Below are 115,343 nucleotides of genomic sequence, written 5' to 3' on the forward strand. Positions count from 1 at the left end.
ATGAAGTTCATGAGGAAATCAAGGCATTATCTGACAAGACAGATATGAGGTTCAACGAAGTTCATGAGGAAATCAAGGCATTATCTGACAAGACAGATATGAGGTTCAATGAAGTCCACGACGAAATCAAGGCTCTATCTGATAAAACAGATACGAGGTTCAACGAAGTCCACGACGAAATCAAGGCTCTATCTGACAAGACAGATACGAAATTCGGCGAAGTAAACAAAAAGATAGATAATTTAGCTGAGAGAACAGAAGTTAAATTCGAAGAAGTTCGCAGAGAAATTGGCGGACTTCAAAAGTGGGCTTTTGGTTTGATAGTAACGGTGGTTCTAGGTTTCGTAGCTATTTTCTTTAAATAGTTTAAAAAGTCGGGACAAAACTTGTCCCGACTTCAAAAATCCCTTGCTTACTTTAAATATCGAGGTTCTTATATTGCAATCTATTTGTTGAATTCAGCAAGAAAGAATACTGGTTGTGTGCACGAAATATCAATATTGCCGGCGCATGTCACAAGGACGCAAGTAGCAGGTCCTGCAGTCTTTTTTATATCTACAGGAAGATTCTCTTTCCATTTTAGATTTAATTCAAGGGATGAAGCGAGCATTTCGGCTTCATTTTTTATTCCCTTCGATCCAACCGGAACAATATCGTGAACATTTGGTGCTTCAAGGAGCTTTTTTACAAGAAGCGTTGAAGCAATTTCGGGATCATCTAATAAAACTTCATTTCCTACTTTAGGCTTACCTAGACAATATAGTTTATCTTTTGGCTGTGTTGCATTTACACGCAGCTCATTCTCTTTGCAAATTCCAACAACAGTTATGCCAAGGCCCGTCTGAGATGTTTCCATATTTTTTTCTGTACTTATTACAATTGGCACATCAAGACACACTTCATCCAGTTCATCTTTAATTCCGGCAAGCATACCCTCTCCTGTAGGGTTTGGTTCGTTGCATATTGCAGCGGTTAAAGCTTTTGGGCAGGCTCCCACTGAAAAAGTTTCCATCAGCGCAACTCGACTGGTAAACCTTCCTACTATATACGGAGGAACCTTGACAACATCCAGTGATTTTTCACCCACTGCCCCACAAGAATCGCATGCTACTACAAGGTATATATCCTCTATTAATTTTATAAAACTTACATCCCTATTGGACACATTTAAAATTTTTTTATTCACAGGACTATCTCCCATTAGAAAATCTTGCTTTAGCTGTACTAGAAATAGCTTTATATATAAGTGCAGAAACAATAACATTTGCAGCAGAAGCTACTAAAAGAGGAACTAGCATGGATACAAAAAATGCCATTCCGAATTGAGGAAAAACGATAAATGTGGCAGGTGCCACAACACCATTTAAAATAGATACTGCAACAACTGCTAAAGGAAGGTTCTTTTTCCCGAGGTAGCCATATATAGCTGCAAATGCCGCCATCTCAAGCGCTACTATTATGTGAATGGGAAATGTCATAGGGAATCCGGCAAAAAGACTTGTAAAAAGGTGGCCCAATGCTGCAGCCAGTGCCCCTAAACCCGGTCCTAGCAAGAGAGCCGCTACAAAACCCGGCGCCGAATCAAAGGCTACCGTTCCTGTAGGACTTGGCACTTTAATCAGTGCGCCAACTGCGCTTAGAGCGATAAACATACCCGTAAGCGCTAATTGTCTGGTCTTTTCTTGTTCCATAAATAATCATCCTTTCATATTTTTTATTTGTTAAATTGCATAAGGTGATTTTGAGAGAAAACAAAAAGCCCACAGTCTAATTTGATATTAGACCGTGGACTTTACCATCATCCCCGGAAAACCGATTCTTAAGGCAGGTCTCCTGGCTGAGGTTCATAGCTGCCTAACCCTTCCCGGCATTATAGCCAGTGGATATTTTAAGAAGCTCCCCTTTACAGTGGCGGGACCGCACCGGATTTGCACCGGACTTCCCTATTCTCCCAAACGGGCACCTTAAGCAATTTTTTACTTTAACTTAATTGTAGGCAATTTTAACAAAAAAGTCAACAAGATAATTTTAAGATAATATTGACAAAACAAATTTATAAGCTTATACTTAAAATGTAATGGATTACATTTTGCTTTTTTATTTTTTTTTCTAAAAAGTGTAATGGATTACATTCAAAATTATCACAAAATTATTTTATATTAACATTGGTGGAATCGATATGGTCAAAATCGCAGATGTTGCTAAAGAAGCAAATGTATCTGTAGCAACAGTATCAAGAGTATTAAATAAAAAAGGGTCAGTAAAACCGGAAACCTGCGAAAGGGTTTATAAAGCCATAGAAAAACTTTCCTTTGAGCCTAATATGTCTGCACGCAATCTGAGGCGAAATGAGACGCGGGTAATACTTATAATTGCTCCAAATATAACAAACCCTTATTATGCACATATACTTGCAGGTATCGGCGATGAGGCAGCAAAACTGGGATACAGTGCGCTTATATATAATACCGCAGGGAATGAGGAGCGGGAAAGAAGCAGCATGGATATGCTAAAAAGAAAGCGGGCAGATGGCGCTATCCTCCTTGCATGCAATACGGATTCATTATGGGTAGCAGAATACGCGGAAAAATACCCTTTAGTGCACTGCTCTGAATATGTGGAGAAACTTGATGTTCCAAGGGTTTCTATTGACAACTACAAAGCTGCTGTAGATGTAATGGAATATATTATAGGTCTGGGACATAAAAAAATTGCCACTATAAGCAGCTGCAACAGTTATATTTCAACTGCTCTCAGGCTGCAAGGCTACAAGGATACACTTAAAAAGCATAGTCTTGCGATGAAAAAAAGGTATATTGCATTTGCTGATGCAGAATATTCCTTTAAAAGCGGTAAAGCTGCGGCTTTTGACTTACTTAAACAAAAAGACAGACCTACGGCTATTTTTTGCATATCAGATACTATTGCACTAGGCGCGATTACAGCGGCAAAAGAAATGGGACTTAGGGTGCCTGAAGATGTTACAATTACGGGTTTTGACGATGTAGATTATACTACAATGTTTCATCCCTATATAACTACTATCGCTCAGCCTTGCTACGAACTTGGAAGGGAATCTTTTAAGCTTCTGCACGCCTGCATGAGCAATAAAAAGGAAATCGATAAAAAAGTGATACTTCCCCATAAATTTATTATTCGCGAATCATCGGCGCCAATTTCAACATGCAATTAACTGCTAAAGCATGCAGTTAATTAGTATAAAAATAAATATAAAAGGGGTGTTTTGATGAAAAAGTTTGTTAGCGTAATTTTAGTTTTAACTTTGGCGTTAGCAGTACTTCTGACAGGCTGCGGCGGCCAGCAGGCAACTAATAGCAATGAAGAAGGCACACCTAGCGAAAATAGCGGTGGAGGAGAGAAATTCAAGGTTGGTATCTTAGCCCCTGCTGTTACCCACGGTTGGGTTGCAGCTGTTGCCTATCACGCGGAGGCCCGCGCAAAAGAGTTGTCAGACCAGATCGACTACAAAATTCAGACCAGCAGTAATGCTGAAGAAATGACTGCTCAATTAGATGACCTGATGACATGGGGCGCACAGGCTATAGTAGCATTTCCTCAGTGGGAAGGCATGGAAGAGCCCATAAAGAAGGCTTTGGATGCCGGAATAAAGGTTGTAAACTTTGATATCGTAATCGATGTAGACGGTGTTTACAGAGTATCCGGCGACAATGAAGGCATGGGAATTGAAGGCGCCAAGTATATTGCTGACAAAATAGGCAAAGAGGGAACTGTTGTAGTTTTAGAAGTTCCTACATCCGGTTCAGTATCAGAGCTTAGGAAAAAGGGCTTTATGGAAACAGCGGCGCAAATTGCTCCCGATTGGAACATACTTACATATGCAACAAAGTTTACTCGGGAAGACGGTTTGAAGGATTTTGCAGATATACTAACCAGCAATCCGAAAATCGATGCCGTGTTTTCCATGGACGATGAGACTTCCATAGGTGTTCTTCAGGCTATAAGAGAAGCAGGCCGAACCGATATCAAAGTCATTACCGGCGGCGGAGGAATGCAGGAATATTTCAGAATGATGCCCGAAAATGAAGATATATGGCTTGAATCCGCGCTTTACAGCCCTGCCATGGTAAAAGATGCCATCGATCTTGCTGTAAAATTATTAAAGGGTGAAGACGCTCCCGAGGTTACAATTATCCCGACTACTATAGTAGACAGAACAAATTACAAAGATTTCTTAGATCCGAATTCGCCGTATTAAACCAAAAGCATACGTTGATTGAGACAACTAAGACAAAAGGTTATGGCGTCGCCATAACCTTTTGCATATAAAAAGATGGATGTGGTTTCATGATAGTTGAAATGAAAAATATCATAAAATCATTTGGAAGCAATAAAGTGCTAAAAAATGTATCATTTACAATAAAAGGCGGTGAAATATGCGCACTTATAGGTGAGAACGGGGCAGGCAAATCAACGCTTATGAATATACTAGGCGGAGTCTGCAAGATGGATTCGGGAAAAATATATCTGGACGGCAAAGAAGTAGAATTTGAAAGCCCTGCAGAATCTCTTAATGCCGGTATAGCATTTATACACCAAGAGCTTAACCTTATAAATGATTTGCCTGTATATGAAAACATGTTTTTAGGCAGAGAGCTAAAAAACAAACGAGGGACTTTAGATTTAGAAAGAATGGTTTATGAAACAGAAAAAGTTTTCAGGGAAATGAATGTAGACCTAGACCCCAAAATCATGGTTCGAGATTTAGATACATCCTACAAGCAGATAGTTGAAATATGCAGAGCCATGATGATGAATGCATCGATAATAATAATGGACGAACCTACTACTTCGCTGACAGAACCTGAAATAGAACGAGTCTTTAAGATGATGAGGACGCTAAAAGAGCGAGGTGTAGGCATCATCTTTATATCTCATAAATTAAACGAAGTAATGGAGATATGCGAAAGATACATAGTGCTAAGAGATGGCTGCCTGGTTGCCGAAGGAAATGTAAGCGATGTAACAACTGACGATCTGGCAAGATTTATGGTGGGCTATGATGTGAGAACCGAGCAATTGTCAAGAAAAAGAAAATTGGGTAAAGAAATTCTTCGCCTGGAAGGGCTTACTCATGAAAAGGCGTACAGAAACATCAGTTTATCGGTAAGGGCCGGAGAAATCCTCGGCGTAACCGGCCTGCTGGGAGACGGGCGAAGCGAACTTTTTCAATCGGTTTTTGGAGCAGAGAGCATACTTGACGGAAAGATATTTCTTGAAGGCAAAGAGATTAAAATTTTTAGCACAACCCAAGCCCTTCATATAGGTATTGGATACCTTCCGGGCAATAGAAAAGAAAACGGAATAATAAAAGACATGAATGTGCTTGAAAATGCATCCATAGTTACATGGCCATTGTTTGCAAAAAGAGGAGTAATCGACTGGCCAAGACATATCAACATATTCAACAGGCAAATTAAAGAACTGAGAATAAAACTTGGAAAGATTAGCGACAGCATTAACAGTCTTTCAGGAGGTAACCAGCAAAAGGTTGTACTTGCAAAGTGGCTGTCGGCAAATCCTAAAGTTCTAGTGCTGGATAATCCTACTCAGGGTGTTGATGTGGGAGCCAAAGAAGATATCTATGACATTATATTAAATCTTGCAGATGAAAATATTGCCGTAATCGTGCTTTCCAGCGAAGCCCAGGAGATTGTGAGAATATGTGATAGAGCAATCGTAATGTATCATGGAGCAATCCAAGGCGAAGTTTTTGACAAGACAATGAACGAACATGACATAATGCGGCTAGCTACCGGCGGGAGACTGGAATAAGCAAGAAAGGGGAACAAAATATGAGTGATGATACCGGCAGAAAAAGGAAGAGAAGCTTTTTTGAATGGTTCAAATACAGATGGACCGCGGAACCGCTTTTTAGCACCGCCATAGTTCTCTTACTCATTATTATATTACAGACATTGGTTTTGGGGTTTGATTATGACTCCATCGGCAGCTGGTTTAGTTCGTGGCTGAACAATTGGATAAATATTTTAAGAAATAATGCAGGTATTGGCATAATCTCCCTTGGGATGACATTTGTAATAATTTCGGGAGGCATAGATCTTGCGGTAGGTTCCACGACAGTTGCAATAGGCGCTGTTATGATGATGCTTATTGACAAAGGGCCAAAGGGCATATTGATAAATATGGGTATAACCGGCATCCCGGCATTTGCGATAGCGATTATTGCAGGAATCGTGTTAGGATATTGCCTGGGTACAGGGATTGGGCTATTAATAACCAAAGGCAGGATACCTCCGTTTATCGCAACATTGGGCGCAATGAAGATTTTTAGAAGTGTTACACAGCATTTTATGCAGGGTTACAATCCAACGGTTCCGAGAGAATTCCTTCAAATTGCAAACATGAAAATAGGAAATTTTATGTTAATGCCTATTATATTTTGGCTGGTTATTGCAAGCATACTATATTATGTCTCAAAACGGACGGTGTTTGGACGGCAAGTGATCGCAGTAGGCTCTAATGAAAAAGCAGCTAAACTTTCAGGCGTTAATGTAGACAAAGTCAAAACAGGCGTATACTCACTTATGGGAATACTTGTGGCGATTTCTGCGATAATTCAGGTGTCGCGAATAGGCTCCATGGACTTTGCAAACGCAGGCAGCGGCTACGAGATGGACGCAATTGCTGCGGCTGTAGTGGGAGGAACAAGCATGAGCGGCGGAAGAGGCACCGTATTAGGCACTGTTTTTGGTATGCTGATTATCGCTGTGATGAACAACCTTCTAAATCTTTTTGGAGTACCGCCTTTCTTAAGAGAAGCCTTTAAAGGTCTAATAGTTGTTTGCGCGGTGCTTTTACAGAAGAAAGAAAAAGCCTAAAAGGAGGATAACTTTATGATTAATGTTGGTATTATCGGATGTGGGAAAATTGCTCAAGTAAGACATATACCTGAATATCTTGATAATAAAAATTGCCGCCTAGTAGGTTTTTACGATAAAAATCCGGACAGAACAAAGGAAATTGCCCAAAAATATGGCGGAATAGCTTATGCTTCTTGCGAAGAATTACTTTCAAATCCCACAATAGATGCAGTAAGCGTATGCGTATCAAATAATTTGCATGCCCAGATAACAATTGAGGCACTTCGCGCAGGAAAGCATGTGCTTTGTGAAAAACCTATGGCAACAACTCTTGAAGATTGTAAAGCCATGGTTAAAGCAGCTGAGGATGCGGGCAAAAAACTACTTATAGGTCACAACCAAAGACTTGCTCCTGCTCACAGAAGGGCAAAAAAGCTGGTGGAAGAAGGATTGATTGGCGATATAATTACCTTCAAAACTACCTTTGGGCACGGTGGCCCGGAAACGTGGAGCATTGATGCAGGTCCTGATGTGTGGTTTTTTGACAAGAATACCGCGGTTATGGGTGCTATGGCAGACCTTGGAATTCACAAGACGGATTTGATACAGTTTTTAACCGGTAAAAAAATTGTAGAAACAACGGCAAAACTTGCTACATTAAACAAAAAGACTTCTGACGGCAAACCTATAAGCGTAGACGATAATGCATTTTGCATATATAAAATGGAAAATGGAATCATCGGAATAATGACGGCAAGTTGGACATATTATGGACCAGAGGACAACAGCACCATATTATATGGAACAAAAGGCATTATGAGAATATATGATGATCCTCAGTATGCTATAAAAGTTCTTATGCATGATGGAGAGAAAATAAATTTCGAAATGGAAGGCATACAGACAAATGAAAAACAAACAAAATCCGGTGTCATAGATTTATTTGTGGACAGCATACTAAATGACAGGGATACAGAATTATCCGGAAAAGCCGCGCTAAGTTCTATGAAAGCAGTATTTGCAAGCATAGAATCATCTGAAAAAGGTAAAACCATTACCATAGATCAAGATTAATTATATCTGATAGTATCCAATAAATAAAAGAAAGAAGATGGTATGCATGAAAATGGGATTTGTAAGTGCAATTTTAGCTGATTACAGTTTCGAAAAACTAATTGATACTGCAGCCGAACTAGGATTTGAATGTGTTGAAGTTGCATGCTGGCCTAAAGGAACAGCGGAAAGAAGGTATGCCGGCGTCAGCCATATTGATGTGGATAGCCTTAATGATGAAAAAGCCGCTTACATAAGGGATTATTGCAGAAATAAAAAAGTTCAAATCTCGTCCCTTGCCTTTTATCCTAATACCATCGGAAATGACTTAGAGATGCGCCGTGCAAATGTTTCTCATCTATACAAAGTAATAGATGCCAGCGCAAAACTTGGGGTTAATATGGTGACAACATTTATAGGAAGAAATCAGTATAAAAGCGTTGAGGAAAATATAGAACTTTTTAAGGAAGTCTGGCCGCCTATTATAAGCTATGCAGAAAATAAAGGGGTAAAAGTTGCCATAGAAAACTGTCCAATGCTTTTTGATGAAAACCAGTGGCCGGGTGGGCAGAACCTTTTTAATTCTCCTAAAATCTGGAGAAAATTGTTTGAAATTATTCCAAGCGATAATTTCGGTATAAATCTTGATCCAAGTCATTTTATCTGGCAAATGATGGATTACATAAAACCGGTTTATGAATTCCGAGACAAAATTTTTCATGTTCACTTCAAAGATATTAAACTGCACCCTGATAAATTAAAAGAAGTGGGGACGCTGGCTTATCCCCTAGATTACATGAGTCCTAAAATCCCGGGTCTTGGCGATGTAAACTGGGGAGCTTATGTTTCATCTCTCACTGATATAGGATACAATGGATATGCGTGTATAGAAATAGAGGACAGGGCTTTTGAGGAAAACGAAGAAAGGGTCCTTGCAAGCCTGAAACTTTCAAAGAGGTATTTAGAACAGTTTGTAATCTAGAAATTCAAATTTAAAGGGGGTCTTATGGTGTGAAAAGAATTATTGCGGTAAATTCAAACACTTATCACGGCTACTCTCTCGATGATGCTATTTCCGGTATAAGCAAGGCTGGTTTCAAGTATATTGAGCTTACAGCAACAAAAGGATGGACCGAGCATGTCTTTCCAACGATGACGTTTGAAGAGCTCTGCAGAATAAAAGACAGTCTAAAAAAGGCGGAGCTTACGCCGATTTCCATGAGCGGTCACTGCAACCTTATGGATACAGAGCGCCTTAATGATTTTATCTTAAATATTAAACTTGCGGCATTTTTCGGATGCGACTATATTATATCTTCAATTGGAGAGGCACATTTAAAAGATAGAACTGAAACTTCCGATGAAGAAGTGGCAAAACAGATAAAAGAGATTGTGCCATACCTACAGGAATATAATCTCAAACTATGTCTTGAAAACCACGGCAAGCACGGAACAGGAAAACAACTTAAAAAAATTGTAGATTTAGTGGACTCGCCGACAGTCATGATAAATTATGATACTGCAAATGTTATATATTATGGAAATATTGATCCGGTAGAAGACATAAGTTCATGTATAGATAAAATCGGGCATATTCACCTAAAAGACAAAGCCGGTGCCAATAACGAGTGGAATTTTCCTGCAATAGGCAAAGGAAACGTTGATTTTGAGAGGATTATTAGCGAATTAGACAAAGCCAATAACAATTGCCCTCTCAGTATAGAAATAGAATTTACAAAGGACGGAGCAAGAAATCTTGATGAAGTAAATCAAGCAGTAAAGGATTCTTACGATTATCTTAAAAAAATAGGCCTTTTTAGTGCTTAAATGGAGGGATACCGATGGTCAAGATTGGTATGGTTGGCTTTGGGGGCATAGGAAATGTGCATTATGATAACTACAAAAATATTGACGGATGCAAAGTTGTCGCAGTAGTATGCAATACTGCGCAGGATAAAGAAAAAGCCGCAAAGTTCAATTTAGCCGTATATGATGACATAGCTTCCATGACAGCAAATGAACAAATAGATGTGATAGATGTATGCACACCTACTTATCTTCATAAAGAACATGTAGTAGAAAGCTTAAATTGCGGCAAACATGTAATTGTGGAAAAACCAATGGCGCTTTGCGCAAAAGATGCTAAGGAAATGTTCGACCTTGCCGCCAAAAAAAATCTTTTGCTTTTTGTAGGTCAAGTCGTGCGTTTTACAAGAGAATCTGAAATTCTTTATGAAGCCGTAAAAAGCGAAAAATACGGCAAGCCTCTGGACGGCTATTTCATAAGACTTAGCGCTTGCCCTACATGGAGCAAGGGAGGGTGGCTTTTTGACAGAAAGAAAAGCGGACTTGTGCCCTTTGACTTGCATGTCCATGACTTGGATTTGATTATAAGCATTTTCGGAAAGCCAAAAAACTTTACATATACAAGTTGTGGCAGGCCTGATGCCGGATATAAAGAGCATTACAGATTCAACTATACACTTGACAATCTAAACATTACGGCAGAGGCAGCCTGGTTTAATGCAAATTATCCCTTCAAAGCTGCTTGGCGTGTATATTTTGAAAATGCAGTATTAGAAAACGATGGAAAAAAAGTTACAGTTTATGAGCATGATAAAGAACCTTTCACTTATAACTTTCAAGAGGATAAAGCGGTAGCCACCGAGATAAACCTGCCTGCCAGCGACATGTTTTACCGTGAGCTTTCACATTTTATAGAATGTATAGAAAGAGGCGTTCCGTCAGAACGTATCCACCCTGATGAAATCATAGAAGGGATTAAGATTTTAGAAAAAATAACCGAAGAAGAAAAGCCGGCAGTCTAAGAACTGCACCTATTCCGGACATACTAGAAAGGAGGCGCTCTTTTAAAGAGCGCCTCCTTGTGTGTTTTTTTGCTGCTTATTTTTTGCTGTTTACTAAATTTACCAGCTGAATCTAGAGCAAATTGTAAAGCACTTGCGCCATCTCAGCCCTTGTTGCAATGCTTTCGGGAGTTAACAAGCCATTACTTCCGCGCACCATTCCTGTTTTGGTCAGATATTCCACAGCTTCTTTTGCCCAAGGAGCTACTTTATCGGCATCTCTGAAGCTTTCCAGGGTTGTTCCGGTAGTGCCGACAGGCAATTCTCCCAGCTCCTTTAAGGTGTTGTAAAGCAGTGTAAACATTTCCTGTCTTGTAATCGGCCGCTCCGGAGCAAAAAGGTTGCTGCCGATACCTTTTGTAATATTAAGGCGTTTAGCTGCTGCCAGATAACCGGTATAATATGTGCTGCCGGCATCTAGGAAGTTGTCTTTCGGCTGCGCATCGGGTTCTACTCCGTATGCCCTCATCAGCATAACTAAATATTGGCTGCGCGTCAGCTGCTCTTGCGGGCTAAAGATTCCCTCCGCGGTTCCTGTGGTTATACCTCTTGCTGCAATAAAGTCTACAGCATCTTTATACCAGGCAGAAGCAGGCACGTCTTTAAATGTCACCAAGTTGTATCCTATTATAAACTTAGAGAAATGATTTGTTTTAAAAACTACAGATATTGTTTTAGCATCATAGCGGCCCCTTACAAGTCTTAAGTTCTCTTCATCTCCCAAGTAATAGACCACTATAGCATTCCTGTTTTCACCTGATTGTAATTTATACGGAATGCGAACTGTTGCGATCCCATCGCCAAAATCCGAAATTGTTTTACTTCCCGCTTTAACTGTCAGCTCATAAGTCGGCCTTCCGCCTATTCTCAAATCATCAGAAATAATTGGTGAGAGTGAAGAAATTGTTATACTTACATTTTCAGAAGGCGAGGCTTTGGCAATTTCATCAAGCGCTTTTTCATCAAAGAGTATTGAAGCTAAAGGAGACAAGAATTCAACAGAAATTCCCTTTGCCGCAGCAGTTTCTAAAGACTCGGCAGGTATATCAGCTGCAATCCGGGATACGCCGTCCCCTGTTTGGATATTAAGCTGAATCACGGCTCCGGCTCCTTCTTTTACAGCTTTTTCAATTAATGCTTCCATGATATCTGCAGTAATATTTTCAGTGGCTTTTCCATCGGAAACTGTAGTTTCTATTACAGCTTTGACAATTGAGATTCCATCGGATTTTTCAACTGTAACAGTCGGTTCGCTCTCGGAAGTAGTTTTTTTAGTAGTAGAACCACCACCTGTTCCACCTGTTCCGCCGCCGTTTTCACCTCCGCCTGCACTTTCCTTTATGACATAAACAAATGTTGCAACTGCACTGTCAGCATATCCTTCTTTTACAGCTATAGCCTTTATTGTTGTAGTCTTTGCAATTTCGATAGGGCCGGAGTAAATATTACTGCTTATGCTTGGACGTGTTCCATCTAAAGTATAGTATATTGTAGCTCCGGGCGTTCTGCAGCTGAGAGTTACATGCTGTGTGCCGCTATACGTTCCCGAAGGTATACTGGCCGTAGGTGCTGCCGTTATGTTTTGTCCCGCCTCGCCGATTGTGTAGGAAGCAGTGGCTATATCGCTGTCATCCATACCTACTTTAGAGGCAAAGAACTTTAAGACACATGTCTTTTCAATAGGCAACCCTGATTTTCCATCTTCTGTGTTTACAATTTCCTTGTAGACACGGCTTAGCGTGGTCGGATTAGATCCGTCAGTAGTGTAGTAAATAGTAGCTCCCGGCGTTTCACTGGAAAGCTTTACGTAAATAGGTTCTGCATAAGAACCGTCAGCTATATCAGCTGTTGGAATTGCGGCAGTTGTCCGCTCTTTCAGTGTAAGAGCTTCAGTTATATAATCAGCTGCCATTTTAACCCCTGCATAACTTTTAACATTTTGGCTGACTTCGGCAATGTAAGTCTCCAGTGTTTCACCATCTTCTTTATACATATGAAATCCGCCGGGGTATTTTGTCTCATCTGCTACAAGGCAAATACGTTTTACGAAGTTGTCTGAGTAAATAATATCTCTTTGATAATCCATATCTTTTTTGTAGGCTGTGTTTTCTGCCGTGATCAGAAAATCTATTTTTTCTATAGGTACCAGGTTGCCGCTGTCGCCATATACTTCAGCGTTAATTATTCCCATATCCTCTTCATAGATACTTTCTGCTTGCATAAACTTGTCAAATTCGATTTCAAGCCCTTTAGGGGTTAGGGCTGCTCCTATAACATTTGGCTTTTCTGTGGCCAGAAGTCCTATATTTACTTTGTCATGAATAGGCGGAACTTCCATAGGTTTTGTCTCGGATGGCAAGTACTTTTCTTGTTCATCGCTAAATTGTACTTTCCACCAGCCTTCAGGAACATCCCAACCGTAACGTCCATCATAATTCGTAAGCTGCGGGTTTTCTTGGTTGCTTTCGCTGGCCTCTTGCCAGAAGTTGTAAGAGCCGTCTTTGCTATCACTGCCATATATAGAAGCTTCTACACCTTCTACCCGGTTAGAGTCTATGCCTTCAAAAACGTATCCAGAGGGATCGAGCAACCATTTTGTCTTTTCCTGCTTTTCTTTTCGTGTAGGTTTGTAATCTTGAAGCTTAAGCTCTATCATTATGCTGCGCATTATGGAATCCCACATTGCATCCAGCTCTTGACTGGTGCTGCTGTTGTACCAACTGCCGCCTAAGGAAGTTATTATGCTTAAGCCTTTTCCTATAGGACCTATATAACCTGCCACATAGCCTACACTGTTAAACGTGTTGCTGATACAATAGTGGCTTACGGTCAAATCACTGTAATCCCTAATTTCTTGACACAATGCATTTTGTTTTTTAGTATCTCTGACAAGGTTTACTACATCATAGAGGGCTTGCGCATCTTTGGTTGTACGGCCTCGTAAGATGTTTACGGCAAGACCTGCACCGCCCACAACATTCATGGCTGTTCCATAACGACCAAGTTCGGCCGGTGCCCCTTTTAATTTTTCGTACACTATCTCTCCTGTATTTTGCAGATTACCGGTAATATCAATAGCACTCAATGCAGTGTCCGTAGCTCCGGCTGTTTGAGAAGAAGCCTTTAGAGCTTTGGGTTGATTGTTTGCAGCATATTGATCAGCCTTTAAAATTCTAGTAAGATTCTCATCAAAGTACATCTGGCGCCTCATCTGAGAGTCAACTGTTCCGGGCTCTGCTCCGTCAGTTGTAACAACACTTTCCTTTACCCAATAGCTGCCTTGCAGTGTATTGAACCTTCGAAAACCTTGAGCTTCAAGTTGTTCAGGTGTAACTTCTACATTCTCACTAAATGCAATATTAAAGTTCAAACTACCTCCGCCGTCAACAGGTATAGAACCGTTATATGATGTCGGATCTATTTGTATATCGGCATTAGCTGCGTTATCTCTAATTTCTGGCAAAACTTCTGCCGGATCTGGCGTTGCACTTACTGCCTCGTTAAAATCAGGAACTTGATATCCGGTAATCATACTCAGCTCATCCACATCTTTTAGTGTAAATTGAACGTAAACATTGTCAATTAACCCTAAAGCTTCATCCACTTCCCATTCAGAATAAACACTATCTTCGTTTTCTACATCGTTTTTCCATTTTGCTTTATGCACGCTTTCTACTCCGAGGTAAGATGTTACTACCATTGCCTCATCTATTTGATTTTGTAATAAATTGTTGATTCTAAATGTTATTTTAGTCTTCATATTAGGATTGTAAAAACGGTTCGGAGAATAGTTCGGATTTTGAGGATCGTCAAGTAGAAAATTAGTTTTTAAATTGTAATCATTCCACATGCTGTGCGGATAGTGTAAAAATTCTATATTGCTTGCATAAGCTGACATCCTCTTGCTTAAAACTTCTACTGGCGTCTCTACAGATGTAACCATTTTTTCATTATATTCTGCTTTTGCTGTCAGTAAATGTACACCGGGTTCATCCGGATGCGTTAGAGATATTATGGAAGTATAATGATTTTTTGCGTCTGCTGTAACAGAACCGACAAGTTCAGGACCATCATAAATTTCCACATTGGCTCCTGCCGGTGCAGTTCCTGAAACACTCAATGATCTGGCTTTTTCTCCCTGTTCTATCTGTTCCTTGGTTTCAAGTGTTACTCTGTCAACAGGTATCGTCTGAGAAAACTTTTCAGTAAAAAGCTGATCATTTAAGATATATGAAATTTCTATATCAGCAGTAACAATTTGCTGGTTCTCAGACGGGATAACTGAGAATTGCACCAGGTGATCAAGTATTTTTCTATCTTCTGTATTTATCGGAAAATAAGAATTATTGTAGTTCATCTTCTTCCCGTCTATAAAAGCACTGTCATCTTTTACAGTAGAAGTTGCACTTTGTGCTGCGATGTAATTTATTAGCAAGTTCTTTTCCCTAGATGAACTCAGTCCCTCTATACGGGCTACAACTTTTGCTTCATCGGTGCTTGGAACGTACTCTGTCTCAAAGCGAACATTAAAGCCGCCAAGGAGCTCGTTCGTAACAATTTCCGGTATTTCTACATCCCCTAAATCAGTCAATATACCGTTTCGGACATTAACTGTTTTTTCGACATAAAACGTATCTTCAGCCGGTAAAGCAGCCTTTAACCGAGACAGGGTCCAAAAATTGCTGATTTTAGCAAGACTGTAACCTTTTAGCGCTACAACAGTGTAAGTTCCGTTTTTTAAATTAAGTCCTGCTGTCGACAGATATCCTGCACCAGTAATTACATTGCCACATCGATATCCATTTTGATCAAAAACTATCATATAACCGAGAGGCGGGTTTTCGCCACTTGTAGGAATATTTGCTGCAATCATCCCGTTTTGCCGTGCCAGAACTTCGATGCTCCCATTTCCATAAGCATCAAGTTTGGTGGTAATTGTAGGCTGGACTAAGTCAAGCTTATAGGAATTGAAAGTAAAGCTTACTTCTTTTTCGGCATTGTCCTCTCCTGAGAAAGTTATTTTTGAATAATATGGATTATATTGTACGCCTCCCGAAATGCCGGAGGCAGACCACAAATAAATTTGATTTACATCAGCAACGCTCGCCTCGCTTAAGTCCGGTGTTTCTCCTTCGGCAACAAGCGGCAGCACTTTTAAAGTTATTCTAACTGTATTTTTAGTGGCATAAGTAAGCTCGGCTGCAATATCTGGAGCTTCGCTTGAAGGTTCAAAATCTTCCATAGTCAGGTTTTCATAGCCGGAACATCCTAAATTTATTCTAGTTGGATCGTTCGGATATAGGTCAAGCTCAAATTTGCCTTCACTGTCTGTGACAGCTGATGTAGAGTGATTAAACCGCAAATATCCGTTATGCACAGATTGAATTGCAGTAACGCTTACTCCTTCGATTGGCCGTCCAGATATCTTCTTATCTGTGACTTTGCCGCTTATCTTTATTGTTGAAAGTTCTTCTAGCGGTATAGTTATGTTTTGTGATCTGTTTTCGATTTTGAAAGTTTTCTGTTCAATAGCTTTATATTTCCTAAGATCGGTTGATGAAAGATTAACAGTATATTTAATTTCTTGTCCCACATAGAAATTCTCTTGTGTCGTTCCAAAAGCAGCATAAGAGGAATTTGTATGTTCACCGCTTACATAGGTATAGTAAATATAAGAGTTTGGACTAAGTTCAGCATCTCCACTATCGAAGGTAATAGTTGCCGGCACTTTGATATTTTCTCCTGAAAGCGAAACAACGCTTTCTTGACCGGGCTGTGTATCTATATTCCCCGACGCAAAAGTCATATTGCGCGTGCCGGTGATATCATATTTGTAACTTACCCCCGGAATAAGGTTTTCAAAGTTTATTTCAGTTATATTATCTCTGATTGAAACATTTCTATAATCCCAGGGCTGAGATGAAATTAAAGTAAGATACACGCTATTATATTTCCCGTCGCTATTGTCAAGATCTTTAAAACTTACGCTGGACGTAATAGGTATTTCATAAGTTTTTTCGTCAGAAAACTTATTTATATCAGGTCTTAACGGATCTTCTATAATATATTGGACACTTTTTATTTTTGCGGCATCTTCCGGTAATGTGGATTTGAGCTTATATATTCCGGTTGAATTTCCAGTTTCGGGCAAGGTATATTCTTCTTCTGCATCCGATCCATTAGATTTGATATATTTCACAACAGCTTTAGCGGTAAATCCTGCTGTTCCGGATAAAGAATATGTTACATTGCCATTCTTTGAAATATATTGACCCGAGCTGCCATATCCAAAATATACAACATCAAATTTGGTTTGAGCATCGCCTATACTTGCCTGATCTTGAATTGCAACCGGAATTGCGATGCTTTCGGTAGAAATTTCAGGAGTAGTTTTTGTTTTCGCTGAAAATACAATGCGTTTAGCATTTGCTAAGTTGTCTACTGTTTTTATGCTCTTTGAATATACCCACTCTCCTACATGTCCTGATGTGCGGTAAAGTGTTTCACTTTGCAGTATATTGCCATTTTCGTCCTCAAAGACTACGGTTCCAACGAGATTGGGTTCTATGTGTTTGAAATATAAGGTGTAGGAGACTCCTTTATCAAGTATTACTCCAGCTTCGGAAATTTCTACTCCTGCTATGCCAAATTCCAGCATTGGTGCAAGAGAGCTCGGTCGATAATTGATTGTAGCGGTTAAGGTAATTGTAGACCCATCATCCGCTTCAAAAAGAAAATAAAGCGTTTTTAAGCCATATGTCTCGCTTAAAGTATAGGATGTAGGCGGTGTACTTTGCCACTCAGCACCTTCAAGACCTGCTACGCTTTCTGCAATTTTTACTCTTTTATAATCTCCAAAAGATACAGAAAGAGATATCGTGGGTTCTGTGGTATAGTCGCCGGTTGCTATCCTTGCCGTTGGCCGCTTCAAAGCCTCGCTTTCCGCGAGAAGCAATGTTGCATCAACGACGCCGTTTATAAGTTCCTCTCCTTCTTCTGCTGCCGCGGTAAGATATATGCTATACCAGCCAGGCGAAAGAGATTTTAACTCATCTTTTGCAACTACTAATTCGGTTTCCGAGCGGTAATCTACATCACGTTCTTCTTCCGGAGGATTGATAGATTCAGTTCCTCTTTGTATAAAATGAGCTGTATAATTTTTATCAGAGGAAAATCCGTCGCCATACAAGATTAAGCCCGATGAAGTTTCTTTTGTCATATAAATATAAGGTATCTTTCCTTCATTGCCAAAATATATATTAACCTGATTTTCATATGAATCAAATTCAAAATTTTCGGTTGACCAATTGTAGTTATAACCAACTATGTTCAATGGTTCGCCATCGTAAAAAACGCGAAACTCATACATATCCACCAGCTTTTGGGGCACTGCGATTTTTAAAGTTAAGCGACCTTTATCTACATCTGCCGCTTCTACATCTGCTGCTACATCAGTTGTAATCCCATCGTTTCCATACTTGGTTAAAACTGCCGTAAATTTAGATGCATCTGGCGTAATATTTAACGGATATCCTAAATCTAGATAAAACGAACTGCCCGCAAGCATTATAGGCATCGAGCTTTCAATATCGTTTTTATCATACATAGGGATAAATTGTGTAGCTCCTTTGGCCTCACTTTCTGTAACTTTTGTAAAGGAGGTTTGGTAAAGTTCCTGACCATTGTAAAATATTTTTAAATCTCCCGCTTGAGATGAGCCGACAGCTATTTCGCCGGTAATTGTGTAAATACCGTAATCCGGTCCGCTCATGCTAACATTTTGGGTTTGAACTGATGTATCATTTACTGTAAAAGTCAGTTTAGAGGCATCACTTAGTTTAGTGCCTGTAATCTTAAAATAAAGCTTGTTTTCATTTTCCCCTACAGCAAACGTTGTAGTGCCATCTGCCGGCATATAATCTGAGCCGCCTTCAAAATGTTCTTCCTGTATATTTCTGCATGGTAGGCTGTTTAATATATTAAATTGTCCGATACTGGCGCTATCATCTGATAAAACAGATATGGGCTGCATATCCGTATAGGCTGTGAGATCACCGACCCTTGTAGGCGCAGTGACTGCCGCATAAAGTTTTTGCCCTGCTTCTAAATTTTCGTTTAATACCGCATTCCCTTTTATAATGTAAGAGCAATTTTCTGCTAAGGTTACATCAAAATCAGTCATTTCGCCGACTTTAACAACTGTTCCTTCCTCCGGTCCGTTCCAATCCATACTATCAGTATGGATAACTTCAATTTCAAAGTCGCTTTCCGAAAGACCAGTTGCAAAGCTGCTGGCCGTAAGTTCAAATGGGACTGATACAGCAGATGATGAAATTTCTACAGGTCCGCCTGTCTTTCGTAAATAAGGATGGATATAAGACGGATCTGAAGATGATGGATTAAAATTGCCATTCTGTTCTGCATCATAATAAGTATCTGTTTGTTCGTCCCAAAGTCTAATATAATAAGTCGTGTCTTCAAGGGTTTCTCCACTGTCCATTTCCATCTTGTAAATATACCATTCATAACCCTCGATTGTTTTTCCTAAAAGAAATTTGCCCATTTGGCTTGCTACATAAGTATAACCGTTGCTGTCAGATATACAAACTACCGCTTCTAGTTCTTCAAGGTTATGCCCTTTGGCTTCCACATAAAACGAAGTATCTCCTTCCGTGGGATAAGTTCCGTCCCACTGCATAATCCATGCGTAGATAAATTCAGGTTCAGGTTTTGGCTCTTCTTCAATAAGAAGCGGCAAAACTTCTTCTTCCACCTGAGGCTGTTCTTCTTCGGCCTCGGGCAAAACTTCTTCTTCCGGTTCTAAGTCTTCCGGATTTTCCACAGGTGTGCCATCTTCCGTATCGGAGCCCTCCTGTATTTCTTCAGCATCCGGCTCTTCTTCCGGAGGCATTTCTTCTGAAGGCTCTTCTTCCGAAGGTTCTTCTTCCGGAGGCATTTCTTCGGTATCCGTTCCTTCTTCAGAAGGTGTCTCTTCCGGCGGAGTTCCTTGTTCTTCTTCGATTTCTGCACCATCTGCTGAAGTACCTTCCTCTTGTCCTTCATTTGGTTGTTCCTCTGGAGCTCCTGGTGAAATTATTTCAGTTTCATTGACTGTTTCCTCATCGGCAGCATATCCTATAACCGGCATACCCGGCAGTAGTGACACTAGCATTGCTAAAGCCACTAACAATGATATAATTTTTTTGGGCATACTCCTGCCTCCTGACATAAATTTTTAAATATTCCCCGTTAAATATCCGATTTCCAGTGCTCTTCATCTGCTGATAGCTTTAGTATCTTACTTTACCGCATCTTTGAAGCTGTTTTGTGCTATTTTTGTGCTGTGTTGGGTAATGCCGCTTATGTAACCTCCTTCCCTTTTTATTTTTTTACTTATTGAGCCGCGAATTTTATTAATATTTTCCAAATAGCTGAGCATTCCGACTCTTATGCAACTATAATAAACGATTTTTATTTAAAAAGCATTCACCTATATTGATGATTTTGCAAAAAGCTATATCACCCTTAAAGGGTGATATAGCTATAAAGCCTTTATTTTCTTGACTTTGCTCAGGTTATTATAATATTCTTAAAAAAGTTGATTAATTACCGAAAACTAAACTCATTTATAAGTTGTGGTTGCAATTTTGACATTATATTATATAATTTTACTTAACAATTGTTTGCTTAGCACAACTGGGAGAGCGTGTTATTAAAGTAAAATTTCAAAGTAGAGGGGACGGCTATGCACTGGAATAAAACACGAGAATGTATAGACAGAGAGCAGCTTCGTTCATATCAGCTTACAAAACTTAAAGAAACTATAGACAGAGTTTACCACAATGTGGAAAGCTACAGACAGAAAATGCAGGAAATAGGAGTGATTCCTGAAGACATAAAAACTTTAGAAGATATAAGGCTTCTGCCGTTTACAACAAAACAAGATCTTAGGGACAACTATCCCTACGGCATGTTTGCAGTGCCTATCGAAGAAATAATCAGAATTCACGCTTCATCAGGGACCACAGGAAAACCTACAGTAGTAGGCTATACCAGAAGAGATATTTCTAATTGGGCCGAATTAATCGCAAGAAGCCTTGTAATGGGAGGCGGAAAGAGAGATTCGGTGGTTCAGGTCTCCTATGGATACGGCCTTTTTACCGGCGGTTTAGGATTTCACTATGGAGCAGAAAAATTAGGAGCAGTGGTGCTGCCTACGTCAGGCGGCAATACTCGCCGGCAGGTTATGCTCATGAAGGATTTAGGTACCGAGATTCTTGCATGCACCCCTTCTTACGCCCTTTGCATCGCCGAAACCTTAGAAGAAATGGGAATAAAGCAAGAAGAGTTAAAACTTAAGACAGGAATTTTTGGAGCAGAACCTTGGTCTGATAATATGCGCAAAGACCTTGAATCAAAACTTGGAATAAAAGCACTTGATATTTATGGGCTCAGCGAGGTCATAGGCCCTGGAGTAGCGGCTGAATGTATGGAGCAGAACGGTCTTCACATCGCAGAAGACTTCTTCATCCCCGAAATAATAGATCCGGTAACAGAAGAACCGCTTCCTGAGGGTGAAAGAGGCGAGCTGGTAATTACAACAATTGATAAAGAAGGCTTGCCGGTTATTAGGTACAGAACGCGAGATATCACCTCTATTTCTTATAAGCCGTGTGCTTGCGGCAGGACCCATGCCCGAATTGAGAAAATCCTAGGCAGAACCGACGACATGCTGATTATCAGAGGAGTCAATGTATTCCCGTCTCAAATCGAAAGCGCCTTAATGGCTGCCGGCGATGCTGAGCCCCACTATTTGATTATAGTGGATAGAAAGGACAACCTTGATTCTATCGAGGTATGGGTTGAAGTGTCAGAACAGCTTTTTGCCGATGAAGTAAGAAAGCTGGAAGAAGTCAGGAAAAAAATTACATCATCTATCTATACAACTTTAGGCATAAATGTAAACGTAAAATTAGTTGAACCACACACTATTGAGCGGACAGAGGGCAAATCTAAGCGCGTTATCGACAAAAGGAAATTATGAGGCACATTACAAGCAAAATGAACGGAGGGGTTATATGTTTGTAAAACAGATTTCGGTATTCCTAGAAAACAAACCCGGTAAACTTTCTCAAGTTACGGATATTTTAGAGAAAAATAATATCGATATCAAAGCTATTTCCATAGCAGATACTACCGAATTTGGGATTTTACGGATGATTGTAGATAAACCTAAAGAGGCAGTTGAGGCAATAAAAGCTGAGAAATTCCCGGTTAGCACAACGGACGTATTAGCAGTTGAGGTAACAGATAAGCCCGGAGGGTTAAACCGCGCCCTTCAAATTTTAAACGATGCCGGCGTCAGTGTAGAATATCTCTATTCATTTATTAAGCGAAACGGTGAAAGGGCATTGATACTATTTCGAGTGGAAGAACCGGAGAGAGCAGTAGAGGTTCTCCAATCAGCGGGAATAAAACTGTATTCAACTGAAGAAATAAATAGTCTATAAAAAACAGGAGGAGTGTCAGAATAGGGCACTCCTTAATAATTTAAAAAAATTGCACCTGAAAATACTCGATGCTATAATTTAAAAAGAGTTTTGTGCGATATACTAAAGGGGGCTCCAAAACATTGAAAGAAACATTTGCCGTTTTAGCGGGGAAAGCCGCTGTAAATCTTGCAAAAATTGCAGGCCGCCAGGGAACCAGCATAGGCGGGAGGGTAGCACTTAAAATAAGTCCTAATATCCTTACTTGGTTTAGCTCAAAGGTAAAAAATGACATAATATTTGTTACAGGCACAAATGGAAAGACATCAACAAACAATATGATTTATTCCATAATCCAGGAGGCAGGCTATACTTGCGCTTGCAATAATATCGGTGCAAACATGGAAGTTGGGTTAATATCGGCTTTTATAGACAGCAGTTCAGTTTTTAAACCGTCACTGGATTTTGCGTGTATGGAAGTAGATGAAGCATCCTTGCCAAAAGCAGCTGCTGCTACAAAGCCTGACATAATCGTGTTTACCAATATATTTCCGGATCAGTCGGACAGATATGTAGAAATTGACACCCTTTTAAATAAGATAAGAGATGGATTAGAAGCATCTCCCGATACCACTCTTTTAATAAACGCAGACGATCCCTTTCTTGTAAGCATAGGAAATTTACTGCCTAATCCGAAACGGTATTACGGCGTTGAAAAGTGGTTTGACAATATAAGCGAAGATACGATGGCAGATGCTGTTTTATGTAAAAAATGCGGCAGCATCCTTTCCTATGACTGCCGCTATTATGGACAGCTCGGCCGCTACAGCTGCGGCAAATGCGGTTTTCATAGACCGGTTCCTGATTTTAGCGCAGTCATTGAAAACGAGGAAGGTGTTCAGCTATTTAATATCTTAGATAAAGATAAAAAATCGATAATTGCGGTAAAAACAGATATAAGCGATAGATACACTGCATATAACACGGCGGCTGCCGTATCCTGCGGGCTTCTTATAGGTATAAGGCCTGAAATTATAATAAAAGGGCTGCAAAAATACAAGCCTCAGGCAGGCAGAATGGAAGAGTTTTATATTCAAAAACCAATACTTTTGAATCTTGCCAAGAACCCTGTAGGATTTAACGAATCAATGAAAACGGTAAGTAAAGACGGAAGGACAAAAACAGTTGCCATTGGAGTAAACGACCTTCCCCAGGACGGACGGGACGTGTCATGGCTGTGGGATACGGATTTTGAGATACTAAAAAAGATAGACGACACTATAATAAACTATATATTATTTGGACGCAGAAGATATGATGTAGCTCTCAGGCTAAAATATGCCGGAATAGATACGGAAAAACTTATAATATCCGAAACACTTGAGGACACAGTAGATAATATAGTAAATACCAAAAGCGAAATAGCTTATATCATATCAAATTACAGCACCACCTTCGACATCCGGAAGATTTTAAAAGAGAGGGATAGCAAATGAAGCTTAATATATGCCACCTATACCCTGACCTTATGAATATGTACGGAGACAGCGGCAATATGCTTGCCCTTATTAGACGCTGCCAGTGGCGAAACATCTCGGTAGAAGTTAAAGAGCGCAGATTAAATGACAAAGCCGAAGACTTCAAAAACCAAGACATATTTTTTATAGGTCATGGAGCAAGCAGGCAGCAAAGTATAGTTGCTCAAGATATGAAAAGTATAAAGCCTTATTTGAAGGAAGCTATCGAAGAAGGCAAAGTGTTTCTTGCCATATGCGGAGGTTACCGCATACTAGGCAGATATCAAGATGCAAATGGCGCAACTTTGGGACTTGAGCTTTTCGATTTTTATACAGAACAAACGACAGACCACTTTGCAGGCAATATTATAGTAGAAACTGACGAAAATTATAATCTCATCGGCTTCGAAAACCACATTGGAAAAACATATCTAAATGGTCTTAAGCCTTTAGGACGAGTAATTTTCGGATTTGGGAATAACGGTGAAGATAAAACAGAAGGCATGCGCTACAAGAATACAATCGGCACATATCTTCACGGCCCCCTCCTTCCCAATAATCCCCGATTATGTGATAAAATAATAGAGGCGGCATTGCGCAATAAATATGGCACTGTTGAACTTGGAAAACTTGATGATTCGTTGGAGCTTGAAACTCGTAGAAAAATTTTAGAATTAATTGATCCAAAATTTACATCTCTTGCATAAGATTAAAAAAGGAGTGAATACTATGCTGACTGAAAAAATAGAAAAGTACTATTCAAAGGAATTTGACTTAAACTGCGCGGAGACCATGGTTTATTCGGCAAATGAAGAATATGGTTTAAACTTAGATAAAAAAGCTCTGAAAATGGCATCAGGCTTTGGAGGCGGCATGGGGATTGAAAGTGTATGCGGTGCCCTGACAGGCGGGATAATGGTGCTGGGCGTGCTTTTTACAAAAGAAAAAGCTCACGAAAGTGAGCGTATCAAGACATTAGAAAAAGAATTCTTAAGCCGATATAAGGATAAGATGGGTGATATATTGTGCAAACCCCTAAAAGAAAAACACCATAACGATGAGGTCAGGTGTCTTAATGTTATAAAAGAAGCGGGAGTAATACTGGATGATATAGTTAAAAGAGAGCTAGGAACTCCTTCTAGATAAAGACATACTATTCGAAACAGCTTTATAGAGCACTACGGCTATGGCGCTGTCTGCCAAATGGTGCAGTATGGTTCCTATACCTACAACCACAAATGCGGTATATAGATCAAAACCAAAGGGAAGCACTATCAAAGATTCTCCTAAAGCATGAATCGGTGTTACGGCAATTAAAGCCTTGGAGAACGAAAAACCCTTTTTGATTAAATAAGCACCGGCTACTCCGAATGCTACATGGATAAGAGCTCTTGCCGCTACAACAGGTCCCAGCATAAGCAGGAAACCAAAGGCAGAACCCAACCCTACCATCACAGCTGCCCAAGGGCTAATTAACATTGCCAGCATCGAGGGTACGTGAGAGGCCAGTGTTGCCGAAAACGGAGGGATATATACCCTGAGGTAGCCGCCGAAAGCTACCGGTATTAATATTGCCAGTGCTGTCAGTAAAGCACTTATTACAAGATCTCTAGTTTTCATTGCACATTTTTTCCTTTCAAAGTATAATAGTTGTTAGTAACTATTATACTGTATATACACATGACAAGTCAATAAATTTTAAAAAAATTATTCTAAAAGCATCCCTTTTTCCTTTAATAGCTTTTCGGCTTTATTGATGCAGTCCAAGTTAATAGCCTCAATCGTATGAATATGCACCCCGTCTGTAAGCTGCGAAAGCAAACTTGCCCTATGTTCTTTCACTGCATTTAAAAAATTTTCCACATCCTCGGAAGTAGACAGCATAAGCATGCCTCGAAGTTCGCCATATATAGGATGCTCAACTATTACATCAATCACTTTACAGCCGCATTCTACAAATGTCAGCAGCTCTTCCCGGGTTAGATCTGCATCATGGCGCACAGCTATTTGTTTGGTATAAGGCAGCATCGTGCCCTGCACCATGTACCCTTGAGCAGTTGCGATAATATTATTTCCTGCTGCCCTAAGTATAGCAATATCCTGGACTATGACTTGCCGCGTAACATTGAAAATCTTTGCAAGTTCACTGCCTGACATAGGTTCCTTGCAAGACTTAAGCAACTCTAAAATTTTATTCCTGCGCTGTTGGGTATTCATATTACTAACACCACCCTTACTAATCTGATTTTATTATATCAGTAGTTTACGATACTTTCCACATCGCTGCAAATTTTATAACGTGATACAAAGCTTGCTATAGAGATTAAAGAGACTTACACTAAAATCATATGTATATCCTAAAGCATTAAACTATATTATACTAGGAGGTTTGCAATGCTATACATCAAAAACGAATCAAACGATCCTTATTTCAACATGGCCCTTGACGAATATGCAGTAAGCAGCCTTGATCCATCAGAGGATTACTTTTATTTTTACCAAAATAAACCCGCCGTTATAATCGGCAGAAACCAAAACACTATAGAAGAAGTAAACCGGGAATATGTAAATGAAAACAATATTATAGTGGTAAGGCGCATGTCAGGGGGAGGAGCAGTCTATCATGACCTGGGCAATGTAAATTTTAGCTTTGTGGTAGACTACAAGCCGGAAGACTTCAACAATATAGAAAGATTTGCTAAGGCCATAGTAAAAGCTCTTGAAAAATTAGGAATAAATGCTGAATTTTCCGGCAGAAATGATATAACAATAGACGGGAAAAAGATATCCGGCAATGCCCAATATATCACCAAAGGACGAATACTTCACCACGGCACCCTGTTATTTGACTCAGATTTGACGGTTCTCAGCAAAGCATTGAATGTTAAACCTGAAAAAATTCTCTCTAAAGGCGTAAAATCTGTAAAAAGCAGAGTGACAAATATCAAGGAGTATTTAAAGGACGATATATCGATTCCCACATTTAAAGAAATGCTTCTAAAATATGTTTTTGAGGTAGAGGGAAGCGAGCTAAATGAATATATACTGACTCCGGAAGATATGAAAAATATCACAAAGCTCAGAGATGAAAAATATGCAACATGGGAATGGAATTTCGGAAATGCTCCCGAGTTTGATCTTGTGCGTTCCCACCGCTTTGACGGCGGAGAAATCCAAGTTCGCATGAACGTAAGAGATGGTATAATAACAGATATCAAATTTTTTGGCGATTTCATGAGTGTCCGCGATATTTCAGAAGTCGAAAAGCAACTTAAAGGACAAAAATTCAAAAACGATGCAATAAAAGCTGCTCTTTCGAAGTTGAATTTAAAGGACTACTTCGGCTCAATAAGCCTGGAAGAAATAGCAAGTCTGTTTTATTAAAAGAAAATTTATCTATAATAAAAGGCTTTCTTAACAGAAGCCTTTTTTAATTATTTTAATTACTTAATTAAAATTTTTATAAAGTAATTAAAAAAGTAGCAGGATTTTCTGTTTATATGTCGAATATATATTTAAGATAGTAAAAATTTTAATGAAGTTGGAGAATTTTTTATGGGAGAATTTGATCTAGATAAATTTAAAACAATAGCAACTCCTAACGACTGCTTGGTTTTAAATACAATAAGACACCAGGGCCCGATATCCCGGGCAGATATTGCAAAAGCGACAAACCTTACGGCTCCTGCCATTACCTATATAACAAACAAACTACTGGACTCGGGGATAGTAACAGAGCATACGATAGGACAATCCAGCGGCGGCAGGCGGCCCATTCTCCTTGCAATAAACCCTGACACTTTAAACGTTTTGGTAATCCATATAAGCTCTAACAGATTAAGAGGCTACCTGGTAGACGGAGAGCTGAACGTGATTTCAGAAAAGGAATACTCCGTCCAGAAGATGGCTAAAGATGACATATTAGAACTTATGCTCAGCACAATATTGGATTTAAAAAAAGATGCAAAAACCGACATACTTGGCATCGGCGTTGTAGTTCACGGTCCGGTTCAGTCTAAAGAAGGCATATCCTTATTTGCGCCAAATCTTGGTTGGAGAAATGTTCCTATAAAATATATCGTTGAAGAAAAAATAGGCCTTCCAACCTTTGTAGAAAACGACGTAAGAGCCATGGCCATAGGGGAATTTTACTATGGCTCAGCATCCGACATTGAAAATATGGTGTTTTTGAAAGTGGGCTACGGCATAGGTTCTGCAATATTTATAGATGGTAAGCTTTATCGAGGATGCGGGGACAGTGCCGGAGAAATCGGACACACTACCATAGATGTGGGCGGACCGCTGTGCAGCTGCGGCAATTATGGCTGTTTAGAAGCTGTGGCATCTGAGAATGCCCTTGTAAAATCAATGATTAAGTCAATTAAGGAAGGAAGGTCCTCCATGGTTCAAGAAATGGCAGGAGGAAACCTTGAGGATATAACACCTGAGATGATTTACGAAGCCGCCGAGAAAAACGATAACCTTGCAGGCAGATTCTTGAGGCAGACAGCCCGCTACCTCGGCATAGGCATAGCAAATGCAATAAATACGTTTAATCCTGAACTCTTGGTAATCGGAGGAGGGATAGTGAAAGCAAAATCCTCCATCGAAAAGACAATGCTTGATACAGTAAAAGACCGATGCCTTGAAAACAGCTTTAATCAGTGCAAAATTGAGTTTTCTCAGATGGGTGAAATAGCCACAATAAAAGGAGCTGCCGATGTTGTTATGACAGCCATCTTTTAAAAGAAGCGGAGGGAGATAATTGTACTTTATAGGTGTAGACCTTGGAGGAACAAAGATTGCTTCAGCCCTTGTAAATCAAAAGGGAGAAATTATAACCGAAAATGTTACCGAAACAGAAGCCTCAAAGGGCGCAGATTATGTATTAAATAAGATTAAAAATGAAATAAAAAAACTTTACGATGCTGCAGGTTCTGTGCCTATCGGGGGAATAGGCCTCGGAATACCCGGCCTTATGGACATAGAAAAAGGCATTTCTATCTTTGCAGGCAATTTAGCATGGCAAAATGTGCCGGTAATTGAGGAATTTAAAAAGGATTTTCACACTCCTATTTTCATGGACAATGATGTAAGAGTAGCAACATTAGCAGAAAAGTATTTTGGAGCAGGTAAAGACGTAAACACCCTTATATGTGTAACACTGGGCACAGGCATAGGCTCCGGCATAATCCTTGATGGCAAGATTTACAGGGGACATTCCTACAGCGCAGGCGAGATAGGCCATACAACCGTTATAAAAGATGGACTTTATTGCAACTGCGGAAACCGAGGGTGCCTTGAAATGTATGCATCAGCCCCCGGGATTGTGCGCCAGATTAAAAGGCATATTATGGAAGGCCACTATACGATTATGACAAAGATGACAGATGGTAATGTAGATAAAATCACAACAAAAACCCTTTCAGCAGCATTTGACGAGGGAGATGGTTTGGCACGTCTTGTGATGGAAAATACAGCAGAACTTCTGGGAATCGGTCTTTCTACATACGCACAAATTATCAACCCGGAAATGATTGTAATCGGCGGCGGCGTATCGCTTCTAGGCGATAGACTCTTTGTTCCCTTGCGGAAATATTTTAATGAACATTTAATGCAGGCACTAAGAGATAAAATCCCCATTGTACCTGCAAAACTTAAAGATAAAGCCGGTGCCGTAGGCGCCGCGACTCTTGCTATGAAAAACCTGGGTATTTTTTAAAGGAGGCAAAAAATGTTAGTATCTTCAAAAGAAATGTTGAACAAAGCTCGGCAAAATAACTATGCAATAGCTGCTTTTAATATACACAATTTAGAAACATTAAAAGCAACGGTAGAAGCCGCCAAGGAGGAACGCGCCCCTCTTATACTTCAGACAACTCCCGGCACCTGTGAATATGCCGGAATAGATTATTTAGTTGCCATGGCTCATACAGCATCAAATAAAGCCGATATTCCCATAGCATTACATTTAGACCACGGAAATTCCCTTGACCTTGCAATAAAATGCATAGACGCAGGCTACACATCTGTTATGATCGACGGCTCTATGCTGCCTTTTAATGAAAATGTTTCCTTAGTAAAACAAGTCGTAGAATACGCTCATAAAAAACAAGTTCAAGTTGAGGCAGAGCTTGGGCATATTTCCGGAGTCGAAGAAAATATTTCATCAAGCCACGAAGTACTCACAGACCCAAAAGAAGCTGCCGAATTCGTAAATAGAACTGGCGTAGATTCCCTGGCAATTGCCGTAGGCACAGCCCATGGAGTATATAAAGGGAAGCCTGAAATTCACTTTGACATAATTCAAAACATTCGTCAGCTTGTGAATGTGCCCCTGGTTTTACACGGTTGCTCCGGCGTGCCTGAAGAAGATGTAAAACAGGCAATAAAATGCGGAATATGCAAAATAAATATCGCAACAGATATTAAAATTGCCTTCGCTGACGAGCTTAAAAAGTTTTTTGTATCACAGCCTGATGAGACAGATCCCCGCAAATATTTTAAACCTGCAATAAAAGCAGTAAAAGATGTAGTAAAATCCAAGATTCATATGGCGGAGTCATACAACAAAGCATAAAGGAGGCTTTTGGTTTGATAAATTTAGATGATGTAGAAAAAGTCAGAGAAATAGACAGCATGAATTCACTTTCTGCAACAGAAAATTATGATTTGCAGTTCGAAGAAGCCATAAATATAGCTCAAAATTTCGAAATAGATAAGCCTAACCGCATCTTTCAAGAAATCATAGTGCTGGGCACAGGCGGAGGATCTTCTGTAGCTGCAGGCCTTTTAAGATCTTACTTGTTTGATGAACTTAACATTCCGGTAATAATCAATCAAGGCTATAACATACCTGCTTGCGTGGACAAAGATTCATTGGTGCTTGCAATATCTCATTCAGGAAATACAGAAGAGACATTAAGCGCCTACGAGCAGGCTGTTAAAGCTGGCGCCCACATAGTAGCTGTTACGGCAGGCGGCAAATTAAAAGAGATGTGCCAAAAAGACAATGTTCCCTGCCTGATTATACCTTACGATATCGGCCATCCCCGCAGGGATATCGGCTATATTTTCGTGCCCATGGTGGTAATACTGAGTAAGCTTGGATTAATAGAAGATAAAACAGAAGACCTTAAAAGCCTGGTAGACCTATTTGGCGATCTGAAAAATAGATATGGTGCAGATATTCCGACAAAACAAAATGAAGCAAAACAAATAGCAGCCGAGCTTCATGGACATATTCCCCTTGTATACGGCTCCCTTGATTATTATGATTCAGTGGCCTGGAGAATAAAAAATCAGTTTGGCGAAAATAGCAAACTCATGGCATTTTATAATGTAATACCCAATTTGCATCATGATGAAGCGGTGGGGTGGGATATGCCTGCAGAACTTATCTCCAAGTTTTATCTGATTTTACTGCGGGACGATGAACTAGACAGCCCTAAAATAAAAAAGCGCAAAGATATAACCGCCGAAATGCTATCTTCCAGAATGGGCAAAGTAAGGCAGGTTTATGCAGAGGGTCCGAATAGACTTTGCCGCATGTTTTCTCTGGTATATCTGGGAGATTTTATCACTCTCTATGCTCCTATATATCGAGGAGTAGATCCAACGCCGGTAAATATCATAAACCTATTTAAACAGAAGATGGCGGAAGCGTAAATGATTCTTACAGTGAATTTAAATGCATCAATTGACAAAGCATATAAGGTTGAAAATTTCAAAATAGGTGCAGTGACAAGAGTAAAAGAGGTTATTCCCACGGCAGGCGGCAAAGGCTTAAATGTGGCAAGAGTGCTGTCTGCATTGGGAGAAAACGTGAATGTTACAGGATTTACCGGCGGATTTTCCGGAGCATTTATAGAGCATGAACTAAAAAAAGAAAATATGCCCTTCAATTTTATTCACATAAACGGCGAGACTCGATCCTGCATAAATATTATTGATTTGTCATCAAAAATTCATACAGAGCTGTTAGAGCCGGGACCCGATGTAACAGCTCAAGAACTTGACGAGTTTTTGAAGTTTTATACAAAAGCAGTTAAAAATTCTGATATTATAACGCTTTCCGGAAGCGCTCCAAAAGGTATCAAAGAAGATATATATGCAAGACTTGTAACTATTGCAAAAGGCGAGCATAAAAAAGTAATACTTGATACCAGCGGTAAATACTTAGAGATGGGCCTTGCAAGCGGACCTACTTTAATAAAACCGAATAAATCAGAGGCGGAAGCACTTTTAGGAAGGCAGCTAAAAGATATGGAGGAGCTTATAGGCGCTGCAAAAGACCTTGCAAAACTTGGACCGGAAATTTGCGTAATATCTCTTGGAGAAAAGGGCGCGGTAGCAGCAAGCAGGTCATTAAATGAGGCTTATTGGGCGCTTCCACCCAAAATCCAAGTTTCAAATACGGTAGGCTGTGGGGACGCAATGGTAGCAGGCTTTGCAGCGGCGCTTTACAACAACTTGCCCCTTGAAGACTCCCTAAAATTTGCAGTTGCGGTTTCTGCCGCTGCGGCACTGAGCCCAATAACCGGTGGGATTGTAGTAGAAGAAGTCAGCAATATCGAAGAAAAAGTCAAAATCACAAGATTTAAATAGAGAACACAAGGGGACAGTCCCTCCGTGCTACCTCGGCAGGCTAAAAAACAGAACACATGGGGACAGTCCATCCGTGTTACCCGAGATTCAAATAATAGAAATGGAGGCTGAAAAATGCCTGAGGCCATTAATTATAGAGAAAATGACTGGGAAAACTTAAATTTAGTCCATAAAAACAGAATGGAAAGCAGAACTTACTTTGTATCGTATCCGGAAGAAGAATTGGCACTGACATTTGAGCGAGGTTTATCGAAAAATTTCAGATTATTGAATGGACTTTGGAAATTCTATTATTCTCTATCGCCTTACACTGTTCCTGAGGGTTTTTACGAAGAATCCTTTGACGATACCTCCTGGGACGAGATTAAAGTGCCCGGATGCTGGCAGCTTCAAGGGTATGGCAATCCTCATTATACTGATTTGATATATCTGTTTCCAATTGATCCACCCTATGTTCCGACGGAAAATGCTACAGGCTGCTACAGAAGAAAATTCTATATTGCCGAAGACTGGCTGGATAAACAAATTTTGCTGCGCTTTGAAGGAGTGGATAGTGCATTTCATATTTGGGTAAATGGAAAAGAAGCGGGTTACAGCAAAGGGAGCCGTCTGCCATCGGAATTTGATATAACGTCTTTTATCCGGCCTGGAGAAAATACTCTCGCAGTAAAGGTTTACAGATGGAGCGATGGGAGTTATTTAGAGGATCAAGATATGTGGTGGCTCAGTGGAATTTTTCGCGATGTATCACTAATTGCAAGACCCAAACTGCATCTTCAAGATTATACAGTAAGCACAAAATTCGATAATGAGTATAAAGATGCGGAGCTGGAGATTTCAATGCGTTGGGAAAACCTTAGCGAAAAAGAGATTTCCGGCTGCAATGTAAATGTAAAACTCCTTGATAAAGATTTAGAACTTGTAGCTGAAGATATGCATGAACTAACTTTTGCAGGGCAATTTTGCAAAACCGGATCGCTTCTTCATCTAAGTTCTCCTAATAAGTGGACTGCTGAAACGCCTTACTTATACACCTTGCTTATAACTTTGAAAGATAACTTCGGGAAAGTAGTAGAAGTAGTGCCATACCGTGTCGGGGTCAGAACTGTAGAAATTAAAGATGGTAATTTATTGGTAAATGGAACGTCCATACTTTTTAAAGGTGTAAACTATCATGAAATTCATCCTGACTACGGTAGAACTGTGCCTATTGAATGGGTAAAAGAGGATTTGCTCATGATGAAGCAGCATAACATAAATGCGGTAAGGACCTCCCATTACCCTCATATACCTGCTTTTTACGATTTATGTGATGAATACGGCCTATATGTAATTGACGAGACAGATCTTGAATGCCATGGATTTGAACTTACAGAAAACTATAACAGAATCAGTGATGATGCTGCATGGGAGAAAGCTTATCTAGATAGGCTTGAGAGAATGGTCCAGCGAGATAAAAATCATCCTTGTGTCATTATGTGGTCATTGGGAAATGAGTCAGGCTTTGGTAGGAATTTTGAAGCGATGGCGGCATGGTGCAGACAAAACGATCCTACAAGGCCTATACATTATGAAGGAGACAGCAGTGCAAAGATTGCAGATATTTACAGCACCATGTACACCTCCCATGAAAAGCTCATAGAAATAGGTAAAGATGAAAATGCCCCAAAGCCTCATATCCTTTGCGAATATGCTCATGCCATGGGAAACGGTCCCGGCGGTCTTGCAGAATACCAAGAAATCTTTTATAAATACAAACGGCTGCAGGGTGGATTTGTATGGGAATGGATGGATCACGGTTTAAGATCTAAAATGGCAGATGGCAAAGAATTTTTTGCCTATGGCGGTGATTTTGGCGACGAACCTAATAATTCAAATTTCTGTATTGATGGCTTAGTAATGCCTGATCGCATGGCAAGTCCGGGGCTTTTAGAATACAAAAAGGTTATCGAACCTGTAAAGACAGAAGCAATAAATGTATTAGATGGAATTTTACGGATCACAAACTTTTATGATTTTATAACTCTTGACCATTTAGAACTTTTTTGGAATATAACCACAGATGATGCGATGCTTCAAAGCGGCAAACTGTTATTGCCCCGTATAAAACCGGGCGAAAGCGCCGAAATTACTCTTCCTATAAAACACCCATTACAATCTACCAATTGTTGGCTAAACATATCTTACCGTCTTGCAGCTGATACCAATTGGGCACCTGCAGGCCATGAAATTGCATCCGGACAGTTGCTCCTGCCTGCAAACGAAAAAATAGAACTTGAAATGTCATTGCCGTCTATGCCTATTTGCTGCGAAGATATGAAAAATAAGCTGAAGATTACAGGAGCAGATTTTGAAATCATTTTTGACAAAATATCAGGCAGAATCGATTCATGGAAATTTGCAGGGTTAAGCTTTATGCACAAAGGTCCGGCACTTAACTTTTGGAGAGCTCCTATAGACAATGATATGTTTGAAGTAGAAAAATGGAAAGCAAAAAATCTTAACCATCTTATTGATACAGTAGATGAAATAAGATGGCACAAATTTGGCGAAGACACTTTAAACATATCCGTAAATGGCAAAGTAGCTCCAATAACCTTAGATTGGTCAATAAAATACAAACTCTTATATACAATAAACGGCAGTGGAAATGTAATATTGGAAATTAGCGGAAATCCGGAGGGAAGGGGATTACCGGAAACGCTTCCGAGGATAGGGGTTCAAGCAGAGCTTGCAAAGAATCTAGAAAGGGTAAGATGGTGGGGCAGGGGACCCGGCGAATCTTATATAGACAGCAAACAAGCTAATTCTTTCGGCCTTTATACAAAGCATATAGACGAATTATACACCCCTTATATAAAGCCGCAGGAAAACGGCAACAGGACAGAAGTAAAATGGGTATCCTTTGAAGAACCTGTGGGCATAGGATTTATAATTGCGGGAGAAGAGCCATTAAACTTCAGTGCTCATCGCTTTTCTATAAAATCTATCGAAAATGCAAAAAACAGATGCAACCTTCTGCCGGAAGACAAGATATACTTAAAACTCGATTATCGCCATCATGGCTTAGGAAGCGCAAGCTGCGGACCCGGTCAGCTTCCCCAATACAAACTGGCTCCCACAAGCTTCCAATTTAAACTCTGCATGAAGCCGTTTTACCCTGACGAAGTGTCTGCAAAAAATTTAAGCAAGTTAAAAATACTAGGCTAAATTCATTCCTAAGCCAAAGGGAGTTTTGTTGATGAACAACACGATTGAAAAAAATCAACCTAACAGGCGGCGGCCTAGATTTGTCGGAACAAGATGGAATATAAAAACAGCCCCTTATCTATTTTTGCTGCCGACAATAATTGTTTTCTGCGTTTTTATGATATACCCTTTTGTAAGTTCATTTTTTATGAGCTTTCAGGAGCTTGAGGGTGGCAAATTTGTTTATGTAGGTCTTAAAAACTATATTAGGCTCATGAAAGACTCTATATTTATAACAGCGCTAAAAAATACCACTATTTACCTCTTAATTCAGGTACCAATAATGCTTGTTCTTGCGCTGGTAATTGCGAATATGCTGAACCAACGATTTTTAAAAGCAAAAGGGTTCTTCAGAGTATCGGTTTTTCTCCCTTGTGTTACGGCGCTTGTGGCCTATGCGTTAATTTTTAAACTTTTACTAAACACCGAATATGGCCTTGTAAACTATCTGCTGACTAGTTTAGGCTTCCCGAAGGTTGATTGGCTAAACGGTCCAATAAGCGCAAAGATTTCCCTTATAATTGCCCTTACCTGGAGATGGACAGGCTATAACACGGTCATAATGATTGCGGGGCTGCAAAGGATTCCGGAAGAAATTTATGAGGCTGCTGATATAGATGGGGCAAGCAGTTTTCAGAAATTTAAACAAATTACGATTCCATTAATGAAGCCAATAATTCTATTTTGCGCCATTACTTCTACTATTGGCACCTTACAGCTCTTTGATGAATCTTATATTTTAACCCATGGAGGTCCTGATAATGCCACAATAACTGTTGTTCATTACCTTTACAACATGGGCTTTAGGTATCTGAAGTTTGGATATGCGGCTGCCATGAGCTATGTGCTGCTTATAATTGTAGCAATATTGTCGGCTATACAATTTAAGATTAGCGGGAGTGATGACTTGTGAGAAAAAACTTTAAACCGGGAGATGTGACCGGAACAAGATTAATAGTTTACTATATTGTTCTTATTTTAGTTGCATTCGTGTCACTGTTCCCATTTTATGTTATGTTTGTATCTTCTACACTTTCCACAAGTCAAATACTCAACATTCCACCGCACTTGAGTTTCGGTAATCAGCTGCTTGAAAACTTTAAAAATCTTTCTGAAAAAATCAATATTAGCAGAGTGATTTTTAATTCCCTATTTATAGCGATAACATATACACTTCTTACGCTACTTCTTGATTCCATGGCCGGCTATGCTCTTGCCAAATATGAGTTTAAAGGCAAATCCATAATTTTTGGAATAATTATTTCCACATTAATGGTGCCTTCTCAAGTGACCCTTGTACCAATGTTTATTATGATGAATAAAATAGGATGGCAAAACACTTATTGGGCCATTATATTTCCGGCTCTCGCCAATGCCTTTGGAATATTTTTGATGAGACAAAACATGACTTCATTCCCGACAGCTTTGATAGAGGCGGCGCGCATAGATGGCTGCAGCGAATTTGGGATCTTTTTCCAAATAGTTATGCCTAATATGAAACCTGCCTTAGGAGCTTTGGGAATATACAACTTCATGTCTCAGTGGGGAAACTTTATGTGGCCGTTGATAATTCTCGCAACTAAGGATATGTACACTCTTCCTGTGGCTTTGGCTTCTCTAGAAGGCTTAATGTATAAGGACTACGGGATGATGATGTTGGGTTCTACAATATCTACCATTCCTATCATAATAATATTTTTGATTTTCCAAAGGCAGTTTGTTTCAGGCCTTATTGGCGGTTCAATAAAAGAGTAAAAAATACAAGGGAGGAAAAAATGATGTTTAAAAAAGTCACGATTCTTGCAGTAGTTTTGTGTATGGTGTTTGCTATGGCCGGCTGCGGCAGTAAGCCTGCTGAAAACAGCACTGAGACTCCAAAAGAAGATACTTCTGCCCAAGGTGAAAAACCTAAACTCTCAGGAGAGCTGACGGTATGGAGCTGGGATGTAGCTGCCAAAGCGCTTCAAGAAGCAGCGGTAAATTTTAACAAGATTTATCCCGATGTAAAGATAACGGTAGAGGACTTAGGAACAGATCAAGTGTACGACAAAATGACTACAGGCCTTGTGGCAAACGTAGGTCTGCCTGATGTAGTAACCATTGAAGGCGAACGTGTTGCAAGTTTTGCCGGAAAATTTCCGGAAGGCTTTGTAGATCTCACTGATGCGATTAAAACAGATGATTTTCTACCTGTTAAAATCTCAGAATGCAAGTCAAACGGAAAACTTGTTGCATTTCCTTGGGATGCCGGTCCGGCCGCGGTTTATTATAGGACCGACCTGTTTGAAAAAGCAGGCATAAAAGCAGAAGATATAAAAACATGGGACGATTTTATAGCTGCCGGAAAGGTAATGAACGAAAAAGTGGGAGTAAAAATGGTGCCTCTTGCAGCATCTAGAAATGCCAATCTTTTTGGCATGATTTTGAATCAGCTCGGTTCATATTTCTTTGATGCCGAGGGCAATACAACACTGAATACCGATGCTGCGATAAAAGCTATGTCGATAATTCAAAAAATGTATGATGCAGGCATAACATATGATAATACAGACTGGGATGGTCTTGTTTCAGCTACCCAAAGCGGTAAAATTGCAACAGTGCCCTCTGCTGTCTGGTGGGCAGGCACACTAATGGATGAAGTGCCGGATCTTTCCGGTAAATGGGCAGTAATGAGACTGCCAAAAGTAGGGAATGAAGGTGTTCAAGCAGCGGTTTATGGAGGTTCTAATGTTATGATACCTGCAGCTACCCAAAACCGTGAAGCAGCCGTGGAATTTGTAAAATTTGCTATGACAGATATGGATACCCAGATTACAGCATTTACCAAATACGGCCTGTTCCCTTCATATATACCAACATATGACGATCCTGCATTTGACCAAGAAGTAGAATATTTTGGCGGGCAAAAGATTTGGAAATTCTTTGCAGAAGTAGCTAAAGAAATTCCCGAGCTCTACTATACAGAAGATTTTCCAGAGGTATATTCACGTGTAATAGATGCCCAGGCAAAAGTTACATTAAAACATGCAGAAGTTAAAGCAACGCTTGACGCACTCCAAAAAGACATAACTAATATGTTGGGCAAATAACTTATTTCGCAAGGGGCGTGCCTAACAGGCTATGCCCCTTTTTAAACTCATTTGAAGCAAGGAGGCTTTTGTATGGCAAAAAAACCATTTATCCATCCCTATATTCCTAACTCCGTTCCTGAAGTAAAAGCTGAAATGATGAAGGAAATAGGGATACAAGATATTGACGAGCTTTATTCGGAAATACCTGATGCATTAAAATTTAAGTCAAAACTAAATCTTCCGGATCCGATACTTTCGGAGTGCGAGCTTGAACAGCATGTAAGTAAAATATTAGATAAAAACAGCACATCAAGAGAATATTTGAGTTTCTTAGGAGCAGGCTGCTACGACCATTACGTGCCTGCAGTGTGCGATGAAATAAATCGCAGACCTGAATTTTTGACTGCATATGCTGGCGAACCCTACGAAGATCATGGACGTTTTCAGGCGCTGTTTGAATATGAAAGCATGATGGCAGAGTTGTTAGATATGGATGTAGTAAATGTGCCAACTTATGATTGGAACCAGGCTGCATCTACAGCAATCAGAATGGCTCAGCGAATCACCGGCCGCAATGAAGCTGTAGTCGTAAAGACGATTAATCCTGATAGGCTTTTGACAATAAAAAACTACTGCCACCCTGCAGTAAAAATTATTATTGCAGATTTTGACAAGAAAACAGGACTTGCCGATCTTGAAGATTTAAGAAAGAAGATATCTTCGAATACAGCTGCCGTTTATTTTGAAAATCCCTCTTTTTTAGGCGTCCTTGAAGAACAATGCAACGAAATATCCGAACTTGCAAAACAAAATGGCGCACTGACCATCGTGGGCGTTGATCCTATATCTCTTGGAGTAATTGCTCCGCCATCTAATTACGGAGCCGATATAGTTTGCGGTGATGTGCAATCACTTGGGATACATATGAATTACGGAGGAGGGTTTGCAGGCTTTATTGCAACTCGCGATGAAGAAAAATTCGTTTCCCAATATCCTTCAAGGCTATTTGGCATTACCACCACAGTAGTTCCCGGCGAATTAGGATTTGGAGATGTATTTTATGATAGGACATCTTTTGCAAAACGAGAGCAGGGAAAGGAATTTGTCGGAACAGCATCAGCTCTTTGGGGTATTACAGCAGGAGTTTATCTTGCGCTAATGGGACCGAAGGGTATGGAGGATATAGGAAAGACAATTCTTCAAAAGTCTTATTATGGAGCAAAAGAACTGGCAAAAGTCAAAAATATAAACTCTCCGTATTTATCGTCTGCTTTTTTCAGGGAATTTGTAGTAAACTTTGATGATACAGGCAAAACAGTGGAAGAAATCAATAAAATGCTGCTTGAAAAAGGAATTTTTGGCGGAAAAGACTTGTCTCAAACCTTTCCCGAACTAGGTCAAAGCGCTCTTTTCTGTATTACAGAAAGGCATACGGCTTCAGACATCCATAAACTTGTAAAAAGTATAGAAAGCATTTTGAAATAACTTAAGAGGAAGTGATAATGTATGAGCGAGAAAAAGTCGCTTTTAAGAAAAGGCTTTCATCAGGCAAAATGGGATGAACCGGTAATTTTCGAGCTTAGCACAAAAGGCGAGCGCGGTATATATGTTCCGCAAGCAGAAGAAGAAATTTCAAATGCTGTTGGTGATAGCCTTGATTTAATACCTAAAAACCTGCAAAGAAAGACGCCGCCGAATCTTCCCGAAATGTCTCAAGCAAAGGTTCTGCGCCACTATTTGAGGCTTTCTCAAGAAGTGTTGGGTGCTGATGTAAATATCGAAATAGGACAGGGCACATGCACAATCAAATACAGCCCCAAAATAAACGAAAAGTTTGCATCTTCCCCTAAAATAACAGAACTTCATCCCTTGCAGCCTGAAAGCACAGTTCAAGGCGTTCTCGAAATAATGCATAAAACCGATACCTTTCTAAGAGAAATATCAGGTCTTGACAGATTTACTTTCCAGCCGGGAGGCGGCTCTCAGGCAATTTTTGCTATTGCATCTATGATTCGGGCATATCATGAATCCCGGGGTGAGGGGGATACGAGAAATGAAATCATAACCACAATTTTTTCGCATCCTTCAAATGCAGCCGCCGCAGCAGTAAAGGGATTTAAAGTTATAACGCTCCACCCTGACAAGGACGGTTATCCAGATATTGAAGAACTGAAAAAGGTAGTGTCGAATCGGACGGCAGGTCTTATGATTACAAATCCTGAGGACACCGGAATATATAATCCCAGAATTGCTGAATTTACCAGTATTGTCCATGAAGCAGGAGGATTATGCAGTTATGACCAGGCAAATGCCAATGGAATATTGGGGATTACTCGGGCAAAAGAAGCAGGTTTTGATTTTTGTTTCTTTAACCTGCACAAGACATTTTCATCGCCTCATGGATGTGGCGGGCCCGGTGTAGGGGCATTGGGTGTTGTCAAAAAGTTAGAGAGCTTTTTACCGGCGCCTATAGTGGATTTTGATGGTGAAAAGTACTTCTTAAATTACAATTTAGAGCATAGCATAGGGAAAATACGCTCATTTTATGGGACAATTCCTGCTGTTATAAGAGCGTATGCATGGATAATGAGTCTCGGCGATGAAGGTTTAAAAGAAGTTGCAAAGATAGCAGTATTAAACAGTAATTATTTATGCAAAAAGATTAAGGAAATAAAGGGAGTATCTATTCCCTATGCCCCGGGCAAATATAGATTTGAGCAGGTCAGATACAGTTGGGAGCCTCTTACAAAAGAAACAGGCGTCACAACAGAGGATATTCAGCGGCGCATGTGCGATTTTGGGCTTCACTACTGGACGAGCCATCATCCGTGGATTGTTCCTGAGCCTTTTACCTTAGAACCTACTGAATCTGCCTCGAAAGACGACCTTGATGAATATTTGGAAGCTCTTAGGGAAATTGCTAAAGAGGCTTATGAGAATCCCGAAAAGGTGAAAAATGCTCCTTACAACAGCTGTGTTCATAAAATTAATACAGAACCGTTGGATGATCCTAAAAAATGGGGCATAACATGGCGGTCGCATCTAAAGAAAATAAAAGGCGAAAAATAACTTAAAGCAGTGGGAGGAAGCTTTATGGATGTAAATAAAAATATACTAGCTCTTGATGGAAAAACAGCTGTTGTTACTGGGGCTGCGTCAGGGATAGGTTTTGCTTCGGCAAAGACATTGGCTGAGTTTGGTGCTGAAGTATTTTTACTTGATATAAATGAAGATGCCGGAGAAAAAGCGGCTGCAGAGATTTCACAAAGCGGCTGCAAAGCTCATTTTCTAAAGTGCGATATTACCTCCGGCCAAAGTTGCCAAAAGGTGGTAGAGGAAATACAAAAAAGAAGCGGCCATATTGATATTCTACACAATAATGCGGGAATTATTATCAGAAAGAATGTCGTTGAACTGGAAGAAAATGAATGGGACAAGAGTATAGATGTGTGCCTGAAGGGAGTGTATCTGCTTTCGAAGTATGTAATTCCTGTAATGGCGGCAGGTGGTGGAGGAAGCATTATTAACACAGGCTCGGGCTGGGGACTTAAGGGGGGCGACAATGCCGCCGCATACTGCGCTGCAAAGGGCGGCGTTGTAAACTTAACACGAGCTATGGCGATAGATCACGGCCCACAGAACATTAGAGTAAATTGTGTCTGTCCGGGAGACATTGATACTCCCATGCTAAGAAGCGAGGCACGGCAGCTCGGAATCCCTGAAGATGAAATGATAAAGTTATCTGCCGTTACAAGACCACTGTTAAAAGTAGGAACACCCCTTGATATAGCTTATGCAGTCCTTTTTCTTGCCAGCGAAATGTCCTCCTACGTAACTGGAAGCGTCTTAGTAGCAGACGGCGGCGGCCTTGCATAAAAACACATGGGGACAGTCACTCCATGCTAGTTAGTCTGCCGAACACATGGGGACAGTCCTTCCGTGTCACTCCATGTTAATTTCTCTTGGTAAAAAGGCGCTTGAACACATGGGGACAGTCCCTCTGTGCTAATTTCGCTTGGGAGAACACAATGGGGGACAGTCCATCTGTGTTCCTTTGTGTTAATGTTGCTTCCTTTAGAATAGCAGAGAAAGAATAGCCTTATTTTAAAACATGAGCCCGGGTTTTAGAGGTTTCCCGGGTGATCTTAAAGAACACAAAAGAACCGTCCCTCTGTGCTGTTTCATGTTAGTTGGTCTGCCGTATGCCCCAACGGAAAAAGCTACAGGTTGTGAACGCAGAACAGTTCCTTCGCGCTGCCAAAAGACATTATAAGAACACATGGGGACAGTCCTTCCGTGTTACCCAAGATTCAAAGAACACAAAAGAACCGTCCATCTGTGCTGTTTTTGTGCTGTTTTATCACCTCATTTATAAAAATGTATTTGCATTAACTGTGATTTGTGATAGAATAAACAAAGAAAATATTGCAGAGGAGGTCTTTCCATTGAAACTAACTGTTGATCAAGATCTTTGCATTGGTTGTGGATTATGTATTGATACCTGCCCATCGGTGTTTGATTGGAATGATGATGGAAAAGCACAGGTAATAGTAGACGAAGTGCCTGAAGATGTAGAAGACGATGCAAGAGAAGCCATGGAAAACTGTGCAGCGGAAGCAATAAAAGAGGAGTAAGATTCTCTAAATAAAAAAACAAAAGGGATTCTGACACTGAAAGATTATAGTGTCGGAGTCCCTTTTTCTTTTTTAAATTTTATTTTATAGAAAGAAGGATTTTGACTTTTTATGTAGAATACATAATATAATGAAACAGTATACCGAATCATGAAACAAGGAGGATCTTTTATGAAAAAATTAGATGTTATAAAACGCATTATTGACTGCGGCGTTGTTGCCGTAGTAAGAGCCGAGTCTCCGGACCAGGCGCTAAAAATTGCCGAAGCGGTAAAGGCCGGCGGAGTAGAGTCTATTGAAATTACCATGACTGTGCCCGGCGCCATGGATGTAATCCGTGAGCTTGCCAAGGCATATCCAAACAAGGAAATCTTGATAGGAGCAGGGACTGTCTTGGATACAGAGACAGCAAGATCAGCTATGCTAGCAGGCGCTGAATTTATAGTAAGTCCCTATTTTAACCCCGATGTAGTAAAGATGTGCAACAGGTATCAAGTGGTATCTATGCCTGGTGCCATGTCAGTGAAAGAAGTGGTAGAAGTTATGGAATCAGGCGCGGACTTTGTAAAATTCTTCCCCGGCAATGCATTTGGCCCTTCTATGATTAAAGCTCTGTTAGGACCCTTGCCTTACGCTCCATTTATCCCAACAGGCGGCGTAAGTCTAGAAAACGCAGGCGAATGGATTAAAGCAGGCTGCCAGGCTGTTGGTGTCGGCGGAGAACTTACTAAAGGTGCCAAAAAAGGCGACTACGCAGAAGTTGAAGATACAGCCCGCAAGTTTGTAGAAGCCGTAAAGGCTGCAAGAAAATAACTAAAATATTTTAGGAGGGTATTCGAATGGCTAATAAAGTTGTAACTTTTGGTGAAATAATGTTGCGACTCACACCGCCTAACTATCTAAGATTTGTTCAAGCTGATTCCTTTGATGTAACTTACGGAGGTGGTGAAGCTAATGTTGCCACATCCCTTGCAAACTACGGAGAAGACGCTTATTTTGTGACAAAAGTTCCGGACAATCCCATCGGCCAGGCTGCTATAAATCATCTTAGAAGGTATGGAGTGCATACTGACTATATAGTAAAGGGCGGAGAACGACTTGGGATTTATTTCAACGAGATAGGCGCATCCCAGCGGCCATCTCTTGTGGTCTACGACCGCAGCCATTCTTCCATATCTGAAGCAAAGGCCGGAGATTTTGACTGGGAGAAAATTCTCGATGGCGCAAAATGGTTTCACTTTACAGGGATAACCCCCGCTCTCGGAGATGACGTAGCAGCGGCATGTTTGGAGGCAGTAAAAACCGCAAACAAAATGGGAATTACCGTCAGCTGCGACCTAAACTATAGAAAGAAACTATGGTCAAGAGAGAAAGCGCGCATAGTCATGTCTGAACTTATGCAGTATGTAGATATTTCCATAGGCAATGAAGAAGATGCTGCCGATGTCTTCGGAATCCAGGCAGCTGAGTCTGATATTACCAAAGGACAGCTGAGTATGGAAGGTTATAAAGATGTGGCGCAGAAGCTTATGGAGAAATTCTCGCTGAAAGGTGTAGCAATAACCCTAAGAGAAAGCTACTCCGCATCAGACAACGGTTGGTCCGCTCTTTATTACGACGGAAAAGAACTTTATGCTTCAAGAAAATACAAAGTGCACATAGTTGACAGAGTGGGCGGAGGCGATTCTTTCGGCGGCGGCTTGATTTATGCTTTACTTAATGGCTACAATCCCCAGGATGCAGTAGAATTTGCCGTAGCGGCTTCTTGCTTGAAACACACCATCGTAGGGGATTTCAATCACGTGACAGTAAAGGAAGTTGAAAACCTGGCAAAGGGAGACGCCTCAGGAAGGGTTCAAAGATAACGACAGACGACACTAAAATAACATTAAAGGAATGCTGCTTTAAAAATATAGCATTCCTTTTTTTATACCAAAAATTTTTTTGCTCATTTCAAAAAAACAAGCAGGAATTTCTAATAACATGTCGAAATATGTACATAAATACAAACGTTTTCATAAGATAATTCATTTACAGCAAAATTCTTGAATTCTATCAATTCCTTGATATATAAGTAAATACTCGAATTCATCTACTTTGAACACAATGCTTAAGCTTCAGAATCCTGGATATTATTGGCTACAATTTGGAAACGTTTTCAATTACATAAACCAAATATTTGCTGTAAATTGATTACAGGTCTTAAGAAAGGGAGTTCAGATGGTAACAATAAAAGAAGTTGCAAAAAAAGCGGGAGTTTCACCCAGCACTGTTTCTCGAGTTCTAAACGGCAGCGACGTGGTTGCTGAAGATACAAAAGAAAAGGTAATGGCAGCGGTAAAAAGTTTAAATTACCGCCCGAACTTTCTTGCTCAAGGCCTCAAGGACGGAAAAACAAAAACCATAGGGCTTATTATACCAAACATAAGAAACCCGATATATCCTGTTATAGCAAGAGGCGTGGAAGATGTGGCAAGAAAATACGGATATACAGTAATATTGTGTAATACCGACGAAGATACAGAAATCGAAAAAGAATCCATACAAAAACTTCGCAAAAGATGGGTGGACGGTCTTATCATAGCTCCTGCGGCAAAAAAGGTCGAGCACTTAGAAGAGCTGGAGCAAGAAGGCTTTCCTATGGTAGTTATAGTCAGAAAACTTGACATAAAAGCCAACATGATAGTAATAGACAATTTTCAAGCGGCATATGATGCAGTTTCGTTCCTTATAAAGACCGGCCACAGGCGAATTGCCATTGTAAAAGGAAACCAGCAGCTGGCTCTTTACCGGGACAGGTTTAGCGGATACAAACAGGCACTGCTTGATGCAGGCATACCTATTGAATACGAACTTATAACAGGTGATGATTCTGATAGTATTCAATGGAGTCTTGACGGCTATAATGCAGTAAACAGCTTACTGAATAGAAACATTGAGTTTGATGCGGTATTTGCAACTACTGACCTTAGGGCAATTGGGGCTATAAGAGCTATAAAAGACCACAATCTCAGAGTTCCTGACGACATTTCGGTTATCGGCTTTGATAACTTAGAATTCAGTTCTCTGATAGACCCGCCCCTTTCCACCGTATCTCAACCTTTCTACGATATAGGAGCCAGAGCGGCAAGCAAGGTGCTTCAGCTCTGCAGCAAAGACAATCCCTCAGGTGCAATGGTGGAGATTATGCCTTCAGAACTTATAATACGCAAATCCACAAGATAAACAATTTATGCTTATTAGTCAGCCATCTTGAAGGGGCTGATTGATAATAAAAAATAAATTTTTAGGAGGAAAAAGAGAAAATGAAAAAAATAGTAGCACTTTTGTTGGCAGTTTTATTGCTCTTTAGTGTGACTGCCTGCGGTGGCGGCTCAAAAACCGAAGCTCCGTCGGGAACAACCGGCGAAAACGGAACTTCAGGAACCGAAGAAGCTAAAGGCGACATTGTCATAGGCTGTCTGCAAGACATTACAGGGGTAACTTCTACTCTTGGAAAAATGGTGGAGGAAGGAGCAAAATGGGCAGCTGACGAAATTAATGCCAATGGCGGCGTAAACGGACGTCAAATAAAAGTAGTAACATATGACACCAAAGCTGATGTCCAGGAAGCTATCAATGCATTTAAACGTATGTGCACTACTGATAAAGTCTCTGCCGTAATCGGACCTCCGGTTGCAAATATCGGCATAGCCATAGCGCCAATATCTGAACAGTACAACATTCCGGTGCTTCATTTTGCAATTGATGACAGAGCGACAATAAAAGACGACGGCACACCTTACAAAAACATGTTCTTGTTCCAGCCTTCTGCAAAGCAGCAGGCAGCTATCATGGCACAGTTTGCAGTAAAAGAAAAAGGCTTAAAGAAAATAGGTATCATCTACAATCAGTCAAATGCTTATTCAGTATCACTGGTTGAACCCTTTAAGAAAGTTGCAGTTGAAAACGGAGGACAAATCGTTGGCGAAGTAACTTACCAGCCAAACGACAAAGACTTTAAAACCATGCTGAATAAACTGGTATCCGCAGGTGCTGAAGCGATATATGCACCCAACTATACTCAGGAACTTATACTGATTGTTCAGCAGGCTCGCGCAATAGGATTTAACGGCCCGCTAATCTGCGGCCTTGACGCTTGCCCGCCCTTCCCGAAGCTTTGCGGACCAGAAGCAGATGGAGTTATCTATATCAACAACATTACAGAGACCGAACCTCAAATTCAAGATATTATCACAGCTTACAAGGAAAAGACCGGCAATGATGCAACAAACAAATTCTTCTTAGGATATGATGTTATGAAAATCATTGCCTCTACAATCGAAAAAGTCGGAGACGATCCTGCAGCAATCAGGGATGCGATTGAGAACCTTACAAATTATGAAGGCTTAACCGGAACCATAACAATTGATCCGGCAACTCATCAGCCAAAGGGTCTTGAAATGGTTATGCATGAAATCAAAAACCAAGCTCCTGTTATGCTCAAACGCTATTCGGCATCTGAATAATTATAAAGCTTTAAAATGAAACTTCAATACCCCCCTGCTTTATAGGGGGGTATTGAGCAATCGGGAGGAAAGATCCATGTCCTTACAGATTATAATCAACGGACTGGCGCTGGGATCGGTTTATGCAATTATCGCTACGGGATTTTCACTTATATTCAATATCTTAAAGTTTTCCAACTTTTCCCATGGCGCCCTAATGACCCTCAGCGCCTTCATCGGCTACTTTTTTGCTGTAACAGTGAACTCTTCACTGCTGCTGGTGGTAGCAATTTCAATGCTGGCAGGCGGCTTAGTATCCTGCCTTGGCGAACTCGTTGCCTTTCGTAAAATAACGCTTAGCAATACTTCGCCGATTTATTTCTTCGTATCTTCTATAACGCTTGGCACCTTATATGAAGGTATTGTAACAATTTGGGTAGGCCCCAACTTCTACAATTACCCCAGATTTTTTGAAACAACCGTTGTAAAACTAGGCTCTATAGTTATATCGAAATCAGATTTAATAATGTTTGTTTCATCTTGTGCAGCTTTAGCGCTTCTAATGCTTTTTATCCAAAAGACAAAATTCGGGCGCGCTCTCCGCTCTGTCTCTTTTGACAGGGAAACAGCAGGTCTGATGGGTATAGATGTGATAAGAATTATACAACTTGCTTTTTTCCTTTCAGGTGCTCTAGCCGGCCTTGCAGGTGTGTTTTTGGGAATTAACTATACCCTGTATCCTCAGCTTGGAAATTTAGTTGTAAAAGGATTTATAGCATCAGTTATCGGCGGACTGGGCAGCGTCTTTGGAGCAGTTGCAGGCGCCCTGCTTTTAGGGCTTACTGAAACCCTCCTTATAAACTTCGCAGGTTCAGGTTATGCTCCGGTATTTTCATTCTTAATAATGTTGGTATTCCTACTCATAAGGCCCCAGGGCATTGCCGGATCCAACGTGCAGGAAAAGGCTTAGGAGGTGGATATATGGAATTTTATCTTTCAGTAATGACTTTCACATTAATATCTGTTATAGCTGTTACAGGCGTTTATGTTTTAACAGGCCTTACCGGCATGTTTTCCTTGGGCCAAGCGGCATTTATGGCAATTGGCGCATATATTTCCGGTGTTCTTGTGGTAAAAGTAGGACTTCCTTTTGCGCTGGCGGCAATAATAGCAATTGCGCTTAGCGTCCTTGTGGGATATATTGTGGGGCTACCTACCGTTCGCCTTCGCCGCGACTATATATCTCTTGTAACATTAGGCTTTGGCGAAGCCATAACAGCACTTTTGAATCAAATGCAGTCTATAACCGGTGGAGCCTTAGGATTTTCCGGAATTCCTCAAAAGACCACATTTACTCTGGCAGTGGCCTCTGCAGCAGTATGCATCGCCCTTGTAGCCTATTTTAAAGCATCAAAATATGGCAGACAGTGCATAGCCGCAAAAAGCGACGAACTTGCTGCAAAAGCCATGGGTATAGATGTGGCGAGAATAAAGATGATAGCATTTTTGTTTTCCGTTGCAGTTACCGCTTATGCCGGTGTTTTGTATGCTTTTTATACAACATATGTAGATCCCGGAATTTTCGGGTGGAAGAAAAGCGCCGAATGGGTCATCATGGTATTTTTTGGAGGAGTCAACAGTCTTACCGGCTCCATAATCGGCACAGCAATTCTTACAGCCCTGCCTGAAATGCTCAGGTTTGCGGCAGAATACAGAACTGTGTTCTATTCTATCTTAGTGCTGCTCATAATCAACTTTAAGCCTGCAGGCCTGTTCGGCGAGTACGAACTTTCATTAAAAAGCCTTGGAATAGGGAGGGAGAAGAAAAATGCTGCTTGAGGTACAAAATATCAGCAAAAGTTTTGGCGGAGTTAAAGCTATTCAGGACTTCTCCCTAACTGCGGATAAAGGAGATATCGTAGGAATAATCGGTCCCAACGGCGCAGGCAAGACAACCACCTTTAATGTCATATCCGGCGTATACCGGGCAGATCAAGGCAAAGTTTTTTTAGATGGAAAAGATATAACGAATATGGAGCAGCACCAGATAACAAGAGAAGGTATTTCCAGGACATTTCAGAACATCCGGCTTTTTAAAGGATTAAATGTTATGGAAAATGTGATGTGCGCCTTTGATCCAAGAGCCAATTATTCGATTTTTGATGGCTTGCTGCCTACTCCCAGGCGCTTTGCCGAAGAAAAGCGCGGCCGCAAAATCTGTGAGCATAATCTTGAGGTAGTGGGACTTAAAAAATATGCCAATGAAAAACCGGAAAGCCTGCCATACGGCTTGCAAAGGCGCCTGGAAATCGCTCGCGCCCTTACCTGCCAGCCGAAAGTCCTGCTTTTAGACGAACCGGCAGCCGGCCTTAACCCTACAGAAGTCAAAGAGCTGACCGAACTTATTGGCAGACTGTGCTCTGAGCTGGGTTTTGCGGTTTTACTCATTGAGCACAGATTGGAACTTGTTATGGGCATTTCCCATAAAATCTATGTTTTAAACTTTGGCAAAACCATTGCGGTAGGCACGCCTGATGAAGTCAGATCAAATCCGGAAGTTATTGAGGCGTATCTGGGGGAGGAGGATGCGGAATGCTGAAAGTAGAAAACTTAAGCGCAAGCTACGGATACATTGAAGCATTAAAAGATATTACCGTTGAAGCGCAGCAGGGGCAGATAGTAAGCATCATAGGATCCAACGGAGCAGGAAAGACTACCCTTTTGCGCTGCATCAGCGGTCAGTTAAAGCCTGTTTCCGGAAAAATAATGTTTTTAGGCGAGCCTCTTCCTTCTGTGCCTCATAAAGTAGTAAAAAAAGGTGTTGTCCATGTTCCTGAAGGACGCCGAGTTTTTTCAGGGCTTACCGTAGAAGAAAACTTACTGGTAGGCGGCTACTTGCTTAGCGGAAAAGAGCTTCAGGAAAACTTAAGAAAGAACTATGAACTTTTTCCAATCTTAAAAGACCGAAAAAACCAATTCGCCGGCACACTTTCCGGCGGTGAGCAGCAAATGCTGGCAATTGCCCGAGGTCTTATGTCAAATCCAAAGCTGATACTTCTTGATGAGCCGTCCCTCGGACTTGCGCCTCTTGTGGTAAATCAAGTTTACAATCTCATCGAGCAAATTCGCGAAAGCGGAGTTACAGTCCTACTAGTTGAACAAAATGCACGAAAAGCGCTGAATATATGCGACAGAGCCTATGTTATAGAAAACGGGAGGATAAAACTTACAGGCACTGGCTGCGAACTGCTAAATTCTGAGGAGGTTAAAAAGGCATATCTTGGAGGTTAACGCAAAATTTTGGAGGTAATGATGAATGATTCGTAAATGGAACAGAGAATCCCTGGATCACCGAAATGCACTGCTTTTTGCTATGGGCGTATCCGAGGAAGATGTAAGACGGCCGATAATCGGCATCATCAATGCATGGAATGAAATGAATCCGGGGCATTACCCCTTCAAAGAGATAGTGCCTGAAATTAAAAAAGAAATTTATGCGGCAGGCGGCTTAGGACTTGAGCTTCCCATAAGCGGAATATGTGACGGCATTTGTTCAAACACACCGGGAGACCGATACACCCTTCCTGCAAGGGACCTTGTTTCATCGGAAGTTGAAACAGCTGCAGAAGTGAATATGCTGGAAGGGATGATACTCTTAGGAAGCTGCGACAAAGTGGTGCCGGGTATGATTATGGGTGTGCTTAGGGTGAATATCCCTACAGTTATGTTCACCGGCGGTTTTATGGAGCCCGGTTGTTATAACGGAAAGATGATAACCCTTACACATACCAAGCAGGCTTATGCGGCATATGTGGCAGGAGATATTGAAGAAAAAGACTATAGAGAAATAGTAAAAAACGCATGCCCCACTCCGGGCGTTTGCCCCTTTATGGGAACTGCCAATACCATGTGCGCTACTGCTGAAATCTTAGGCCTTTCTCCCCACGGCAATGCCAGCGTGAAATCTCAGACAGAGGAATGGCGGGCAATGGGGCTTGCCGCTGCCCACAGAATCGTAGAACTTGTAAAAGATGAAATAAGGCCTCTTGATATCATAAAACAGGAAAACTTTGAAAATGTGGTAAGATACATGATGGCAACAGGAGGGTCTACCAATTCAATCCTCCATATACCTGCCATGGCGCGACAGGCCCATATAGATATAACTCCTGAGCTTTTTGATAAGATAAGCCGCAAGGTTCCTGTTATCAGCGCTATTTATCCAAATCATCCCACCTACACTATGGCAGATTTTTCTGCTGCCGGAGGACTTGGCGCCGTTCTTGCAGAGCTTGCGGAAAGCGGTTTGATAAATACCGATGCAAAGGGCATGTTCGGCACTATAGCCGATAAGATAAAGCTTTCGAAAAATCTAAATAAGGATGTAATAAAATCTGCCAAAAGCCCAATATATGAGCAGGGCGGCCTTGCAGTGCTTTCCGGCAATATAGCAACTGAAAGCGCTATCGTTAAGTTTTCAGCAGTAGATAAAGCTGCATGGGAATTTACCGGTCCCGCTAAAGTATATAATTCCCAGGATGAAGCCTGGGAGGCGATTTTAAAAGATGAAATTGTTCCGGGGAATGTAGTAATCATACGCTACGAAGGGCCAAAGGGATCACCGGGAATGCCTCATATGGAGACATTTATGGCAGCAGTGCTAGGAAAGGGTCTTGGTGCCAAGATAGCCCTTGTAACTGACGGCAGATTTTCAGGAGCGACAGGCGGCCTTGCCATAGGCCATGTGTCTCCCGAAGCCTATGACGGCGGGAATATTGCGCTAATACATGATGGCGACATCATTCACATAGACATAACAAAGCGAATTTTGACAGCCGAAATAACCGATGAGGAGTTCGCAAAAAGAAAGAGTCTTTGGAAGCCTGTTCAAAAACCTGCCTCAGGTTGGCTGAAACTTTACAGAGAAAACACTACATCGGCCCATAAAGGCGCAACGATGTTTTGGGATTAGAGGAGGAATACCATGGCATCTTTTGAAAGATTTAATTTCAAGACAATAGATGACTTAAAAAGAAAGATTGAAGAACTCGAAGTTAATATAAAACTTAGCGAAGACGTGTCGCCCCTGGCAAAACCCGTTAAAGTCGGGCATCTTACTGCGCCAAACTCTATTGCAATATTACCTATGGAAGGCTGTGACAGCAACAGAGACGGCAGCCCATCGGATTTGGTAAGGCGGCGGTACAGGCGTTTTGCATCTGGAGGGGCTGGACTTATCTGGTTCGAAGCCTGTGCGGTGGTCCATGAAGGCAGAGCGAATCCCCTTCAGATGTTTCTCACGAAAGATAATGTTAAAGAATTTGCTGAACTTGTAAAAGAAACCGATAAAGCAGCAGCAGAAGGAAATGGCGCAGGCCACAGACCGGTCAAAATTCTCCAACTTACCCATTCGGGAAGATACTCAAGACCTGATGATCTTCCGGCGCCCATGATCCCCCAGCACGATCCTATGCTGGACCCTACGGTAGGCCTATCGCCTGATGCGCCGGTTCTATCTGATGAGTACTTTGACAATCTTACCCGAAAATATGTAGAATCCGCCCTCCTTGCAAAAGAGGCAGGATTTGACGGTGTTGATATAAAATCCTGCCACAGATACTTACTATCGGAACTTGCCGCAAGCCATATGCGAGAGGGCAAATACGGAGGCGCCTTTGAAAACCGCACCCGATTTATCCTAAACACAATAAAAGCCGTTCGGGAAAAGGTTGGCGATGATTTTATAGTGGCTTCCAGGTTCAATGTATTTGACGCCCATCCTTATCCTTACGGTTTTGGCGTAGACAGGGAAAATTACATGAAACCTGATTTGACAGAGCCTTTAAAATTGGTTCGAAAGATGATCGAAAGCGGCGTAAATCTTTTAGGAAGCTCAGCAGGGAACCCTTACTACAAAGCAGTTTATGTAACAAGGCCCTTTGATACTCCTGTCATAGGAGGAGAAATGCCGGAAGAGCATCCCCTTGAAAGCGTTGCCCGGTTATTTGAGCTTACCCGCCAAGTGCAAAGAGAGGCAAAAGATATTCCGGTTATCGGCAGCGGCTATACTTGGCTTCGCTGGTTTTTACCCTATGCAGGCGCCACAAATCTTCTAGAAGGAGCCTGCGGTATGATGGGGCTAGGGCGCCAAGCTATTGCGTATCCTGATGCGCCAAGGGATATCCTTACAAAAGGCAGGATGGAGCCTAATAAGTGCTGTATTACCTGCAGCAAATGCACCCAGATAATGCGGGACCATGGCCGCACCGGTTGTGTAATGCGCGACAGCCAGGTTTATTTGCCGCTATATAATGAGGCAAGAAAAAACGCCTCAAAAAAATAGAGAGGGATGCACTATGGAACAACTTATAAATAGGATCGGAAGAGTAGTAGAACCCGGCAAGGTTGATTTTATAACACGCAGCGTCGAAGAGCCTAAAGGAGACAAGGTGCTGATAAAAATCGTCTCAAGCGCTATTTGCGGCAGCGACCTGCATATATTTAAAGGCAAACACCCTACTGTGCCATTGCCTGTTACTATAGGGCACGAGTTTTCAGGAGATGTAATAGCCGTAGGGGAAGATGTGGAAAATATTAAAGTTGGAGACAAAGTGACAGTAGAACCTGTAGTTGTATGTGGAAAGTGCGCCGCCTGCAGAACGGGAAATTACGGCTACTGCGAAAACCTCAGCTTTACCTACCGCATGGGAGACGGAGCCATGGCAAACTATATTACGGTTCGAGAACCCTTCGTCTACAAATTGCCTCCAAATCTTTCCTATGACGAAGGAGCATTGATAGAGCCATTATCCGTTGCAGTTCACGCAGTGCGCAGGGCGGATATAAAGCTGGGCGAAAAGGTGCTTGTAATCGGTGCCGGAGCCATAGGATTGATGGTCGCGGCCCTTTGCAGGAAAAACGGAGCTACCGGTGTGACAGTTGCCGATCTTTCCAAAAGCCGTTTGGAAATGGCGCTAAAACTTGGAGCGACAAATGTCATAAATTCAGGCAGGGAAGATGTATTAGAGGCCGTAAAGGATTTAACATCGGGAATTGGGGTAGATAAGGCCTTTGAATGTGTAGGCCTTGAAACAACATTTAATCAAGCCCTTCTGTCTCTTAGGAAAAACGGTCTTGCAACAGTTGTCGGCATATTTGAAAACCCAAACATAACCATTCCTGCATCCCGCTTCATAACTCACGAAATAAAAGTCCAGGGGTCTCAAGGCTATTGCTGGGATTTCCCGGTAGCCCTTGAAATGTCACAGCAGATTGACCTTAAAAGCCTCATAACACATAAATTCAAGCTGGAAGACTTACAGCAGGCCCTTGAAACAGCACTGGACAGAAACTCAAATTCAATTAAGATTGTCTTAAATCCATAAATTTATTCAAAAGGAGTATGCGTATGGCAAAAACAGCGATTGTTACAGGCGGAGGCCGTGGAATAGGTTTTGCAATAGCCCATCAGCTGGGCAAAGACGGATATGATGTTGTGATACTGGGCAGAAGCCCTAAAGAGGCATATAAGTCAAATCTTGACATTCTTTTAGCAGAAGGCATTAACTATCTTTATATTCAAGGCGGAATTGACAGCCCCCAAGACAGGCAAAGATGTGTAGAGGAAACCGTTTCAAAATTTGGAAGGATAGATGTGTTGGTAAACAATGCCGGCGTGGCTCCTGCTGTGCGCCGAGATCTTCTTGAGATGACCGAAGAAAGCTTTGACAGGGTTGTGGGAATAAATACAAAGGGCACTATGTTTATGACACAGCTTGTGGCAAAACAGATGATAAAGCAAGACATAGTAGAATCCAAAAGAGGCATAATTGTAAATATATCTTCCTGCTCTGCGACGGTTTCTTCTATAAATAGAGGAGAATACTGCATTTCTAAAGCGGGAGTTTCAATGCTTACAAAACTATATGCCGATCGGCTGGCAGATGAGGCCGTATTTGTATATGAAGTAAGGCCCGGCGTTATAGCTACGGAAATGACTGCTCAGGCAAAAGAAAAATACGATAAGCTTATTGAACAGGGACTTTTTCCGATTAAACGCTGGGGCTTGCCGGAAGATGTGGCACAGGCGGTTTCGGCCTTTTGCTCCGGCAAGTTTTTATACACAACCGGCAGCTATATTGATGTGGATGGCGGATTTCATATCCAGAGGCTGTAAAAAAGTAAAGCGTGAAAAAGCGAGGGAATGTTATGAAGGAATCGTCTATTAGGGCAAACGGCCATGGTATCAGAATTTATTCGCTTAATACAGCGGTGGTCGGCACAGGGGCTGCAGGCCTTAATGCGGCAGACAGGCTGTTTTCTTTGGGCCAGACCGATATTGCGATAATTACAGAAAACTTAAAAGCAGGCACATCGCGCAACACAGGTTCTGACAAACAAACCTATTACAAGCTGACCCTTGCAGGCAGTGAGCCGGATTCGGTATATGACCTTGCAAAAACCCTATTTAACGGCCAATGCGTAGATGGAGATATAGCCCTTTGTGAGGCAGCGCTTTCCGCAAGGTGCTTTTTGAAACTGGCGGAGCTGGGGGTTCCTTTTCCCCACAACAGATATGGGGAATATATCGGCTACAAAACAGATCATGACCCAAAGAGGCGAGCCACATCAGCAGGTCCTTATACCTCAAAATATATGACAGAGTGCCTAGAGAAGGCAGTAAAGCAAAAAAATATCAGGATTTTTGACAAGATGCAAGTAATTAAAATCCTTACTGACAAAAATAAGTTGTTAGGCCTTTTATGCCTGGACCTTCAGAACCTTCACGACCCTGATAAAAGATACGTGCTTTTTAATTGTAAAAATGTTATTTATGCCACAGGAGGCCCTGCCGGCATGTATGCAGATGCGGTTTATCCCTTCAGCCAAAAAGGAGCATCAGGCATTGCCTTTGAAGCAGGCATCATGGGGAAAAACCTTACGGAGTGGCAGTATGGCATATCATCAGTAAAGCCCAGGTGGAATGTATCAGGCACTTATATGCAGGCACTGCCGCGATTTATTTCACAAGATAAAAATGGCGGCGATGAAAGAGAATTTTTGCTTGACTTTTTTGCGGATAAGGCAGACATGCTTTCAAAGGTGTTTCTAAAAGGCTATCAATGGCCTTTTGACGTAAGAAAGGTAGAAGACGGTTCATCTATTATAGATATTTTAGTGTATATAGAAACTTGCATTAAAGGGCGAAGGGTTTTTCTCGACTTTAGGCAAAATCCGGCAGGAGCCGATATAGATTTTAGCACTCTTTCGCCGGAGGCAAGGGATTACTTGGAAAAGGCCGGAGCAGCCTTCGGAAAACCTATAGACAGACTTCTTCGCATGAACGAACCCGCTGTAGAGTTTTACAGGGGAAAAGGCGTAGACCTTACAAAAGAGCCTTTAGAAGTTGCCGTATGCGCTCAACACAATAACGGCGGGCTTTCGATTGACAATTGGTGGCAGACGAATATCGAAGGGTTTTTTGCAGTGGGAGAAGTCAGCGCAAGCCATGGAGTATATAGGCCGGGAGGCACAGCGCTAAATGCCGGCCAGGTAGGCTCTACCAGGGCGGCTCAGTATATTGCAGCGAATCGAAAAGGCGATGCGCCGTATATAGAGGAATTTATAAAGAAAGCATTGCCGGCTATCGCAGACTCTATCGGCTTGGGCGGTAAGCTTCTTTCAAACAGCGATACCGTAAATGAAATTTGGAATAGGGCTGCAAAACGGATGAGCCGATTTGGGGGGATTATACGCAGCATGGAGGAAATTGTTCAAGCTGCGGCAGAAACAAAAAACGAACTTAAGAGTTTCAAGGAGATTGTAAAGATTTCTTCTTATAGAGAGCTTCCAAGGGCCTATCGCCTTTATGATATGCTTTTGAGCCAGTATGTTTACCTGAAAGCCATGGAAGATTATATAAAATACGGTGGTAAAAGCCGAGGCTCAGCTCTTTATACCGACAAAGATGGTATAAAGCCTTATGAAAGCCTCCCTGATGTCTTTAGATTTACTCTAGACGACGGTACTATCGGAGATATGGTTCAGGAAGGGATATACAAAAATGGAGAATGCGAATTTAACTGGCGAAAAGTTCGACCCCTTCCAAAGGATGAAGATTTTTTTGAAAATGTCTGGAGGAGCTATAGGGAAAATAGCAATATATATTAAAGCCTGTTTGGAGTGATAAAATGTATGCACTAAAATACCGTCTGCCGCTGCATCTCATAGTTTTTACAGAACCCCGCTACTTTCCAAATGATGTGGAAAGGCAGAAAATGATTTCAAGCGTCACCAATAATATAAGTGGAATTCTTCACGAAACTGATCCGGGACTTATAGTGGAAAATATAAGCATTACTAGCGGTTCTGAGTTGGAAAATTTTTTAAATCAGAAACACAAGGGATTCGGGCTTTTTGTGCCGGCAAGCGGCGCTGTTCAACCATGGATGATAAAGGCTGCTGAAAGTTTCGAGGGCATCGGCATATTGGCGGCTTATGAACCGGGACTGCTGGATCAAGAAACTGCCTATCGGCTTCTTGAAGCAAATGCAGCGCCGGCTGCGGCAGATGTCTACAGCGTTATAAAGCGGCAGGGAAAACCTGCGGCGTTGTCTCTTGAGATATCTGAAATACTTGATTTATTGCAGATAATACAGACTGCAGATCGGATGAAAAAAGCTGTCATCCTTCTTGCAGGGGTTACAGAAGATTGGGTTATAAGCAGCTGCCTCTCCTTTGAGAAGATAAAAGAAAAAACCGGCATGGATTTTATAGGCGTTACCTTAGAGGAATTATATAGGATTTATGAATCTATTACAGATGAAGATGCAAAAGAAATTTCAAATAAATGGATAGAAAACGCAAAAGAAATCATTGAGCCTAAAAAACAAGACATCCTTGCAGCTTCCAGACTTGCAGTAGCGATTTATCAGCTGGTGCGCAAATACAACGGCGATGGCATAGCCATAGCCTGTTTTACACTTTTAAGGGAGCTTGGTACCACAAGCTGTATTGCTTTAAGTATGTTAAACGACAGCAGGGATTTCATCGGCGCTTGCGAAGGGGATATGGATTCTGCGGTAACGCTTTTTATGATGAAAGCCCTTACGGACAAACCATCCTGGATGGCAAATCCGATGCTTGAAAAAAATGATGTCTTAAGACTTTCTCACTGTACTTCACCCCTTCTTTTGGAAGACAAGCCACTTCCTTATATCTTGAGAAATCACCATGAAAGCGGTATCGGCGTAAGTCCTGAGGCACTCATAGAAGAAGGAGTTCCCGTAACCATAACCCGCATAGGAAATAATCTAAGCTCCCTTTCTGTAAGCACGGGTATAACTCTTAATACACCTCCTACCCCTACCTGCCGAACTCAGCTCCGAATAAAGCCGGACTCCATGAGCAGCTTCATCGACAATCTTCTTGGGTGTCATCAGATTGTAACCTTTGGAAATTGGGAAAGGCAACTGACAGAGGTAGGAAAACTATTAGGCTTGAAAGTTTTAAAATAGATATGGGAGGCGGCTGCTGTGAAGATAAACAATATCTTTGATATTACAGGCACAAAGTTTCCGGCAGGAAGGCTTACTCGGGTAATGGTAGGTCCCGGAGCTCCGATAGAGGCGGAAGGCTTTGTAATGGGTTATGTGGCGATTTTCCCTCAAGGTTCTGTTCCCCTTCACCGGCATCATCAAGAAGAAGTATATGTTATATTAAGGGGAACGGGCAAAATGCACGTAAATGATGAAACCGCTGATGTAAAAGCCGGAGACTATATCTACATTGACTCCGATTCTACTCATCTTCTGGAAAATACCTCAAACGAAGACATGATAATGCTGTTTTGCTATTCTCCAAAAGGAATAGTTGAACACTGGCAAGAAGAACTTGAAGGAAAATAGCCTCCTTATGTCGAAGTAAAATAAGTTGACATATGCATAATATTAATCACACATAAATTGGGGGCAATAAAAGTGAATCTTAAAGAAATAAGACAAGCGGCTCGAGAAAAGATGAAAGGCTACTGTAGGGTATGCAAAACTTGCGACGGGATAGCATGCGCCGGCGAAGTGCCCGGAATGGGCGGAATAGGCACGGGTTCAGCTTTTACGGCAAATGTTAAGGCTCTTGCCGATGTAAAACTTAATCTTAGGACGATACATGATGCGAAGGATCCTGATATTTCTACAAACATCTTAGGTATAGACCTTTCAATGCCGATTTTATCAGCGCCTATAACCGGCTCTGAATACAATATGGGCGGAGCTGTGCCGGAGGCGGAGTACATTCGCATGGTAATATCAGGGAGTAAGAGTGCCGGAACTGTTGGCATGTGCGGCGACGGAGGAAATCCCGTATTTTACACATCCGGAATCGAAGCGATTCAAGAAGCCGAAGGCCATGGGATTCCGATTATAAAGCCTAGAGAAAACCCAAAAATAATCGAAATGGCAAAACAGGCCGAAAAAATAAAGGCACCTGCGGTAGGCATGGATATTGACGGAGCAGGACTTGTAACCATGGCTTTAATGGGCCAGCCGGTAAGTCCTAAAAACGTAGATGAACTAAAGGAAATCATTTCATCGGTTTCTCTGCCATTTATAGTAAAGGGCATCATGACAACAGATGAAGCAGAACTTGCCAAAGAAGCAGGCGCTGCTGCAATAGTTGTTTCTAACCACGGCGGGCGGATACTGGACAGCACCCCTGGTGCAGCCCAAGTCCTTCCTGACATAGCCCGAAAGTTGAAAGGTAAGATTACGATTCTTGCAGACGGAGGAGTGCGCTCGGGCACCGATGTATTAAAGTACCTTGCCCTTGGCGCTGATGCAGTGCTTGTAGGAAGACCTGTCATCATCGGTGCTTTTGGCGGCGGCGCCGAAGGTGTGCAGTTGGTGCTGGAAACCATGGCAAATGAGCTAAAGCAAGCCATGATTCTTACAGGCTGTAGAGACATAAAAAGTATAAATTCATCAATTCTATTTTAGAAGGAATAAAAATCTCCGGCAGTAAGCTAAAATGCTTTTACCGGAGATTTTCACGCTCTTATCCTTAAATTTCCTTAAGCGAATCTATTTCTTCCTTCGTAAGTTTTCGCCACATTCCGGGCTCCAATTCCTCATCAAGGTTCAGAGGCCCTAAGGACAGCCGCTTTAGGTATAAAACCTCTTTGCCCCGGGTTTTCATCATGCGCTTTATTTGGTGAAATTTACCCTCATATATAGTTACATAAGCCTCGGAGATACTACCCGATTTTAAAATATCAAGTTTTGCCGGAAGAGCGGTAAAATCTTCAAGCTCTATGCCGCCTGCAAAAGCCTTAACATCTTCTTCATCTAAAGCTCCCCGAACCTTCACATAATATGTTTTCGCCACATGATGCTTTGGCGACAGCAGCCGATGAGCTAACTTGCCGTCGTCTGTAAGAAATATAAGGCCCTCTGCATCTTTATCCAGCCTTCCTACGGGAAACAACTTCCTATGAAAGTACTCTCCTTCCAACAAGTCAATGACTGTTGTTTCGTATTCGTCGCGAGTGGATGATACTACGTCATAGGGCTTGTTCATCATAATGTATATATTCTCCTCAAAGAGTACCGGTTCACCTGATACCGTTATTTCATCTGCCTGGGGATCTACTAAATCCCCTGCATCGCCTGCAACCTTACCGTTTATCAAAACCTCTCCTGCCTTTATTAACTTTTTAACATCCTTTCTGCTGCCATAGCCGCTGGCGGCAAGGATTTTATCGATACGCGCAAGTTTTTGGTTTTTCATACTTCACACCTCATTTTATTTCTACCGTTTTATCGTTTTGATGCCAGATAACCTGATGACCCATTTTTTCTGCAAGCTCCCTTACAGGCACCATAACCTGTCCCCTTGAAAGATAAGTCGGAAGCAGGAACCATACATCTTCCCTTGTGGTGATGCGTCTTGCCACCTTATTTGTATTATTATCCCATAAAATATCCCATTTAAGCACGTCTTTGAAAAAATTAAGCGGCGCAACCAGTTTGCCGTCCGCGTAAGTCGGAGCTGCATCTAAAGGAACCGGTTGTTTTCCCAGATATGCGGTGACAGAATCTATACGCAGTACAATGGAACCGTTATAGTATTCAGGAAGGGCTTCGGATGTATCGTTAATTAAAGTCTTGAATTTATCCAAACCGATTCCCGGCGGAACTATTATTCTATTTAAAGTCATAGGAGAAGAATCCTGATATATAAAGCCGGAAGTAACAGTGAACCCCAGCTTATACCCCTCAACTACCGCGGAAGTAACTATTTTGTCATCATATTGTCCATATGGATAAGCTATACTCAAAACCTTTGGAGCGCCTGCCTTGTCAAAAAAATCCTTCATGTCTTCAAAATCTTTAGTGATTTCATCCAGGCTCATTTCTACAAAGGCTGATTTTTTATCCAGCAGGTAGTGAGCGTTAAATGTGTGGCTTCCAAATTCAATAAATCCGCTTTCTGACATTTCCTTTATTTCATCAAGGGAAAGCTTTGGTATGCTTGCTGTCCCGGAAGATGGAGTTTCTATCGCGCCTCCGATAAGAAAAATAACTGCGTGAAGGCCGTATTTCCTCAAGATAGGGTAAGCATATGTATAATTAGACTCATATCCGTCGTCGAATGTAATTAAAACAGTGCGTTCAGGCAGCTGTTTATTAAAGTAGAGAAAGTTTTCTATATCGGTTAAACTAGCCGTATAATAACCGTGGTCGTAAAGATACCTCATCTGTTCTTCGAATTCTGAAACAGAAATCGTAGCTTCGCTTTTTGTTTCTGCTGCTTCTTCATCGGGAACTATGTGATGATAGCAGAGCACAGCCGCAGAATTTTTCCCATCATCTGTGGCGGCAAGGGCAGAAAAAGGAAAACCTAAAGCGAAAATAGAAAAAGAAAGCAAAACGAGCAGCGGCTTTTTCAATAATAATAGTCTAAAACAGTGCATGGCAAGTACTCCTTTCAAGATAAGGCATATACTATCAGTATCCTATCACATTGCTCCTTCTTAGTAAATAAGACAAAATTTGTGATATAATCGAAATAAAGATTTTTAGCCGATTTTTTTTAAAAGGAAGCTGGTGCAAATGGAAGACATTGAGCTTAAAATATCATTGCTGCAAACAGAACCGACATTTAAAGATATAAATCTTGCGGCAGGCAAAATACAAAACCTTGCGGCAAAAGCCGTAAGTCAGAAAAAAAGGCCTAATATTCTTGTGGTGCCAAGAATTTTTTCGACTCAGCACATAAATACAAGCTTTGACCCGACAGTAGAGTTATTAAAAAACACTGCTGCAAGGTGCCGAACCACTGTAATTTCCTTTGATATTTTCAACAAGGTTTATGCTGCTGACCCTAATGGGAATATCATCGCAAGTTGTACAAAGTCTTGCGAAGCAAAGGATGAAACGATGGTGTTTAGCGTAGACGGGGTGTGCTGCGGCATTGCTCCGATTTCTAATCTGAAATTTCCCGAGGCAATAAAGCAATCAGCTGCTCTAGGCGCGAAAGTGCTTTTTGTTTTAGGCGCATGGCCCAAGTCCAAGGAAATTTACTGGAAGCTTTTAAATATTGTAAGGGCTATCGAAAATCAGTTTTTTATAGTAGCTCTGAATCAATTTGAGAAACAAGCAGCTTTTATAGTGATAGATCCCTGGGGCAGGGTAGTTGCAGAAAATAAGGGCAGCGGTGTTTTCACGACCGTGATAAATATAGGTCAGATAGATGCGGCAAAGTCCCAAAGCATCTTATACACAGAAACTAATTAAGATATGTTGGAAGGAGATAGCAATGAACAAAATTCAACAACAAATATTTGATATTCAAACAACAGCCCAATCCCTTACGGTTTACCGCAGCATTCTAGATGATGATATCATCAGAGAATATCTTGATATGCTTGAAAGCATATTCAATGAAGAAGCGGCAATTGTAGCGGTTTCAAAATCCCACGAATTTATTTCAAGCCTTCTTAGAGAAACTGCGGCATACAATGAGCCGCTGGTGGGAAATCTCTGGCAAAATCACATTTTAAACCTTATACTTCTGGATGAGAATCCTTTCAGCCTGCGGTGCGAACGGCAAGATTTAAATGATGTGGAAGAGCCATTAAGAAGACTTGTTGAAAAAGATATGGCACATCTTCAGATACTTCACGACTTCGATTTTTCGCCTATTGAAGCATATATAAAAGAAAAAGCAGGGCAAGATTTTACTATTATGTGTTCCATGAAGGGCGCCTCCACCCTTCCCTACCCTGAAACCTACTATGGCAAAAGACAGGAAATTAAGATACTGCTTAACAGCTCGCCTATTTGGGATGCAAACATAAATGTGCTGGCAAAATTCTACAATAATATGGGATGTGGAGATTTTGCAAAGTATCGGGCATTTAAATGGGTAGGCACAGGAGAAAAAGGAAGGCTTGTAGGAATTCCGGAGCCTGACCCCATCAGAATTTGCGACCTAATAGGATATGAAGAACAAAAGAATGAAGTCCTGCGCAACACCCGCCAATTTGTAAAAGGTTTGGGAGCAAACAATATGCTGCTTTATGGTGACAGAGGAACCGGTAAATCATCTACCATAAAGGCATTGGTGCATGAATTCGGAGAGGAAGGCCTGAGAATGGTAGAAGTTACAAAAGACCAGCTGAGGGACCTCCCCTATATAGTGTCAATCCTTAAAAAACGGCCTTACCGCTTTATTATATTTGTAGATGATTTGTCTTTTGAAGAACACGAAACCGAATACAAATATCTAAAAGCAATACTTGAAGGAAGTCTGGAACCCTCTCCGGAAAACGTCCTTATATACGCCACATCCAATCGCCGCCATTTGGTAAGAGAATATCACAGCGACAGGGCAGAAGATGAGCTAAAATCTCAGGATACCCTTCAAGAAAAACTTTCTCTTTCTGACCGCTTCGGCATAACCGTAGTCTATCTTTCCCCTGACAAAGAAAAATATCTGGAAATTGTAGAAGGCATAGCAAAAAGCAAGGGTGTTGACATAGAACCTAACAAACTAAGGGAGCTTGCGCTAAAATGGGAACTTTGGCACAACAGCCGCTCCGGAAGAACCGCCAGGCAGTTTATTGAAGACTTGCTTGGAAAAATGGGTTCAGTGTAGCTTTTCACAAAATCCCATAATTTAATCGTATTTTATCCGTTTTCCTCAAGTAAAATTAACTCAATCTTAAAGAATTGAGCAGGGGAGGAAAAGCGGTTGTCAAAGAAAGTTATGAAAATAGCAATAATTTGTGTTGTTATTATTGCAGTGGTTTTTGCAGGATATTTATGGAAACAGAAAAGCAGCTCAAGGGGGACTGCGGCAGCCCAACGGCTGTCTACTGCTGTAGTAGGCCGGGGGAATCTGGAAGTTGTACTTAAGGATTCCGGCACCCTTGAGCCAATGGAGCAGGAAACAATTAATTTAAAAGTAGACGGCACAGTTAAAAAAGTTTACTTCAATGAAGGAGATGTGGTTAAAGAAGGCGATTTGCTTTATGAATTGTCTAATGAAGACCTTGCAATCAGCCTTCAAAAAGCAGAGCTCTCTCTTAAGCAGCAGCAGATAGATCTTCAAGACGCCTTAAAGCAAAAAGAAAAGGCTGTGATTTATGCTCCGGCTGACGGAGTCGTAAAATCAGTCGATATTAAAGTCGGCGATTCGGTAAATGCAAACACAGTTGTGGCTACTATACAAAATCAGGACAAATGCCAGGTTAAAGTTCCATTTCTTTCTTCGCAAACAAGTAAAATGAAGATAGGACAAAAAGCTGAAATTATGTTTATAGATCCTATATACACCATTGACGGTGTTGTTACAAAAATAGACACCGTCGGGACGCGCACATCTTATGGGAGCATTTATTACTATGTGACCATAACAGTCGACGGCAACTATTATGTGGAAGGATCAGATACCAGCGTTAAGGGCTATGTAATAACAGACAGCGGTAAAGAGGAAGGCATGGAACAAGCACTGATAGAGCCTTTGGATGCAGTGGAAGTAAAATCTGAAATATCATCTAAAGTCAATAACGTTTATATTGAAGAAGGCCAAATTGTCACAAAGGGCCAAAAATTATTCTCCCTTGATTTGGAAGATATAAATACAAATATTGAAAAGCAGCAGCTAAGCCTTCAGCAAGCACAGCTAGACCTTCAGTCGAAAAGATCCGAGCTGGAAAATCTTCTGGTATATGCTCCGATAGATGGAACCATCATAGAGCAAAACGTTCGGGAAGGCGACCTTATAAGACCGTCTACTTCTTCAAGTTCAAGCAGCGAACCGGCTGCGGTTATCGTAAATTATGCAAAGATGCAGGTTGTGCTTCCTGTAGACGAGCTGGACATAAATAACATAACCGTAGGCATGCCGGTAAATATCACGGCAGAGGCGGTGCCTGATAAAGTATTTAAAGGTCAGGTTGAAAAGATTGCAGAACAAGGCACAAGCCAGAACAATGTTTCTACATTTGATGTTACGATAACCACTGATAAAGTAGACGAGCTAAAAGCCGGTATGACAGTGGATGTTGAGATGATCATTGCAAACAAGCAAGATGTGCTTATGCTCCCCATAACTGCCATCCAGTACCGAAATAACAAGACCTATGTGATGCTTGCATCCGCTGAAGGCGATACTTCATCTTCTGCCGACAAGACTGCAAACTCCAAAAATGTCAATAAGACATCAAATGCTACTTCGACCGCAAATAATATGGTAGAAATAAAAACAGGAATCAGCAATGATGAATACGTAGAAATCGTCAGTGGTTTAAATGAAGGCGATACAGTGCTCTTATCTAATGCCGCCAGCACTTCAACCTCGAATAACCAGCGACAAAACGAAATGATGCCGATGGGTCCTGCGCCAACCGAAGGCCCTGCGCCCAGTGGTCGGGGGTAGTTAAATGCTGATACAACTTGAGGATATCTATAAGATATATAAACTGGGAGACACTGAAGTGCATGCATTAGATGGCATAACACTTGGGATAGAACAAGGCGAATTTATAGCAATAGTGGGGCCGTCAGGCTCGGGAAAATCTACATTAATGAACATTCTCGGATGCCTGGACACTCCCACCGAAGGCAGTTATCTTTTTGAGGGCAAGGATATGTCAAAGCTCAGCGATGACCAGCTTGCGGTTATACGGAACAAGCACATAGGTTTTGTATTTCAAAGCTTCAACCTGCTGCCTAAGCTGGATGCAGTGGAGAACGTAGAAGTGCCCCTGACTTATGCAGGCAAAAAAGGCCCTGCAAGAAGGGAACGGGCTGTCAAAATGCTGGAAATGGTGGGCTTGGGCGATAGAATACATCATAAACCCAAGGAGCTTTCCGGAGGCCAGCAGCAAAGAGTTGCCATAGCAAGAGCCTTATCTACAGATCCTCCCGTAATCCTTGCAGACGAGCCTACAGGCAACTTGGACACAAAGTCCGGCACTGAGATTATGCAGATACTAAAGGAACTTAACAAAAGCGGAAAAACCGTCATCCTTATAACCCACGACATAAACATCGCAAAGCAGGCTCAAAGAAATGTCCATATTCAGGACGGCAAAATAATAGAAGATGTAAAGGTGGCAGGTTAAATGGATATACTGCAGACCATAAAAATAGCAATGCGGGGCATTCTTGACAACAAGCTGCGCTCCTTTTTGACAATGCTGGGCATAATCATAGGCGTAACTTCGGTAATTGCGCTGGTATCTATAGGCCAAGGCGCCACCTCCCAAGTAACTGAGCAGATTCAAAGCCTAGGTTCCAATTTACTTACTGTAAATATAACGGGCAGAGGAGCAAATACCACTTTAAGTTATGAAGAAGCGATGGAATTTGGAGAAAGTCCTTATATCAGCGCAGTAGCACCGATTATGAACGGCAGCGCAACCGTAAAGCACGGCAATAAAAATACTACCGCCCAGATTCAGGGGACAAATGAAGAGTTTTTGGGCATACGAAACTACAAACTGGCAGAAGGCAGATTTATAACATCCGCCGATGTTTACATGCGCCAGAAGATTGCTATCTTGGGCCCGGGGATAGCTGAGGATATTTTCGGCCTGGTAAGCCCTGTAGGACAAGAAATAAAGATTAACGGACAGATTTTTAAAGTAGTAGGCATCCTTGAATCCTCCAGCTCCATGATGGGCTCCAATGATGAAGACATATACATCCCTGTTACTACAGCTGAAAGGCTCCTGCAAAACCGAGGCGTAAGGACAATATATATGCAGGCAGCGTCAGAAGATACCGTAGACCTTGCCACTCAAGAAATATCTGTAAAACTTTCCAGGATATTTAAGACAGATACCAATAGTGATTTCCAAGCTTATCGGATTTTCAGCCAGACTGAAATGCTGGATACGCTAAACGAAACCACTTCAACGCTTACCATGATGTTGGGCGGCATTGCGGCGATATCACTGCTGGTTGGCGGCATAGGTATTATGAACATAATGCTGGTGTCTGTAACTGAGCGCACAAGAGAAATAGGAATAAGAAAAGCTCTTGGCGCTAGAAAGCGGGACATATTGAGCCAATTTCTCATAGAATCCTTAGTGCTCAGCGGCATCGGCGGAGTAATAGGCATAATCGTCGGAATTTTAATGAGCCGAGGTATAGCGCAAGTTATAGGAATAACGGCAAAAACCACGTATTCGGTGACGGCCATTGCCTTTGGCTTTTCGATGCTGGTGGGTATCTTCTTTGGACTTTATCCTGCCAATAAGGCAAGCAGCTTAAAGCCGATTGAAGCCCTGCGCTATGAATAAATCCGGCTGGGAGAGGTGAAAAATTTATGTCTTACCGCATATATTTAGTGGAAGACGACAAAAACTTAAATTTAGTGCTCACTTCATATCTTGAAAAGGAAGGTTGGCAGGTTTCTTCATTCCTAACCGGCAGCGAGGCTGAGGATGCCATAAAGGATCCTCCTGATTTATGGATACTGGATATAATGCTGCCTGATATAGACGGTTATCATCTCCTTCAGGAAATAAAAAAGGCTTCCCCTGCCACCCCCATCATCTTCATTTCTGCAAGAGATGCGGATATCGACAGAGTGGTAGGCCTTGAGCTGGGCAGCGATGATTATCTGGCAAAGCCTTTTCTCCCCAGAGAGCTCGTTATAAGGTGCAGGAATTTGCTGGAGCGGATTTACAGCCCCGGCCTTCAGATTTACAATGTTCCCCCTTATACAATAAATGAGGCAAGCAGAACCGTCAAAACAAACGATGAGACAGTAGATCTGACATCAAAGGAGTTCGACATAACACTGTATTTTATAAAAAACCAGGGAATAGCCCTATCCAGGGAGCAGATACTTGCGGCAGTATGGGGCACTGACTACTTCGGCTCAGACAGAGTGGTAGATGATTTAATAAGGCGGCTTCGGAAAAAACTTCCCTACCTTAATATAGAGACAATTTACGGATACGGTTATAGGCTGGTGAAGTCATGAAAAATCTTCCCCTTTCCCTGCAAATTTGGCTTGTATTTGCGATAATCACCCTTTGCATAACTCTCCTTCTATAATCTTTTATTTTCTTGATATTTCTCACTCATTCTTAGAATTTCACCAGGGTATCAGCGAGCGCTCATAAGGGAATATGGCTGAATATAACATTTCTGTTGATATATGGAAGGTATGCGGTAGCTGAAATAAAGACGCGTTCATCTTCCATATTATGGCACTAGGGAATCCACTTACTCTCAGGGGGCGAAACCTCCCATGTCTCACTGGCTCGTAGCCTAAATTCCTTCGTTCAGCCTTCCCATGAGGTGGACGTCAGCCAAGCTCCTTTGCTGGGTCATGCCCTAACGGTTAAAATTCCTGCTGACTCATCCGGCTCACTGTTATCAAGGTTCAATTCTAATAGAGAATTGGATATTATGATTTATATTGCATTTGCTGAAAGCCTTTTTTAATATCCTTCTTATGATGCTTGAGTCATAACTTCAGGCCTGTGAATATCTTGAAGCATTTTATTTGGATCATATTCTATGTCTTTCGTTATGATGGTATAAAGTATTCTTATGAGTTTTCCACATAAGGCTGTAATTGATTGCATCTTTTTTAAGGGGTTTACCGCCCTAGTGGTATAGTATTTGTGAAGCTGCTTGAATTCTTCGTTTTTTGCTATTAATGGGAGCATTGCTCTAAATAGCAAGGCTCTTAATCGTTTTCTGCCGCGTTTGCTGATTGTAGTTTGCCCTTTATGCTCTCCCGAGCTGTTTTCTCGTAGATTTAATCCCGCTAGTTTTATTATTTGCTTTGGATGGCTGAAGCGGGTTAGGTCCCCTACTTCTGCTATAAATCCTGCTGCTGTGATTATCCCTATACCTTTTATTTTTAGTATCTTGTTTATTCCAGGTATTAGGTTTGCTATTGTTTTTATTTTTGCTTCCGTAGCTTGCTTTGCTTTTAGCTCTGCTTTATATTCTTTGAGGATATATTGTAATTCGTATGTTGCCATTTCAAGGCCTTCTTGTATACCTACTGATTCTTCCGCTGCTTTTAAGAGCGTTTGTGCTCTTTTTATCCCTACACCGCGTTTGACTTGCTCTCTCCAGACTAAAAGTATGTTTTCTGCTCCAAGTTCTAGTATCTGTTTTGGTGTTGGGAATTTTTCCAGGGTTATCAGCGCTGTTTTTCCTTCCCAGTTTTTAAAGACTTGTGCAAATTCTGGAAAGTATATGTCTAGCCATCTTTGTATTTTGTTTTTTATTGCCCATATTTTTTGCAGCTGGGTTTCTCTTATTTCATATGCTTTCCGTATTTCAGCATATATGCCTTTAGGGAAGTATGGTATCAGGTATCTTCCGTCTTTTACAAGCATTGCTATTGTTTTGGGGTCTTTTCGGTCATTTTTGCTGGGTGTGTTGTCATCCAGTTCTTTTGTTTTTTTGACATGGTATGGGTTAACTTGGACCATCTTCATGTTGTTATTGCTTATTTCAGAGGCAAAGGTGAACCAGTAATGGCCTGTAGGTTCCATGCCAACTATGATGTTGTCTTTTCCTGCCTCTATGGCGGTCTTTTTTGCCCATTCCTGGAATTGTTTAAATCCTCTTTTGTCTGTTCTGAAGCTTATTAATTTACCATATTCCATGCCTCTCCAATCAAAGGCTCGGGCGTAATGTTTTTTCTTTGCAATGTCGACTCCAATGATTAATGTGGTTTCTGTTACTTGCGATATTTTGTAGTTTTGTGTATACTTCATGTTGAAGGGCCTCCTGTAAAATTTGATTTGTGGTTTTGCAACTCACATTTCAAATTTTACTTCAAGGCTCTTCTTTTTTCAAAAGTTACTTTATTTCATTACAGGAATGCTCCTTCTGTGTATTTTGCTTCCTGCAACCCTTAGGGAATTTTTCACCAATGAAGTCTACGCAACTATTGAAAGCGCGCAGGGCATGGTCCTTGAGCGCTTTTCCGACGAGACGACAAAGGAAGAGTGGGAGTCCAGCAGAATACTAAACCGGCCGCCTCAAGACGATATACGTACGGTCAATCATTTTATAGTACTGAAGGAAAACTATACCATAATGTCTCCGGGAATATCAAATCCTATAGAACCTTCCGAGATTCCGGAAGGCGCTGTAAAGCATCTTCTGATACTTCCGCCAAGAGAAATACTGGAACAAATAATTAATGAAGCCAAAAGCCAAACCGAGGAAAGCTGCCAATACAGCGGCCAGATAAACAATAGAAGAATATTTTATGTAATCACAAGAGGCAAACTCATGGGCCGGGATGTTTATCTTGTATCATATATGTGGGATACTTATAGAGAAGATCTTGTGAAAACCCTTTTTAAGAAACTTGCAGCTATAATGGGTTTTGCGTTCATCCTAAGCTGGCTGCCGTCACTGGCACTGGCAAGGTATCTTACGAAACCATTGGTTATCTTGGAAAAACGTGTGGAAAGGCTAGCAAATCGAGACTGGCAGGAACCGATAAAACTTGAGCGAAAGGACGAGATAGGCCGTTTAGGGAATTCTGTTGAAAAACTCCGACAGCAGCTGATTTTCCAAGATGAAGCCCAGCAGTCTTTGCTGCAGAATATATCCCATGAGCTTAAGACTCCCGTTATGGTGATTCAAAGCTATATACAGGCCATAAAAGACGGTATATTTCCAAAGGGCGACCTTAACCGAACACTAGAGGTTATCGAGGAGGAAGCCAACAGACTTCAAAAACTTATTCAAAACCTGCTGTACCTTACAAAGCTTGACTATCTTACCACACATAAGCAGACACTAGAAACCTTCCAGCTGGATGAACTTATAAAAGAAGTAGTTGAAAGGCTCCGCTGGCACCGAAAGGCCTTGGATTGGTCGATAAAACTTACCCCCGTCAAAACAAAAGCTGACAAAGAGCAGTGGCGCGTTGCCCTGGAAAATCTTCTTGACAACCAAATTCGCCACGCCAAAAGCAGAATCGACATAGAGCTGGAGCCTAAAGGCGAAAATTCCTTCCTTCTTCATATTTACAACGATGGTCCCAATATCGAACCTGAAATCATGGATGCCCTTTTTCAAAAATACAACAAAGGTTCGAGAGGCAGAACAGGTTTGGGACTTGCCATAGTTCAGCGTATAATAACCCTTCACGGCGGCAATATATATGCCAAAAACGAAGAAGAAGGAGTCTCGTTTTATATTGAAATGTAAAGAGGATAAAATCCTCTTTTTCTTTTACCTGAAAAATTTTTTAAGAAATACTCCAAGGTTCTTGAGTAAGTTACTATAAAAGAATATAATTATGCGTGGTAAGTGAGATGATTTTATAATTTCTTTCATAAAAAACAAAATTAGTTCGTATATCTGAACCATAGTTCGGTTTTTCGGAAATCCCGGCAAAGTAAGATTTACTGCCGGATATGTTAATAAATTTAATAAACATATTCCGAAAAACCGAACTTTTATTTTTATAGCAATCCAGGAAAGACCCCAGATTTAAGCAAATTTTGGCAATCAAAGGATTGGCATTATTATTGCTGTAAATTATTATATTTAGAAGGAGGGCTACATTTTGAATTTTACAAAAATGCATGGATTAGGCAATGACTTTTTAGTTGTAAAAGGCCTGGAGGAAGATATACCGACAATAATAAAAAACGCCAAAAAAATTTGCGACAGACATTTTGGAGTCGGCGCAGATGGCATACTACTGGTGCTGCCGTCAGATGCGGCAGATATAAAAATGAGGATCATAAACAGTGATGGCAGCGAAGCTCCTATGTGCGGGAATGGTGTTAGATGTTTTGCAAGTTTTGTCTATAAAAAAGGAATTGTAGCCAAGAAAAACATGACGGTTGAAACTATAGCCGGTATACAAAGGCCGGAAATAATTATGAAGGATGATATTGTTACTGCTATTAAAGTTGATATAGGAACTTATAGTTTTATAAATCAAGACATTCCGGTAGAAGGAGAGCCGGATAAAGAGGCAAAGAATCTTGAGATTAAAATAGATGAAAATTTATTTGAAGCAACAGGTGTTGATATGGGCAATCCCCACTGCGTAATATTTACGGATGATGTTGAAAAGGTTCCATTGGAAAAATGGGGCCCGAAGATAGAAAACTATCCGCTTTTTCCGCTAAAGACGAATGTAGAGTTTGTTCAGGTAATTTCAAAAGACCATTTGAAAATGCGTGTATGGGAAAGAGGATGCGGCATTACCATGGCTTGCGGCACGGGGGCATGCGCAGTTGCTGCTGCCGCCTTTGAAAAAGGTTTTACGGGAAAACAAGTAAAAGTTACTTTGCCCGGAGGTGACTTATTTATTGAACTTACAGATGATAAAAGAGTGTATATGACGGGACCTGCCCGGGAGGTTTTCGAGGGACGCTTAGAGCTTGAAAAAATTTGCTAAATGACATAGTAAAATAGGAGGAACAAAGATGAAGATATCAGAAAGAATTAAAAAAGTTCCGCCATATATTTCGGCCGAGATTGATAAAAAAGTTGCAGATTTGACAAAAAAAGGAATTGATGTGATAACTTTAGCAATTGGCGATCCGGATATACCTACTCCTGAAAATATAATAAAGGCTATGGAAAGAGAAATTCATAATCCTGCCTACCATCGTTATCCTGCCTATGAAGGTTCTTATGAGTTTCGGTGTGCCGTAGCGCGCTATTATTCTAAAAGATTTGAAGTAGAACTTGACCCTGATACTGAGGTAATGGCTCTTATTGGTTCAAAAGAAGGTATTGTAAATACTGCTTATGCCTTTATAGATGAAGATGACTATGCTCTAATTCCGGATCCCGCATATCCGGTATACAAAACAGCCACGCTTTTTGCCGGCGGCATTCCATATACGATGCCATTACTTAAAGAAAATAAATTTTTGCCTGATTTTACTAAAGTTGATAAAGATATTGCCGAAAAAGCTACAATAATGTTTTTATGCTATCCAAATAATCCAACATCGGCAGTAGCCAACAAAGAATTTTTTGAAGAAGCTATAGAATTTGCCAAGAAATACGATATTGTCATATGCCATGACAGCGCATATGCAGACATAATCTACGAAGATTATAAAGCGCCAAGCATTCTTTCTGCAAAAGGAGCAAAAGAAGTAGCTATCGAGCTGGGCTCTTTATCAAAGCCTTACAGAATGACAGGCTGGAGAATCGGGTATGCCGTAGGAAACAACGACATAATCAAAGCATTGGGAAGAATAAAGACTAATGTAGATTCCGGGCAGTTTACAGCGATCCAAAGCGCCGCAGTTGAGGCACTCTCAGGACCTCAAGACAGCGTGGAGGAATTCCGACGCATACTTACAAAAAGAAGGAACTTTGTATTCAAAGCTTTAAAAGATATGGGCTTTGACGTTGAATTACCCCAGGGAACCTTTTATATTTGGGCGAGCGTGCCTAAAGGGTATACTTCCGCCTCATTCGCAGAGTATTTAGTAGATAAGGCTGCCGTAGTAGTGATTCCGGGTAATGCTTATGGAGAATATGGGGAGGGATTTTTCAGGATTTCCCTTACTACACCGGATGACAGAATAGATGAAGCATTATCCAGAATGAGAAAGCTTAAGTTTTAATATCTGTCTAACTGCCCAGGTGAAGGGATGTGATATAAGGGAACAATTCAAATATTTTATCAACAGGACTTAGAAACGAACCAAAAATTCTCCTTTTAGACGAACCTTCCCTAGGCCTTTCGCCTCTTTACACAAGCGAGGTTTTTAAGACAATACTGCAGGTTAAAGAACAAGGAACGACTATCCTTTTAGCTGAACAAAACGCTAAAAAGGCTTTGGAAATAGCAGATTATGCATATGTCTTAGAGACAGGAAGAATAGTGCTTTCCGGCACCGGAAAGGAACTTTTATCAAACCCTGCAGTACAAGAAGCGTATTTGGGTGTAAAGCATAAAGCTATATAATTAGAAAGAACTACTATTATATAAAAGGAGAAGATGAAATACATGACAGGCTTAAACTTACCTCGCGTTAAACTTTGCCAATTGCCTACGGATTTAGATCCGGCATCTAATCTTTCGAAAAAACTGGGAGACGTGAATATTTATTTTAAAAGAGACGACAACACCGGTCTTGCTATAGGGGGAAACAAAGGCCGCAAGCTGGAATTTTTGTTGGCCGATGCCCTAAAAAAAGAGGCTGATGTAATAATAACCACAGGCAGCATTCAGTCCAACCATACCCGAATGACTTGTGCCGCCTGCAGAAAACTTGGCCTTGATGTAATTTTAATGCTAAAAGGCAAAAAACCTGCTCAATTCCAAGGCAACTTGCTCTTAGAGAAGCTGATGAATGCCGATATGCGGTTTTTTGATGTGTCAAGTTATAATGAAATAGGCATAGAGGCTGATAAGCTAATGGATGAGTTGAGAGCTAAAGGCAAAAAGCCTTATTTTATTCCTGTTGGCGGCTCTGTCGGCCTTGGAGCATGCGGATATGTGGATTGCGCCTTAGAACTTTTTAATCAGGCCGACAGCCAAAACTTAAGAATAGATTATATAGTAAATGCGGTGGGATCCGGAGGAACATCGGCGGGACTTGAAGTAGGAGTGCGCCTTGCGAAAAGGGATGCTAAAGTTGTTGGCATAAGCGTTGACTCAGAAAAAAGCGTGTTTAAGCAAGACATTTCAAGAATTGCCCAAGACTCTATATCTTTATTGGGAGCCGACCTGGAAATTTTGCCTGACGACATAACCGTCTTTGACGAATATATAGGTGAAAGCGGATACGGCAAGCCCAGCCGGCAAGGGGTAGAGGCAATAAAATTCACAGCTGAAACTGAAGGAATAATATTAGATCCGGTATATTCAGGCAAGGCTATGGCCGGCCTTATAGATTTGGTTAAAAAAGGATTTTTTGAAAAAGGGTCAAATATTATTTTTATTCACACCGGCGGAACTCCTGCCTTATTTGATATGCTGGTAGAAAACAGCGACTAATAAAAACATATTTTGACATGCCATGCCAACTCATATATAATTTCAATAGAATAAAAAAAGAGGTGTGGCGCATGTTGTACAAAATCGAAGATGTGGAGAAACTATCGCGAAATGATATACGAAAACTATACTCAGAATATGTAAATCCGGGCCTTGCATCGATGCTCAGCCTTATAAATTTCGATAAAAACTTTGTCAAAGCTGAAGGATGCTATGTTTATGACAGTGACGGCAACAAATATATAGATTTTTTAGGAGCCTATGGCGCATTGAACTTAGGGCATAATCCTGCTGAAATATACGAAGCGCTTGGAAAAGTAAAGGAAAGACCGAATCTTCTTCAAGCTTCCTTAAGCACTTTTGCGGCGGTTTTGGGCCACAATCTTGCTCAAGTTGTTCCTAAAGGTTTAAAACACAGCTTTTTCTGCAACAGCGGTGCGGAAGCTGTTGAAGGCGCACTGAAAGCCGCAAGGGCTGCAAGCGGTAAAACCGGCATCATATCCTGCGAAGGGTCTTTTCACGGCAAGACCTATGGAGCGCTTTCCGCAACAGGCAGAAAGAAATATCAGGAGCCCTTTTTACCGTTGGTTCCCGGTTTTCAAACAGTGCCATACGGTGATGCGAATGCCCTGGAAGAAAAACTAAAGCAAAAAGACATAGCAGCATTTATAGTAGAGCCTATACAGGGAGAAGGCGGAATTATCGTGCCTCCCGAAGGTTATTTGAAGGATGTAAAGGTGCTTTGCGACAAATACGGCGTGCTTCTGATAGCCGATGAGATACAGACAGGCTTTGGCAGGACGGGGACCATGTTTGCCTGTGAAAGAGAAGGGGTTTCGCCTGATATTATGACAGTTGCAAAATCATTGGGAGGAGGAGTAGTTCCTATAGGAGCCTTTATTACCACAGAGGAAGTATGGGAAAAAGCCTTTGGCGGCATGGAAAAATGCCTCCTGCATACATCGACTTTTGGCGGCAATACCATGGCCTGCGCTGCAGGAATAGCATCTATCAACGCAATAATCGAGAAAAACCTGCCTGAGCACGCAAAAGAAGTGGGAGAATATATGCTGGAGGGACTTAAAACCCTAAAAGACCGCTACGGCATAATAAAGGATGTAAGAGGAAGAGGGCTGATGGCAGGTATTGAATTTGAAACACCCGAGAAAGGGATTTTAAGTAAGCTTACGGGAGGCGCTGTCAACAGATTTTACAAAGAGTATACAGGTTCCATGGTGGCCGGAGAGCTTCTTAACACCCACCGCATAATCACAGCATACACTTTAAACAACCCTAATGTCATAAGGCTTGAACCGCCTCTTATTATCGAAAAAGAAGACATCGACTACATGCTGAACTCCCTTGAAGACATATTTTCAAAAAATAGCGGCCTCTTTAAACTCACATTAAGCACCGTAAAAAGAGTCATTCGAAAAAAATAACTAAAAACCGCCTCCAGAATATGGAGGCTTTTGCATTTTGGAATCGTTTTCACATTTCGATATTTGCAGTAAAGTACCATTATGTTATAATAAGGAGACTGAAACCTATCGATTTATATATGATCGATTGCTTTATGAAGTAATGCCACTACATAATAGTTTGGATATGAAAGGTACATTTATTGCAGTTTCCATGGTGCCGGCATGTACCACTGAAGCATTTCACGATGTAATCACCGGACCTGCAGAATGGTTTGCAATCAAACTTGTCAGGAGTTTCCAAGAAGAAGCTGTAAATTCTGCAATGAATGAGAATAGAAAATATCTTAAAGATTTTCAATTTTGCAAGGAGGTGGTGAAGCGGCGGTAGGGGATTTTAAGATTTCACGATTTCAAAAGAGAGATATTAGGTAAAAGCTTTTTGACTATGTAAAATTAGGAGGGGAAAAATTTGAAAGCTCATAATCTAAAAAGAATAATCTGCATACTAATTGCTCTATTTATTTGCATTACAATGGTTGCCGGCTGCGGCACAGGCACAAAAGAGTCAAAACCTGAAACAAGTGAAGCGACAGGCGGAGCAGCTGATGAGAAAGATGGCGGCACTTTAACCATAGCTCTTTCTGCGACTCCTAAAAACCTTGACCCCATAGACTATACAGGAGTTTATGAAGGTAACGTAATAATAAATGTATGTGATACTTTAGTAAAATATGATAAATCCCTGCAGAATATAATACCGGCCATTGCCACTGAATGGTCTGTGTCGGATGACATGAAAACATATACGTTTAAATTAAGAGATGATGTTTACTTCCAAAAAGGCAAATACCAAGACGGCAGAAAAATGACAGCAGAAGATGTCAAATACAGCCTGGAGCGCTCAGCAAAGGAATCTGCAATGAACAGGCTAAGCATGTTAGACCATGTGGATGTAGTGTCTGATACTGAAATCAAAGCAGTTCTAAAGGCTCCTAATGCGGCATTTTTGACAGCACTGACTGATGCCGGAAATACCATTGTGCCGAAAGAAGAAGTGGAAGGCTGGGGAGACCAGTTCGGACTTCATCTTGTAGGAACAGGTCCCTTCAAGCTTGTAGACTTTATAAAAGATGACAGCGTAGTTTTAGAGAGAAATGAAAAGTATTGGGGACAAAAACCCCATCTTGACGGCGTAGTATTCAAGTTCATAAGCGATATCAACATGATGGCAAACGCTCTTAGAACCGGAGAAATAGATGTAGCCACAGATCTTGTAGGCGAAAGCATCAATGTCATAAAACAGAGCGATGATTTGGTCCTGGAAGAAGTACCGGGTCTCGTGGTTTCCTATGTTTACATGAATATGATGCAGGGACCTACAGCAGACAGAAGAGTTAGGGAAGCCATTATAAGCGCTGTTGATATTGACGAAATGGTAAAAGGCATATATACATGGGGCGAAGCCCAGAGAGGTTACCTGCCGCTGCCTCCCGGATCATGGGGATACGATCCTTCCTTAGAATCCTTGATACCGGCCTATAATCCTGAAAAGGCAAAACAGCTTCTTACGGAAGCAGGCTATCCCAATGGTTTTGAAACCGAGATTCATGTAGGCAACAAACCTGCAAGAATGAAAATGAGTACAATCATGCAGAACTACTTAAAGCAAAACTTAAATATCGATATGAAGATTCAGGTATCTGAGTGGGGTACATTCAGCGATATCGCATCAAAGGGCAAGGCACCCCTTTACGGCATGTCTTGGACATGGTATCCGGATCCTTACTTCTTCCTGAACCAGATGTTCCACAGCAGCCAGATAGGCTCTTTAGGCAACGGTCAGGGCTTTAACAATCCTGAAGTTGACAAACTCCTAGACGACGCTGTTACAACAACAGTGGATATAAACGAGCGGGCAGCTCTTTACAAAAAAGCCCTAAAATTAATAGTTGAAGAACTTCCTCAAATAGATTATGCCCATGAAAAAGTCATTTATGGTCTTAACAAGAACGTGCAGGGTTTTGTAGTTTCACCTGACAACCAGATAAATCTTGTAACGAGTGAAATTAACGTTTGGAAGCAAAAATAAGCAATAGTTTTTCGGTGGGAGGTACAAGAATTGCTTAAATACATTTTAAAACGATTGGTAGAAATCCTGCCCACCCTTTTCGTCGTAGCTTTAATCACATTTTTTGTCACAAGGATAATTCCGGGGGACCCGGCATCGGTGATGCTGGGTCCTCAAGCTAGTGTGGAAGCTGTAGAGAAGATGAGGGTGAAGCTGGGTTTAAATGAAAGCATTCCCAAACAATTTTTGATATATATGAACGATATTTTGCACGGAAATTTTGGCACATCTTTTTACTACAATGAGCCTGTAACGCTGCTTATTTTGGAAAGGTTCCCGAATACGGTTATACTGGCTGCGGCAAGTATGATACTTGCGCTGCTGGTGGGCATCCCTATTGGTGTTATTTCCGCCACAAAGCAGTATTCTATTTTTGATTATGTAACGATGGTACTTGCGCTTATTGGCGTTTCAATGCCTATATTTTGGCTCGGCCTTATGATGGTTCTTACTTTCAGTGTCAACCTGGGATGGCTGCCTTCTACAGGAATGGGAAGCATGAGCAAGGGGATAATGGACGTTATAAAGCACTTGATACTGCCCTCAGTGTGTCTTGCCACGATTCCGGCGGCTATGTTTGCCAGGATAACCCGCTCCAGCATGCTAGATATAATCAGGCAGGACTATATTAAGACAGCTAGGGCAAAGGGCCTTCGCGAGTCTGTGGTAATATGGAAGCATGCCTTTAAAAACGCCCTGCCTCCTATAATCACCGTTGTTGGTATAGAGCTTGCATCGCTTTTGTCCGGAGCCATTCTTACAGAGACCATATTCAGCTGGCCCGGCATGGGGAAAATGGTAGTAGATGCCATTGAAAAGCGGGACTACGGTCTTGTTCAGGGGAGCGTGCTTTTTATAGCGCTGATTTATGTTATCACAAATCTTATCGTAGACATCCTCTATGCAGTAGTAAATCCCAGAATCCGCTATACCAAAACTTCAGAACGCGGGGGTGGCGCTTAGATATGGAAATGATTGATGAAAATAAGCTGATGCAGCTGGAACGCAAAGCCAACAGCCCTTGGGCCAGACTCAAGCGCAACAAGACCGCCGTTATAGGAATGGTCATAGTTATTGCAGCTGTGTGCATGGCTATATTTGCTCCGCTGCTTGCACCTTATGATCCCAACGCCATGGATATTAGTAAAACATTTTTAAAACCCGGAACCCCCGGCCATATCCTTGGAACCGACGAGTTTGGCAGAGACCTGCTCAGCAGAATAATATATGGCTCGAGAATATCAATTCTGGTTGCTGCCGGTGCGACTTTGGTAGGCGGCACCATTGGAATAATATTAGGAATAATTGCAGGCTATAAGGAAGGAATATTAGACACTGTCATCATGAGATTTATGGACGGCATGTTCGCATTCCCCTTCGTTCTCCTTTCCATCGTTTTGATGACTGTCCTAGGCCAAGGCCTGGAAAACGTTATCATCGCAATAGGTATTGCGAATGTTCCCGGATATGCCAGAATAGCAAGAGGACAAGTGCTTGTGGTAAAAGGTGAGGAATACTGTCAGGCGGTAAAATCCTTGGGAGCCTCGGACTTTCACCTGATTTTTAACCACATAATTCCTAACATTTTGTCACCGGTCATCGTCTATGCCACGATGAACCTGGCAGGTTCCATTATTTCAGAAGCAACCTTAAGTTTTTTAGGACTGGGGATTCAGCCGCCTACGGCTTCTTGGGGCAATATATTAAGGTCAGGCAGGGACTACTTGCTTACATCTCCCCACATAGCCACATATTCCGGCCTTGCCATATTACTTGCAGTTCTTGGATTTAATCTGTTTGGAGACGGTATCAGAGATGCCTTTGATCCAAAGATGAAATAAACTTTCAACTAGGTGGTGATTTATATGACGCAGCAATTATTAGAAGCCGAAGATTTAAAAGTATATTTTTATACACCCACCGGAATTGTAAAGTCAGTCAATGGCGTTAGCTTTAGCGTAGATCGGGGCAAGACCCTGGGAATCGTAGGGGAATCCGGTTCAGGCAAAAGCGTTACCGTTTCCACTATAATGAAGCTTGTTCCAGCTCCCGGAAAAATTATTTCCGGAAAAATTATCTTCAAGGACAAGGACTTACTTAAGCTTAACGAACGGGAAATGCTTAAAATCCGCGGAAATGAAATTTCCATGATTTTTCAGGACCCAATGACGGCTTTAAATCCGGTATTTACTATTGGCGAGCAAATAATGGAGAGTATTATACTCCACCAAAAATTAGATAAAAAAGCAGCACAAAAAAAGGCCGCCGAAACATTAGAACTTGTAGGCGTGCCTGATGCGGAGCTTAGGCTTAAAAGCTATCCCCATGAATTTTCCGGCGGGATGCGGCAAAGAGCCATGATAGCAATGGCTATAGCTTGCAACCCCAGCCTGCTCATTGCTGATGAGCCTACTACCGCCCTGGATGTGACAGTTCAGGCTCAGGTTCTTGAGCTTTTAAAGGACCTGCAAAAACGGCTTGATATGTCCATCATATTAATAACTCACAATCTGGGTGTGGTATGGGAGATATGTCATGATGTTATGGTAATGTATGCAGGAAATGCTGTTGAGCATACAGACACCAAGACCCTTTACGAAAATCCGCTGCACCCCTACACATGGGGCCTTCTGGATTCTATGCCGAAACTTAGCTACAGCAAAGAAACGCCGCTAAATGCTATAGAAGGAAGCCCTCCTGACCTTCGTCTTGTAGGCAAGGGCTGCAGTTTTGCACCCCGCTGCCCTTACAGACAGCAAATATGCTTTGATGAAACTCCGGTGCTAAAAGAAATCGAAAAAGGCCACAAAGTTAGCTGCCATTTTCAAGATGAAAGCCACCGCCTTTCCCGAAGGAGTGTTGTGCGCAATGGATGACAACATCATACTCGAAGTAAAAGATTTAAAAAAATACTATCCTGTCGAAACAGGCATTTTTGGAGCAGCGCCCGTTTATTTAAAGGCTGTGGACGGCGTATCTTTTAATGTAGAAAAAGGAAAGACTCTCGGCATAATCGGCGAATCCGGATGCGGCAAATCTACTGTGGCAAAGCTTTTAATGAATTTGGAAAGGCCTACGGCAGGCTCCATAAAATTTAAAGGGCGGGATACTGCAAACTTTAACGAATCTGAAATGAAAAAACTTCGCAAAAACATGCAGATGGTATTCCAAGACCCTTATTCCTCCCTGGATCCGAAAAAAACCGCAGGCTATATCATTCAGGAGCCTTTAATAATCCACAATGTGGGAACAAGGGCTCAGCAGGAACAGCGGGTTAAGGAACTTTTAAAGATGGTAGGTCTTGACTACTACCATGCCAACCGCTATCCCCATGAATTTTCCGGCGGCCAAAGGCAGAGGATAAACATAGCCAGAGCCATTGCTCTCAATCCTGAAATAGTCATATGCGACGAGCCTGTATCAGCACTGGATGTATCTATTCAAGCCCAGGTTATAAATCTTTTAAAACGGCTTCAGGAAGAGCTGGGTCTTGCATATATTTTCATATCTCACGATTTAAGTGTGGTAAAATACTTAAGTGACAAACTTGCAATTATGTACTTAGGAAAAATCGTAGAAACAGGCAAATCTGACGATATTTACAAAAATCCAATGCACCCCTATACAAAGGCTCTGTTTTCGGCGATACCGCCGGAAAGTCCTTTGGAGGAAAAAGAAAAAATGATTTTGGAAGGCGATGTGCCAAGCCCGTTAAAACCGCCGACAGGGTGCAAATTCCACACCAGATGCCCCTATGCTATGGAAAAATGTTCCAAAGAAGAACCATCTCTAAAGCAAATTGGAGACGGCCAGCAAGTTTCCTGCCACTTGTATTAGTGAAAAGAAAGCAATTTCAATTATCAAAGGAGAATATTTCAATGGACATTTCGCAGATAAAGACAGACTTATGGAAACAGATTGATGCTCGAGAAGACGAACTTATAAAGCTGTGCTCGGATTTGATATCAATAAACAGCGAAAATCCCCCGGGGCATATGGAAGAGATTACGAATTTTATCACTTCTTATCTGGAAAAGAATAATATAGAATTTAAAATTGTAAAGCCCTCACCGGAAACCCCCAACATCATTGCAGAAATCGGAAAAAAAGAGGGCAGAACCCTTCTTCTTAACGGCCACTCTGACGTAGTGCCGGTGGGAGACCTTGATAAATGGGATTTCGACCCGTTTTCCGGAAAAGTTGCGGACGGGAAGATACTGGGAAGAGGAGCCTCAGACATGAAAGCGGGATTGGGCGGCCTGCTGTTTGCGATGACTCTTATTCAAGAAAACAATATCGACCTTAAAGGCAGTGCGGTCCTTACCGTAGTTCCCGACGAAGAAGTAAGCGGCAAGATGGGGACAAAGTGGCTCCTTGATAATGATGTAGTAACCGGCGATGCCTGTATTGTGGCAGAACCCTCCGGCTACAATAACATCGAGATAGGTCAGAAAGGGAGCGTATGGGTGACACTAAAAGCCAAAGGCAAGTCGGCCCATGGAAGCCTTGCACCGTATGCAGGCGATAACGCCATAGAAAAAATAATTAAAATCTGTGACGAACTAAAAACACTTCGCCAAGTAGAGGCCGATTATCCCCCTGAAATCGCCGATGTAATAGCAGAATCCAAGGCTATAGCAAGAGAAGAACTTAAGATTGCCGGAGTTGAAAACATAATAGACCATATTACCGTAAACTTAGGCAAGATTTCCGGAGGAATAAAGGCAAATATGGTCCCTGATTATGCAGAAGCCCAGGTAGACTTAAGACTACCTGTGGGAATAAAAGCCTCTATAGTAGAAGACAAAATAAAAGAAGCGATAGAAAAACATTCACTTTCCGGCATAACCTATGAATGCGACTGGAAGGCCGAAGCCAACTACACAGATGCAAGAAGCGAAATAGTGGAGATTGTAGCCCAAAACGCCGAAAAAATATTAGGCACAAAGGTTACCCGCACATATCAGTGGGCGTCCAGCGATGCTAGGTACTACAGACTAAAAGGCATACCCACCCTGCAGTTTGGCCCTGCAAACACAGAAGGCATTCACGCATACAACGAGACAGTAGATGTAAAAGATGTGATAAATGCGGCTAAGGTTTATGTAGGAAGCATAATAGATTATTTGAACCTATGAAAAGCGAAAAGCCCCAAATATGTTTGAATATTTATTTTGCTCAGCACCTTTATATCTGTTATAATTAAAGCAAGAATATTTCCAAGACAGAAAAGAAAGGGGCTGAAAATATGTTTTTAGATATACTGATGTTGTTTTTTATAATTTCAGCGCTGCAGCCTATGCTGACTCAAGCAGCACTGAGAATGTCCCGCCAAAGGCTTATAGCGCGCCTTGAGGAGAAAAACAAGTCAAGGGTTATTACTCTTATCCACAGACAAGAAACCATGAGTATTCTGGGTTTCCCCGTAATGCGCTACATCGACATAAATGATTCCGAAAGGGTAATCCGAGCTATTCAGGCAACTGATGATAATACCCCGATAGATATGATTTTACACACTCCCGGCGGAGTAGCACTGGCGGCCCTTCAGATAGCCAGAGCCTTAAAGCTTCACAAGGGAAAGGTTACAGTATATGTGCCGCACTATGCGATGTCAGGAGGAACTCTTATCGCTCTTGCGGCAGACGAAATAGTGATGGGTAAAAATGCTATGTTAGGACCGGTGGATCCTCAATTGGGGCAGTATCCGGCACCTTCTATTGTAAGCGTGCTGAAACAAAAACCAATAGCAAATATAAGCGATGAAACAATTATAATGGCAGATGTTGCACGAAAAGCAATAAACCAGCTGAGAAACAGCATTATCAACCTGCTTCCGGACGAGCACCCTATGGACGAAAAAGAAAGTCTTGCAGATATTTTGACACAGGGTATTTGGACTCATGATTTTCCTATTAATGTAGATGTGGCAAAGGGCTTAGGATTAAATGTCAGCACAGATATGCCGCAAGAAGTATTTGAGCTAATGAACCTATTCCCGCAGCCGACCCAGTACACGCCTTCAGTTGAATATGGTTCAACCGAACGCAGATCACAACCCAGACGGCCGCACTGAATACAAAAAACGGAGGTTTGCAAATGAATATAGCTCTTATAGCACATGATGCAAAAAAAGAGAGAATGATCGAGTTTGCAATAGCTTATCAAGACATTCTAAACGACCACACCCTTTTTGCAACCGGAACCACAGGCAAGAAGATAATGGAAGCCACGGGCTTACAAGTAAATCGCGTCCAGTCAGGGCCGTTAGGCGGAGATCAGCAGATAGGCGGCATGGTAGCAAGTGAAAAGATTGACATGGTAATCTTTTTAAGAGACCCCTTAACCGCTCAGCCCCACGAACCTGATATAAATGCACTTATGAGAGTATGCGATGTTCACAACGTGCCCCTCGCAACAAACATTGCCACCGCAGAAATTCTTATAAAAGGCCTCATGAGAGGAGATCTGGACTGGAGGAAAGTGGTTAACCCCACATGAGAAGAGGACAAGAGAGGGAGAAGGAGGGAGAACACAGAGGGACGGTTCTTTTGTGTTGTCAGACAACACAAAAGAACCGTCCCTCTGTGTTCTGTTCTGCTGTTGACTGAGTTAGCTAGTCTCTGTGTTCTGTGTGTTCTATGCGTATTATACCTTTACTCCAAGGTTTAAGATCTCGTCTACATTTACAACTTCTCCGGGTTTTACTCCGGCGATTATCTTGCGGCTGAGCGGTGTCTCGATTTCTTGCTGAATCAGTCTCTTTAGAGGCCGTGCGCCATACAGCGGATCGAAGCCTTTCTTGGCCAAGTATTTTATGGTTTTATCTGACCAGGTAAGTTCGATGCCTGCCGTTTCTTTTACTTGTTTTGCAAAATTGCTGAGCAAAAGTTCTGATATCTTTTCTACATGCTCCGGTTCTAGCGGATGGAACACTATTATCTCATCAACACGGTTTATGAATTCAGGCTTGAAGTAGAGTCTCAAGAGACCCATAACCTTTTCTTTTATTTCTGCAAAGTTCTTGTTACCGGAAGCCTGGAATTCGAGGATTTCCTGACTGCCGATGTTAGATGTCATTATAAGCACTGTGTTTCTAAAATCAACTGTCCGGCCTTTACCGTCGGTAAGCCTTCCGTCGTCGAGGATTTGCAGCAGCACGTTGAACACATCGCTGTGGGCTTTTTCTATTTCATCAAAAAGTATTACTGAATACGGATGGGTGCGAACTGCTTCGGTAAGCTGTCCGCCTTCCTCGTAGCCTACATATCCCGGAGGAGCGCCGATAAGCCTTGAGACTGAGTGCTTTTCCATATACTCGGACATATCGATTCTGATAATATTTCGCTCATCATCGAACAAGGCTTCTGCCAGTGCTTTTGCAAGTTCGGTCTTGCCCACGCCTGTGGGGCCTAAGAATATGAAGCTTCCTATAGGCCGTCTCGGATCCTTTATACCGGCTCTTGCACGGATAATAGCATCTGCAACAGCTTTAACAGCCTCATCCTGCCCTACAACCCTGCGGTGCAGAATTTCTTCCAGATGCAGAAGTTTCTCCTTTTCACCCTGCAGAAGTTTATCCACCGGAATCCCCGTCCACTGGCTTACAACTCTTGCTATTTCTTCTTCATCTACTTCTTCTTTCAAAAGGCCTCCGCCTTTTTCTCTTCTTTCCTTTATAGCTTCTTCTTCGGCTCTAAGCTGTCTTTCCAGTTCGTTTAATTTGCCGAATTTCAATTCTGCGACTTTATTTAAATCGTACTCTCGCTCGGCTTTCTCGATTTCCAGTTTTACTTTCTCGATTTCTGATTTTATCTTGTGAATTCTTTCGATTTCTTCTTTTTCTTTTTGCCAGATTTCGGTTAATCTGTCAAACTCTTTCTGAAGTTCCTGCATCTCTTCCTGTATTTTTTCAAGTCTCTTTAAAGATGCCTCGTCTTTTTCCTTTTTAAGAGCCGCTTCTTCTATTTGAAGTTGGATGATTTTCCTCTTTATTTCGTCAAGCTCCACCGGCATGCTGTCTATTTCTGTGCGCAGTCTTGCGGCAGCTTCATCTATCAAGTCTATGGCTTTATCCGGCAGGAACCTGTCGGTTATATATCTGTCGGAAAGCACTGCGGCAGCTACTATGGCGCTGTCTTTTATTCTAACGCCATGATATACCTCATATCTTTCTTTAAGGCCGCGGAGTATTGATATGGTCTCTTCCACAGAGGGAGGATTAACCATAACAGGCTGGAACCTGCGCTCTAATGCTGCGTCTTTTTCGATATACTTTCTGTATTCGTCAATAGTGGTTGCACCGATAACTCTCAGCTGGCCTCGAGCCAGCAGCGGCTTTAAGATATTTCCCGCATCCAGGGCACCTTCGGCAGCTCCTGCCCCAACCACTGTGTGCAGCTCATCTATAAACAGTATTATCTGACCGTTTGAATCTTGGACTTCTTTTAATACCGCCTTTAGTCTTTCTTCAAATTCTCCTCTGTATTTTGCGCCTGCAATAAGGGAGCCCATATCCAGTGCGATTATCTTTTTGTCTTTAAGGCCTTCCGGCACGTCGCCTGCCACAATTCGCCGGGCAAGCCCTTCTACAATAGCGGTCTTACCTACACCGGCTTCGCCTATGAGAACAGGATTGTTCTTGGTGCGCCGGGACAGTATTTCGATAACCCGTCTTATCTCGTCATCTCTTCCTATAACCGGATCCAGTTTGCCTTCCTGAGCAAGCTGTGTAAGGTCTCTACCGTATTTTTCCAGGGCATTGTAAGTAGCCTCCGGATTTTCGCTTGTAACCTGCTGACCGCCCCGAACCTTTTTCAAGCCCGAAAGTATATTTACCCTGTCAAGTCCTGCCTTTCGAAGGGCGTCTTTTACATCAGCATCTCCTTCTTCCAGCAGCGCTAGCAGCAAGTGCTCCACGCTTACATACTCGTCTTTCATATTCTGCGCTTCTTTTTCTGCCCGCACGAACACTCTTGCAAGATTAGTGCTCATGGTCAGCGGGCCGTCGTAGCCGTGAACCACCGGTATTTTCTTTATAAGGTCCTCGGCAAGTGATTTTACTTGATTTATATTGGCGCCGGCTTTTTCTATAATCTTAGGGACAATTCCGTCTTTCTGAAATACAAGGGCATAAAGCAAATGCTTTGAGTTTAGCTCTTGGTGATGATGCTCTACTGCAAGATTTTGAGCATCCATTATAGCCTCTTGCGACTTTTGGGTGTATTTACTAAGATCCATAATAACCGCCACCGTCCTTTCTTCTAAATATTACTACAATCATTCTACTACAAAGGTCAGAGAAAGTCAATAATTTTCTCTGACCAAGTCTTTTCACCGAAAAGGTGGAATTCCTGCAAAAGTTTCGTTTAAAAATTCCTCTACTGCATTTCTTGTTTCAGTGCATATACACTCATAAATAATTTCGGCCGGCCTTTCCTTAGACGTCATCACACTGTCGCGCTCTGGAATATCGCGTTTTAAAAAAATTCTTTCCACAATTCTGGCGTTCTTTAGGTATTCTTTCATTGTTTCACAGGTAATCGGTACTTTGAGTTTTACGCCATTGTAAAAGCTTACTATACATTTTCTGTTTTTTGCTTCATTTACCTCTTTAATTTGGAAAAAATTCAGATACCCCAGTGCTCCATCGTTTTTACCCAGGGGTTTTTCCCTAAATTTTACCGGTATCAGCAGTGTTTTTGGCGTTAGAGGAATTGGAACCTGAAGTTTTTTGTTTAATACTTTACCACAATTTTTTCTTGCTGCCACAAGGTCTACGTTACGGCAGTGGGCAAGGGTTTTTAAAACTGTTTTGCAGGTCTTTCTGATTACTATTTTTTCACCATCTCCGGCAATAAATATTGTAACGTTTCCTCTGTCATAAATCGGCAGCAATGCTGCAACCTTACGTTGTATAATGTCCTTTGCATCCAATTAGCTCCCTCCATTATGAAAGTCTTTTGTTCGAAAAATTTTGTAAAAGGAAACAAATCCATTATATGTGAACTTCGGCTCAAATGTCAAGTCAAAATACCATAATTTCCGGGGCCCAGCCAAAATCTATCGCCGGGACACCTAGTTGCAGCCCCTTTTACATCCTTATGCCGAAGGATGCAAGACTCGGGAATCTGATATATTTTTATAAGGTGGGCCAGCAGCGCCCGAAGAGAGGATATCTGTGCTGATGTAGGCGCCTTGTGCCCCTTCCTGCCATCTGGATTGTCCACGGAATCAAAATTGCCGGTAAGGGCTATGCCGATAGACTTAAAGTTCATACCTAGGGCTGTACAGTGAGCTCCACGCACAAAATCCGGCCTGCCTTTTTCCACATCGCCTGCTGCCCTTATCAGGTAGTGATACCCAATACTTACCATAACTCCGGCCTGCGTCTTTTTAAAACCCCTTTTTACATACTCTTTTACTAAGCCGGCAGGGGATGATACCTCTACCCCAAAACCTCTTGCCCTGTGATATCCGTCTATTGTAAGGGCAGATGAGTCAAAACCTGCTGTGTGATGTATAACTATGAATCTTGGATAAATTCTTTCCAAATCAAAACACTTCCTTTCTCTAATTTTTCATCCCTTCGATTACTTTAGCAAGCTCATATATGCTCAAGGTAAGGCTTTCGATCTTAGCTTCCACTCTAACCAAAAGGTATATGGAAATCGCAATGGGGAAACCCACATTTGCCACTTGAGCTACTATTTCATCCATAAAAATCCTCCTTCCTGTAAAGGCCTATAAAGGTGTGGCCGGATACTGTTTCGTACCCGGCCAAAGCCTTAAAATTAACCTATAAGGTCAATAACTTCTTTTTGGATGAGGCGGGCCCCTACCGCTTCAACCAAGTCGCCGCCGGTAGTCTCAAAGATGTTTTTCTCCAAGATACTGTCCATCAGTGACTGAACCTGGTCGGCCGTAAGGTCGTCTTTAGGATCCTGCATTGACATTCTGGCATTTTTGCCTGCTTGGTTCTTGAAAATAAGTTCCAGGCTTTTATCCATGTTTATACCTCCCTTCTAAATTTTTTTAATCTTTCTACTCAGTAACTTCTGTAAGTTCGCTTTCCACAGTTCTGCGGATTGCGTGCACCGGATGTTCTTGGATGTCTGCAAGTTGGCTTGCGATGCTCATCACATCCTCGTCAGCGGCGCCGGTCTTTAGATTGTTGAAAGACCTGTTTTTGAAAATAAACTTGCCGTTTTCGTCTTTGCCTGTGGTTACAACGATGCGAAGACTTGAATTAAGTGGTGTTGAAATAACCGCCATGTCTGTCACCTCCTTTTGCCATCGCCCTGGGGCGTGTTTGTGACTTAATTATACGGGCTAAAGAGAAAAAAGGAAAAAGCCCACCTAGCTCAGGTCGGCAGCCCACCTGGCCCAGGTCGTCTAAAAATAGAGCAAAATACAGCCCACCTAGCCCAGGTCGTCTAAATTTCCTACTTTTTCTCGGCCCACCTGGCCTCAGTCCATCAGAATTAAACAAAATTTTTCTGCTTTTTTTCTCCGGATAGCAGGAAATTTTAAATTAAGGTCGAATAAACAATATATGGGATTAAGCCGGGTAAACTAATATGATGTGGAAAAAGGAAATAGGGCCTTTACTTCAATAAGGAGGCAGCAGTGTTGATAGATATCCATAGTCATATCTTACCGGGGATCGATGACGGTTCACCGGACCTTGAAACATCAATTAAAATGGCAGAAATCGCTGTATCAGAAGGAATTACCGATATGATAGCGACTCCCCATTTTATAGCAAGCGATAAGGAAACAGATAAGGCCGCAATCATTGAAAAGGTAGAAGAATTAAACGAAAATCTAAAGCAGCGATCAATTAACCTTAAGATATATCCTGGAGAAGAAATTTTCCTGACACCGGAAATTCCGCGGTTTTATGATGAGGGGCGCCTTCTTACGCTGTGCGGAACCGGCAAGTACATATTGGTCGAGCTGCCCATGATGACAATTCCCTTATATGCGCCGGATGTAATTCACAGCTTGAGGCTTCGAGGTCTTAATGTAATCCTTGCTCATCCGGAAAGAAATCGCGAAATTGCAAAAAATCCTGAAAAGCTAAAGGAATTTTTAAAGTTGGGGACACTTACTCAGATCAACTCCATAAGCCTTCTGGGGGCTCTTGGAAGAGATGCAAAACACGCGGCAGAGAAGATAATAAATTCCGGAATGGCTCATTTTGTTGCTACTGACTGCCACACAACCCGCTCAAGATCGCCCAGAATAAAAGATGCGTTAAAATTTTTAAAAGGGCAGGCGGCAGAGCTGTTGCTAGTAGAAAACCCCACTAAGATTTTGAAGGGAAGGGATATGGATTCTGCATCAGAGGCATATGATGGCAAGGAAATGGGTTTTTTCACAAAACTCGGTTTATTCATCAACAATATCTAACAGAAAAAGGAGGTACAGTGTGTTTAAATTAAAAACCGTCTTAGTTTTAGCGTTGGCAGCGCTACTTGTGCTGTCTTCATTTACACCGGCGCTTGCTACAATTGACACAAGCCTTATAGACAAAGGACTTGAGAAGTTTAACGAGCTTAGCCCTTCTACCCAAAAGGAAGCTATAGATCTCCTCAAGACCTATTTTAAAAGCAGCGGGACACTGGAAGTTTTAAAACAAGATCTGCCCTCGGCTCTTAAGATAGTTTTGGGAGACGATTATGAAGCCCAGCTCGAGGATAAGGGCCTTAGTGTAAGCCGGCTGAAATCCCAAGTAGATGAACTAAAATCCTGGAGCTATGAAGACAGGATGGCCATTATAGATAAAATACAAAGTGGCGACAGTGAAGGTATAGCAGACCTTGTAGAAAAATATAAAAATATTGAGGCACCTTCAGATCCGTCAGGAGGCTCCGGCACAGCAGGTTCTTCCACATCATCACCTGCATCCGGCCAAGAGCAAGAAACCGATACCGGTCAAGAGCCGACACCGGCGGCAGCATTTACAGATATCACAAACCACTGGGCCAAAACTCAGATAGAGTACATGGCAGAAAAAGGCATCATACAGGGTAAAGCAAGTGGTATTTTTGCTCCGGAAGACAGCGTCACAAGAGCAGAATTTACTGCCATGATGGTAAGGCTTCTCCAGCCGGAAGTTTCCGAAGAAACAGTTATTCCGTTCTTGGATGTAGCAGAAACCGACTGGTTCTACGAAACGGTGAAGACCGCATATGCAGCAAATCTTGCAAAAGGAAAGGGGGACTTGTTCGATCCCGAGGGCAAGATAACCAGAGAAGAAATGACAGTGCTTGTTGCAAGAGCGGCGGCATTAAAGGGCAAATCCGTTTCCATTGACACAGCGGAGATAGACCAGCTTCTACTGCCTTTTAAGGACAAAGAAGAAATTTCAGATTGGGCTAAAACTGAAACGGCTGTTGCACTAAAACTCGGTTTGGTCCGCGGCACAACCGCAGAACTTTTCCAACCTAAAGCAAACGCTACCAGAGCCGAAGCAGCTGTGATAATCTACAATCTATATGGAGTTTTAAACGGGGAAAGCGATACCATGACAGAATAAAAAATTGAAGGGGGTAAGACAATTACATGTTAAAAAAGACATTAGTAGTTTTTTTGGCAGCACTCTTGGCACTGATGCCTCTGGCCTATGCAAACGGACAGACAGAGGATAATGTGGACAAAGTGCTAAGTTATATCAACGACAAGATTCGACCTTTAGGACAAGATACAGCAGTTAATCTATTAAAAATAGCGAAAACCAAAAGTAGTTCAGCGGTTAACACATTTTTTAGCAAAATTAGTGGCAGTTCTATTGAAAGACGCTTAAATAACAAAGGCATTACAAGTACCAGTATTAATGATGCTATAGAGATAGTCCAAGGCGATGGATTCTACACTGAAACTAAAGATTACATAGAGGATTATTTGTTTGGAAGCGATACTAGCGTATATGATCCCTATAAAACTACAATACAGGCAGAATTCGACAAGGTGTTTAAAGACTCAGGCGCACCATTAAACAGCTTTTATACGAACATGGTAGACGATTTTGGAAGCTGGAGGAAATTCTTAGCTGCACTTAAAGACTTGGAAATCAGTATTCAAGGAGATAGTCGTATTGGAAATATTGTTATAAACTACACCAAGGCAACAGACAAACTCAGTATAAACACTTCTTCTTCGACTGCTCTAACAACTGCTATAAATGACTCTTTAGATGAATTTTTGCTTCCTGGAGTAGAGTATAATGTTAGCAACGATGAAGTTTTGTCCCTTATAAACGCAGCAAATGCAGTGCTGGCTGATCTTTCACCAAGTGAAACTGCAACTTTAAAAAGTGCGCTTGAAGGCTTAGATTATACTGTTACCATTATTCCAAAACCCAGCGATGGAGGTAACGGTGGAGGCGGAACCGGCGGCGGAGGCACAGGCGGCGGAGGCGGAGCTGCTCCGGAAAAACCGGCAGTAGTTACTCCGAAAGATACGACGCAGCCTATATCTGTAAATATTCCCTCTGATGCGGTGAGCATTACTGTAAGCGACGGTAAAGCTGTTGTAAGCCTTAGCACCAGCACGGTAAATACTGTATTAAAGCTTATTGATGAGGCTGCAAAGACTGCCGAAGATGAAGACAGGCCTTTAGTGATAACTATAGACCTGAGCTCCAGCAAAAAGATCACCGAGGATACTCAGATAAATATACCTGCAAGTATTGTTGAAAAAGCCGGGGAAGTAAATGCTAATATACTTGTTATTCTACCGGAAGTAAGTATCGAGATACCGGCAGCAGCAGTCAGCATGGGCGATGCAGAAAATCTAGAAATAGTTATACAGCAGATTAAAACCGGAAAAGCCCTTTCAGGCATAACACTTCCTGCCGGAATGACAGCTGTTGGCGATGCCGCGGACATAGTCATAAAAACAGACGGCGGAAACGCGAAAATTACAGGCAAAATCACGATTTATTTCAACCTTAAGGGTATTACTGCAAATGCCGATAAACTCGGAATTTACTATGTAAATGGCGACAAGAAGACTATTGAATTTGTAGGCGGCAAAGTAGATAAAGAAAAAGACACCATAAGAGCTTCTGTATCCCACTTTAGCACATATGCCCTTATAGAATACAACAAGACCTTTGCAGATATAAAATATCACTGGGCAAAGGGTTATGTAGAATCTATGGCGGCAAAGCAAATAGTAAACGGCAAAGCAGAAAATATTTTTGCACCGGATGATGATATGACCAGAGCTGAGTTTGCTAAAATTATCGTAAATGCCATGGAACTCGATCTTAACAAATACAGCGGAAGTTTTGAAGATGTGAAAGCCGGCGACTGGTTTGCAGACTATGTGCAGACAGCTTTTGATAATAAACTCATTGAAGGCAAAGTAGCCGGAAAGGTCTTCGATCCTAACGGCAAGATAACAAGAGAAGAAATGATGACGATTATAGGAAGGGCAATAGGCAAGGAAGGCGCAGCGGATGCCGATACTATCCTTAAGTCTTTCAAAGACGGCAACAAGGTGTCTTCTTACGCAAAAGATTATGTATCTCTCTTGATTGAAGAAAAATTAGTAAACGGTTATCCCGATGGTACTTTAAAACCTGCAAACAGCATAACTCGCGCTGAAGCAGCCAAGATAGTTTACGGTTTCTATAACTACTATTAAAAAGGAGTACTCAAAGGGGTGCTGTGAAAGCGGAGCGCCCCTTTGAAAATTAAAAGCCATGAAGGGAAAATTTTTAAAATATGGGCTTATAGTTCTTGTAGTGATTTTGATAATTTTGGCCTCATCATATTATATTTTTGTAAACAAGTTCTATGACATGACAGAAAAATTGATACTTGAGAATGTAAAGGCGCCTGAGGCTGAAAATCCACCTTCTCAAAGCCCTCAAAACCCTCAAAGTCCGGCAGAAGAGCCTTCCGCAACCGGAGGGGAATCCCCTGCCGAAAAACCTGCGGCACCTTCACAAAGTGTGCCGGAAAAGAAAGCAGATTCTTCCGATAAGGATCTAAGCACTCAAGTGACCTTTGACGATAAGCGCAGGATTATGCAGCTTGTGTCAAGCAAACTTACAGGTGATGACATCAGTTATCTTACCGGTCTTTTAAAAGGCGGCCTTACTCCGGAAGAAAAAAGACTTGCGGTAGACCTTGCCTTAAAAAGGTTTACGCCGGAAGAAATAAAGGAAATACAAAATCTTTACTATAGATATCAAAAATATGCCTACTAGGGTGTGAAAGTTGCATGGAAGAAAACGGATTTATCCAAGAAGTAGAAGATGATGAGATCTCGCTAAAAGAAGTATTCGAGATTATAAAGAAAAGATTTAAAGCAATCGCGGCAATTACTGTAATATGTGTGCTTATAGCATCTATTGTGACCTTTTTTGTCTTAAAACCCGAGTATGAGTCAAATGTTACTCTTATGGTGGGCAAACCGATTCATAAAGTGGCAGTAAATCCTGATGAAGCAATAACTTATCAGGAAATCCAGACAAACCGCCTTCTGGTTTCAACTTATGGCGAGATTGCGAAAAGCCGGACGGTTTTGGAACAGGTCATAAAGAATCTAAACCTTGATGTAACAACAGATGTTTTGAAAGAAAAGATTAATGTAAGCCTTGTTAAGGATACGGAAATCATTCAGATAAGTGTTACAGACCAAGATCCTAAAATGGCGGCAACTATTGCTAATGAACTTGCCTCGGCGTTTTCAGACCAAGTTGTAAAGATAATGAATGTGGAGAATATACAGGTTATCGATAAGGCCATACCGCCTACAAATCCGGTAAAGCCGAAGCCAAAGCTGAATATTGCCATATCTCTTGTCTTAGGGCTGATGATAGGTGCTTTCACGGCTTTTGTGATGGAGTTTTTCGACACTTCTATAAAAAGTCCGGAAGATGTGGCGAAATATCTTGGTTTGCCGGTAATAGGCAATATACCATATGTCGAAGGGGAAAATGAATGAAACAGATACAGCAGCAATTAAATTCAAACGGGTTAATGGTAATGGATGACCCGAAATCCCTGGTATCCGAAGCCTTCCGCCTGCTGAGGACAAATCTGCAGTTTATGGGGGTAGACAAGCCCTTAAAGCGCATAGTGGTAACCAGCAGCAATCCCGGTGAGGGCAAAAGTTTTACTATAGCAAATCTTGCTATGTCCATAGCCGCTACAGGCAGCAGGGTCCTTCTCATAGATGCGGATTTAAGGAAGCCTAGGATTCATAAGATATTTCTTTTGGAAAATTACAGAGGGCTTTCAAGTATACTGGCAGGAGATATTTCAGCGGATTTTGTGCCTCAAGAAGCAGGAATAGAAAATCTGCATATTATAACCAGCGGGCCGGTGCCTCCAAATCCGGCGGAGCTTTTAGGTTCTTCTAAGATGAAACAGTTTTTAAATAAGGTAAGCTCGATGTACGATATAGTACTTCTTGATTCACCTCCGGTAAACAGTGTTGCAGACACTTCCATATTATCTACAAGTGTGGACGGCGTGATACTGGTAGTGGAAGCAGGGTCAACACCGAGAGAAGCTGCTATACTTGCAAAACAGCAGCTGGAGAAGGTTAAAGCCCATATATTAGGTGTTGTGCTCAATAAGGTAAAACAAACCGGCAGCGGCTACTACTATTATTACTATTATTACGGCGAAAGCGGCGGACACGAAAAGAAAAGAAAAAAGCGGAGAAGTTAGTGAATTAGGGCATTTGCAATGGGGGCAAGTAATATGAGATTTAAAAGGGGTAAATTAAAGATATTGATGTTTTTGCTAGATGCCTTTTTGATAAATTTTGCATGTTTTATGGCACTGGCCCTTCGTTTTGATGGTTATGTGCCTTCTCAATACATACCTTATCTTTTAAAGACTATGCCGCTTGCAACAATAGCCGGTTTAGCCTGTTTCTATAAGTTTGACCTGTATGACAGGCTGTGGAGGTTTGCCAGCGTAAATGAGATGTTTTCGGTGGTCTGGGCGTCAACGGCAACTTCGCTGCTGCTCCTTGCTCTGACCTATATGCTTCAGCTGCACTACCCTCGAAGCGTATATGTGCTGTTTTGGCTGCTGCTGACGGCTTTTACCGGAGGATACAGGTTTTTGATGAGGGTGGCATTGGGAAAAAGGCATCAATCTTTAAACTTTGTAAAAAACGGCAAAGACGATATGACAAATGTAATGATAATAGGGGCAGGAGATGCAAGTTCGGTAGTTGTAGAGGAGTTTTTGAGACACCCTTCTTTGAAAAGGCGGCCGGTGGCGCTGATAGATGATGATAAGAATAAATTGGGTATGAAGATTCGGGGCGTGCCGGTGGTGGGGACAAGAGAGTGTATTCCGGAAGTTGTGCTGGAAAAAAACGTCCGGGAGATAATTATCGCGATTCCGTCTGCAGACAGGAGAGATATCCGGGATATAGTTGAGATATGCAATAAAACCAAGTGCAAGCTCAAGATACTTCCCGGCATATATGAGCTGATAGACGATAAGGTCGCGGTAAAGCGGATTCGGGACGTGAAGATAGAAGACCTTTTGGGCAGGGAGCCGGTAAAAGTAGATCTTTTTGAAATATCAAGCTACCTGCAAAATAAGACGGTAATGGTAACGGGCGGCGGCGGTTCTATCGGTTCAGAGCTCTGCCGGCAAGTGGCAAGGTTCAAACCGAAGGAACTTTTGATATATGACATAAGTGAGAATAGTGTATATGATCTGGAGTATGATTTAAAAACGGTTTTTCCCAAGCTGAGATATACGCCGATTATAGGGTCGGTAAGAGATGAAAAAAAGCTTGAAGATGTTTTTAATAAATATAGGCCGGATATAGTGTTTCATGCGGCGGCGCACAAACATGTGCCCTTGATGGAGCAAAACCCGCTGGAGGCTGTAAAGAACAATGTGTTTGGTACTTTGAATCTGGTACGGGCAGCCGACAAGTACAAGACACAAAAGTTCATCCTTATATCCACCGATAAAGCGGTGAATCCTACCAGCGTCATGGGGGCCACAAAGCGCATCGCTGAAATTATCATCCAGATTGCTTCACAAAACAGCTCGACTGTGTTTTCGGCAGTAAGGTTCGGAAATGTTTTAGGAAGCCGAGGAAGCGTAGTTCCGCTGTTTAAAAAGCAGATAGAGTCAGGGGGCCCGGTAACGGTGACCCATCCTGAAGTTATAAGGTACTTTATGACAATACCTGAAGCTGTTCAGCTTGTAATACAGGCAGGGGCCTTTGCAAAAGGCGGTGAGATATTCATCTTGGATATGGGCGATCCGGTAAAAATAGATGATCTTGCAAAAGACATGATTCGCCTTTCCGGACTTGAGCCCAACCAAGATATAGAAATAAAATACACAGGCCTTCGCCCCGGAGAAAAACTTTTCGAAGAACTTCTCCTAAGCGAAGAAGGCCTTACCGCCACCAAAAATAACAGAATATTTATAGCAAGACCTACACACATAGACAAGGCAGCCTTTGCTGAAGAACTGGAACAGCTGAAAAACATCCTTATAGAAGAAAGAGAAAAAGATTTTGTGGAAATTATAAGGAGCATAGTACCGACATTTAAAACATTAACACAAGAAGAGAAAAGTATTTCTCAATGATTTATTTGTAAAGAACATTATTTACGGACAGAGTGTTTGAATGCACAAGCACAACTTATAAAATCGTGAACGGATAAGCACCTTCCGGAATACACTCTCTTGTTCCCACATATGCCCCACTGAAAGCCCAAAAGCAAAAGGAACAGGAAGACAGCAGTGGCCCAGAAAGTTTTTAGGGAGGTCAGCAATATTAAACTTTAAAAGTGCCATAGGTTTATACATAAAGTTGAACGAATTAAATTCTTAATAAGAAAGGTACAAGTGTGATGAAAATACAATTTTCTCCGCCAGATATTACAAATGCAGAAATTGACGAGGTTATAGATACATTGAAATCCGGTTGGATTACAACTGGGCCTAAAACCAAGTCATTTGAAAATAAAATAGCTGAATACACAAATACGTCTAAAGCTGTATGCCTAAATTCAGCAACGGCGGCAATGGAAATGACACTCAGGCTTTTAGGCATAGGTGAGGGCGATGAAGTTATAACTTCGGCATATACTTACACTGCTTCTGCAAGCGTTATACACCATGTGGGAGCTAAGATTGTATTAATAGATACAGCTAAAGATTCCTTTCACATGGATTATGAAAAATTAGAAAAAGTAATTACCAAGAATACAAAAGCTATCATACCTGTAGATATTGCTGGTGTAATGTGTGATTATGATAGGATATCAGAAATAGTAAACAGCAAAAAAAATTTATTCAGACCATCAAATGATATACAAGAATCGATTGGCAGGGTAGTTATTTTAGCAGATGCTGCTCATTCATTCGGTGCTACATATAAAAATAAAAAAAGTGGAGAAGTCGCGGACTTTACATCTTTTTCATTTCACGCAGTAAAAAATCTAACTACTGCTGAGGGCGGTGCTGTTACTTGGAAAGATATTTCAGGCATAAATAGTGAAGATATATACAAACAATTTATGTTGCTTTCTCTTCATGGACAATCGAAAGATGCGCTGGCTAAAACAAAACTTGGGTCATGGGAATATGATATTCTGTCACCAGCTTATAAATGCAACATGACTGACATTCTAGCATCTTTAGGATTGGCTCAGCTACAAAGATATCCTGAAATCCTTAAAAGACGAAGAGAAATTATAAAGATGTATGATGAAGGATTAAAGAATTGCAATCTAGATATTTTGAAGCACTACGGTGATGATTTTTCATCAAGCGGACATTTATATCTTGTAAGACTTATTGATAAAGATGAAAATTACAGAGATAGTGTTATCGCAAAGATGGCAGAGAAGGGTATAGCTACAAATGTTCACTATAAACCATTACCAATGCATACAGCATATAAAAATCTGGGATTTGATATAACAGATTACCCTAATGCTTTGGATATGTATAAAAATGAGGTTACTTTACCGTTACATACACTTTTAACAGATAAAGAAGTGCAATATGTGATTGATGGGCTAAAAGAGATAATGAGTTAGCGGTAATCGAGAGTTCTACAAATCCTATAGTAAGAGGTGAAGTACGTTGTATGCTAAAGTATTTAAACGACTTCTGGATATTATTTTTTCAATAATCCTGATGCCACTATTTTTGATCCTGTTTGTGATAGTGGGGATAGCAATTAAGCTGGAAGATGGAGGGCCTATATTTTACTACGGGGAACGCCTAGGAAGACATGGTAAACCATTCAAAATGTACAAATTTCGTTCAATGAAAGTTAATGCTCCGGATTGGAGATTGGAAGATGGTTCTACATACAATGCAGAAGATGATCCAAGACAAACGCGCATAGGTAAAGTATTACGTAAAACAAGTATAGATGAAATCCCTCAGTTGTTAAATGTGTTAAAAGGAGAAATGAGTTTTATTGGTCCGAGGCCGGATTTGCCAGAACATATCAATTGTTACAATACTAACGAAATGAAAAAATTAGAAGTTTTACCTGGGATCAGCGGCTATAATCAAGCATATTATAGAAATTTTGCTAGTTGGAAACAAAGATTAGAAAATGATGTTTATTATGTAGAAAATATATCATTCGTTTTAGACGTTAGAATATTTTTTAAAACTATTGAGAGAATTGCCTTAAAACGAGATGTGTATTTAGACTTTAAATCAAATAGCCTTGAGGTTGTGAACAGTAATGTGCAGCATAAAAAAAGTTGAAAGTAAGTTGTTTGATGTTTATGATCTAGATTGGGATACACAATACTTTGGTTTAAGTTCAGCAAAAGCAATTTTAAAAAGTAATATTCCGAAAAAAGAACGTACAACTTTAAAACGTTACCTAGATAAATTTCAATTTGTTACTATATTAAACGAAGACAACAATGCATATAATAATGTTTGGATAGGAGAAGAAACTCAGGCTTTTCTTTGCGACTTAAATGTCCAATTTATGAAAGATGTGGGGAAAATTCCATCCTTCACTCCTATAGAAACTTGTGAAATATTCGAGGCATATCCATACAATGAGCAAATCACAGAAATTGCTAAAAGCGCTTTTTCTTATTCGCGTTTTTTTAATGATCCTAATTTATCAAAGAGAAAAGCGTATAATATTTATGCCCATTGGGTTGAATCGGCTTTTGACAAAAATGGGAAATATTTTGTTGTTTTTAATAAAGGTAAAAGCGTTGGTGGCTTTTTACTATTTTCAATCAATGAAAAAAGCAAGGATTCAGTAATAGAGTTAATTGCGGTAAATGAGGCATCTAGAGGATTGAAAATTGGGAAAGTTTTACTTCAAACCTTAGAACAATATTTGTGCAGAAAAGGAATAGAAAAAATAAAAGTTGGTACTCAAGTAAATAACATAAGTGCAATAAATTTTTATGCGCACAATAACTTCAATTATGAGTCTTGCAATTCAGTATACCATTATTGGCCAAAAATAGATAATCCATATGAAGGGATTTAAAATATTTTTGTGTAGCAAAATGATAGTGAATTTATCATACAAGGAGTTAATTGAATTTGAAGATAGCTATAGTAACTGCATACGCTGATAAAATAATGGAATCTCGATATGAACTAGTAATTTCAATTTTAAAAAAAGGTCATTCAATTGAAATATTAGGATGTGAGCCAGAAGAAGTTTGTAATAAAGTATTGAATGAATTTAGCGTTAATTATACTCAGTTACCTTTTACACGCTCTAATACCAATCCGTTTCGTGAGTTAGAGTTTATAAGGAAAGCATCTAAAATTCTAAAATTTTTAAAGATTGATATGATTATTGTTTATGGAGTGAGACTTGCTGCAAGCGTTTCTATAGCAGCTAAAATAGCAGGAGTGAGAAATATTTACGCAATAATAAATGGCGCAGGCACCCTTTTCAATACTAATGGAATAAAAGGTAGGCTTATACAGGTTCTTTCATGGCCGTTGCTTACTATAGGTCTGAACCATTGCCAGAAAGTCTTATTTCAAAATGATGATGATAGAAGATTATTTGTAAACAATTTACTTGTAAAGCGCAATAAGACCTTATTGGTTAATGGCTCTGGAGTGAATTTAGAAAAGTATGCTCCATTTTCCCTACCAAAAGATTCATCTTTTTTAATGATAGGCAGAATGTTGAGAAACAAAGGCGTTTTCGAATATCTTGATGCTGCAAGAATTGTAAAATCGAAATATCCGTACACAAAATTTACTCTTATAGGGCCTTATGATGAAAATCCTACTGCAATCAAAAAAGATGATTTAAAACCCTTTATCCAGGCAGGAATAGTTAAACACGTTGAGTGGACAAGTAACATTTATGAATTTTTAATTTCCAACTTTGTATTTGTTTTGCCTTCTTATCATGAAGGTACTCCAAGAACTGTGTTAGAGGCAATGGCAACAGGAAGACCTATTATTACTACAGATGCTCCTGGTTGCAGAGAAACTGTAATTGATGGCATAAATGGTTTCTTGGTTCCGGTAAAAAATTCAGAAGTTTTAGCAGAAAAAATGATTTGGATGATAGAACATAGAGAAGAAGCAGAAAAAATGGGACAGGAGAGTTTAAAAATTTGTAGAGAAAAGTTCGATGTAAATAAAGTGAATGAAATAATCCTTAGGACTATGAAATTATAAAGCTCGTTTGTATATATGCTCAAGGAAGTGAAGGAATGAATTTATATAATTCGATCAAAAATAAAAAAGAAAAAATCTCAGTAACGGGACTAGGTTATGTTGGGCTACCACTTGCAATTTCTTTTGCAAAAGTTGCAGATGTAGTGGGATTTGATATATCGAAAGAAAAGGTGAGTCAATACTTAAAAGGAATAGATGTTACAAAAGAAGTTGGAGATGAAGCAATAAAACAGACAACTGCCTTACTTACATGGGAAGAAAAGTATTTAAAAGATTGCAAGTTTCATATTGTAGCAGTGCCAACACCTATTAATGCGGATAAGACCCCGGATTTAAAACCGGTCATAAATGCCAGTAAAACTTTGGGTAGAAATCTAACTAATGGTTCTATAGTAGTCTATGAATCCACGGTTTACCCCGGAGTCACAGAAGATATTTGTGTACCGATATTAGAGCAAGAGTCCGGGTTAAAATGCGGTATAGACTTTAAAGTTGGTTACTCTCCTGAAAGAATCAATCCTGGAGATAAGGTGCACAGGCTGGAGTCCATAGTAAAGGTCGTGTCAGGTATAGATGAAGAATCATTAGAAACTATTGCTAAAGTATACGAGCTGGTAGTAGAAGCCGGTGTACACAGAGCTAAAAGTATAAAAGTTGCTGAAGCTGCAAAAGTCATAGAGAATTCTCAAAGAGATATAAACATAGCTTTTATGAATGAACTTTCCATTATTTTTAACAAAATGGGAGTAGATACAAAGGCAGTATTAGAGGCTGCAGGAACCAAATGGAACTTTTTAAAGTTTACCCCAGGTCTTGTAGGAGGCCACTGTATAGGAGTAGATCCGTATTATCTGACATACAAAGCAGAGCAAATAGGATATCACTCTCAGATCATCCTTGCAGGAAGAAAGATAAATGATGATATGGGTAAATATGTCGCCGAGAATGTTGTAAAAAATATGATAAAGGCTGACAAACAAGTTAAAGGCTCAACAGTTGTTGTATTTGGAATAACATTTAAGGAAAATTGTCCTGATGTAAGAAATACAAAAGTAGTGGATATAATCAATGAACTTAAAGAGTATGGAATAGAAACAAAAGTTATAGATCCGGTTGCAGACAAAAACGACTTATGGCATACTTATGGTATAAAATTGTGTAATTTTGAAGAAATAAGCGATATAGATGCAGTGGTGTTTGCCGTGCCGCATAATGAATTTAAATCCATAAGACTGGAAGATATTAAAAAGATATTTAATCAAAGATGGAATGGGTATAGAGATAAAACAGAGGTTAATGATAGCAATTTCAATAATAAATATGTTTTAATTGACATAAAAGGAATATTTGATAAAAAAGAAGCAGAAGATATGAACTTCCAGTATTGGAGGCTTTGACTTAATGGGATATAGTGATATAAAATTTCTAAATGATTCTAGATTTCTCGTTACAGGAGCTGCTGGCTTTATTGGCTCAAATCTTGTTGAAACAATATTGAGACTAGGGTACAGAGTTCGAGGAATTGATAATTTCTCAACGGGTAAGAGAGAGAACATAGAGGTGTTTTTTCAGAATTCAAACTTTGAATTCATGGAAGGAGATATCCGAGATTTTGACATGTGCATGAAAGCCTGCAAAGGAATAGACTATGTTTTACATCAAGCTGCTTGGGGAAGCGTTCCCAGAAGCATTGAAATGCCGCTCTTATACGAAGAAATAAATATTAAAGGTACTCTCAATATGATGGAAGCAGCTCGACAGAATAATGTGAAAAAATTTGTATATGCATCAAGTTCATCTGTATATGGTGATGAACCTAACTTACCAAAGAAAGAAGGAATAGAGGGAAACCTGCTTTCACCTTATGCATTGACAAAAAGAACAAACGAAGAATATAGCAAGCTTTATAAGGAAATATACAACCTTGATACTTATGGACTTCGCTATTTTAATGTTTTTGGGAAAAGACAGGATCCAGAGGGACCATATGCAGCAGTTATTCCAAAATTCATCAAGCTGTTATTAAACAACGAGAGGCCAATTATTAATGGCGACGGAAGACAAAGCAGAGACTTTACCTATATCGAAAATGTCATTGAGGCAAATTTAAAAGCTTGTAAAGCTTCCCATGAAGCAGCAGGTCAAGCATTTAATATAGCCTACGGAAAAAGAGAGTATCTGATTGATGTTTATCATGAGCTATGTAATTTGCTTGGGAAAAATATAGAACCTATATTTGGACCGGAAAGACTGGGAGATATTAAGCATTCACATGCAGATATATCAAAAGCAAAGGAACTATTAGGGTATAATCCCGACTGGGATTTTGGAAAAGGGATTAGGGCGGCAATAGAGTGGTATAAAGAAAATTTATAGAAATTCAAAAAAGTTATATTGGTGTACTTAGAAAGAAACTAAAATTATTATGGAGATTTTATAATCATGATAAAAATAGTTCATATAATAACTGGTCTAAATAGTGGCGGAGCCGAAAATATGCTTTATAAGCTACTAAAATATTCGGATAAGACTAGCTACAACCATGAAGTTGTTTCGCTTATGGGAGGAGGTATATATGGGGGTAAAATAAGTAATTTAGGCGTAAAAGTACATTGTTTGAATATTAGCAAGACAACCTTTTTATCATCTTTAATTAAAACTAAAAAAATATGTAAAGATGCTGATATAATCGATACATGGCTTTATCATGCTGATATAGTTGGTTTTATAGTCGCAAAGATAATATTAAGAAAAAAACTAATATGGAATATAAGGCATAGCAATTTAAATAAAGATGCCAATAAATCAACCACTCTCAAAATAATTAAATTTAATTCCTTTTTATCTAGGTATGTGGATTGTATAACATATAATTCGAACGAAGCTTTAAAAAATCATTTAAAAATAGGATATTCAAATAAAAATTCAAAAGTTATTCCAAATGGCTTCGAACTTGACAAATTCAAATTTAATCCAGAAGCGAGAGCAATCATCAGACAAGAATTTGGATTTAAGGATAGCACAAAAGTTATTATTACAGTTGGTAGATGGAATATACAAAAGGATTATTATACTCTCCTGAAAGCCATAAGTGAGTTAAAAGAGCTGAAAATTGAATTTAAACTAATAATGGTCGGAACTAATTTAGACCATAAAAATCATGAACTTGTTAACTTAATAAAGACGTTAAATTTAGAAGATAAAATAATACTCTTGGGAAGGCGAGATGATATACCAGAATTATTATCAGCAGCCGATGTTTATATTTCATCGTCATTAGGGGAAAGCTTTTCTAATGCCATAGGTGAAGCGATGGCGTGCGAGTTACCGTGTATAGTAACAGATGTAGGAGACTCTAAATCGATAGTGGGAGATACAGGTAAAGTTGTAGCAGCAAAGGACTATAAAAACATGTGTAATGAATTATTCAACTTTTTAAATAATAACCATAGTTTGTTCAGAAATAATAACGGAAGACAGAGAGTTATAGCTAATTACGATATTAAGCAGATATCTAAAATTTTCGAGAAGAATTTTAAAGAAGTTGTCGATGAATGTTATTTTGAAAGTAGGTGAAAAAATGATACATATAATAAAAAGTAAAACTTTAAAACTCTCTCATAAAAATGCAGCTATAAAAAAATTATATATTTATGGAAACCGACTTAAGATTTCTTTGCTTTCTTTCGTAAGCGATGAAACTTTTGCTAAAATTAAATATAAAGAAAGCACAGGCAAAACCTTAAATTTGAAAAATCCTACAACTTTCAATGAAAAGTTATGGTGGTTGAAATTAAATAACAGAGATCCATTATTAACGCTTTGTACCGATAAATATAAAGTTAGAGATTATGTCAAAAAATGTGGTCTTGGACATATTTTGATTACATTGTATGGCGTATATAATGATGCAAAGGATATTAATTTTGATACTCTTCCAGATAAAGCTTTTATAAAAACAAATCATGGATCTGGCACAAATATTATTTGGGATAGAAGTAGACCGTTTAATATTAGCAAGTTCAAGAAAGAGTTTAATAAAGCTTTAAGACGTAATTACTTTTGGCAATCTAGGGAATGGAATTATAAAAACATTGAGCCGAAAATTATTATTGAAGAAGTATTAGAGAATGAAGAAAAGTCACCGCTGGTTGATTATAGATTTTTGTGTTTTGATGGTGCGGTAAAATTGATTTTTGTTGACATAGAAACAGCTTCTAGTGACGGTTCCCACAACCCTTATGCAAAAAGAAATGTTTATGACAAAAACTTTAATTATTTAGATATTAAAGTAGGTAGGGAACATTTTAATCCTTCCCTTGTAAAAAAGCCATGCAACCTTGATGAGATGATAAGATATGCTGAAATCTTGTCAAATCCGTTCCCTCATTGCAGAATTGATCTATACAATATAGATGGGAAAGTCTACTTTGGGGAAATAACATTTTATCATGGAGGTTGCAGCCAAATAATTACACCTGGTGAGTGGGATAAAAGGATAGGAGATTGGATTAATTTAGGTAGTAGTAAAATAAAACTAAATTCAAGTATAAATGAGTAACAAAAGAGGTTTCAGTGATGGAAAATATAAACCAACTGATAGAAAAAGAAAAAATTACCAGTAAGCAAATGAATGTACTAATGATTATAATTATAATAGTTTTTTTTCTAAGAGACGGTTTTGGTAAGAATATACCAGTTGTAGTCTTTTTTGTGCTATACTTTTTAGGATTTCTAATATTAAGCCGAAACGAATTGCTCCAATTTTTTCTATTCCTAATTCCATTAAGTAATGGTTCCCTTTTATATTATCTTAATTTAGTATTTGGCATATTTTTCATATTTAAAAATGCGCATAGTATTAAAATAACTAATGCCATTACTACAAGCTTACTTTTGGTATTGTGGGAGGTTCTTCATTTATTACCAAATACGTTTTTAGGTTATAATGAAAATATTTTCAAATTGCTAGGATTTACTCTGTGTCTAATTGTAACCACACTTATTATAAGCAATTATAAAATTAAAAATAATTATATATCGATAATGTTTTCGTGGTGCTTTGGTTTAGGAGCATTTTGCGGAATAATGTTAACAAAGTACATTCATTACTTTGGCTTAGCTAACTTTACTACTGCTGTTAGGAGATTTGGTTGGATACCTGCATCATTAGATTACTCAAGCACTAGCATGCTAATGAATCCGAACGAGCTCGGAAAACTAGTAATAATAACTGTTTTTTGTTTGCTTACGATCTTGAAAGTTCAACGAGAATATTCATATAAAATTGTTTTTTTAATAACTTATTTTATCTTATTTGGTCTTATGTCTGCGTCAAGAAGTTTTTTAATAGTATTTTTCACGTTACTTTTTGTTTTTATGCTTGAATTAATTATTAAACCTAAGCATAATAAGAGAATAATCATAGTTTTAATAATTACCACGCTGCTGATGCTGATATTTGTTACAATTTATATGAGGCCGATATTAATAATAATTTCAGATAGATTTAAAAGCGGGGATGTTAGCGGATCTAGGTTTGATATTTATAGAAAATATTTTAACATTCTCAGAAAATCGCCTTATTTAATATTTGGTAGTGGAATGCAAGATTATAATGAGAAATATGGCTTGCCGTATTCCAGCCATAATTTTTTCATTGAAATTATTAGTATTTGGGGGATAGTTGGTTTAGCATTAACTTTTTTTTGGTGTATAGGATTGTATAGTTCACTTAAATTAAAAAAATTTATTTTTTTAAAAAATAAAACAATACTACCTTTACTGCCATTACTAGGACTTTTCTTATATGAGCAGACGGGACAATTTTTTATCTCATATTATAATACATTCCCGCCATTAATAATTGCTTTGTTAAATATTAAGTATGCGGAATTAGATATTAAAAATAGCTTGAGCATATAACTGTGAACTGTATCCATGAACACGAAAAGTTTAATACTATAAAATGATTATATAGCCTGCTAACCAACTTGGACAAAATCCTTGTATATGCTGATATATAAACAGAGGGTTGAACTTAGACGATACAAAACATATACCAATGAAGTTAATAACGACTAATCAAAGAATTCCATGGGAAAAATATGGCATAATAGCATACTTAGCAAAAGCTATGGATGGTCACGATGCTCAATTTGGAAAAACTTCCCTGCAAAAAATTATTTATATTTTACAGGAAGTATATCAAGTTAATGTAGGTTATAAATTTATACTTTATAACTATGGCCCGTATTCAGCAGATTTGGCAACTGACCTTGAGTATATTGCAGCTTTAAATGGCGTCGATGTGTCTTGGGTAAATACCGGCGGATATAGGATAAAACCTGACTCAGATGTAGATACCTTTATAGAGAAAAGCAAAGATTTTCTAGATAAACATAAAAATGATATAGATAAAGCCATTGAAACTTTTGGAAATTTAAGTGCCAAGGAATTGGAATTAAGGGCTACTATTATTTATTTTGTAAATGATTGCGGCATAAGAGAAGATTCAGAAGTCACAGATAAAATACATCAGCTAAAACCTTATTTTAAAGAAGACAAAATACGATCAACAATAGAGGAATTAAAGAGTTTAGGTGTTATTCGGCTTTGATGCTAACAGAATTGACTTACCGGAGCTAACCAAATGAAAAAAACAGCACTGCTTTTAATGATAATAACAGTAATTTCTAAGATAGTCGGGTTTGGTAGGGAGATAACCCTATCATATTTTTATGGGGCATCTAATATAAGTGATGCCTTCTTAATATCTCTTACTATTCCCGGTGTGATATTTTCTTTTATTGGGACAGGCATATCTACGGGGTATATTCCTTTATACAGTAAAATCGAGGAAAAGTATGGAGAAAAGGAAGGAGAAAGGTATACCAATAATCTTGTAAATATCCTTCTGGTGATATGCACAGGTATTGTTATCTTCGGGCTTTTGTTTACAAAGTCTTTGGTGAAGGTATTTGCATCGGGATTTGAAGGAGAGACATTAGAACTTGCAGTAAGGTTTACAAGGATAGGGCTTGTTGGGATATATTTTACAGGTATCATAAATGTATACGGCGGGTATTTGAGGATAAAGGGAAACTATGCCGTTCCGGCATGTGTGGGTTTTCCTATGAACTGCATTTTAATACTTTTTATGGTATTAAGCTCTAAGACTAATATTATGGTGCTTGCTGTAGGAAGCGTTATAGCTACTGCGTCTCAGCTGGTGCTTTTGGTGCCTTTTATCCGAAAGACAGGCTACAGGTATCAGTTTGTATTCGATCCAAAGGATGAATACATCAGGAAGATGATATATATTGCACTGCCGGTTATGTTAGGGGTGTCGGTGGATCAGATAAATGTGCTGGTTGACAGGACCTTAGCGTCCGGTATTGCGGTAGGGGGGATATCTGCATTAAACTATGCGAATAAGCTTAATGGTTTTGTGCAGGGGATGTTCGTTACAACTATATCCACCGTTATGTATCCTATGATATCAAAGATGGCAGCTCAGGGAAATTTTAAAGGGCTTAAAAGCTCTGTGTCTGAAGCCATAAACTTAATAAATCTTTTGGTTGTGCCGGTTACCTTTGGAGCTATGATATTTGCAGAGCCGGTGGTTAGGCTTTTGTTTGGAAGAGGAGCCTTCGACTTAGAGGCAATATCTATGACATCAGGGGCTCTGTTTTATTATTCTATAGGGATGATGGGTTTTGGACTTCGAGAGATCCTGTCTCGTGCCTTTTATTCAATGCAGGATACCATGACACCCATGAAAAACTCTGTTCTTGCCGTATCTATGAATATAGTCCTGAACCTTATACTTTCAAGATTTATGGGCATAAAGGGGCTTGCCCTGGCCACCAGTATATCTGCGCTGTTTTGCACGGCTCTTCTGCTTATAAGTTTGAGAAAAAAGATAGGGCCTTTCGGAATGAAGGATACAGTGGCATCCTTTGGGAAAATCCTGATAGCCTCCATAGGAATGAGTATTGCGGCATATGCCTCATATAATTTCCTTTTACCGCGTATAGGCGCTAATTTATCCCTGATAATTTCAATATTCATAGGTGCCCTTTTCTACTTTGCAGTGATATACTTTATGAAGATAAAAGAAGTGGATGAGCTGATAATTGCAGCTAAAAAGAAACTAAATCTGCTCAAAAATGTTCAGGAGGAAGACGTGTGAAAAAGATTACCTTAGATTATTCCAATGCAATAAACTTTATAAGGCAGGAAGAAATTGATTTAATGCAGGAAAAAGTTAGCCTGTGCCACAGAATGCTCTGTGAAAAGACAGGAGCCGGCAGTGATTTCTTAGGCTGGGTAAACTTGCCCGAAAGCTGCGATAAAGAAGAATTTGAAAGAGTAAAGGCAGCTGCAGACAGAATAAAGCAGCAGTCAGATGTTTTAGTAGTTATAGGGATAGGCGGGTCCTACCTTGGAGCAAGAGCTGCCCTTGAGATGCTAAACCCACCGTTTTCTAATGAACTTTCAGGAAGGACAAAGGTTTACTTTGCAGGACACAACATGAGCTCCTCTTATTTAAAAGGCCTTTTGGATGTTATAGAGGGGAAAGATATTTCAGTAAATGTCATATCAAAGTCCGGAACTACCACAGAGCCTGCCATAGCATTTAGGATTTTCAAGGAGTATATGGAAGAAAAATACGGCAGAGAAGAAGCCTCAAAGCGTATATATGTGACAACAGATAAAAACAAAGGCGCATTAAAATCCCTTGCAGAAAGCCAAGGCTATGAAAGCTTCGTAATCCCGGATGATGTAGGCGGAAGATACTCAGTGCTGACACCGGTGGGCCTTTTCCCCATGGCAGCGGGAGGTATTGATATAGATAAGGTAATGCAAGGGGCAGGGGATGCGGCAGAGGATTTAAAATCAGAAAGCCTAAAAGACAACTTTTCCTATCAATACGCCGCTATAAGGAATATAATGTATCTTAAAGGGAAACTCATAGAAATAATGGTAAATTACGAGCCGAGCCTTTTTTACTTCGGAGAGTGGTACAAGCAGCTTTTCGGAGAATCCGAAGGAAAGGACATGAAAGGAATATTTCCTACGGCATTAAATTTCACCACAGACCTGCACTCAATGGGCCAGTATATTCAAGAGGGAAGAAAGCATATATTTGAAACAGTGCTTAACGTAGAAAAGCCTGCCTGGGAAATTACAATAAAACCCGACAAAGATGACCTGGACGGCCTTAACTACATAAGCGGCAAAACAATAGACTATGTAAACAAGATGGCCATGGAAGGCAGCATAGAGGCACATGTGGACGGAGGGGTGCCCAACCTTATAGTCAACATCCCCGAGATTTTGCCTTATTACTTTGGGTATATGGCCTACTTTTTCGAAAAGACCTGCGGCATGAGCGGGTATCTTTTGGGAGTAAACCCCTTCGATCAGCCGGGCGTTGAAGCTTACAAGACAAATATGTTCAAACTCCTGGGAAAACCGGGATATAAATAATAATTTTTAAAGGAAGGGAAGGATTTCTATGCCGGTTATAACGATAGACGGAGGCAAAATGACAAAAGAGCAAAAAGCCGCCTTAGTAAAGGAGCTGGTGTCTGCTGCAAGCAAAATACTTGAAATCCCTGAACAAGCCTTTACCACAATTATAAGAGAAAATGATTTTGACAACATAGGAAGCGGCAAGACGCTGCTTTCAGAAAAACACAATAAATAACTTAAAATGCTCCGGAACCCCCGGAGCTGTTTTTGTATACAACGAAAATTTTATGCTATAATTATGAATAGAAGGTCTATTTTAACTTGGAATATCAAATAAAATCAGGAGGCGGTGACAGTGGATAGAATCGAAATTGTCCAAGGGGACATTACCAAGATGGAAACAGATGCCATAGTAAATGCCGCAAACAACACACTTCTCGGCGGAGGAGGAGTGGACGGCGCCATACATCGGGCGGCAGGACCGGGACTTTTGGAAGAGTGCAGGAAACTTGGAGGCTGCGAGACAGGCGGGGCAAAGATTACAAAAGGCTACAATCTGCCTGCAAAATATGTCATACACACAGTAGGACCGGTGTGGCACGGAGGAGTAACAGGAGAAGACGAGCTTCTTGCATCCTGCTACAAAAACTCCCTAAAGCTTGCAGTAGAACACGGCATAAAAACCATCGCCTTTCCATCGATAAGCACAGGAGCATATAGGTTTCCGGTAGACAGGGCGGCAAGGATTGCGGTAAGGGAGATAGTAAATTTTCTAAAAAACGACAGCAACATCGAAAAAGTCTATATAGTTTGCTTTGACAAAAGAACCAGGGAGGCATACGAAAAAGCCTTGGAAGAAATCGAAAAAGGGGGGCTGATATGAGACACGGAGTAATAATGGCAGGCGGCGGAGGAACAAGATTTTGGCCGCTGAGCAGAATTAATACGCCTAAGCAGTTTTTGCACATAGCAGGCGAAGACACAATGATAAACAACACCATAAAGAGAATCAAAGAAATCGTGCCGGTGGATAACATAATGATAGTTGCCAACAAGGCCCAAGAAAATACACTGCAGGAGGCGGTTTCAGAGGAGATAAAAGACGAGAACATACTGCTGGAGCCGGTGGGGCGAAATACTGCGGCATGTATAGGATATGCGGCAATGACTATCAAAAAGCGGTGGAAAGATGCTGTAATGGGCGTCTTTCCATCGGATCACTACATAAAGAATGTGACTGAATTTAGAAGGATTTTAGAGGCGGCTTACGAAATTGCCGAAAGCACGGATAAACTGGTGACGATAGGCATAAAACCTACATTTGCATCTACCGGATACGGCTATATCAGATACAATAGGGATAACTTTATATCCGGCGATGGAAGACTTGCCTACGAGGTAGTGGATTTTATAGAAAAACCGCCTTTTTCAAAGGCTAAACAATACCTTGAAAGCGGAAATTACCTTTGGAACAGCGGTATGTTTATATGGAAGGTATCAGTTATATTAAAAAATTTCGAAAGATTTTTGCCAAAGCTTTACAGAAGCTTAATGGAATTGGAGCCCTATATTGACACAGAAGAAGAATGGAGCCAAATAGAAAAAATATATCCCACAATGCAGAGCATATCCATAGACTACGGAATAATGGAAAGATCCGATGATGTAGTGGTGATACCGGGGGATTTCGGATGGAGCGACGTGGGGTCCTGGGATTCACTGGGAGAAGTGTTCCCGCCTGATGAAAACGGAAACATCATGAGGGGCGATATAATAGACATAGATACCCGCAACTCCGTCATATATACAAACAGCCACCTGGTGGCGGCGGTAGGCTTGGAAAACATGATTGTTGTAGAGACCGCTGATGCGCTTTTAGTATGTGCAAAAGAAAGAGCCCAAGACGTAAAGCGGGTTGTGGACAAACTAAAGGAAATGGACAGGAAAGAACTTCTCTAGAAAAATTCATGAAGTATAAGGTAGATTTTCATCTTTAGCGCATCATTAAAATCCCTTAAATCAAGGCCTGTCATGGCGTAAATTTTGTCAAGACGATAAATCAGGGTATTCCTGTGAATATAAAGCTTTCTGGCTGCTTCTGCAATGTGCAGGTTGCAGTCTAAGAAGACCCGGATAGTGCTGAGCGTATCTATATCAAAACTTTCAAAATCTATCTCGTTTTTATACTCGCTTCGTATTTCAGGAGAAAGTTGGGAAATAATGAGCTCCAAAGGCATTTCGGCATAGGACATCACCCCGAACCTCTTGCCGCAGGCAAACTCCAAGGCCTTTTGGGCGTTGACAAAAGCTCTACACAGCT

The 115,343-nt window shown here is 40.7% G+C and carries 100 protein-coding genes, 2 pseudogenes and 1 riboswitch (1 of these 103 running past the window's edge); of the genes and pseudogenes, 87 read left to right on the forward strand and 15 right to left on the reverse strand.

Annotated features, from left to right (window positions below; translation table 11 throughout):
- Nucleotides 1–365: pseudogene (locus BUE08_RS09770) on the forward strand (hypothetical protein); the annotation flags it as partial.
- 80 nt (nt 366–445) lie between these two features.
- Here BUE08_RS09770 and BUE08_RS09775 read toward each other — a convergent pair.
- Nucleotides 446–1,186: an alpha-ribazole kinase gene (locus BUE08_RS09775; RefSeq protein WP_286680829.1), complete on the reverse strand. Its 741-nt coding sequence runs from the start codon at nt 1,184–1,186 to the stop codon at nt 446–448.
- A 4-nt stretch (nt 1,187–1,190) separates the two neighbouring features.
- Entirely contained in the window at nt 1,191–1,691 is a 501-nt protein-coding gene (locus tag BUE08_RS09780; protein WP_059031271.1) for an ECF transporter S component, read from the reverse strand.
- A 115-nt stretch (nt 1,692–1,806) separates the two neighbouring features.
- Nucleotides 1,807–1,982, reverse strand: a riboswitch (cobalamin riboswitch).
- A 197-nt stretch (nt 1,983–2,179) separates the two neighbouring features.
- On the opposite strand from BUE08_RS09780, the gene BUE08_RS09785 reads away from it, so the two are divergent.
- The 8 genes from BUE08_RS09785 to BUE08_RS09820 all read left to right on the forward strand — a co-directional run bounded on the left by BUE08_RS09785 (nt 2,180) and on the right by BUE08_RS09820 (nt 10,744).
- On the forward strand, nt 2,180–3,193 hold the full coding sequence (locus BUE08_RS09785) for a LacI family DNA-binding transcriptional regulator (protein ID WP_213950670.1): 1,014 nt from the start codon (nt 2,180–2,182) through the stop codon (nt 3,191–3,193).
- A gap of 54 nt (nt 3,194–3,247) precedes the next feature.
- Nucleotides 3,248–4,237, forward strand: a complete 990-nt coding sequence (locus tag BUE08_RS09790) for an ABC transporter substrate-binding protein (RefSeq protein WP_059032405.1) — start codon at nt 3,248–3,250, stop codon at nt 4,235–4,237.
- A gap of 89 nt (nt 4,238–4,326) precedes the next feature.
- Nucleotides 4,327–5,814, forward strand: a complete 1,488-nt coding sequence (locus BUE08_RS09795) for a sugar ABC transporter ATP-binding protein (RefSeq protein ID WP_286680830.1) — start codon at nt 4,327–4,329, stop codon at nt 5,812–5,814.
- Nucleotides 5,815–5,834: 20 nt separating this feature from the next.
- Nucleotides 5,835–6,881 carry an ABC transporter permease gene (locus BUE08_RS09800; RefSeq protein ID WP_213996220.1) on the forward strand — a complete coding sequence of 349 codons (1,047 nt, stop codon included), beginning with the start codon at nt 5,835–5,837 and terminating at the stop codon, nt 6,879–6,881.
- A gap of 15 nt (nt 6,882–6,896) precedes the next feature.
- Nucleotides 6,897–7,937 (forward strand): Gfo/Idh/MocA family protein, encoded by a 1,041-nt coding sequence (locus tag BUE08_RS09805; protein ID WP_213996221.1) that lies wholly within the window; start codon nt 6,897–6,899, stop codon nt 7,935–7,937.
- Between the two features lie 46 nt (nt 7,938–7,983).
- Nucleotides 7,984–8,898 carry a sugar phosphate isomerase/epimerase family protein gene (locus BUE08_RS09810; protein ID WP_286680831.1) on the forward strand — a complete coding sequence of 305 codons (915 nt, stop codon included), beginning with the start codon at nt 7,984–7,986 and terminating at the stop codon, nt 8,896–8,898.
- Between the two features lie 29 nt (nt 8,899–8,927).
- The gene (locus BUE08_RS09815; protein WP_286680832.1) at nt 8,928–9,743 is read left to right on the forward strand and encodes a sugar phosphate isomerase/epimerase family protein; all 816 of its coding nucleotides are present in this window, start codon (nt 8,928–8,930) and stop codon (nt 9,741–9,743) included.
- A gap of 14 nt (nt 9,744–9,757) precedes the next feature.
- Nucleotides 9,758–10,744: a Gfo/Idh/MocA family protein gene (locus BUE08_RS09820; RefSeq protein WP_286680833.1), complete on the forward strand. Its 987-nt coding sequence runs from the start codon at nt 9,758–9,760 to the stop codon at nt 10,742–10,744.
- A gap of 112 nt (nt 10,745–10,856) precedes the next feature.
- Here BUE08_RS09820 and BUE08_RS09825 read toward each other — a convergent pair whose 3' ends face one another.
- Nucleotides 10,857–19,994: a chitobiase/beta-hexosaminidase C-terminal domain-containing protein gene (locus tag BUE08_RS09825; protein WP_286680834.1), complete on the reverse strand. Its 9,138-nt coding sequence runs from the start codon at nt 19,992–19,994 to the stop codon at nt 10,857–10,859.
- A 534-nt stretch (nt 19,995–20,528) separates the two neighbouring features.
- Between BUE08_RS09825 and BUE08_RS09830 the strand changes: the two genes are divergently transcribed.
- From BUE08_RS09830 to BUE08_RS09850, 5 genes are all read left to right on the forward strand, one after another.
- Nucleotides 20,529–21,827 (forward strand): phenylacetate--CoA ligase family protein, encoded by a 1,299-nt coding sequence (locus BUE08_RS09830; RefSeq protein WP_213950677.1) that lies wholly within the window; start codon nt 20,529–20,531, stop codon nt 21,825–21,827.
- A 34-nt stretch (nt 21,828–21,861) separates the two neighbouring features.
- Nucleotides 21,862–22,293: an ACT domain-containing protein gene (locus tag BUE08_RS09835; RefSeq protein ID WP_059032423.1), complete on the forward strand. Its 432-nt coding sequence runs from the start codon at nt 21,862–21,864 to the stop codon at nt 22,291–22,293.
- 122 nt (nt 22,294–22,415) lie between these two features.
- Complete coding sequence (locus BUE08_RS09840) at nt 22,416–23,768, forward strand: MurT ligase domain-containing protein (RefSeq protein ID WP_286680835.1); 1,353 nt, start codon at nt 22,416–22,418, stop codon at nt 23,766–23,768.
- Nucleotides 23,765–24,496 carry a type 1 glutamine amidotransferase gene (locus BUE08_RS09845; RefSeq protein ID WP_286680836.1) on the forward strand — a complete coding sequence of 244 codons (732 nt, stop codon included), beginning with the start codon at nt 23,765–23,767 and terminating at the stop codon, nt 24,494–24,496. Before BUE08_RS09840 ends, BUE08_RS09845 begins: the two co-directional genes overlap by 4 nt.
- A 22-nt stretch (nt 24,497–24,518) precedes the next feature.
- Nucleotides 24,519–24,935 carry a C-GCAxxG-C-C family (seleno)protein gene (locus tag BUE08_RS09850; protein ID WP_286680837.1) on the forward strand — a complete coding sequence of 139 codons (417 nt, stop codon included), beginning with the start codon at nt 24,519–24,521 and terminating at the stop codon, nt 24,933–24,935.
- On the opposite strand, the gene BUE08_RS09855 is transcribed toward BUE08_RS09850, so the two are convergent.
- Nucleotides 24,915–25,409 (reverse strand): ECF transporter S component, encoded by a 495-nt coding sequence (locus BUE08_RS09855; protein ID WP_286680838.1) that lies wholly within the window; start codon nt 25,407–25,409, stop codon nt 24,915–24,917. The genes BUE08_RS09850 and BUE08_RS09855 overlap by 21 nt on opposite strands.
- An 87-nt stretch (nt 25,410–25,496) precedes the next feature.
- Nucleotides 25,497–26,006, reverse strand: a complete 510-nt coding sequence (locus BUE08_RS09860; protein ID WP_059032433.1) for a transcription repressor NadR — start codon at nt 26,004–26,006, stop codon at nt 25,497–25,499.
- Between the two features lie 177 nt (nt 26,007–26,183).
- On the opposite strand from BUE08_RS09860, the gene lplA reads away from it, so the two are divergent.
- The 30 genes from lplA (at nt 26,184) to BUE08_RS10010 (ending at nt 60,829) form a co-directional block, all read left to right on the forward strand.
- Nucleotides 26,184–27,173, forward strand: a complete 990-nt coding sequence (gene lplA, locus BUE08_RS09865; protein WP_286680839.1) for a lipoate--protein ligase — start codon at nt 26,184–26,186, stop codon at nt 27,171–27,173.
- Nucleotides 27,174–27,344: 171 nt separating this feature from the next.
- Nucleotides 27,345–28,535 (forward strand): ROK family transcriptional regulator, encoded by a 1,191-nt coding sequence (locus BUE08_RS09870; protein ID WP_059032440.1) that lies wholly within the window; start codon nt 27,345–27,347, stop codon nt 28,533–28,535.
- Between the two features lie 19 nt (nt 28,536–28,554).
- Nucleotides 28,555–29,511, forward strand: a complete 957-nt coding sequence (locus tag BUE08_RS09875) for an ROK family protein (protein ID WP_286680840.1) — start codon at nt 28,555–28,557, stop codon at nt 29,509–29,511.
- Nucleotides 29,512–29,523: 12 nt separating this feature from the next.
- The gene (gene fba / locus BUE08_RS09880; protein ID WP_286680841.1) at nt 29,524–30,369 is read left to right on the forward strand and encodes a class II fructose-1,6-bisphosphate aldolase; all 846 of its coding nucleotides are present in this window, start codon (nt 29,524–29,526) and stop codon (nt 30,367–30,369) included.
- Between the two features lie 14 nt (nt 30,370–30,383).
- Nucleotides 30,384–31,457: a bifunctional phosphoglucose/phosphomannose isomerase gene (locus BUE08_RS09885; RefSeq protein WP_286680842.1), complete on the forward strand. Its 1,074-nt coding sequence runs from the start codon at nt 30,384–30,386 to the stop codon at nt 31,455–31,457.
- On the forward strand, nt 31,458–32,396 hold the full coding sequence (gene pfkB, locus BUE08_RS09890; protein ID WP_286680843.1) for a 1-phosphofructokinase: 939 nt from the start codon (nt 31,458–31,460) through the stop codon (nt 32,394–32,396).
- Nucleotides 32,397–32,510: 114 nt separating this feature from the next.
- The gene (ebgA, locus tag BUE08_RS09895; protein WP_286680844.1) at nt 32,511–35,606 is read left to right on the forward strand and encodes a beta-galactosidase subunit alpha; all 3,096 of its coding nucleotides are present in this window, start codon (nt 32,511–32,513) and stop codon (nt 35,604–35,606) included.
- A 31-nt stretch (nt 35,607–35,637) separates the two neighbouring features.
- Nucleotides 35,638–36,558 carry a carbohydrate ABC transporter permease gene (locus tag BUE08_RS09900; RefSeq protein WP_286680845.1) on the forward strand — a complete coding sequence of 307 codons (921 nt, stop codon included), beginning with the start codon at nt 35,638–35,640 and terminating at the stop codon, nt 36,556–36,558.
- The gene (locus BUE08_RS09905; RefSeq protein ID WP_202859729.1) at nt 36,555–37,400 is read left to right on the forward strand and encodes a carbohydrate ABC transporter permease; all 846 of its coding nucleotides are present in this window, start codon (nt 36,555–36,557) and stop codon (nt 37,398–37,400) included. Before BUE08_RS09900 ends, BUE08_RS09905 begins: the two co-directional genes overlap by 4 nt.
- Before the next feature lie 20 nt (nt 37,401–37,420).
- Entirely contained in the window at nt 37,421–38,734 is a 1,314-nt protein-coding gene (locus BUE08_RS09910) for an ABC transporter substrate-binding protein (RefSeq protein WP_286680846.1), read from the forward strand.
- A 72-nt stretch (nt 38,735–38,806) separates the two neighbouring features.
- Nucleotides 38,807–40,201: an aminomethyl-transferring glycine dehydrogenase subunit GcvPA gene (gene gcvPA / locus BUE08_RS09915; RefSeq protein ID WP_213950694.1), complete on the forward strand. Its 1,395-nt coding sequence runs from the start codon at nt 38,807–38,809 to the stop codon at nt 40,199–40,201.
- Nucleotides 40,202–40,222: 21 nt separating this feature from the next.
- Nucleotides 40,223–41,785, forward strand: coding sequence for an aminomethyl-transferring glycine dehydrogenase subunit GcvPB (gcvPB, locus tag BUE08_RS09920; protein WP_213997351.1), 1,563 nt, complete (start codon nt 40,223–40,225; stop codon nt 41,783–41,785).
- Between the two features lie 24 nt (nt 41,786–41,809).
- Nucleotides 41,810–42,592, forward strand: a complete 783-nt coding sequence (locus BUE08_RS09925) for an SDR family NAD(P)-dependent oxidoreductase (RefSeq protein ID WP_286680847.1) — start codon at nt 41,810–41,812, stop codon at nt 42,590–42,592.
- Between the two features lie 569 nt (nt 42,593–43,161).
- On the forward strand, nt 43,162–43,350 hold the full coding sequence (locus BUE08_RS09930) for a ferredoxin (protein ID WP_059031674.1): 189 nt from the start codon (nt 43,162–43,164) through the stop codon (nt 43,348–43,350).
- Nucleotides 43,351–43,521: 171 nt separating this feature from the next.
- A complete protein-coding gene (locus BUE08_RS09935) occupies nt 43,522–44,163 on the forward strand; it encodes a bifunctional 2-keto-4-hydroxyglutarate aldolase/2-keto-3-deoxy-6-phosphogluconate aldolase (RefSeq protein ID WP_059031673.1) in 642 nt (213 codons plus the stop codon).
- Between the two features lie 26 nt (nt 44,164–44,189).
- Complete coding sequence (locus BUE08_RS09940) at nt 44,190–45,215, forward strand: sugar kinase (RefSeq protein WP_059031672.1); 1,026 nt, start codon at nt 44,190–44,192, stop codon at nt 45,213–45,215.
- Nucleotides 45,216–45,570: 355 nt separating this feature from the next.
- On the forward strand, nt 45,571–46,575 hold the full coding sequence (locus BUE08_RS09945) for a LacI family DNA-binding transcriptional regulator (protein WP_083497624.1): 1,005 nt from the start codon (nt 45,571–45,573) through the stop codon (nt 46,573–46,575).
- 80 nt (nt 46,576–46,655) lie between these two features.
- The gene (locus BUE08_RS09950) at nt 46,656–47,858 is read left to right on the forward strand and encodes an ABC transporter substrate-binding protein (RefSeq protein ID WP_281743793.1); all 1,203 of its coding nucleotides are present in this window, start codon (nt 46,656–46,658) and stop codon (nt 47,856–47,858) included.
- Between the two features lie 76 nt (nt 47,859–47,934).
- Nucleotides 47,935–48,807, forward strand: a complete 873-nt coding sequence (locus tag BUE08_RS09955; RefSeq protein WP_213950699.1) for a branched-chain amino acid ABC transporter permease — start codon at nt 47,935–47,937, stop codon at nt 48,805–48,807.
- 11 nt (nt 48,808–48,818) lie between these two features.
- Complete coding sequence (locus BUE08_RS09960) at nt 48,819–49,676, forward strand: branched-chain amino acid ABC transporter permease (protein ID WP_059031669.1); 858 nt, start codon at nt 48,819–48,821, stop codon at nt 49,674–49,676.
- Nucleotides 49,666–50,436, forward strand: a complete 771-nt coding sequence (locus BUE08_RS09965; protein WP_286680848.1) for an ABC transporter ATP-binding protein — start codon at nt 49,666–49,668, stop codon at nt 50,434–50,436. The genes BUE08_RS09960 and BUE08_RS09965 overlap by 11 nt, the downstream gene beginning before the upstream one ends.
- Complete coding sequence (locus tag BUE08_RS09970) at nt 50,430–51,128, forward strand: ABC transporter ATP-binding protein (RefSeq protein WP_213950701.1); 699 nt, start codon at nt 50,430–50,432, stop codon at nt 51,126–51,128. The genes BUE08_RS09965 and BUE08_RS09970 overlap by 7 nt, the downstream gene beginning before the upstream one ends.
- A 25-nt stretch (nt 51,129–51,153) precedes the next feature.
- The gene (gene ilvD / locus BUE08_RS09975) at nt 51,154–52,809 is read left to right on the forward strand and encodes a dihydroxy-acid dehydratase (RefSeq protein WP_286680849.1); all 1,656 of its coding nucleotides are present in this window, start codon (nt 51,154–51,156) and stop codon (nt 52,807–52,809) included.
- Between the two features lie 12 nt (nt 52,810–52,821).
- Nucleotides 52,822–54,180: an oxidoreductase gene (locus BUE08_RS09980; protein ID WP_286680850.1), complete on the forward strand. Its 1,359-nt coding sequence runs from the start codon at nt 52,822–52,824 to the stop codon at nt 54,178–54,180.
- A gap of 13 nt (nt 54,181–54,193) precedes the next feature.
- Nucleotides 54,194–55,222, forward strand: coding sequence for a zinc-dependent alcohol dehydrogenase (locus tag BUE08_RS09985; RefSeq protein ID WP_286680851.1), 1,029 nt, complete (start codon nt 54,194–54,196; stop codon nt 55,220–55,222).
- A gap of 23 nt (nt 55,223–55,245) precedes the next feature.
- On the forward strand, nt 55,246–56,013 hold the full coding sequence (locus BUE08_RS09990; protein WP_286680852.1) for a 3-ketoacyl-ACP reductase: 768 nt from the start codon (nt 55,246–55,248) through the stop codon (nt 56,011–56,013).
- Between the two features lie 32 nt (nt 56,014–56,045).
- Nucleotides 56,046–58,007, forward strand: coding sequence for an FAD-dependent oxidoreductase (locus BUE08_RS09995; RefSeq protein ID WP_286680853.1), 1,962 nt, complete (start codon nt 56,046–56,048; stop codon nt 58,005–58,007).
- Between the two features lie 20 nt (nt 58,008–58,027).
- Nucleotides 58,028–59,353, forward strand: coding sequence for a hypothetical protein (locus BUE08_RS10000; RefSeq protein WP_286680854.1), 1,326 nt, complete (start codon nt 58,028–58,030; stop codon nt 59,351–59,353).
- 18 nt (nt 59,354–59,371) lie between these two features.
- On the forward strand, nt 59,372–59,743 hold the full coding sequence (locus BUE08_RS10005) for a dimethylsulfonioproprionate lyase family protein (RefSeq protein ID WP_286680855.1): 372 nt from the start codon (nt 59,372–59,374) through the stop codon (nt 59,741–59,743).
- Between the two features lie 72 nt (nt 59,744–59,815).
- The gene (locus tag BUE08_RS10010) at nt 59,816–60,829 is read left to right on the forward strand and encodes an alpha-hydroxy-acid oxidizing protein (protein WP_286680856.1); all 1,014 of its coding nucleotides are present in this window, start codon (nt 59,816–59,818) and stop codon (nt 60,827–60,829) included.
- Between the two features lie 64 nt (nt 60,830–60,893).
- Here the strand turns inward: BUE08_RS10010 and BUE08_RS10015 are convergent, their stop codons facing one another.
- The gene (locus tag BUE08_RS10015; RefSeq protein WP_286680857.1) at nt 60,894–61,619 is read right to left on the reverse strand and encodes a pseudouridine synthase; all 726 of its coding nucleotides are present in this window, start codon (nt 61,617–61,619) and stop codon (nt 60,894–60,896) included.
- 10 nt (nt 61,620–61,629) lie between these two features.
- Nucleotides 61,630–62,805, reverse strand: coding sequence for a polysaccharide deacetylase family protein (locus BUE08_RS10020; protein WP_286680858.1), 1,176 nt, complete (start codon nt 62,803–62,805; stop codon nt 61,630–61,632).
- 139 nt (nt 62,806–62,944) lie between these two features.
- Here BUE08_RS10020 and BUE08_RS10025 point away from each other — a divergent pair, with 139 nt between their 5' ends.
- From BUE08_RS10025 to BUE08_RS10050, 6 genes are all read left to right on the forward strand, one after another.
- Entirely contained in the window at nt 62,945–63,628 is a 684-nt protein-coding gene (locus BUE08_RS10025; protein ID WP_286680859.1) for a nitrilase-related carbon-nitrogen hydrolase, read from the forward strand.
- A 22-nt stretch (nt 63,629–63,650) separates the two neighbouring features.
- Nucleotides 63,651–64,991, forward strand: coding sequence for an ATP-binding protein (locus BUE08_RS10030; protein ID WP_286680860.1), 1,341 nt, complete (start codon nt 63,651–63,653; stop codon nt 64,989–64,991).
- Nucleotides 64,992–65,087: 96 nt separating this feature from the next.
- A complete protein-coding gene (locus tag BUE08_RS10035) occupies nt 65,088–66,776 on the forward strand; it encodes an efflux RND transporter periplasmic adaptor subunit (protein WP_286680861.1) in 1,689 nt (562 codons plus the stop codon).
- A gap of 7 nt (nt 66,777–66,783) precedes the next feature.
- Complete coding sequence (locus BUE08_RS10040) at nt 66,784–67,464, forward strand: ABC transporter ATP-binding protein (RefSeq protein WP_353682119.1); 681 nt, start codon at nt 66,784–66,786, stop codon at nt 67,462–67,464.
- Entirely contained in the window at nt 67,465–68,646 is a 1,182-nt protein-coding gene (locus tag BUE08_RS10045) for an ABC transporter permease (RefSeq protein ID WP_059031652.1), read from the forward strand.
- 26 nt (nt 68,647–68,672) lie between these two features.
- Nucleotides 68,673–69,335, forward strand: coding sequence for a response regulator transcription factor (locus BUE08_RS10050; RefSeq protein WP_059031651.1), 663 nt, complete (start codon nt 68,673–68,675; stop codon nt 69,333–69,335).
- A 475-nt stretch (nt 69,336–69,810) separates the two neighbouring features.
- Here the strand turns inward: BUE08_RS10050 and BUE08_RS10055 are convergent, their stop codons facing one another.
- Entirely contained in the window at nt 69,811–71,097 is a 1,287-nt protein-coding gene (locus BUE08_RS10055; protein ID WP_286680863.1) for an IS110 family RNA-guided transposase, read from the reverse strand.
- A gap of 193 nt (nt 71,098–71,290) precedes the next feature.
- Here BUE08_RS10055 and BUE08_RS10060 point away from each other — a divergent pair, with 193 nt between their 5' ends.
- The 15 genes and pseudogenes from BUE08_RS10060 to mgsA all read left to right on the forward strand — a co-directional run bounded on the left by BUE08_RS10060 (nt 71,291) and on the right by mgsA (nt 86,378).
- On the forward strand, nt 71,291–72,550 hold the full coding sequence (locus BUE08_RS10060) for a sensor histidine kinase (RefSeq protein WP_286680864.1): 1,260 nt from the start codon (nt 71,291–71,293) through the stop codon (nt 72,548–72,550).
- A 361-nt stretch (nt 72,551–72,911) separates the two neighbouring features.
- Nucleotides 72,912–73,757 carry a diaminopimelate epimerase gene (dapF, locus tag BUE08_RS10065; RefSeq protein ID WP_286680865.1) on the forward strand — a complete coding sequence of 282 codons (846 nt, stop codon included), beginning with the start codon at nt 72,912–72,914 and terminating at the stop codon, nt 73,755–73,757.
- A 28-nt stretch (nt 73,758–73,785) separates the two neighbouring features.
- On the forward strand, nt 73,786–74,946 hold the full coding sequence (locus tag BUE08_RS10070) for an LL-diaminopimelate aminotransferase (protein WP_286680866.1): 1,161 nt from the start codon (nt 73,786–73,788) through the stop codon (nt 74,944–74,946).
- 38 nt (nt 74,947–74,984) lie between these two features.
- Nucleotides 74,985–75,290 (forward strand): annotated as a pseudogene (locus tag BUE08_RS10975) (ABC transporter ATP-binding protein C-terminal domain-containing protein); the annotation flags it as partial.
- A 33-nt stretch (nt 75,291–75,323) separates the two neighbouring features.
- Nucleotides 75,324–76,325: a D-cysteine desulfhydrase family protein gene (locus tag BUE08_RS10080; protein ID WP_286680867.1), complete on the forward strand. Its 1,002-nt coding sequence runs from the start codon at nt 75,324–75,326 to the stop codon at nt 76,323–76,325.
- A gap of 71 nt (nt 76,326–76,396) precedes the next feature.
- Entirely contained in the window at nt 76,397–77,767 is a 1,371-nt protein-coding gene (locus BUE08_RS10085; RefSeq protein ID WP_286680868.1) for an aspartate aminotransferase family protein, read from the forward strand.
- 37 nt (nt 77,768–77,804) lie between these two features.
- Entirely contained in the window at nt 77,805–78,137 is a 333-nt protein-coding gene (locus BUE08_RS10090; RefSeq protein WP_286680869.1) for a hypothetical protein, read from the forward strand.
- Nucleotides 78,138–78,281: 144 nt separating this feature from the next.
- Nucleotides 78,282–79,838, forward strand: coding sequence for an ABC transporter substrate-binding protein (locus tag BUE08_RS10095; protein WP_502689445.1), 1,557 nt, complete (start codon nt 78,282–78,284; stop codon nt 79,836–79,838).
- 30 nt (nt 79,839–79,868) lie between these two features.
- The gene (locus BUE08_RS10100) at nt 79,869–80,840 is read left to right on the forward strand and encodes an ABC transporter permease (protein ID WP_213950730.1); all 972 of its coding nucleotides are present in this window, start codon (nt 79,869–79,871) and stop codon (nt 80,838–80,840) included.
- Between the two features lie 2 nt (nt 80,841–80,842).
- Nucleotides 80,843–81,718, forward strand: coding sequence for an ABC transporter permease (locus tag BUE08_RS10105; protein WP_059031644.1), 876 nt, complete (start codon nt 80,843–80,845; stop codon nt 81,716–81,718).
- Between the two features lie 24 nt (nt 81,719–81,742).
- A complete protein-coding gene (locus BUE08_RS10110) occupies nt 81,743–82,753 on the forward strand; it encodes an ABC transporter ATP-binding protein (RefSeq protein WP_059031643.1) in 1,011 nt (336 codons plus the stop codon).
- A complete protein-coding gene (locus BUE08_RS10115) occupies nt 82,746–83,714 on the forward strand; it encodes an ABC transporter ATP-binding protein (protein ID WP_213950733.1) in 969 nt (322 codons plus the stop codon). The genes BUE08_RS10110 and BUE08_RS10115 overlap by 8 nt, the downstream gene beginning before the upstream one ends.
- A 41-nt stretch (nt 83,715–83,755) precedes the next feature.
- Complete coding sequence (locus BUE08_RS10120) at nt 83,756–85,015, forward strand: M20 family metallopeptidase (RefSeq protein ID WP_286680871.1); 1,260 nt, start codon at nt 83,756–83,758, stop codon at nt 85,013–85,015.
- Nucleotides 85,016–85,125: 110 nt separating this feature from the next.
- Nucleotides 85,126–85,953: an SDH family Clp fold serine proteinase gene (locus tag BUE08_RS10125; protein WP_213996419.1), complete on the forward strand. Its 828-nt coding sequence runs from the start codon at nt 85,126–85,128 to the stop codon at nt 85,951–85,953.
- Between the two features lie 23 nt (nt 85,954–85,976).
- Entirely contained in the window at nt 85,977–86,378 is a 402-nt protein-coding gene (gene mgsA, locus BUE08_RS10130; protein ID WP_213950760.1) for a methylglyoxal synthase, read from the forward strand.
- Between the two features lie 147 nt (nt 86,379–86,525).
- Here mgsA and clpB read toward each other — a convergent pair whose 3' ends face one another.
- From clpB to BUE08_RS10160, 6 genes are all read right to left on the reverse strand, one after another.
- Entirely contained in the window at nt 86,526–89,117 is a 2,592-nt protein-coding gene (clpB, locus tag BUE08_RS10135) for an ATP-dependent chaperone ClpB (protein ID WP_286680872.1), read from the reverse strand.
- A gap of 93 nt (nt 89,118–89,210) precedes the next feature.
- Complete coding sequence (locus tag BUE08_RS10140; protein ID WP_059031636.1) at nt 89,211–89,813, reverse strand: competence protein ComK; 603 nt, start codon at nt 89,811–89,813, stop codon at nt 89,211–89,213.
- Between the two features lie 86 nt (nt 89,814–89,899).
- Nucleotides 89,900–90,430: a peptidoglycan recognition protein family protein gene (locus BUE08_RS10145; protein ID WP_059031635.1), complete on the reverse strand. Its 531-nt coding sequence runs from the start codon at nt 90,428–90,430 to the stop codon at nt 89,900–89,902.
- Between the two features lie 19 nt (nt 90,431–90,449).
- Entirely contained in the window at nt 90,450–90,596 is a 147-nt protein-coding gene (locus BUE08_RS10150) for a YvrJ family protein (RefSeq protein ID WP_083497619.1), read from the reverse strand.
- 74 nt (nt 90,597–90,670) lie between these two features.
- Entirely contained in the window at nt 90,671–90,886 is a 216-nt protein-coding gene (locus BUE08_RS10155; protein ID WP_059031634.1) for a DUF2922 domain-containing protein, read from the reverse strand.
- A 34-nt stretch (nt 90,887–90,920) separates the two neighbouring features.
- The gene (locus tag BUE08_RS10160) at nt 90,921–91,151 is read right to left on the reverse strand and encodes a DUF1659 domain-containing protein (RefSeq protein ID WP_059031633.1); all 231 of its coding nucleotides are present in this window, start codon (nt 91,149–91,151) and stop codon (nt 90,921–90,923) included.
- Nucleotides 91,152–91,508: 357 nt separating this feature from the next.
- Between BUE08_RS10160 and BUE08_RS10165 the strand changes: the two genes are divergently transcribed.
- The 22 genes from BUE08_RS10165 to BUE08_RS10270 all read left to right on the forward strand — a co-directional run bounded on the left by BUE08_RS10165 (nt 91,509) and on the right by BUE08_RS10270 (nt 114,982).
- On the forward strand, nt 91,509–92,291 hold the full coding sequence (locus BUE08_RS10165) for a tyrosine-protein phosphatase (protein WP_059031632.1): 783 nt from the start codon (nt 91,509–91,511) through the stop codon (nt 92,289–92,291).
- Nucleotides 92,292–92,310: 19 nt separating this feature from the next.
- A complete protein-coding gene (locus tag BUE08_RS10170) occupies nt 92,311–93,420 on the forward strand; it encodes an S-layer homology domain-containing protein (RefSeq protein ID WP_286680873.1) in 1,110 nt (369 codons plus the stop codon).
- A 26-nt stretch (nt 93,421–93,446) separates the two neighbouring features.
- Nucleotides 93,447–95,534, forward strand: coding sequence for an S-layer homology domain-containing protein (locus tag BUE08_RS10175; RefSeq protein ID WP_286680874.1), 2,088 nt, complete (start codon nt 93,447–93,449; stop codon nt 95,532–95,534).
- A gap of 58 nt (nt 95,535–95,592) precedes the next feature.
- Nucleotides 95,593–96,102 carry a hypothetical protein gene (locus BUE08_RS10180; RefSeq protein WP_286680875.1) on the forward strand — a complete coding sequence of 170 codons (510 nt, stop codon included), beginning with the start codon at nt 95,593–95,595 and terminating at the stop codon, nt 96,100–96,102.
- A 14-nt stretch (nt 96,103–96,116) separates the two neighbouring features.
- Nucleotides 96,117–96,842: a YveK family protein gene (locus BUE08_RS10185; protein WP_083497617.1), complete on the forward strand. Its 726-nt coding sequence runs from the start codon at nt 96,117–96,119 to the stop codon at nt 96,840–96,842.
- A complete protein-coding gene (locus BUE08_RS10190) occupies nt 96,839–97,573 on the forward strand; it encodes a CpsD/CapB family tyrosine-protein kinase (protein WP_114272586.1) in 735 nt (244 codons plus the stop codon). Before BUE08_RS10185 ends, BUE08_RS10190 begins: the two co-directional genes overlap by 4 nt.
- Before the next feature lie 33 nt (nt 97,574–97,606).
- A complete protein-coding gene (locus BUE08_RS10195; RefSeq protein ID WP_286680876.1) occupies nt 97,607–99,478 on the forward strand; it encodes a polysaccharide biosynthesis protein in 1,872 nt (623 codons plus the stop codon).
- A 266-nt stretch (nt 99,479–99,744) separates the two neighbouring features.
- Nucleotides 99,745–100,938, forward strand: a complete 1,194-nt coding sequence (locus tag BUE08_RS10200; RefSeq protein WP_286680892.1) for a DegT/DnrJ/EryC1/StrS family aminotransferase — start codon at nt 99,745–99,747, stop codon at nt 100,936–100,938.
- A 46-nt stretch (nt 100,939–100,984) separates the two neighbouring features.
- Nucleotides 100,985–101,626 (forward strand): sugar transferase, encoded by a 642-nt coding sequence (locus tag BUE08_RS10205; RefSeq protein ID WP_286680877.1) that lies wholly within the window; start codon nt 100,985–100,987, stop codon nt 101,624–101,626.
- Nucleotides 101,604–102,380, forward strand: a complete 777-nt coding sequence (locus BUE08_RS10210) for a GNAT family N-acetyltransferase (RefSeq protein WP_286680878.1) — start codon at nt 101,604–101,606, stop codon at nt 102,378–102,380. Before BUE08_RS10205 ends, BUE08_RS10210 begins: the two co-directional genes overlap by 23 nt.
- A 56-nt stretch (nt 102,381–102,436) precedes the next feature.
- Entirely contained in the window at nt 102,437–103,543 is a 1,107-nt protein-coding gene (locus BUE08_RS10215) for a glycosyltransferase family 4 protein (protein ID WP_286680879.1), read from the forward strand.
- 35 nt (nt 103,544–103,578) lie between these two features.
- The gene (locus BUE08_RS10220; RefSeq protein WP_286680880.1) at nt 103,579–104,940 is read left to right on the forward strand and encodes a nucleotide sugar dehydrogenase; all 1,362 of its coding nucleotides are present in this window, start codon (nt 103,579–103,581) and stop codon (nt 104,938–104,940) included.
- A 4-nt stretch (nt 104,941–104,944) separates the two neighbouring features.
- A complete protein-coding gene (locus tag BUE08_RS10225; protein WP_286680881.1) occupies nt 104,945–105,919 on the forward strand; it encodes an SDR family oxidoreductase in 975 nt (324 codons plus the stop codon).
- 66 nt (nt 105,920–105,985) lie between these two features.
- Entirely contained in the window at nt 105,986–107,119 is a 1,134-nt protein-coding gene (locus BUE08_RS10230) for a glycosyltransferase (protein WP_286680882.1), read from the forward strand.
- Nucleotides 107,106–108,104 (forward strand): ATP-grasp fold amidoligase family protein, encoded by a 999-nt coding sequence (locus BUE08_RS10235; protein ID WP_286680883.1) that lies wholly within the window; start codon nt 107,106–107,108, stop codon nt 108,102–108,104. Before BUE08_RS10230 ends, BUE08_RS10235 begins: the two co-directional genes overlap by 14 nt.
- Before the next feature lie 17 nt (nt 108,105–108,121).
- Nucleotides 108,122–109,468, forward strand: coding sequence for an O-antigen ligase family protein (locus tag BUE08_RS10240; RefSeq protein WP_286680884.1), 1,347 nt, complete (start codon nt 108,122–108,124; stop codon nt 109,466–109,468).
- Nucleotides 109,469–109,577: 109 nt separating this feature from the next.
- Complete coding sequence (locus BUE08_RS10245) at nt 109,578–110,162, forward strand: YwgA family protein (protein WP_286680885.1); 585 nt, start codon at nt 109,578–109,580, stop codon at nt 110,160–110,162.
- Between the two features lie 33 nt (nt 110,163–110,195).
- Nucleotides 110,196–111,737, forward strand: coding sequence for a murein biosynthesis integral membrane protein MurJ (gene murJ / locus BUE08_RS10250; protein ID WP_281797210.1), 1,542 nt, complete (start codon nt 110,196–110,198; stop codon nt 111,735–111,737).
- On the forward strand, nt 111,734–113,038 hold the full coding sequence (locus BUE08_RS10255; RefSeq protein WP_286680886.1) for a glucose-6-phosphate isomerase: 1,305 nt from the start codon (nt 111,734–111,736) through the stop codon (nt 113,036–113,038). Before murJ ends, BUE08_RS10255 begins: the two co-directional genes overlap by 4 nt.
- 28 nt (nt 113,039–113,066) lie before the next feature.
- Nucleotides 113,067–113,258: a 4-oxalocrotonate tautomerase DmpI gene (gene dmpI / locus BUE08_RS10260; protein ID WP_059031601.1), complete on the forward strand. Its 192-nt coding sequence runs from the start codon at nt 113,067–113,069 to the stop codon at nt 113,256–113,258.
- 120 nt (nt 113,259–113,378) lie between these two features.
- Nucleotides 113,379–113,906, forward strand: coding sequence for an O-acetyl-ADP-ribose deacetylase (locus tag BUE08_RS10265; protein WP_286680887.1), 528 nt, complete (start codon nt 113,379–113,381; stop codon nt 113,904–113,906).
- Nucleotides 113,903–114,982: a mannose-1-phosphate guanylyltransferase gene (locus BUE08_RS10270; RefSeq protein ID WP_286680888.1), complete on the forward strand. Its 1,080-nt coding sequence runs from the start codon at nt 113,903–113,905 to the stop codon at nt 114,980–114,982. Before BUE08_RS10265 ends, BUE08_RS10270 begins: the two co-directional genes overlap by 4 nt.
- Here BUE08_RS10270 and BUE08_RS10275 read toward each other — a convergent pair.
- Nucleotides 114,979–115,343: the 3' portion of a PucR family transcriptional regulator gene (locus BUE08_RS10275; protein ID WP_286680889.1), read on the reverse strand. It continues 592 nt past the right edge of the window; only the last 365 of its 957 coding nucleotides appear in the window; its start codon lies off the right edge, out of view; its stop codon occupies nt 114,979–114,981. The genes BUE08_RS10270 and BUE08_RS10275 overlap by 4 nt on opposite strands.

Source organism: Tepidanaerobacter sp. EBM-49 (genome assembly GCF_001896645.1).
GTDB classification, from domain to species: Bacteria; Bacillota; Thermosediminibacteria; order Thermosediminibacterales; family Tepidanaerobacteraceae; genus Tepidanaerobacter; species Tepidanaerobacter syntrophicus.

Coding starts and splice junctions, on each gene's coding strand:
- BUE08_RS09900 (WP_286680845.1), top strand. CDS start 35,638: ATGAACAACACGATTGAAAAAAATCAACCTAACAGGCGGCGGCCTAGA.
- BUE08_RS09955 (WP_213950699.1), top strand. CDS start 47,935: ATGTCCTTACAGATTATAATCAACGGACTGGCGCTGGGATCGGTTTAT.
- BUE08_RS10085 (WP_286680868.1), top strand. CDS start 76,397: ATGTTGTACAAAATCGAAGATGTGGAGAAACTATCGCGAAATGATATA.
- BUE08_RS10195 (WP_286680876.1), top strand. CDS start 97,607: ATGAGATTTAAAAGGGGTAAATTAAAGATATTGATGTTTTTGCTAGAT.
- BUE08_RS10050 (WP_059031651.1), top strand. CDS start 68,673: ATGTCTTACCGCATATATTTAGTGGAAGACGACAAAAACTTAAATTTA.
- BUE08_RS10200 (WP_286680892.1), top strand. CDS start 99,745: ATGAAAATACAATTTTCTCCGCCAGATATTACAAATGCAGAAATTGAC.
- BUE08_RS10220 (WP_286680880.1), top strand. CDS start 103,579: ATGAATTTATATAATTCGATCAAAAATAAAAAAGAAAAAATCTCAGTA.
- BUE08_RS09910 (WP_286680846.1), top strand. CDS start 37,421: ATGATGTTTAAAAAAGTCACGATTCTTGCAGTAGTTTTGTGTATGGTG.
- BUE08_RS09970 (WP_213950701.1), top strand. CDS start 50,430: ATGCTGAAAGTAGAAAACTTAAGCGCAAGCTACGGATACATTGAAGCA.
- gcvPB (WP_213997351.1), top strand. CDS start 40,223: ATGAGCGAGAAAAAGTCGCTTTTAAGAAAAGGCTTTCATCAGGCAAAA.
- BUE08_RS09860 (WP_059032433.1), bottom strand. CDS start 26,006: ATGAATACCCAACAGCGCAGGAATAAAATTTTAGAGTTGCTTAAGTCT.
- BUE08_RS10015 (WP_286680857.1), bottom strand. CDS start 61,619: ATGAAAAACCAAAAACTTGCGCGTATCGATAAAATCCTTGCCGCCAGC.
- BUE08_RS10185 (WP_083497617.1), top strand. CDS start 96,117: ATGGAAGAAAACGGATTTATCCAAGAAGTAGAAGATGATGAGATCTCG.
- BUE08_RS09925 (WP_286680847.1), top strand. CDS start 41,810: ATGGATGTAAATAAAAATATACTAGCTCTTGATGGAAAAACAGCTGTT.
- BUE08_RS10225 (WP_286680881.1), top strand. CDS start 104,945: ATGGGATATAGTGATATAAAATTTCTAAATGATTCTAGATTTCTCGTT.
- BUE08_RS09945 (WP_083497624.1), top strand. CDS start 45,571: ATGGTAACAATAAAAGAAGTTGCAAAAAAAGCGGGAGTTTCACCCAGC.
- BUE08_RS10070 (WP_286680866.1), top strand. CDS start 73,786: ATGAAGATATCAGAAAGAATTAAAAAAGTTCCGCCATATATTTCGGCC.
- BUE08_RS09960 (WP_059031669.1), top strand. CDS start 48,819: ATGGAATTTTATCTTTCAGTAATGACTTTCACATTAATATCTGTTATA.
- dmpI (WP_059031601.1), top strand. CDS start 113,067: ATGCCGGTTATAACGATAGACGGAGGCAAAATGACAAAAGAGCAAAAA.
- BUE08_RS09855 (WP_286680838.1), bottom strand. CDS start 25,409: ATGAAAACTAGAGATCTTGTAATAAGTGCTTTACTGACAGCACTGGCA.
- BUE08_RS10115 (WP_213950733.1), top strand. CDS start 82,746: ATGGATGACAACATCATACTCGAAGTAAAAGATTTAAAAAAATACTAT.
- BUE08_RS10080 (WP_286680867.1), top strand. CDS start 75,324: ATGAAATACATGACAGGCTTAAACTTACCTCGCGTTAAACTTTGCCAA.
- BUE08_RS09845 (WP_286680836.1), top strand. CDS start 23,765: ATGAAGCTTAATATATGCCACCTATACCCTGACCTTATGAATATGTAC.
- BUE08_RS10020 (WP_286680858.1), bottom strand. CDS start 62,805: ATGCACTGTTTTAGACTATTATTATTGAAAAAGCCGCTGCTCGTTTTG.
- BUE08_RS10190 (WP_114272586.1), top strand. CDS start 96,839: ATGAAACAGATACAGCAGCAATTAAATTCAAACGGGTTAATGGTAATG.
- BUE08_RS10110 (WP_059031643.1), top strand. CDS start 81,743: ATGACGCAGCAATTATTAGAAGCCGAAGATTTAAAAGTATATTTTTAT.
- mgsA (WP_213950760.1), top strand. CDS start 85,977: ATGAATATAGCTCTTATAGCACATGATGCAAAAAAAGAGAGAATGATC.
- BUE08_RS09825 (WP_286680834.1), bottom strand. CDS start 19,994: ATGCCCAAAAAAATTATATCATTGTTAGTGGCTTTAGCAATGCTAGTG.
- BUE08_RS10045 (WP_059031652.1), top strand. CDS start 67,465: ATGGATATACTGCAGACCATAAAAATAGCAATGCGGGGCATTCTTGAC.
- BUE08_RS10270 (WP_286680888.1), top strand. CDS start 113,903: ATGAGACACGGAGTAATAATGGCAGGCGGCGGAGGAACAAGATTTTGG.
- gcvPA (WP_213950694.1), top strand. CDS start 38,807: ATGGCAAAAAAACCATTTATCCATCCCTATATTCCTAACTCCGTTCCT.
- BUE08_RS09935 (WP_059031673.1), top strand. CDS start 43,522: ATGAAAAAATTAGATGTTATAAAACGCATTATTGACTGCGGCGTTGTT.
- BUE08_RS10060 (WP_286680864.1), top strand. CDS start 71,291: ATGGTCCTTGAGCGCTTTTCCGACGAGACGACAAAGGAAGAGTGGGAG.
- fba (WP_286680841.1), top strand. CDS start 29,524: ATGTTAGTATCTTCAAAAGAAATGTTGAACAAAGCTCGGCAAAATAAC.
- BUE08_RS10175 (WP_286680874.1), top strand. CDS start 93,447: ATGTTAAAAAAGACATTAGTAGTTTTTTTGGCAGCACTCTTGGCACTG.
- BUE08_RS09985 (WP_286680851.1), top strand. CDS start 54,194: ATGGAACAACTTATAAATAGGATCGGAAGAGTAGTAGAACCCGGCAAG.
- BUE08_RS09800 (WP_213996220.1), top strand. CDS start 5,835: ATGAGTGATGATACCGGCAGAAAAAGGAAGAGAAGCTTTTTTGAATGG.
- BUE08_RS10120 (WP_286680871.1), top strand. CDS start 83,756: ATGGACATTTCGCAGATAAAGACAGACTTATGGAAACAGATTGATGCT.
- ilvD (WP_286680849.1), top strand. CDS start 51,154: ATGATTCGTAAATGGAACAGAGAATCCCTGGATCACCGAAATGCACTG.
- BUE08_RS10180 (WP_286680875.1), top strand. CDS start 95,593: ATGAAGGGAAAATTTTTAAAATATGGGCTTATAGTTCTTGTAGTGATT.
- murJ (WP_281797210.1), top strand. CDS start 110,196: ATGAAAAAAACAGCACTGCTTTTAATGATAATAACAGTAATTTCTAAG.
- BUE08_RS09980 (WP_286680850.1), top strand. CDS start 52,822: ATGGCATCTTTTGAAAGATTTAATTTCAAGACAATAGATGACTTAAAA.
- BUE08_RS10230 (WP_286680882.1), top strand. CDS start 105,986: ATGATAAAAATAGTTCATATAATAACTGGTCTAAATAGTGGCGGAGCC.
- ebgA (WP_286680844.1), top strand. CDS start 32,511: ATGCCTGAGGCCATTAATTATAGAGAAAATGACTGGGAAAACTTAAAT.
- BUE08_RS09850 (WP_286680837.1), top strand. CDS start 24,519: ATGCTGACTGAAAAAATAGAAAAGTACTATTCAAAGGAATTTGACTTA.
- BUE08_RS10030 (WP_286680860.1), top strand. CDS start 63,651: ATGAACAAAATTCAACAACAAATATTTGATATTCAAACAACAGCCCAA.
- pfkB (WP_286680843.1), top strand. CDS start 31,458: ATGATTCTTACAGTGAATTTAAATGCATCAATTGACAAAGCATATAAG.
- BUE08_RS09805 (WP_213996221.1), top strand. CDS start 6,897: ATGATTAATGTTGGTATTATCGGATGTGGGAAAATTGCTCAAGTAAGA.
- BUE08_RS10210 (WP_286680878.1), top strand. CDS start 101,604: ATGTGCAGCATAAAAAAAGTTGAAAGTAAGTTGTTTGATGTTTATGAT.
- BUE08_RS09790 (WP_059032405.1), top strand. CDS start 3,248: ATGAAAAAGTTTGTTAGCGTAATTTTAGTTTTAACTTTGGCGTTAGCA.
- BUE08_RS09990 (WP_286680852.1), top strand. CDS start 55,246: ATGGCAAAAACAGCGATTGTTACAGGCGGAGGCCGTGGAATAGGTTTT.
- BUE08_RS10105 (WP_059031644.1), top strand. CDS start 80,843: ATGGAAATGATTGATGAAAATAAGCTGATGCAGCTGGAACGCAAAGCC.
- BUE08_RS10160 (WP_059031633.1), bottom strand. CDS start 91,151: ATGGCGGTTATTTCAACACCACTTAATTCAAGTCTTCGCATCGTTGTA.
- BUE08_RS10025 (WP_286680859.1), top strand. CDS start 62,945: ATGGAAGACATTGAGCTTAAAATATCATTGCTGCAAACAGAACCGACA.
- BUE08_RS09785 (WP_213950670.1), top strand. CDS start 2,180: ATGGTCAAAATCGCAGATGTTGCTAAAGAAGCAAATGTATCTGTAGCA.
- BUE08_RS09940 (WP_059031672.1), top strand. CDS start 44,190: ATGGCTAATAAAGTTGTAACTTTTGGTGAAATAATGTTGCGACTCACA.
- BUE08_RS09835 (WP_059032423.1), top strand. CDS start 21,862: ATGTTTGTAAAACAGATTTCGGTATTCCTAGAAAACAAACCCGGTAAA.
- BUE08_RS10125 (WP_213996419.1), top strand. CDS start 85,126: ATGTTTTTAGATATACTGATGTTGTTTTTTATAATTTCAGCGCTGCAG.
- BUE08_RS09830 (WP_213950677.1), top strand. CDS start 20,529: ATGCACTGGAATAAAACACGAGAATGTATAGACAGAGAGCAGCTTCGT.
- BUE08_RS10155 (WP_059031634.1), bottom strand. CDS start 90,886: ATGGATAAAAGCCTGGAACTTATTTTCAAGAACCAAGCAGGCAAAAAT.
- BUE08_RS09795 (WP_286680830.1), top strand. CDS start 4,327: ATGATAGTTGAAATGAAAAATATCATAAAATCATTTGGAAGCAATAAA.
- BUE08_RS09780 (WP_059031271.1), bottom strand. CDS start 1,691: ATGGAACAAGAAAAGACCAGACAATTAGCGCTTACGGGTATGTTTATC.
- BUE08_RS10150 (WP_083497619.1), bottom strand. CDS start 90,596: ATGGATGAAATAGTAGCTCAAGTGGCAAATGTGGGTTTCCCCATTGCG.
- BUE08_RS10000 (WP_286680854.1), top strand. CDS start 58,028: ATGTATGCACTAAAATACCGTCTGCCGCTGCATCTCATAGTTTTTACA.
- BUE08_RS09965 (WP_286680848.1), top strand. CDS start 49,666: ATGCTGCTTGAGGTACAAAATATCAGCAAAAGTTTTGGCGGAGTTAAA.
- BUE08_RS09950 (WP_281743793.1), top strand. CDS start 46,656: ATGAAAAAAATAGTAGCACTTTTGTTGGCAGTTTTATTGCTCTTTAGT.
- BUE08_RS09810 (WP_286680831.1), top strand. CDS start 7,984: ATGAAAATGGGATTTGTAAGTGCAATTTTAGCTGATTACAGTTTCGAA.
- BUE08_RS10095 (WP_502689445.1), top strand. CDS start 78,282: ATGGTTGCCGGCTGCGGCACAGGCACAAAAGAGTCAAAACCTGAAACA.
- BUE08_RS09870 (WP_059032440.1), top strand. CDS start 27,345: ATGGGAGAATTTGATCTAGATAAATTTAAAACAATAGCAACTCCTAAC.
- lplA (WP_286680839.1), top strand. CDS start 26,184: ATGCTATACATCAAAAACGAATCAAACGATCCTTATTTCAACATGGCC.
- BUE08_RS09995 (WP_286680853.1), top strand. CDS start 56,046: ATGAAGGAATCGTCTATTAGGGCAAACGGCCATGGTATCAGAATTTAT.
- BUE08_RS09820 (WP_286680833.1), top strand. CDS start 9,758: ATGGTCAAGATTGGTATGGTTGGCTTTGGGGGCATAGGAAATGTGCAT.
- clpB (WP_286680872.1), bottom strand. CDS start 89,117: ATGGATCTTAGTAAATACACCCAAAAGTCGCAAGAGGCTATAATGGAT.
- BUE08_RS10240 (WP_286680884.1), top strand. CDS start 108,122: ATGGAAAATATAAACCAACTGATAGAAAAAGAAAAAATTACCAGTAAG.
- BUE08_RS10055 (WP_286680863.1), bottom strand. CDS start 71,097: ATGAAGTATACACAAAACTACAAAATATCGCAAGTAACAGAAACCACA.